Source organism: Rhizobium ruizarguesonis (assembly GCF_012349115.1).
Lineage (GTDB): Bacteria > Pseudomonadota > Alphaproteobacteria > Rhizobiales > Rhizobiaceae > Rhizobium > Rhizobium ruizarguesonis.
The window spans coordinates 1-112,497 of record NZ_PQIG01000064.1 but is presented as its reverse complement, the minus strand read 5'-3'; the positions used below and the strand labels follow the sequence as shown (position 1 = coordinate 112,497).

108 protein-coding genes, 3 tRNA genes and 1 pseudogene (1 of these 112 only partly in view) are annotated in these 112,497 nt (G+C 60.4%); 58 read left to right on the top strand and 54 right to left on the bottom strand.

The window, feature by feature from the left end:
• Together C3Y91_RS08050 and C3Y91_RS08045 are read right to left on the bottom strand one after the other, a co-directional pair.
• On the bottom strand, window positions 1-199 hold the 5' portion of the coding sequence (locus C3Y91_RS08050) for a sensor histidine kinase (RefSeq protein WP_075223965.1). 1,190 nt of this gene lie to the left of the window's left edge; the window shows 199 of its 1,389 coding nt (coding positions 1-199); it begins with the start codon at window positions 197-199; its stop codon lies off the left edge, out of view.
• Between the two features lie 63 nt (window positions 200-262).
• Window positions 263-439 carry a hypothetical protein gene (locus tag C3Y91_RS08045; protein ID WP_165406127.1) on the bottom strand — a complete coding sequence of 59 codons (177 nt, stop codon included), beginning with the start codon at window positions 437-439 and terminating at the stop codon, window positions 263-265.
• A gap of 175 nt (window positions 440-614) precedes the next feature.
• On the opposite strand from C3Y91_RS08045, the gene C3Y91_RS08040 reads away from it, so the two are divergent.
• Complete coding sequence (locus C3Y91_RS08040; protein WP_081377682.1) at window positions 615-1,451, top strand: class I SAM-dependent methyltransferase; 837 nt, start codon at window positions 615-617, stop codon at window positions 1,449-1,451.
• 93 nt (window positions 1,452-1,544) lie between these two features.
• Here the strand turns inward: C3Y91_RS08040 and C3Y91_RS08035 are convergent, their stop codons facing one another.
• Window positions 1,545-1,811, bottom strand: a complete 267-nt coding sequence (locus tag C3Y91_RS08035; RefSeq protein ID WP_026238835.1) for a hypothetical protein — start codon at window positions 1,809-1,811, stop codon at window positions 1,545-1,547.
• A 300-nt stretch (window positions 1,812-2,111) separates the two neighbouring features.
• Between C3Y91_RS08035 and C3Y91_RS08030 the strand changes: the two genes are divergently transcribed.
• The 6 genes from C3Y91_RS08030 to C3Y91_RS08005 all read left to right on the top strand — a co-directional run bounded on the left by C3Y91_RS08030 (window position 2,112) and on the right by C3Y91_RS08005 (window position 5,677).
• Window positions 2,112-2,510 (top strand): DUF1236 domain-containing protein, encoded by a 399-nt coding sequence (locus C3Y91_RS08030; protein ID WP_018496607.1) that lies wholly within the window; start codon window positions 2,112-2,114, stop codon window positions 2,508-2,510.
• Between the two features lie 114 nt (window positions 2,511-2,624).
• The gene (locus tag C3Y91_RS08025; protein ID WP_075223963.1) at window positions 2,625-3,491 is read left to right on the top strand and encodes a DUF1236 domain-containing protein; all 867 of its coding nucleotides are present in this window, start codon (window positions 2,625-2,627) and stop codon (window positions 3,489-3,491) included.
• 46 nt (window positions 3,492-3,537) lie between these two features.
• A complete protein-coding gene (locus C3Y91_RS08020) occupies window positions 3,538-3,705 on the top strand; it encodes a hypothetical protein (protein WP_018073191.1) in 168 nt (55 codons plus the stop codon).
• Window positions 3,702-4,283 (top strand): BA14K family protein, encoded by a 582-nt coding sequence (locus C3Y91_RS08015; protein ID WP_075223962.1) that lies wholly within the window; start codon window positions 3,702-3,704, stop codon window positions 4,281-4,283. The genes C3Y91_RS08020 and C3Y91_RS08015 overlap by 4 nt, the downstream gene beginning before the upstream one ends.
• Window positions 4,284-4,405: 122 nt before the next feature.
• Window positions 4,406-4,720 (top strand): hypothetical protein, encoded by a 315-nt coding sequence (locus C3Y91_RS08010; RefSeq protein ID WP_018073193.1) that lies wholly within the window; start codon window positions 4,406-4,408, stop codon window positions 4,718-4,720.
• A 72-nt stretch (window positions 4,721-4,792) separates the two neighbouring features.
• On the top strand, window positions 4,793-5,677 hold the full coding sequence (locus C3Y91_RS08005) for a hypothetical protein (RefSeq protein ID WP_075223961.1): 885 nt from the start codon (window positions 4,793-4,795) through the stop codon (window positions 5,675-5,677).
• Window positions 5,678-5,723: 46 nt separating this feature from the next.
• On the opposite strand, the gene C3Y91_RS08000 is transcribed toward C3Y91_RS08005, so the two are convergent.
• Window positions 5,724-6,617 carry a LysR family transcriptional regulator gene (locus tag C3Y91_RS08000; protein ID WP_075223960.1) on the bottom strand — a complete coding sequence of 298 codons (894 nt, stop codon included), beginning with the start codon at window positions 6,615-6,617 and terminating at the stop codon, window positions 5,724-5,726.
• A gap of 160 nt (window positions 6,618-6,777) precedes the next feature.
• Between C3Y91_RS08000 and C3Y91_RS07995 the strand changes: the two genes are divergently transcribed.
• A complete protein-coding gene (locus C3Y91_RS07995) occupies window positions 6,778-7,791 on the top strand; it encodes a L,D-transpeptidase family protein (protein WP_075223959.1) in 1,014 nt (337 codons plus the stop codon).
• A 66-nt stretch (window positions 7,792-7,857) separates the two neighbouring features.
• Here C3Y91_RS07995 and C3Y91_RS07990 read toward each other — a convergent pair whose 3' ends face one another.
• Window positions 7,858-8,649, bottom strand: a complete 792-nt coding sequence (locus tag C3Y91_RS07990; RefSeq protein WP_075223958.1) for a phenylalanine 4-monooxygenase — start codon at window positions 8,647-8,649, stop codon at window positions 7,858-7,860.
• Between the two features lie 123 nt (window positions 8,650-8,772).
• Here C3Y91_RS07990 and C3Y91_RS07985 point away from each other — a divergent pair, with 123 nt between their 5' ends.
• Window positions 8,773-9,234, top strand: a complete 462-nt coding sequence (locus C3Y91_RS07985; RefSeq protein ID WP_003547665.1) for an Lrp/AsnC family transcriptional regulator — start codon at window positions 8,773-8,775, stop codon at window positions 9,232-9,234.
• Between the two features lie 49 nt (window positions 9,235-9,283).
• Here C3Y91_RS07985 and C3Y91_RS07980 read toward each other — a convergent pair whose 3' ends face one another.
• Window positions 9,284-9,763 carry an Lrp/AsnC family transcriptional regulator gene (locus tag C3Y91_RS07980; protein ID WP_003558671.1) on the bottom strand — a complete coding sequence of 160 codons (480 nt, stop codon included), beginning with the start codon at window positions 9,761-9,763 and terminating at the stop codon, window positions 9,284-9,286.
• Window positions 9,764-9,893: 130 nt separating this feature from the next.
• Here C3Y91_RS07980 and hppD point away from each other — a divergent pair, with 130 nt between their 5' ends.
• The 6 genes from hppD (at window position 9,894) to C3Y91_RS07950 (ending at window position 17,167) form a co-directional block, all read left to right on the top strand.
• Complete coding sequence (hppD, locus tag C3Y91_RS07975) at window positions 9,894-11,003, top strand: 4-hydroxyphenylpyruvate dioxygenase (RefSeq protein WP_168575224.1); 1,110 nt, start codon at window positions 9,894-9,896, stop codon at window positions 11,001-11,003.
• Between the two features lie 61 nt (window positions 11,004-11,064).
• On the top strand, window positions 11,065-12,426 hold the full coding sequence (gene hmgA, locus C3Y91_RS07970; RefSeq protein ID WP_075223956.1) for a homogentisate 1,2-dioxygenase: 1,362 nt from the start codon (window positions 11,065-11,067) through the stop codon (window positions 12,424-12,426).
• A gap of 40 nt (window positions 12,427-12,466) precedes the next feature.
• Window positions 12,467-13,492, top strand: a complete 1,026-nt coding sequence (locus tag C3Y91_RS07965; RefSeq protein WP_075223955.1) for a fumarylacetoacetate hydrolase family protein — start codon at window positions 12,467-12,469, stop codon at window positions 13,490-13,492.
• Window positions 13,489-14,121 carry a maleylacetoacetate isomerase gene (gene maiA, locus C3Y91_RS07960; protein ID WP_075223954.1) on the top strand — a complete coding sequence of 211 codons (633 nt, stop codon included), beginning with the start codon at window positions 13,489-13,491 and terminating at the stop codon, window positions 14,119-14,121. The genes C3Y91_RS07965 and maiA overlap by 4 nt, the downstream gene beginning before the upstream one ends.
• A gap of 362 nt (window positions 14,122-14,483) precedes the next feature.
• A complete protein-coding gene (locus C3Y91_RS07955; RefSeq protein WP_075223953.1) occupies window positions 14,484-15,815 on the top strand; it encodes a COG3904 family protein in 1,332 nt (443 codons plus the stop codon).
• 83 nt (window positions 15,816-15,898) lie between these two features.
• The gene (locus C3Y91_RS07950; protein WP_024320594.1) at window positions 15,899-17,167 is read left to right on the top strand and encodes a patatin-like phospholipase family protein; all 1,269 of its coding nucleotides are present in this window, start codon (window positions 15,899-15,901) and stop codon (window positions 17,165-17,167) included.
• Window positions 17,168-17,424: 257 nt separating this feature from the next.
• On the opposite strand, the gene C3Y91_RS07945 is transcribed toward C3Y91_RS07950, so the two are convergent.
• Complete coding sequence (locus C3Y91_RS07945) at window positions 17,425-21,240, bottom strand: vitamin B12-dependent ribonucleotide reductase (RefSeq protein ID WP_024320595.1); 3,816 nt, start codon at window positions 21,238-21,240, stop codon at window positions 17,425-17,427.
• A gap of 122 nt (window positions 21,241-21,362) precedes the next feature.
• On the opposite strand from C3Y91_RS07945, the gene C3Y91_RS07940 reads away from it, so the two are divergent.
• On the top strand, window positions 21,363-21,644 hold the full coding sequence (locus tag C3Y91_RS07940; protein WP_155249519.1) for a hypothetical protein: 282 nt from the start codon (window positions 21,363-21,365) through the stop codon (window positions 21,642-21,644).
• A gap of 235 nt (window positions 21,645-21,879) precedes the next feature.
• Here the strand turns inward: C3Y91_RS07940 and C3Y91_RS07935 are convergent, their stop codons facing one another.
• The 4 genes from C3Y91_RS07935 to C3Y91_RS07920 all read right to left on the bottom strand — a co-directional run bounded on the left by C3Y91_RS07935 (window position 21,880) and on the right by C3Y91_RS07920 (window position 25,068).
• Window positions 21,880-22,470: a hypothetical protein gene (locus C3Y91_RS07935; protein ID WP_024320596.1), complete on the bottom strand. Its 591-nt coding sequence runs from the start codon at window positions 22,468-22,470 to the stop codon at window positions 21,880-21,882.
• A gap of 194 nt (window positions 22,471-22,664) precedes the next feature.
• Window positions 22,665-23,159 carry a xanthine phosphoribosyltransferase gene (gene gpt, locus C3Y91_RS07930; RefSeq protein WP_018073292.1) on the bottom strand — a complete coding sequence of 165 codons (495 nt, stop codon included), beginning with the start codon at window positions 23,157-23,159 and terminating at the stop codon, window positions 22,665-22,667.
• A gap of 180 nt (window positions 23,160-23,339) precedes the next feature.
• Window positions 23,340-24,182, bottom strand: coding sequence for a putative universal stress family protein (locus C3Y91_RS07925; protein ID WP_024320597.1), 843 nt, complete (start codon window positions 24,180-24,182; stop codon window positions 23,340-23,342).
• 109 nt (window positions 24,183-24,291) lie between these two features.
• Window positions 24,292-25,068 (bottom strand): competence/damage-inducible protein A, encoded by a 777-nt coding sequence (locus C3Y91_RS07920; protein ID WP_024320598.1) that lies wholly within the window; start codon window positions 25,066-25,068, stop codon window positions 24,292-24,294.
• 222 nt (window positions 25,069-25,290) lie between these two features.
• On the opposite strand from C3Y91_RS07920, the gene wrbA reads away from it, so the two are divergent.
• Both wrbA and C3Y91_RS07910 read left to right on the top strand, forming a co-directional pair.
• A complete protein-coding gene (gene wrbA, locus C3Y91_RS07915; RefSeq protein ID WP_018073296.1) occupies window positions 25,291-25,887 on the top strand; it encodes an NAD(P)H:quinone oxidoreductase type IV in 597 nt (198 codons plus the stop codon).
• Between the two features lie 219 nt (window positions 25,888-26,106).
• Window positions 26,107-26,191, top strand: a tRNA-Leu gene (locus C3Y91_RS07910).
• 288 nt (window positions 26,192-26,479) lie between these two features.
• Here C3Y91_RS07910 and C3Y91_RS07905 read toward each other — a convergent pair.
• Window positions 26,480-26,914: a VanZ family protein gene (locus tag C3Y91_RS07905; RefSeq protein WP_174826978.1), complete on the bottom strand. Its 435-nt coding sequence runs from the start codon at window positions 26,912-26,914 to the stop codon at window positions 26,480-26,482.
• A 137-nt stretch (window positions 26,915-27,051) separates the two neighbouring features.
• Here C3Y91_RS07905 and ilvA point away from each other — a divergent pair, with 137 nt between their 5' ends.
• The 4 genes from ilvA (at window position 27,052) to C3Y91_RS07885 (ending at window position 31,753) form a co-directional block, all read left to right on the top strand.
• Window positions 27,052-28,302: a threonine ammonia-lyase gene (ilvA, locus tag C3Y91_RS07900; RefSeq protein ID WP_130661456.1), complete on the top strand. Its 1,251-nt coding sequence runs from the start codon at window positions 27,052-27,054 to the stop codon at window positions 28,300-28,302.
• 37 nt (window positions 28,303-28,339) lie between these two features.
• Window positions 28,340-28,666 (top strand): HlyU family transcriptional regulator, encoded by a 327-nt coding sequence (locus C3Y91_RS07895; RefSeq protein WP_024320601.1) that lies wholly within the window; start codon window positions 28,340-28,342, stop codon window positions 28,664-28,666.
• 235 nt (window positions 28,667-28,901) lie between these two features.
• The gene (locus tag C3Y91_RS07890) at window positions 28,902-30,173 is read left to right on the top strand and encodes a GGDEF domain-containing protein (RefSeq protein WP_018496662.1); all 1,272 of its coding nucleotides are present in this window, start codon (window positions 28,902-28,904) and stop codon (window positions 30,171-30,173) included.
• 350 nt (window positions 30,174-30,523) lie between these two features.
• On the top strand, window positions 30,524-31,753 hold the full coding sequence (locus C3Y91_RS07885; RefSeq protein ID WP_168575222.1) for an MFS transporter: 1,230 nt from the start codon (window positions 30,524-30,526) through the stop codon (window positions 31,751-31,753).
• Between the two features lie 57 nt (window positions 31,754-31,810).
• Here C3Y91_RS07885 and C3Y91_RS07880 read toward each other — a convergent pair whose 3' ends face one another.
• Complete coding sequence (locus C3Y91_RS07880) at window positions 31,811-32,587, bottom strand: SDR family oxidoreductase (protein ID WP_018073303.1); 777 nt, start codon at window positions 32,585-32,587, stop codon at window positions 31,811-31,813.
• Window positions 32,588-32,749: 162 nt separating this feature from the next.
• On the opposite strand from C3Y91_RS07880, the gene C3Y91_RS07875 reads away from it, so the two are divergent.
• Window positions 32,750-33,325 carry a TetR/AcrR family transcriptional regulator gene (locus tag C3Y91_RS07875; protein ID WP_024320603.1) on the top strand — a complete coding sequence of 192 codons (576 nt, stop codon included), beginning with the start codon at window positions 32,750-32,752 and terminating at the stop codon, window positions 33,323-33,325.
• 48 nt (window positions 33,326-33,373) lie between these two features.
• Here C3Y91_RS07875 and C3Y91_RS07870 read toward each other — a convergent pair whose 3' ends face one another.
• Complete coding sequence (locus C3Y91_RS07870) at window positions 33,374-33,988, bottom strand: FMN-dependent NADH-azoreductase (RefSeq protein ID WP_018073305.1); 615 nt, start codon at window positions 33,986-33,988, stop codon at window positions 33,374-33,376.
• 139 nt (window positions 33,989-34,127) lie between these two features.
• Here C3Y91_RS07870 and C3Y91_RS07865 point away from each other — a divergent pair, with 139 nt between their 5' ends.
• Entirely contained in the window at window positions 34,128-35,096 is a 969-nt protein-coding gene (locus tag C3Y91_RS07865; RefSeq protein WP_024320604.1) for a LysR family transcriptional regulator, read from the top strand.
• 42 nt (window positions 35,097-35,138) lie between these two features.
• Here the strand turns inward: C3Y91_RS07865 and C3Y91_RS07860 are convergent, their stop codons facing one another.
• From C3Y91_RS07860 to C3Y91_RS07845, 4 genes are all read right to left on the bottom strand, one after another.
• A complete protein-coding gene (locus C3Y91_RS07860) occupies window positions 35,139-37,127 on the bottom strand; it encodes a bifunctional 2',3'-cyclic-nucleotide 2'-phosphodiesterase/3'-nucleotidase (protein ID WP_024320605.1) in 1,989 nt (662 codons plus the stop codon).
• Window positions 37,128-37,381: 254 nt separating this feature from the next.
• Window positions 37,382-37,786, bottom strand: a complete 405-nt coding sequence (locus C3Y91_RS07855) for a PilZ domain-containing protein (protein WP_018073308.1) — start codon at window positions 37,784-37,786, stop codon at window positions 37,382-37,384.
• A gap of 84 nt (window positions 37,787-37,870) precedes the next feature.
• Window positions 37,871-38,752, bottom strand: a complete 882-nt coding sequence (locus tag C3Y91_RS07850; protein WP_024320606.1) for a DMT family transporter — start codon at window positions 38,750-38,752, stop codon at window positions 37,871-37,873.
• Window positions 38,753-38,824: 72 nt separating this feature from the next.
• Window positions 38,825-39,286, bottom strand: coding sequence for an Lrp/AsnC family transcriptional regulator (locus C3Y91_RS07845; RefSeq protein ID WP_003538804.1), 462 nt, complete (start codon window positions 39,284-39,286; stop codon window positions 38,825-38,827).
• 155 nt (window positions 39,287-39,441) lie between these two features.
• Here C3Y91_RS07845 and ald point away from each other — a divergent pair, with 155 nt between their 5' ends.
• The 5 genes and pseudogenes from ald (at window position 39,442) to C3Y91_RS07820 (ending at window position 43,669) form a co-directional block, all read left to right on the top strand.
• Window positions 39,442-40,560 (top strand): alanine dehydrogenase, encoded by a 1,119-nt coding sequence (ald, locus tag C3Y91_RS07840; protein WP_018073309.1) that lies wholly within the window; start codon window positions 39,442-39,444, stop codon window positions 40,558-40,560.
• A 226-nt stretch (window positions 40,561-40,786) separates the two neighbouring features.
• Window positions 40,787-41,715 (top strand): annotated as a pseudogene (locus C3Y91_RS07835) (helix-turn-helix domain-containing protein).
• A gap of 240 nt (window positions 41,716-41,955) precedes the next feature.
• Window positions 41,956-42,705, top strand: coding sequence for an SDR family oxidoreductase (locus tag C3Y91_RS07830; RefSeq protein WP_024320607.1), 750 nt, complete (start codon window positions 41,956-41,958; stop codon window positions 42,703-42,705).
• 67 nt (window positions 42,706-42,772) lie between these two features.
• Window positions 42,773-43,321 (top strand): flavin reductase family protein, encoded by a 549-nt coding sequence (locus tag C3Y91_RS07825; RefSeq protein ID WP_075223949.1) that lies wholly within the window; start codon window positions 42,773-42,775, stop codon window positions 43,319-43,321.
• Between the two features lie 63 nt (window positions 43,322-43,384).
• Window positions 43,385-43,669, top strand: coding sequence for a DUF1330 domain-containing protein (locus tag C3Y91_RS07820; RefSeq protein ID WP_018073312.1), 285 nt, complete (start codon window positions 43,385-43,387; stop codon window positions 43,667-43,669).
• 125 nt (window positions 43,670-43,794) lie between these two features.
• On the opposite strand, the gene C3Y91_RS07815 is transcribed toward C3Y91_RS07820, so the two are convergent.
• A complete protein-coding gene (locus C3Y91_RS07815; protein ID WP_018073313.1) occupies window positions 43,795-44,298 on the bottom strand; it encodes a DUF1203 domain-containing protein in 504 nt (167 codons plus the stop codon).
• 292 nt (window positions 44,299-44,590) lie between these two features.
• On the opposite strand from C3Y91_RS07815, the gene C3Y91_RS07810 reads away from it, so the two are divergent.
• Together C3Y91_RS07810 and C3Y91_RS07805 are read left to right on the top strand one after the other, a co-directional pair.
• Window positions 44,591-45,400, top strand: coding sequence for a class I SAM-dependent methyltransferase (locus tag C3Y91_RS07810; RefSeq protein WP_024320609.1), 810 nt, complete (start codon window positions 44,591-44,593; stop codon window positions 45,398-45,400).
• Between the two features lie 97 nt (window positions 45,401-45,497).
• Entirely contained in the window at window positions 45,498-45,665 is a 168-nt protein-coding gene (locus C3Y91_RS07805; protein WP_226306600.1) for a hypothetical protein, read from the top strand.
• 29 nt (window positions 45,666-45,694) lie between these two features.
• Here the strand turns inward: C3Y91_RS07805 and C3Y91_RS07800 are convergent, their stop codons facing one another.
• From C3Y91_RS07800 to C3Y91_RS07785, 4 genes are read right to left on the bottom strand one after another with little or no spacing between them, the layout of a single operon-like run.
• Complete coding sequence (locus C3Y91_RS07800; protein ID WP_018073316.1) at window positions 45,695-46,255, bottom strand: GNAT family N-acetyltransferase; 561 nt, start codon at window positions 46,253-46,255, stop codon at window positions 45,695-45,697.
• A 5-nt stretch (window positions 46,256-46,260) separates the two neighbouring features.
• A complete protein-coding gene (gene sseA / locus C3Y91_RS07795) occupies window positions 46,261-47,130 on the bottom strand; it encodes a 3-mercaptopyruvate sulfurtransferase (protein WP_018073317.1) in 870 nt (289 codons plus the stop codon).
• Window positions 47,131-47,148: 18 nt separating this feature from the next.
• Window positions 47,149-47,886 carry an alanyl-tRNA editing protein gene (locus C3Y91_RS07790; protein ID WP_168575221.1) on the bottom strand — a complete coding sequence of 246 codons (738 nt, stop codon included), beginning with the start codon at window positions 47,884-47,886 and terminating at the stop codon, window positions 47,149-47,151.
• A 6-nt stretch (window positions 47,887-47,892) separates the two neighbouring features.
• Window positions 47,893-48,930, bottom strand: coding sequence for a cysteine synthase A (locus C3Y91_RS07785; RefSeq protein WP_168575220.1), 1,038 nt, complete (start codon window positions 48,928-48,930; stop codon window positions 47,893-47,895).
• Between the two features lie 225 nt (window positions 48,931-49,155).
• On the opposite strand from C3Y91_RS07785, the gene C3Y91_RS07780 reads away from it, so the two are divergent.
• On the top strand, window positions 49,156-49,815 hold the full coding sequence (locus C3Y91_RS07780) for a ChrR family anti-sigma-E factor (protein WP_024320611.1): 660 nt from the start codon (window positions 49,156-49,158) through the stop codon (window positions 49,813-49,815).
• Between the two features lie 98 nt (window positions 49,816-49,913).
• A complete protein-coding gene (locus C3Y91_RS07775) occupies window positions 49,914-50,747 on the top strand; it encodes an SDR family NAD(P)-dependent oxidoreductase (protein WP_024320612.1) in 834 nt (277 codons plus the stop codon).
• Here C3Y91_RS07775 and C3Y91_RS07770 read toward each other — a convergent pair whose 3' ends face one another.
• From C3Y91_RS07770 to C3Y91_RS07750, 5 genes are all read right to left on the bottom strand, one after another.
• Window positions 50,748-52,007, bottom strand: a complete 1,260-nt coding sequence (locus C3Y91_RS07770; RefSeq protein ID WP_024320613.1) for an SAM-dependent methyltransferase — start codon at window positions 52,005-52,007, stop codon at window positions 50,748-50,750.
• A 199-nt stretch (window positions 52,008-52,206) separates the two neighbouring features.
• Window positions 52,207-53,058, bottom strand: a complete 852-nt coding sequence (locus C3Y91_RS07765) for a DUF1365 domain-containing protein (protein ID WP_024320614.1) — start codon at window positions 53,056-53,058, stop codon at window positions 52,207-52,209.
• Complete coding sequence (locus C3Y91_RS07760; RefSeq protein ID WP_168575219.1) at window positions 53,055-54,389, bottom strand: NAD(P)/FAD-dependent oxidoreductase; 1,335 nt, start codon at window positions 54,387-54,389, stop codon at window positions 53,055-53,057. The genes C3Y91_RS07765 and C3Y91_RS07760 overlap by 4 nt, the downstream gene beginning before the upstream one ends.
• Window positions 54,386-55,837 carry a cryptochrome/photolyase family protein gene (locus tag C3Y91_RS07755; RefSeq protein WP_024320616.1) on the bottom strand — a complete coding sequence of 484 codons (1,452 nt, stop codon included), beginning with the start codon at window positions 55,835-55,837 and terminating at the stop codon, window positions 54,386-54,388. Before C3Y91_RS07755 ends, C3Y91_RS07760 begins: the two co-directional genes overlap by 4 nt.
• A 261-nt stretch (window positions 55,838-56,098) precedes the next feature.
• The gene (locus C3Y91_RS07750) at window positions 56,099-56,425 is read right to left on the bottom strand and encodes a hypothetical protein (RefSeq protein ID WP_018073326.1); all 327 of its coding nucleotides are present in this window, start codon (window positions 56,423-56,425) and stop codon (window positions 56,099-56,101) included.
• A 210-nt stretch (window positions 56,426-56,635) separates the two neighbouring features.
• Between C3Y91_RS07750 and C3Y91_RS07745 the strand changes: the two genes are divergently transcribed.
• Window positions 56,636-56,953, top strand: coding sequence for a hypothetical protein (locus C3Y91_RS07745; protein WP_024320617.1), 318 nt, complete (start codon window positions 56,636-56,638; stop codon window positions 56,951-56,953).
• Between the two features lie 120 nt (window positions 56,954-57,073).
• Entirely contained in the window at window positions 57,074-57,751 is a 678-nt protein-coding gene (locus tag C3Y91_RS07740; protein WP_024320618.1) for an HAD family hydrolase, read from the top strand.
• A 37-nt stretch (window positions 57,752-57,788) separates the two neighbouring features.
• Here C3Y91_RS07740 and C3Y91_RS07735 read toward each other — a convergent pair whose 3' ends face one another.
• The 8 genes from C3Y91_RS07735 to C3Y91_RS07700 form a co-directional block, all read right to left on the bottom strand.
• Window positions 57,789-60,446 (bottom strand): nitrate reductase, encoded by a 2,658-nt coding sequence (locus C3Y91_RS07735; RefSeq protein ID WP_024320619.1) that lies wholly within the window; start codon window positions 60,444-60,446, stop codon window positions 57,789-57,791.
• Complete coding sequence (gene nirD / locus C3Y91_RS07730) at window positions 60,447-60,782, bottom strand: nitrite reductase small subunit NirD (RefSeq protein ID WP_018073330.1); 336 nt, start codon at window positions 60,780-60,782, stop codon at window positions 60,447-60,449. It lies immediately after the preceding gene.
• Window positions 60,783-60,786: 4 nt separating this feature from the next.
• Window positions 60,787-63,237 (bottom strand): nitrite reductase large subunit NirB, encoded by a 2,451-nt coding sequence (nirB, locus tag C3Y91_RS07725; RefSeq protein WP_130760708.1) that lies wholly within the window; start codon window positions 63,235-63,237, stop codon window positions 60,787-60,789.
• Window positions 63,238-63,254: 17 nt separating this feature from the next.
• Window positions 63,255-64,523 (bottom strand): MFS transporter, encoded by a 1,269-nt coding sequence (locus C3Y91_RS07720; RefSeq protein ID WP_024320621.1) that lies wholly within the window; start codon window positions 64,521-64,523, stop codon window positions 63,255-63,257.
• A 482-nt stretch (window positions 64,524-65,005) separates the two neighbouring features.
• Entirely contained in the window at window positions 65,006-66,286 is a 1,281-nt protein-coding gene (locus C3Y91_RS07715) for a CmpA/NrtA family ABC transporter substrate-binding protein (protein WP_024320622.1), read from the bottom strand.
• Window positions 66,287-66,320: 34 nt separating this feature from the next.
• Window positions 66,321-66,908: an ANTAR domain-containing response regulator gene (locus tag C3Y91_RS07710; protein ID WP_032982374.1), complete on the bottom strand. Its 588-nt coding sequence runs from the start codon at window positions 66,906-66,908 to the stop codon at window positions 66,321-66,323.
• 134 nt (window positions 66,909-67,042) lie between these two features.
• Window positions 67,043-67,672, bottom strand: coding sequence for a glutathione S-transferase family protein (locus C3Y91_RS07705; protein WP_075223938.1), 630 nt, complete (start codon window positions 67,670-67,672; stop codon window positions 67,043-67,045).
• Between the two features lie 7 nt (window positions 67,673-67,679).
• The gene (locus C3Y91_RS07700; RefSeq protein WP_024320625.1) at window positions 67,680-68,045 is read right to left on the bottom strand and encodes an ArsR/SmtB family transcription factor; all 366 of its coding nucleotides are present in this window, start codon (window positions 68,043-68,045) and stop codon (window positions 67,680-67,682) included.
• A gap of 219 nt (window positions 68,046-68,264) precedes the next feature.
• Here C3Y91_RS07700 and C3Y91_RS07695 point away from each other — a divergent pair, with 219 nt between their 5' ends.
• The 5 genes from C3Y91_RS07695 (at window position 68,265) to C3Y91_RS07670 (ending at window position 74,091) form a co-directional block, all read left to right on the top strand.
• Window positions 68,265-69,125: an ABC transporter substrate-binding protein gene (locus tag C3Y91_RS07695; RefSeq protein WP_024320626.1), complete on the top strand. Its 861-nt coding sequence runs from the start codon at window positions 68,265-68,267 to the stop codon at window positions 69,123-69,125.
• 14 nt (window positions 69,126-69,139) lie between these two features.
• Window positions 69,140-70,270: an LLM class flavin-dependent oxidoreductase gene (locus tag C3Y91_RS07690; RefSeq protein WP_024320627.1), complete on the top strand. Its 1,131-nt coding sequence runs from the start codon at window positions 69,140-69,142 to the stop codon at window positions 70,268-70,270.
• 24 nt (window positions 70,271-70,294) lie between these two features.
• Window positions 70,295-72,124 (top strand): TRAP transporter large permease subunit, encoded by a 1,830-nt coding sequence (locus C3Y91_RS07685; RefSeq protein WP_168575218.1) that lies wholly within the window; start codon window positions 70,295-70,297, stop codon window positions 72,122-72,124.
• Window positions 72,125-72,140: 16 nt separating this feature from the next.
• Window positions 72,141-73,139, top strand: a complete 999-nt coding sequence (locus C3Y91_RS07680; RefSeq protein WP_168575217.1) for a TRAP transporter substrate-binding protein — start codon at window positions 72,141-72,143, stop codon at window positions 73,137-73,139.
• A 292-nt stretch (window positions 73,140-73,431) separates the two neighbouring features.
• Window positions 73,432-74,091 carry a peroxiredoxin gene (locus C3Y91_RS07670; RefSeq protein WP_003538881.1) on the top strand — a complete coding sequence of 220 codons (660 nt, stop codon included), beginning with the start codon at window positions 73,432-73,434 and terminating at the stop codon, window positions 74,089-74,091.
• A gap of 67 nt (window positions 74,092-74,158) precedes the next feature.
• On the opposite strand, the gene C3Y91_RS07665 is transcribed toward C3Y91_RS07670, so the two are convergent.
• Together C3Y91_RS07665 and C3Y91_RS07660 are read right to left on the bottom strand one after the other, a co-directional pair.
• On the bottom strand, window positions 74,159-74,929 hold the full coding sequence (locus C3Y91_RS07665; protein WP_130655259.1) for a gamma-glutamyl-gamma-aminobutyrate hydrolase family protein: 771 nt from the start codon (window positions 74,927-74,929) through the stop codon (window positions 74,159-74,161).
• A gap of 241 nt (window positions 74,930-75,170) precedes the next feature.
• The gene (locus tag C3Y91_RS07660; protein ID WP_024320629.1) at window positions 75,171-75,893 is read right to left on the bottom strand and encodes a glutathione binding-like protein; all 723 of its coding nucleotides are present in this window, start codon (window positions 75,891-75,893) and stop codon (window positions 75,171-75,173) included.
• A 195-nt stretch (window positions 75,894-76,088) separates the two neighbouring features.
• Here C3Y91_RS07660 and C3Y91_RS07655 point away from each other — a divergent pair, with 195 nt between their 5' ends.
• Window positions 76,089-77,072 carry a lytic transglycosylase domain-containing protein gene (locus tag C3Y91_RS07655; protein WP_174826977.1) on the top strand — a complete coding sequence of 328 codons (984 nt, stop codon included), beginning with the start codon at window positions 76,089-76,091 and terminating at the stop codon, window positions 77,070-77,072.
• Between the two features lie 90 nt (window positions 77,073-77,162).
• Window positions 77,163-78,119: an NAD-dependent epimerase/dehydratase family protein gene (locus C3Y91_RS07650; protein WP_024320631.1), complete on the top strand. Its 957-nt coding sequence runs from the start codon at window positions 77,163-77,165 to the stop codon at window positions 78,117-78,119.
• Between the two features lie 20 nt (window positions 78,120-78,139).
• Here C3Y91_RS07650 and C3Y91_RS07645 read toward each other — a convergent pair whose 3' ends face one another.
• The 6 genes from C3Y91_RS07645 to C3Y91_RS07620 all read right to left on the bottom strand — a co-directional run bounded on the left by C3Y91_RS07645 (window position 78,140) and on the right by C3Y91_RS07620 (window position 84,790).
• Window positions 78,140-79,405, bottom strand: a complete 1,266-nt coding sequence (locus C3Y91_RS07645; RefSeq protein WP_168251437.1) for a glycerate kinase type-2 family protein — start codon at window positions 79,403-79,405, stop codon at window positions 78,140-78,142.
• 138 nt (window positions 79,406-79,543) lie between these two features.
• Window positions 79,544-80,941, bottom strand: a complete 1,398-nt coding sequence (locus tag C3Y91_RS07640; protein WP_130688160.1) for a dipeptidase — start codon at window positions 80,939-80,941, stop codon at window positions 79,544-79,546.
• A 17-nt stretch (window positions 80,942-80,958) separates the two neighbouring features.
• Entirely contained in the window at window positions 80,959-82,017 is a 1,059-nt protein-coding gene (locus tag C3Y91_RS07635) for an ABC transporter ATP-binding protein (protein WP_018073345.1), read from the bottom strand.
• A gap of 7 nt (window positions 82,018-82,024) precedes the next feature.
• Window positions 82,025-82,816, bottom strand: a complete 792-nt coding sequence (locus tag C3Y91_RS07630) for an ABC transporter permease (RefSeq protein WP_018073346.1) — start codon at window positions 82,814-82,816, stop codon at window positions 82,025-82,027.
• Window positions 82,813-83,637, bottom strand: coding sequence for an ABC transporter permease (locus tag C3Y91_RS07625; RefSeq protein WP_018073347.1), 825 nt, complete (start codon window positions 83,635-83,637; stop codon window positions 82,813-82,815). The genes C3Y91_RS07630 and C3Y91_RS07625 overlap by 4 nt, the downstream gene beginning before the upstream one ends.
• Before the next feature lie 112 nt (window positions 83,638-83,749).
• Window positions 83,750-84,790 carry an ABC transporter substrate-binding protein gene (locus C3Y91_RS07620; protein WP_020397613.1) on the bottom strand — a complete coding sequence of 347 codons (1,041 nt, stop codon included), beginning with the start codon at window positions 84,788-84,790 and terminating at the stop codon, window positions 83,750-83,752.
• A gap of 71 nt (window positions 84,791-84,861) precedes the next feature.
• Between C3Y91_RS07620 and C3Y91_RS07615 the strand changes: the two genes are divergently transcribed.
• Window positions 84,862-86,883 carry an adenine deaminase gene (locus C3Y91_RS07615; protein ID WP_018073349.1) on the top strand — a complete coding sequence of 674 codons (2,022 nt, stop codon included), beginning with the start codon at window positions 84,862-84,864 and terminating at the stop codon, window positions 86,881-86,883.
• A gap of 109 nt (window positions 86,884-86,992) precedes the next feature.
• The gene (locus C3Y91_RS07610; protein WP_018073350.1) at window positions 86,993-87,292 is read left to right on the top strand and encodes a DUF6074 family protein; all 300 of its coding nucleotides are present in this window, start codon (window positions 86,993-86,995) and stop codon (window positions 87,290-87,292) included.
• 35 nt (window positions 87,293-87,327) lie between these two features.
• Here C3Y91_RS07610 and C3Y91_RS07605 read toward each other — a convergent pair whose 3' ends face one another.
• Window positions 87,328-88,419, bottom strand: a complete 1,092-nt coding sequence (locus C3Y91_RS07605; RefSeq protein WP_168575227.1) for an extracellular catalytic domain type 1 short-chain-length polyhydroxyalkanoate depolymerase — start codon at window positions 88,417-88,419, stop codon at window positions 87,328-87,330.
• A gap of 221 nt (window positions 88,420-88,640) precedes the next feature.
• Here C3Y91_RS07605 and C3Y91_RS07600 point away from each other — a divergent pair, with 221 nt between their 5' ends.
• Entirely contained in the window at window positions 88,641-89,048 is a 408-nt protein-coding gene (locus C3Y91_RS07600) for a low affinity iron permease family protein (RefSeq protein ID WP_018073353.1), read from the top strand.
• On the opposite strand, the gene C3Y91_RS07595 is transcribed toward C3Y91_RS07600, so the two are convergent.
• The 3 genes from C3Y91_RS07595 to C3Y91_RS07585 all read right to left on the bottom strand — a co-directional run bounded on the left by C3Y91_RS07595 (window position 89,045) and on the right by C3Y91_RS07585 (window position 92,772).
• Window positions 89,045-89,404 (bottom strand): low affinity iron permease family protein, encoded by a 360-nt coding sequence (locus C3Y91_RS07595; RefSeq protein WP_018073354.1) that lies wholly within the window; start codon window positions 89,402-89,404, stop codon window positions 89,045-89,047. The genes C3Y91_RS07600 and C3Y91_RS07595 overlap by 4 nt on opposite strands.
• Window positions 89,405-89,555: 151 nt before the next feature.
• Window positions 89,556-91,673, bottom strand: a complete 2,118-nt coding sequence (katE, locus tag C3Y91_RS07590) for a catalase (RefSeq protein ID WP_130688162.1) — start codon at window positions 91,671-91,673, stop codon at window positions 89,556-89,558.
• A gap of 202 nt (window positions 91,674-91,875) precedes the next feature.
• Window positions 91,876-92,772: a hypothetical protein gene (locus C3Y91_RS07585; protein WP_130688163.1), complete on the bottom strand. Its 897-nt coding sequence runs from the start codon at window positions 92,770-92,772 to the stop codon at window positions 91,876-91,878.
• A 329-nt stretch (window positions 92,773-93,101) separates the two neighbouring features.
• Here C3Y91_RS07585 and C3Y91_RS37815 point away from each other — a divergent pair, with 329 nt between their 5' ends.
• On the top strand, window positions 93,102-93,281 hold the full coding sequence (locus C3Y91_RS37815; RefSeq protein WP_075223932.1) for a hypothetical protein: 180 nt from the start codon (window positions 93,102-93,104) through the stop codon (window positions 93,279-93,281).
• An 86-nt stretch (window positions 93,282-93,367) separates the two neighbouring features.
• Here C3Y91_RS37815 and C3Y91_RS07575 read toward each other — a convergent pair whose 3' ends face one another.
• Both C3Y91_RS07575 and C3Y91_RS07570 read right to left on the bottom strand, forming a co-directional pair.
• Entirely contained in the window at window positions 93,368-93,622 is a 255-nt protein-coding gene (locus C3Y91_RS07575; RefSeq protein WP_018073358.1) for a hypothetical protein, read from the bottom strand.
• A gap of 184 nt (window positions 93,623-93,806) precedes the next feature.
• Window positions 93,807-93,881: transfer RNA gene (locus tag C3Y91_RS07570), tRNA-Asn, on the bottom strand.
• Between the two features lie 117 nt (window positions 93,882-93,998).
• Between C3Y91_RS07570 and C3Y91_RS07565 the strand changes: the two genes are divergently transcribed.
• Window positions 93,999-94,316, top strand: a complete 318-nt coding sequence (locus tag C3Y91_RS07565; RefSeq protein WP_018073359.1) for a membrane protein — start codon at window positions 93,999-94,001, stop codon at window positions 94,314-94,316.
• A gap of 95 nt (window positions 94,317-94,411) precedes the next feature.
• On the top strand, window positions 94,412-94,753 hold the full coding sequence (locus C3Y91_RS07560; protein WP_130686338.1) for a hypothetical protein: 342 nt from the start codon (window positions 94,412-94,414) through the stop codon (window positions 94,751-94,753).
• Here the strand turns inward: C3Y91_RS07560 and C3Y91_RS07555 are convergent.
• Window positions 94,750-95,088, bottom strand: a complete 339-nt coding sequence (locus C3Y91_RS07555; RefSeq protein ID WP_018073361.1) for a KTSC domain-containing protein — start codon at window positions 95,086-95,088, stop codon at window positions 94,750-94,752. The two genes, C3Y91_RS07560 and C3Y91_RS07555, sit on opposite strands and share 4 nt — an antisense overlap.
• A gap of 262 nt (window positions 95,089-95,350) precedes the next feature.
• Between C3Y91_RS07555 and C3Y91_RS07550 the strand changes: the two genes are divergently transcribed.
• Window positions 95,351-95,424 (top strand) — tRNA-Cys (locus tag C3Y91_RS07550).
• A 69-nt stretch (window positions 95,425-95,493) separates the two neighbouring features.
• Here C3Y91_RS07550 and C3Y91_RS07545 read toward each other — a convergent pair.
• Entirely contained in the window at window positions 95,494-95,796 is a 303-nt protein-coding gene (locus C3Y91_RS07545; protein WP_018073362.1) for a hypothetical protein, read from the bottom strand.
• Between the two features lie 501 nt (window positions 95,797-96,297).
• Between C3Y91_RS07545 and C3Y91_RS07540 the strand changes: the two genes are divergently transcribed.
• From C3Y91_RS07540 to exoR, 6 genes are all read left to right on the top strand, one after another.
• Window positions 96,298-96,963, top strand: coding sequence for a protein-L-isoaspartate O-methyltransferase family protein (locus tag C3Y91_RS07540; protein ID WP_174826976.1), 666 nt, complete (start codon window positions 96,298-96,300; stop codon window positions 96,961-96,963).
• A 333-nt stretch (window positions 96,964-97,296) separates the two neighbouring features.
• Window positions 97,297-98,166 carry a PopZ family protein gene (locus tag C3Y91_RS07535; RefSeq protein ID WP_018073365.1) on the top strand — a complete coding sequence of 290 codons (870 nt, stop codon included), beginning with the start codon at window positions 97,297-97,299 and terminating at the stop codon, window positions 98,164-98,166.
• 116 nt (window positions 98,167-98,282) lie between these two features.
• The gene (locus tag C3Y91_RS07530) at window positions 98,283-101,126 is read left to right on the top strand and encodes a valine--tRNA ligase (RefSeq protein ID WP_130686340.1); all 2,844 of its coding nucleotides are present in this window, start codon (window positions 98,283-98,285) and stop codon (window positions 101,124-101,126) included.
• Between the two features lie 400 nt (window positions 101,127-101,526).
• On the top strand, window positions 101,527-102,807 hold the full coding sequence (locus C3Y91_RS07525) for an OmpP1/FadL family transporter (protein ID WP_003538954.1): 1,281 nt from the start codon (window positions 101,527-101,529) through the stop codon (window positions 102,805-102,807).
• An 89-nt stretch (window positions 102,808-102,896) separates the two neighbouring features.
• Complete coding sequence (locus C3Y91_RS07520) at window positions 102,897-103,508, top strand: hypothetical protein (RefSeq protein ID WP_244665969.1); 612 nt, start codon at window positions 102,897-102,899, stop codon at window positions 103,506-103,508.
• 19 nt (window positions 103,509-103,527) lie between these two features.
• Window positions 103,528-104,331, top strand: coding sequence for an exopolysaccharide production regulator ExoR (gene exoR / locus C3Y91_RS07515; protein ID WP_024320648.1), 804 nt, complete (start codon window positions 103,528-103,530; stop codon window positions 104,329-104,331).
• A gap of 45 nt (window positions 104,332-104,376) precedes the next feature.
• Here the strand turns inward: exoR and xth are convergent, their stop codons facing one another.
• A complete protein-coding gene (gene xth / locus C3Y91_RS07510) occupies window positions 104,377-105,168 on the bottom strand; it encodes an exodeoxyribonuclease III (RefSeq protein ID WP_130661482.1) in 792 nt (263 codons plus the stop codon).
• Between the two features lie 228 nt (window positions 105,169-105,396).
• Complete coding sequence (gene erpA / locus C3Y91_RS07505) at window positions 105,397-105,729, bottom strand: iron-sulfur cluster insertion protein ErpA (RefSeq protein ID WP_018073369.1); 333 nt, start codon at window positions 105,727-105,729, stop codon at window positions 105,397-105,399.
• 222 nt (window positions 105,730-105,951) lie between these two features.
• Here erpA and C3Y91_RS07500 point away from each other — a divergent pair, with 222 nt between their 5' ends.
• The 3 genes from C3Y91_RS07500 to C3Y91_RS07490 all read left to right on the top strand — a co-directional run bounded on the left by C3Y91_RS07500 (window position 105,952) and on the right by C3Y91_RS07490 (window position 112,297).
• The gene (locus C3Y91_RS07500) at window positions 105,952-107,169 is read left to right on the top strand and encodes a deoxyguanosinetriphosphate triphosphohydrolase (RefSeq protein WP_018073370.1); all 1,218 of its coding nucleotides are present in this window, start codon (window positions 105,952-105,954) and stop codon (window positions 107,167-107,169) included.
• Window positions 107,170-107,235: 66 nt separating this feature from the next.
• Window positions 107,236-108,993 carry an arginine--tRNA ligase gene (argS, locus tag C3Y91_RS07495; protein ID WP_130655274.1) on the top strand — a complete coding sequence of 586 codons (1,758 nt, stop codon included), beginning with the start codon at window positions 107,236-107,238 and terminating at the stop codon, window positions 108,991-108,993.
• A gap of 61 nt (window positions 108,994-109,054) precedes the next feature.
• Window positions 109,055-112,297, top strand: coding sequence for an SPOR domain-containing protein (locus C3Y91_RS07490; protein ID WP_075223928.1), 3,243 nt, complete (start codon window positions 109,055-109,057; stop codon window positions 112,295-112,297).
• Window positions 112,298-112,497: the final 200 nt, after the last annotated feature.

Below are 112,497 nucleotides of genomic sequence, written 5' to 3'. Positions count from 1 at the left end.
GCATGTCGGGAAGCAGCGGCGCGACCACGCTGTCCACATATAGCGCCGTCGCAGCACCAGAATTGTGGATGACGGCCTCCTCTATGAGGTGGGTGACGAGAATGCCCACCAGGAACATGACGGCCATCGATATGAGCCCACCCGCGATGAAGAACTGGGAGGCGAGTGAGCGGGCATTCCAGCGGCGAAGCCAATTCATGTTGATTCCGGCAAGAGACTTGTCGATTAACCTACCGCGTCTTCAGAGTTTTTCCAAACAGCGTCAGGGTAGATTCCTGGTATCGAAGACCTCGGCGCCTCTTATGCTCTGGGTAAGCCCGAGGCTATCGCCTGATATGGCTACGCCGAAGACGTAGAGAAGGGCGGCCAGAACGATAACAAGGGCGAAGACGGACGCGTTGCAAGCGTCATTCACTCGGGATCTATGACTCTGGTGCATGTTCGGATCTCCTTCAACATCCCTCGAAACGGCGCGAGTCCGACGCGCGTTCCACCTCAGGGACTTCGGTCGGAGAAGGTTGGGACCAAGGTCTGACGCCTGTAGACATCAGCAGATTCAAGCATATTTCCTGGCCGACGAACCCGGGTTTGGAGGCTTGTGAGTGACGATTTCCATGGATATCGAAGGCGGCGCCCGCGCCGCATCGGCCTCTTCTCTCGCGCCCTTCGAGGAAGGCGTCGCCGAATTTTACGACAGCCTTCTCGTGCCGATTCTCTTCGAGCCCTATGCCTCGGAGATGGCGATCGTCGCCGAGCGATTGAAGCCGGGCAGCATTCTCGAGGTCGCTGCGGGGACAGGCGCCTTGACACGTGCTCTGCGGGTGACGCTTGATCCGGCCACGGAGATCGTTGCCACCGATCTCAGCCAGGCGATGATTGACGTTGGCGCACCGTCGCTGACGATGTCGCGGACCCACTGGATGCACGCCGATGCGCAAAATCTGCCGTTCGCGTCTTCGATGTTCGATCTCGTCGTCTGCCAGTTCGGCGTGATGTTCTTTCCGGATAAGTTGAAGGCCTATGACGAGGCCAAAAGAGTGTTGCGGAGCGGCGGTCGTTTCCTGTTCACGACGTGGGATTCACTCCCGGCCAACGACTTCGCAAGATGCGTGGATGAATGTCTGGCAAGCCTCTTTCCGTCCAATCCACCGGACTTTCTAAGAAACTTGTCATATTCCTACTTCGATATAGCGTCGATAAAGGCGCAAATGTCGTCGGCGGGATTTGACGCAATTTCCTGCGATCGGATCGAGTTGACCTCCGTTGCCGCCGCCCATGACATCGCAGCGGCCTTCTGCCAAGGCACTCCGCTCAGGGAAGAGATCGAAAGTCGGGCGCCGGCGCGCATCTCAGAGATAGTCGATGAGGTGGCCGAGCAAATGGAATCACGCCACGGGGTTCGTCCGTGCGGCGGCATGAGCGCCTTCGTCGTCGTCGGTCGCGCTTCGTAACGCCGCTTGGTGCAGGCCAGCGGATCAATCGCGCGATTCTCCAAATGAAATGTGCAAAAGTTCTGTCCGCCGAGTATGACGGCTCACCGGACTTCAGCTCGTGCGCTGCGCGTAGGAAGGTTCTTGCATCGCGCGGATGACGTGCCGCTCGATCTCGAAGCAGGTCTCGTCGTATTCCCGCACCAGGTTCGCATTGAACTGCCGTCCTCGAAGAGCGTCGCGCGCTTCGACTGCCATCTGGTAGGCCTCGAAGAGCTCGAGCTGCAATGGGTCGCACGCTGCCATGATCAGCGTCCGCATGTGCGGCAAACGCATCGCCAGGCGCCGGCGTCCCGCTTCCCGGCGGTTGGATCGCGCCATCTCCTTCAGTCTCCCTGCCTCCTGCATAATTCCTCAAATCGGCATCGATTTAAGGATAAATTATGCAGCAATTCAAAGTGTTACAGCGTCCTTTACGCGCCTGGAAAGACGCGTGGCGCTGTAAGCCCGTGTATGGGGTCTTTCGATCCTTAAGTAGCGCCGGCGACGTGCATTGACATGGGTTGGGGACCAAAGGCCGGGGTCTATCAGACTGAGGTCCGGGGCGTGGAACGACCATGCCTCCAGCTAGTTGGTTTCGCAGCGGTCACGAAGGCCGCCTCGAAACAGAAGGAGGAGAAAATGATCTCCAAGCTTATCGTCGCTGCGGCAACTGCCGCGACCCTCATGTCGGGCGTCGCATTCGCCCAGTCCTCGACCGTTAACGGTGCCGCCGGTGGCGCGGTCACCGGGGCGATCGTCGGCGGCCCCGTTGGCGCTGCTGTCGGCGGCGTTGCCGGCGCAGTCGTTGGTACGGCGATCGATCCGCCGCCGCAAAAGGTCGTCACCTATGTCCGCGAGGCTCCGGCACCATCGGCGCGCGTGGTCGTGAAGGAGAAGGTTATTGTCGGCCAGCCTCTGCCGGAGACTGTTGTCGTGACGCCTATTCCGGATGACCCGACCTATGCTTACGCGGTGGTCAATGATGAACGCGTCATCGTTGAACCGTCGTCCCGCAAGGTGATCCAGGTTATCAAGTGACCTGATCCCACGCGGTCTCTGCCGCGTCTTGCCCCTCAATATCATCGTTAGAACCTGAGAACCGCCGCACGACGGACGACAACGTCGTGCGGCCGAAAAAGCAGAGAGATTGTTATGAAGACCAAAACACTCGCCGTGCTGATGACGGCACTCTCGATCGGCGTTTCGCCGGTCGGCATCATCTCCGCCGCGGCGCAGGATGCGCCGATCCTTCCCAAGAAGGGTGCTGCCCAAAACGGCCAGTCCAGCGGTGGTGCGATCCAGCAACCGGATGCGAGCGGCGCCTCCTCCTCGGGTGGCGCAGGAGCATCGACCGGCCAGGATACCCAGCAGCCTTCCGGCTCTAGCGGAAGCTCGTCGGGAACCCCCACGGATGGTTCCTCCGGTCAGACGACAAGTCAGCCCGGTGCTAAGACGCAGTCCGGAAGCTCGACCGAAACCGGCTCCGGTGCCGCAGGCACGGACGCCTCTGGCAAAAGCCCGGACAGTTCGAAGTCTTCCAAGTCGGGACAGTCCTCGACGGAAAGCCAGAAGCCTGCCGGCAGCCAGGACACTGGCACGCCGACCGGCTCCGGTGAAACCCAGAAGTCCGGCGACGCGAGGTCTTCCAGCGGCTCGACTGAGACCCAGTCAAACAGCAAGACGAACGTTGAGAACAACAAAACATCGGTCGACAGCAACACTCAGAACACCACGAAGACCGAGACGAACAATACGACCAACGTGAACATCTCCGTCGAGCAGCAGACGGAAATCCGCAGCGTTGTGAAGGAGGTTCATGTCGAGCCCGTTCGGGGGGCGGATTTCACGGTCTCGGTCGGCACCACCATCCCGAAGAAGATCAGGCTCGAACCGCTGCCGCCGCGAATCGTGGAGATCGTACCGCAGTACAAGGCCTATCGTTTCTTCCTCCTCGCGGATGGCCGGATCGTCATCGTCGATCCTTCTGCATTCACGATCGTCTACATCATCGCGGCATAGCGGCCGGCCCCGGCGGCTCTCCGCCGCCGGGGCATAGGAGAGGAACATGATCTATTCTGAAGAAAAGTCCAATGGGCTGGCCTTGCCGTTGATCGCGATCCTGCTGGCAATCGCCGGCATTCTCGCCGTGCTTGTCGCCACCGGCGGCAGACATAACAGCGCCGCTGGCCGCATCTGGGTTCCACTGGCTCAACAGCAGAGGTCGGGACAATGAAAGCCATCGCATCCGTTGCCTTTGGCATCTTAAGCTCGGTCGGGGCCTGCATCGCTGCCGCATCTGTCGCATCTTATGTTGTGGCGGATTCCGAACCTCACACCTTCAAGGAGCTCGCAGCGCGCGATCTATGGACGACGACGCCGGTGAAAGTCGATCCTCGGGAGCAGCACTATGAACGAATTCCGCCTCTCTATTCCAGCTATGTGACCGAGGCGTCGGCCAGCATGGCATCAGCGGCGAGGCCGGATTCGGCTCGCCCGCCATCCGAACTTCAGACACCGCAGCCCAGACTTTCGGCCGCGCATCTTGCCTGGTGTGAGGAACGTTATCGCTCTTTCAATCCCGTGACCAACAACTACCGATCCTATAGCGGTGAGACTCGCGAATGTTCTTCGCCGTTCCAGCCGACTGTCGCCGAGGCCGATGGCGGCGTCGGCACGAAAGTGAATGCAGAGGCGGCAGCCCGGTGCGCCGCTCGCTACAAGTCGTATCGACCGGAAGACAATACGTATCAACCATGGGAAGGACCGCGGCGCAGCTGCGACATGTCAAATCTCGTTGCCACGAGCAATTGATTATCGGCGGTGGTCACGTGGTGCGGATGATGCTGCACCAAGCTGGTGAATCGGACTAAAGTCCGTGTTGCAATCGCTACGGTTGTGATACCCGGTTGTATTGGAGTGTTGGAGATCAGGGGATGGCAACGGCGCTGATAACAGAAATCCAGCAGGCGCAGACAAGGCTTCCGCTCTTGACCCGAGCGGACCGGGGAGCCCTTATCGTTCGCATCCTCCGCGAGCTGAAGACGCATCGGCGGGAGGTTCTCGCAAATGTGCCGGCCGAGCGCTGTGTTTGGATCGACAGGCTGATTGCGTCCGTGTCCTCGACGATATCCGAAATCACCAACATGCAGGACGCCGAGTTCAATCGTGTCTTGAACGAGTTCGAAAAGCTTATCGCGACGCTCGATGGCATTTCGCATGCGGAGAAGCCGTCGATGACAATTCACTGAGAGGGTCGCCAGTGGGCAGCCAAACGAGCGCCTCACCGGAAACCGATCGCTGCGCGTCAGCGTTCTTCTGCCATGACCGAAACGAAATCCGCCGCTGATCACAACAAGGCGCCGTCCGGCGAAGACGGTTCGAAGCCCGGCGCGGACATTTCTTTCCCCTACGACAGGATGACCGTCGAGCAATTCCGAAGACGCTTCCCCCGTGCCCGCTGGAGCGATGCCCGCAAGGCCTGGTTCGTTCCCGGCCGGACGGCGTCCCGTCGCATCGGACAATGGCTTGCCGAGATCGAGGCTGAGGCCGACGCCCATGCGGACGCGAAGGGACGCGACGCCTTCGCCTTCGATCCCATCGACAGTCCATATCTTGAACTCGGCAAGGCAGACTTCCGAATCCGCACGCCATATTCGAAGACCGTCGTCGACGAATTGCACGAGGTGCCGTCCTCACGGTGGGATGGCGATCTCAGAATATGGCACGTTCCCTTCCGGTCCTATGAGGAACTCCGACGCAGATGGCCTGATATCGAAGCGGCGGCTTGCAAAAACGAGCCGGAGGAAAGACGACGTCGAGCCGAGGAGCGGAAAGGGACCGAACAGGATATGCGCAGCAAACTCCGCTCTGCGGAACGAAAGCGTCACCGTTACCCGCTTCAGAGCGACGACCTGCCGCCGATAGGACGTCCTGTGGTCACCGCCTATGGAATCGTTGTCTTTGCCGAAATCTCAGGCGAACTGGTCGACCCAGATGTCGTTGCGGATTTCTATCCCGGTGTGACCGAGGATCACGTCTGGGGATATTGGCGGGTGCCCACACTTGAAGAACTCGTCCGCACCTGGCCCGCGAAAACGCTTCCGGTTGAGAATGCCGAGTGGTGGCTGCCGACGATCGAAGAACTGAGGCCGGCCCGTCGCACGGCAAGATCGCGTGAAGCCAGGAAATACGCTAAGACGCCGTGACCGCTGCTTGCCGTAGAAAGAGGATGACAATGCCGGACGCCGATCGTCAGGCTCGGTGGCGCAGGGCGTCCACCAACGCCACGAAAGCCGGAGAGGACTGCCTTCTGCTGGCATAGTAGAGATGGTAGCCATCCCAGTATGGCGAAAAGGCTTCCAGAACGCGTCTCAGACGGCCTTCCGCGATATAGGGAAGAGCGACGTCTTCCGGTATGTAAGCCAATCCAAGCCCTTCCAGAGCCCCTTCCACGGCTTGATAGGAGTTGTTGAAGGCAAGCTGTCCCTCGACCCGGATTTTAATCTCTTTCCCGTTGTCTTCGAACTCCCATGCCCAGAAGCCCCCATAGGTGGGCAGGCGCTCATTGATGCAGTTGTGGCGGACAAGGTCCTGCGGATGCTCGGGAATCTCTTTGCCATCGAAATATGAGGGTGCGCCGACGACGGCAAAACGGAAATCAGGTCCGATGCGAGTCGAGATCATGTCTTTCGCCACCTGCTCGCCCATCCGGACGCCCCCGTCGAAGCGCTCCGTCACGATATCTGACAGCCCGTTCTCGCGTATCAGCTCCACCTTGATATCGGGATTGTTGGGTAGGAAGCGCTGGAGCTTCGGCCAGATGATCCACTTTATCGCATGGTCGGATGCCGTGATGCGGATGTTGCCGGCTGGCTTTTCCCTGAACTCGATGAGGGTTTCAAGTTGCGCCTCGATCTCGTCGAAGTGAGGCCCCACGCCTTGGAACAATCGTTCTCCAGCGTCGGTGAGCGAAACGGCCCGCGTGGTACGGGTCAAAAGCCGGATTCCAAGCCGCGTTTCCAGCTGGCGGACAACGTGGCTGAGCGCCGATTGAGACACGCCCAACTTCGCCGCCGCTCGCGTAAAGCTCTTCTCCCGGGCGACCGCCAGAAAGGCCATCAGGTCATTGACGCTCTCGCGTGGCATTCACGAGCTCCTTCGGATCAAATGGCGGTTGTACTGAATTTGCAGAGGCTGGACATTGAAATCATCGTGAACAGAAGCCGGCGGTTCCGCTGAAGACGTAGCTGTCGCCGAAATCCTCCAGCCGCTCTCGCGCAGTGGAACAAGTTCCCGCTCTGGCCATTTGTCGTCCATGAAAACAGCCCTGCCGATGTCGCTGCTCGCTCTGGTCATCTTCGTTGGCGGTGCTGCCGCGCGGGAACTCCGACCCGAAGCAATCAATACCGCGTCGATTGCTTCCATTGTGGCAGGGAAGCCTAAGCCCGCAGATCCAGACCCGGCCATGGTCCGCCTTCAGGTCCTGCTCGACCGTGCAGGCTCGTCTCCAGGTGTGATCGATGGCCTCTCCGGGGAGAACGTCAACAAGGCCGTGGCCGGCTTCGAGGAGATGAACAATCTCCCTGTCGATGGGAGGCCGGATCCGGACGTCGTCTCCCGCCTGGAAGGCAATGCCACCATCGTTGCCCCGATCGTTGAAAGCTATGTCGTCTCGGCAGAGGATGCCAAGGATCTCGTTGACAGGATTCCCGAAGACTATGGCGAGAAGGCGAAGATGCAGAGCTTGGGATATACGAGCGTTGCAGAGAAGTTATCCGAGCGGTTCCATATGGGCATCGATCTCGTGCATGCGCTCAACCCGGCTTCGCAGTTTGCTCCTGGCGATACGGTGTGGGTCGTGGATCCCGGCCCTCCAAGGCAAGGAAAGGTCAAGAAGATCGAGGCTGACAGGAAGACGGGACAGGTGCTCGCCTATGCCGCGGATGGATCACTGCTTGCAGTCTATCCCGCGACGATCGGAAGCGAAGACAATCCGGCGCCGTCGGGCAAGCACAAGGTCAAGGGCGTCGCCAGGATGCCGGTCTACAGATATGACCCGAAGCGCAACTTCAAGCAGGGAAAGAACGACAAGGTCCTGACGATTCCGAAAGGGCCGAACGGTCCGGTCGGCACGGTCTGGATCGACCTGACCGAACCGACCTATGGAATACACGGGACACCGGAGCCGAAGCTCATCGACAAGGTTGGGTCGCACGGTTGCGTGCGGCTGACGAACTGGGACGCCGAAGAGCTGGCCGGTATGGTAAAGCCCGGTGTGCTGGTGGACTTCGTCAGTCGAAGTTCAGCCACGCCGAAGTGACGGGGAAGATGTCGCGATCCCACTTTCCTCTCCGGCCTACCGGCGTTGCGGCCTATCATCCGCAACTCACGAAGCTTTGGCTTCGAAAGCCGGGGCGAAATCACCCAGCGACTTGGCCTTGAGGATCGTGGCCTCGATATCCTGCTCCACGATCGCTTCAAGGTCGGCGAAGCTGTCGATGACATAATAGATCGGCTGGAGGATATCGATCCGGTAGGGTGTTCTCAGCACGCTCAGCAGATCGAACGGCCGGAATTCGCAGGCCTTGCTCTCCATTGCCGCCTTCGCTTCGCTGGGCGATGAGACGATGCCTGCGCCGAAGCAGCGGCGTCCCTGCGGCGTATTGATCAGGCCGAACTCGACGGTGAACCAGAAGATCCGGAACAGATGCCATGAATAGCCCTTGCCGAGGCGGACAGCGGTTTCGCCGAAATGCCGGACGAAATTGGCATAGCTCTGGTTGGTGAGCATGGGGCAATGGCCGAAGACCTCGTGGAACAGGTCCGGTTCCTCGATATAGTCGATATGTTCGCGACGGCGCAGGAAGGTTGCGAGCGGGAATTTGCCTTGCGACAGAAGCTCATAAAAGCGCGAGGGCGGAATGAGCGCCGGCACGCCTTCCACGCCGAAGCCGGTGGTCTCGTTCAGGCGTCTGTTGACGTCGAGAAGCTGAGGCACCTTATCGGGCTTCAGCCCCAGCATTTTGACGCCGTCCAGATATTCGCGGCAGGCCGTATCGGCCAGCAGCTTCATCTGACGCCGGTAGAGTTCACCCCAGATAACATCTTCATCCGGGGTGTAGTCGTACAAACCGTCCGGGCCGGGCAGTTTGGCGGTGTAGCTGCTTTCCTTGGTCATGTGCTGATCCTCCCGAGCAGGGCGCTTTTCCTGCCATTATGATCCGAGTTTGGAGGATTTTCTTTTCTTTCATGCTGGCTGTCGCCATAATGGTGGCAAATATTCCCGAAAGTGACGCCAAAAATGAAAGAACCTGGGAATTTTCGTCGCAAGCTTCTGCAGCTCGTCCAGGCCGACGGCAGCCTGTCGCTGGCCGACCTGGCGGAAAAGGCCGGCATGTCGCAGAGCTCGGCCTGGCGGAAGATCCAGGAGCTTGAAGCCGACGGCGTCATCCGCAAGCGTGTGACGCTGCTCGATCCCGGCAAACTCGATCTCAAACTCTGCGTCATCGCGCATGTGACGCTGGAGGATCACCACGAAGAGGCGGTCGCGTCTTTCGCTTCCGTGGTGCTGGAACGGCCGGAGATCATGGAGTGCTACGCCTTGTCCGGCGCCTTCGACTACATGCTGAAGATAAGGGCAAGCGATGTGGAAAGCTACGAAGCCTTCATGACCCGCTACCTCATGCGCAACCCGCATGTGCGCACAGTCGTCTCGAGCTTTGTTCTGCGCGAGCTGAAATTCTCGACCGAATTGCCGCTCTAGATATGACTGCGCAGGGCGATGCCATCGACATCATCGCGCAGTCGCCATGTCAGTGCCCCGGCATCAGCACCGGAAAGCCCTCGAATGTCTTCAGCGTATCGAGGACGATCGACGTCTTCACGTGCTGCACCGACTCGTGGGGCAACAGGACGTCGTTGACGAATTTGGAGAGGTCGGCGAGCCCGCGGGTCGCGACCGTCAGGTGATAATCCATTTCACCGGTCAGCGCATAGGCTTCGAGAACTTCCGGCAGTCCGTTGATCAGCTGGGAAAACCGGCGGGCATTGTCTCTGTTGTGGGTCGCAAGCGTCACGGAAATGACCACCAGCATATCGAGACCCAACTTCTGCCGATCGAGATAGGCGCGGTAGCTGCGGATATATCCTTCAGCCTCCAGTCTCGTCCGCCGGCGCGAACATTGCGATGGTGAAAGCGCGATCCGCTCCCCCAACTCGTTGTTCGTCAGCCTGCCGTCTTTTTGAAGTTCCTGGAGCAGGCGCAAATCCAATTTATCGAGCGGCTCATCCATTGCACGAAATCTCCAGAACACTCACGGATCGTGCATAATCTCTTCCTAGAGCATAAAGAATGCAAGAACTTTGCACGCGTTTTGGGCCACACTTTGCATATCAAATGCCATCTCCTTTGGAGGAAAGAAAATGGGTCCTTTCCCGCATGATGCGCCGCCCTCGGAAATCGCCGCCGACAATCCGGCCGGCACCGACGGCTTCGAATTCGTCGAATTCGCTCATCCTGAGCCCGAGACGCTGCGCGAACTCTTTACACGCATGGGCTACGTTGCGGTCGCCAAGCACAAGACAAAAGACATCACCGTCTGGCGACAGGGTGACATCAACTATGTCCTCAACGCCGAACCCGGCAGTCATGCCGCGCGTTTCGTCGCAAATCATGGTCCCTGCGCCCCGTCGATGGCCTGGCGCGTCGTCGACGCCCAACACGCCTTCGATCACGCGGTGTCGAAAGGCGCAGTTCCCTATGAAGGGGACGACAAGATGCTCGATGTCCCGGCGATTGTCGGCATCGGCGGCTCGCTGCTCTATTTCGTCGAGACCTATGGTGCCAAGGGATCGGCCTACGAGGCCGAGTTCGACTGGCTCGGCGAGCGCAACCCGAATCCCCAGGGGATCGGCTTCTATTATCTCGACCATCTGACGCACAACGTCTTCCGCGGCAACATGGACAAGTGGTGGGATTTTTACCGCAACCTGTTCAATTTCAAGCAGATCCACTTCTTCGATATCGATGGGCGCATCACCGGTCTGGTGAGCCGCGCCATCACCTCGCCCTGTGGCAAAATCCGCATTCCGTTGAATGAATCGAAGGACGACACCAGCCAGATCGAGGAATATCTGAAGAAGTACAAGGGCGAGGGCATTCAGCACATCGCCGTTGGAACGGAGGATATTTACGACGCCACCGACAGGCTTGCCGATAACGGCCTGCGCTTCATGCCGGGTCCGCCGGAGACCTATTACGACATGTCCTATGAACGCGTGAGCGGCCATAGCGAGCCGATCGAGCGGATGAAGAAGCACGGCATCCTCATCGATGGCGAAGGTGTGGTGAATGGCGGCATGACGAAGATCCTGCTGCAGATCTTCTCCAAGACCGTCATCGGCCCGATCTTCTTCGAATTCATCCAGCGCAAGGGCGACGAAGGTTTCGGCGAAGGCAACTTCCGGGCGCTTTTCGAGTCGATCGAGGCCGATCAGATCAAGCGTGGTGTCATCGGGACTGCAGCGGAGTAGACTCTAAAGCGCCGCGCATCTTTCAGACGCGCGGCGCTGGAGTGTTCGGGGAGGAGTGAGCATGGACCAGACATCGATCCAGACGTCGGATGGTGAAGCCACGACGGCAAACACGCTGAAATATATGCCGGGGTTCGGCAATGACTTCGAAACCGAGTCGCTTCCCGGCGCCTTGCCGCAAGGCCAGAACAGCCCGCAGAAATGCAATTACGGTCTTTATGCGGAGCAGCTTTCCGGCTCGCCGTTCACCGCGCCGCGCGGGACCAATGAAAGGTCCTGGCTTTATCGCATCCGCCCGAGCGTGCGTCACACCCGCCGCTTCTCCAACGCGTCCTATCCGCTCTGGAAAACCGCGCCGTGCCTCGACGAACATTCGCTTCCCCTCGGCCAGCTTCGCTGGGATCCCATCCCCGCGCCCACGGAGAGACTGACCTTTCTCGAAGGGGTGCGGACCGTCACCACGGCAGGCGATGCCACAACCCAGGTGGGCATGTCAGCCCATGCCTATGTTTTCAACGAGGACATGGTCGACGACTACTTCTTCAATGCCGATGGCGAATTGCTGATCGTGCCGCAACTCGGCGCCATCAGAGTGTTCACCGAAATGGGCATCATGGATGTCGAGCCGTTGGAAATATGCCTCATCCCCCGCGGCATGATGTTCAAGATTCTGAAGGGCGGCGAGCAGACGGTCTGGCGTGGCTATATATGCGAGAACTACGGCGCGAAATTCACGCTGCCGGACCGCGGGCCGATCGGCGCCAACTGCCTGGCAAACCCGCGCGATTTCAAGACGCCTGTCGCCGCATTCGAGGACAAGGAAACGCCTTGCCGCGTGCATGTGAAGTGGTGCGGAAAATTCTATGTCACGGACATCGGCCACTCGCCGCTGGATGTGGTGGCCTGGCACGGCAACTACGCCCCGTTCAAATACGATCTGCGGACATTTTCTCCGGTTGGCGCGATCCGCTTCGATCATCCCGATCCGTCGATTTTTTCGGTGCTGACCGCGCCGACCGAAGATGCGGGTACCGCGAATGTCGATTTCGTGATCTTTCCGCCGCGCTGGCTGGTCGCTGAGCATACGTTCCGGCCACCCTGGTACCACCGCAACATCATGAGCGAGTTCATGGGGCTGATCCACGGCCAGTATGACGCCAAGGAAGAGGGCTTCGTGCCGGGCGGCATGAGCCTGCACAACATGATGCTTCCTCACGGGCCGGACGCGCTCGCCTTCGAAAAGGCATCCAATACCGAGCTCAAACCCGTGAAGCTCGATCACACCATGGCCTTCATGTTCGAGACCAGGTACCCGCAGCAACTGACGAAATACGCAGCCGAGCTTGAAACGCTGCAGGATAATTACCTGGAATGCTGGGACGGCCTGGAACGCAAGTTCGACGGAACCCCCGGTCTCAAGTGATGCATCAACTGAAGTCATCCTCCGGCACGGGATTTCGGCCATGAAACTTGCAACGTTAAAAGACTCCACGCGGGACGGCCGGCTCGTCGTCGTTTCCCGCGACCTGACCCGCTGTTCCGAGGTCGGTCATATCGCCCGCACATTGCAGGCAGCACTCGACGACTGGGAGCATGTGGCTCCGAGGCTCGCGCTCATTGCCGAAGGCGTCGAGACGGGCGCCCAGCCGACGATCCGGTTTCACGAACATGACGCAACGTCACCTCTGCCGCGTGCCTACCAATGGGCCGACGGCTCCGCTTACGTCAACCATGTCGAACTGGTGCGTAAGGCACGCGGCGCCGAGGTGCCGGCGAGCTTCTGGACCGATCCGCTGATCTATCAGGGCGGCTCGGACGCTTTCCTTGCCCCGCGCGACCCGATCTTGGCGGCCGACGAGGCCTACGGGATCGACATGGAGGGCGAGGTCGCCGTCATTACCGGCGATGTCGCCATGGGTTCCAGCCCGGAAGCGGCGCGCGGCGCCATCCGCCTGCTGATGCTTGTCAACGACGTGTCGCTGCGCGGTCTGATCCCTGGCGAATTGGCGAAGGGATTTGGTTTCTTCCAGTCCAAGCCGGCATCGGCATTTTCTCCGGTCGCGGTGACGCCGGACGAACTCGGAGATGCCTGGGACGGTGGCAAGCTGCATCTCCCTCTGCTCGTCAGCCTGAACGGCAAGCCGTTCGGCAAGGCGAACGCCGGCATCGACATGACCTTCGATTTTGGCCAGTTGATCGCCCATGCCGCCAAAACCCGCAATCTCGCGGCCGGCACGATCATCGGCTCGGGAACAGTGTCCAACAAGCTGGACGGCGGCCCGGGCAAACCGATGGAAGAGAGCGGAAGCGGCTACTCCTGCATCGCCGAAATCAGGATGATCGAGGCCATCGAGATCGGATCGCCGAAGACACCGTTCATGAAGTTCGGGGATCAAGTCCGCATCGAGATGAAGGATAAGGCCGGCCATTCGATCTTCGGGGCGATCGAGCAGACGGTCGAGAAATATCGGGGAGCCGGCCCGCAATGAATGAGGTCGTTCTCTACGACTACTGGAGATCATCGGCGAGCTATCGTGTTCGTATCGCGCTCAATCTCCTGGGCATCGATTATAAGACGGTGCCCATCAACCTTTTGGACGGCGCACACAGGACGCCGGAATATCTGGCCCTCAACCCGCAGGGACTGGTGCCGACATTGGTGATCGACGGGAAAACGCTGACCCAGTCGCTGGCGATCATCGAATATCTGGCCGAGCTTCGGCCGGAATACGGATTGCTGCCATCGGACATTGCCGATCGCCAGAAAGTCCGCGCCCTCGCATATGCGATTGCCATGGACATCCATCCGATCTGCAACCTGCATGTCGTGTCACATCACATGACCGTGACTGAGAAGCCCGATGCCCGCGAGGAATGGATGAAACATTTCATCACCGACGGACTGCGCAAACTGGAAGCGATGATCGGCAAAGCCGATGGCGCGTTCAGCTTTGGAGATACGCCGACGATGGCGGACCTCTGTCTTGTTCCCCAGGTCTACAACGCCCGCCGCTGGGGCGTTGAGTTCACCGCTTTCAAGCGCATCGTCGACATCGACGGCAGATGCGCCGAACTGCTGGCATTTCAGGCGGCGCATCCCGACCGTGTGAAACCGTAACGGCGGAGCGGGGCCTGGGACGAAATTCGAAGAAGCGCCCCCTTCTTCCTGCGGCTCTCGATCGATTGTCGGCACGCACCGGATCGCGTGGACTGGGATCTCCCGATCGCGGCGAGGAACCCGCGTTTACCTTGTATCAAAACTTCTGATTGTGCCGCTTGTCAGAAGATTGTCCCTTGTGCATTGATTATATGCTGTTGGGGTAAGTCTGAAATGTTCTCGTCAAAGCTGTTGATCTTCAAACTCGTGATGGACACGGGTTTGGTCGCATTTGAAGGCTGACGGTCTCATCGCAAGGATTCGATGATCGCCCGGCAATAGGTGGGCAAGATATGCTGCGAGTGACGACAGGAGAGATATACGTGCTCGAAGGCTGGCGAAAAATGCGGAAATCCGTCTCGTTCATATCGATGCTGCTGGCGTTCGTCGCCATGGCAGGAGAGGGGCATGCAGCAATTTCCTACCAACGTGTGGACGGCGCCCCGGGACGTGGTCTGGTAATAAATGGCGTGTTTGAATTCTCCGACGATCCGATGCAGCTTGTCGACGAATACACGCAGTACCAAGCGGACTACATCAGCTTTGACTCGCCCGGCGGAAACGTGGTCACCGCGATCAGGTTCGGCCGCGCCATCCGCGCACTGAATGCGAGAACGCTCCAGATCAGAGCCTTGGAATGTGCATCGGCTTGCGCCTTCGCCTTCGTCGGTGGCGTCGAAAGGTTCGCCGAGCCGGGCTCCATCGGCGTGCATCGGATTTCCCTATCCGACGATGTCCCCATGGACAACAAATTGGCAGTCTCGACCGTTCAATTGATGACCGGCGAGATCATCGGCTATCTCACCGACATGGGAGTAAGCCCCAATCTGCTGCAGCTCAGCCTGTCGATCGACAGCACCGATATACGGTATCTCACCGCTGCGGAAATGCGAGACTGGAACATCAACACGCCCGAGGATATGCCCTCGGCACAGGAAAGCGCGCCGTCCCCGCCAGGCGCAGCGCCGCAGGAGAGCGCAACACCCGCCGACATGCCGTCAGACCCCAGCGCTTCCGAGGAGGTGGCGGCCTCCGAACCCGGCGACCTGACCACGGAGGCGGTTGATTTCGTCAACCGATACAATGACGAATGGTCGAAAGACAGTGCCTCGGCGTTGGCCTTTATGAAGGGCGTCTATGCCGACGAGGTCTCCTTCTTCGGAAACTCGGTCGACAAAGACGCCGTCCTGAAGGAAAAGGCAGCCTTCGCCCAACGCTGGCCGGAGCGCATCTACAGCGTCAAGCCGGGCTCCGTGACTGCCAGCTGTGCCGGAAAATGCGAAATGTCGGGAATTGTCGAGTGGTTTGCCGGAAACAGGGACACGGGTAAGACGTCCTGCGGGATGGCGGAATTCTCTTTCGTGTGGAACACGGCCTCTCTGCAGATCGAGTCCGAGACCGGAAAGGTGCTCGCCACGGACAAGGGGGCCAAGGCACCGGATCGGTTGATCCATCAGTGGACAGGATTGGACGATATCTGCCGCACAAGTGTCGATCGCGAGGGGGCCGAGACGCTACGGGCATGCAAACGGCGCGACGAACTCGGTCCGCTGCTCAATCGCGCGGACTGGTGTTATGGCCATAAGGACGAAGCCGGAATAAACTGGGAGTGGCACAAATGCGATGCCAATTCCCGCCGACATACGAGTAAGTAGCGCGCAGGCCCAAAGACGCGCGACCAGTGATTTCCCCGGAGGAAGAAATGTTGGGAAGCTCATATTCCTGAGTGAGGCCGAGCATGTCGGAAAACGAACATTCCCGATCGAACACCGCCCTGCCGGGTTCTAACGAACCCGACAAGCCGGCCGAGCGCTACCAACTCGGCCTCTGCCTTTCGGGCGGCGGCTACCGGGCCATGCTTTTCCATGCGGGATCGCTTGCGAGGCTCAACGAGGCCGGTCTTCTGGCAAAACTCGATATGATCTCGTCGGTGTCGGGCGGATCGATCGCGTCCGGCCTGTTGGCCTATATGTGGCCACGGCTCGTCTTTGAGAACGAGGTCGCCGTCAACCTCAAGACAGAATACCTCGATCGCATTCTGGCCTTCAGTCAGCTATTCGCGGATGGGGCGAGCTTCCTGAAGGGCGTGTTCAACCCCTTCTCGAGCGCGGCGGAGGAAGCCGCGAAACTCTACGAGCGGCATCTCTTCGACGGAAAATCACCAAGCCTGAGCGATCTTCCGAAATCGCCCTGGTTCGTATTTTGCTCCAGCAATCTCAGCACCGGTTCGCTCTTCCGGATGTCGAACCGCTATATCGCGGACTACAGGATCGGGGTGTCGTTTCATCCCGCGCTTTCGCTCGCGACCGCGGTTGCCGCTTCGGCTGCATTCCCGCCCGTGCTGTCACCGCTGCGATTGGACCTGTCGCAGTTTTCATGGAAGAGAGAAAAACTTGATGACACCGTTGGCGAACCTGTTGCGCCGGGCAGGGCGATATTGAGCGATGGTGGCGTTTATGACAATCACGGCATCGAGCCGGCTCTGAAACGCTGCGACTGCCTGCTTGTCAGCGATGCCGGAGCGCCTTGGCGGTCCTCCACCCGCGGATACTGGAACTATCTTACTCAGCTCAAGCGCGTTCTCGATACCACGGACAATCAGGTGAGGTCGTTAAGGCGGCGAGATCTGATCGGCGGCTTCAAGGCTGCCAAAAGGGCAGACATGCTCGGCCTTGACGACCTCTCGAAATCGGCTCTGCGCGCAAGAACCCGTGGCGTCTATTGGTCGATCGACAGCAAGGATGCTGAACTCAAGCCATATGCGTCTTACACGCTGCCGTCGTCGTCGGTCGTTCCCTCGGAGGTAGGCACCTACCTTCATTTCCTCGGCGCGAAAGAGACGGAGCATCTGACGAATTGGGGGCACTATGTGTGCGACGCGCTGCTCAACCGCTTTTACCAATCGCCACTGGCTCCTTCGTCCGGCCCGCCGTTGGCCGCCGGCACCGTCAAGCCGTCTTGGGCGGCGAGATTGAGCAGGCGCCTATTCGACTTTCTTCCCTTTTAAACGAAAGCCGGGGGCCGGCTAAAGCGAGGCCAGCGGGATCCGGCGAGATTGCCCCAGCAGTCGAAAATCCTACATTAAGCCCGAGGAAGAACGAACGTATCGACCGGTACGATGATCGGCTGTTTCTGGCTTCCTTCGGCCGCGAAGCTGAAGGGGCCTCAAAGTTCCAACTTCGATATTGCTTATGAAAGTATGAGAGGCCCGGTTGCCCGGACCTCCCACGATATTTCTAGAACTGAAGAGTAGGAAGAGCCCGCTCAGCTACACCCGCTCGTCGCACCGCACGTGTCGCACTTCTCGCAGGTGCCATTCCGCACCATCGTGAAGTTCTGGCACTCCGAGCACATGTTGCCGGTATAGCCCTGCATGATCGAGCGCTGGCGGCGTTCGGCTTCGCGCTTCTTGGCTTCGGATTTTGCCGTTGCCGCGTCGGCTGCAGCCTTATCGGAGAACAAGGCCGTTGCGTCGCTGGTGAGTTCCTCGGTCACCTCTTCGGCGATCTCTTCCGCCAGTTCCTTGGCGCGCTCTTCGTAATCGCGCTTGAAGGCGACGATTTCGGAGGTGGAGACGGCAATCGTCGGCTCCAGCTTGCGGGCAGCCGCACCGGCAAAAGCGGTCACGGTGCCGGTGGAAGCGGCGCGGGCAGGGGCGGCGGTGGCCGCACCCTTGGGTTCGCCTGCCTGGCGTTCGCCGCCGGTGCCGGACACCAGTGTCGGCTTGTAGCCGCGGGTCCAGCCGGTGGAGAGCAGGTTGGTCTTGCCTTCCTGGATGCCCTTGCCAAGCGCGGTGTTCGAGAAATCCGACGTATCGACATGCGCCAGGTCATGGCGGCCGAGATAGGAAACGGCAAGCTCACGGAAGACATAGTCGAGGATCGAGGTAGCGTTCTTGATCGCGTCATTGCCGATGACCATGCCGGCCGGCTCGAACTTGGTGAAGGTGAAGGCCTCGACATATTCCTCGAGCGGCACGCCATATTGCAGGCCGAGCGAGATGGCGATGGCGAAATTGTTCATCATCGCACGGAAGGCAGCGCCTTCCTTGTGCATGTCGATGAAGATCTCGCCGATGCGGCCGTCGCCGAATTCGCCGGTGCGGAGATAGACCTTATGTCCGCCGACGGCGGCCTTCTGGGTATAGCCCTGACGGCGGTTCGGCAGCTTCTCGCGTTCGCGCGAAACTCGTTCGATCACCCGCTCGATGATCTTCTCGGTGACTGTAACCGCCTGGGCAGCGAGGGGCGCCTGCAGCAGTTCCTCCAGCGCATCCTCGTCGTCCTCGTCCTCGATCAGCGAGGAATTGAGCGGCTGCGACAGCTTCGAGCCGTCGCGATAGAGCGCGTTGGCCTTGAGGCCAAGCTTCCAGGAGAGCATGTAGGCGTTCTTGCAATCCTCGACGGTCGCCTCGTTCGGCATGTTGATCGTCTTGGAAATTGCGCCGGAGATGAACGGCTGGGCCGCCGCCATCATGCGGATATGGCTTTCCACCGAGAGGTAGCGCTTGCCGATCTTGCCGCAGGGATTGGCGCAATCGAAGACCGGCAGGTGTTCCGCCTTCAGGAAGGGGGCGCCTTCCAGCGTCATCGCGCCGCAGACATGGATGTTGGCGGCTTCGATGTCCTTCTTCGAGAAGCCGATATGGTCGAGCAGGCTGAAGCTCATGTCGGCGAGCTGTTCGTCGGAAACCTTCAGCGTCTCCTTCAGGAAGTCGGCGCCGAGCGTCCACTGGTTGAAGACGAACTTGATGTCGAAGGCGCTCTTCAGCGCGGCGTTGACGGCTTCCACCTTCTCGTCGGTGAAGCCCTTGGTCTTCAGCGTCGACGGATTGATAGCCGGCGCCTGGTTCAGGTTGCCGTGGCCGACGGCATAGGCCTCGATCTCGGCGATCTGGCTTTCCGAATAGCCGAGCGTGCGCAGCGCGTCAGGCACGGCGCGGTTGATGATCTTGAAGTAGCCGCCGCCGGCGAGCTTCTTGAACTTGACGAGGGCGAAGTCGGGCTCGATGCCCGTGGTGTCGCAATCCATGACGAGACCGATCGTGCCGGTGGGCGCGATGACCGAGACCTGGGCATTGCGGTAGCCATGCTGTTCACCAAGCTCGAGCGCCTTGTCCCAGGCCGATTTGGCGTGGGCGACGAGATCCTGGTCCGGGTTTTCCGAATGGATCAGCGCGACCGGGTTGATCGACAGCGCCTCATAGCCGGAGCTCTCGCCATGCGCCGCACGGCGGTGGTTGCGAATGACCTTGAGCATGCTCTCGCGGTTCGGCGCGAAGTTCGGGAATGGGCCGAGCTCGGCGGCCATTTCGGCCGAGGTCGCATAGCAGATGCCGGTCATGATCGCGGTCAGCGATCCCGCGATGGCGCGGGCCTCAGTGGAATCGTAGGGAATGCCCGACGACATCAGCAGGCCGCCGATATTGGCGTAGCCGAGACCGAGCGTGCGGTATTCGTAGGAGAGTTCGGCAATGCGCTTCGACGGGAACTGCGCCATCATGACCGAGACTTCGAGCACGACGGTCCACAGGCGAACCGCATGTTCGTAGTCAGCGATGTTGATGCGCTTGGTGGCCTTGTCCTTGAACTGCAGCAGGTTCAGCGAGGCAAGGTTGCAGGCCGTGTCGTCGAGGAACATGTATTCCGAGCACGGGTTCGAGCCACGGATCGGGCCGCCGGCCGGCGAAGTGTGCCAGTCGTTCATCGTCGTGTTGAAGTGGATGCCCGGATCGGCCGAGGCCCAGGCAGCATAGGAAATGGTTTCCCAGAGATCGCGGGCCTTCAGCGTCTTCATCACTCGGCCGTCCTTGCGGGCGGTCAGGTTCCATTCGCCATCATTCTCGACGGCGCGCAGGAAGTCGTCCTTGATCGAGACGGAGTTGTTGGAGTTCTGGCCCGATACCGTCAGGTAGGCTTCGGAATCCCAATCCGTGTCGTAGGTCTTGAATTGGAGATCCTTGTAGCCCTGGCGGGCGAACTGGATGACGCGCTGGACGTAGTTCTCCGGAACTTGGTCCTTCTTGGCGGCGCGGATTTCGCGCTTCAGGGCAGGGTTCTTGTTGGGATCGTAGCAATCGCCGTTGTCGCCGCCTTCGCAGTTGAAGCAGGCCTTCATGATCGCCTTCAGATGCTTGGCGACGACCTTCGAGCCGGTCACGAGAGCCGCGACCTTCTGCTCTTCCTTGACCTTCCAGTTGATGTATTCCTCGATATCGGGATGGTCGATGTCGACGACCACCATCTTGGCGGCGCGGCGCGTCGTGCCGCCCGATTTGATGGCGCCGGCGGCGCGGTCGCCGATCTTCAGGAAGCTCATCAGGCCGGAGGAACGGCCGCCGCCGGAAAGCTTTTCGCCTTCGCCGCGCAGCATCGAGAAGTTGGAGCCGGTGCCGGAGCCGTATTTGAACAGGCGCGCTTCACGCACCCAGAGGTCCATGATGCCGCCTTCGTTGACGAGATCGTCCTCGACGGACTGGATGAAGCAGGCATGCGGCTGCGGGTGTTCGTAGGCCGACTTGGACTTGGTCAGCTTGCCGGTGAAGGGGTCGACGTAGAAATGGCCCTGGCCAGGACCGTCGATGCCGTAGGCCCAGTGCAGGCCGGTGTTGAACCACTGCGGCGAGTTCGGGGCGACGCGCTGGGTGGCGAGCATATAGGCAAGCTCGTCCTTGAAGGCCGAGGCATCTTCCTCGGAGGAGAAATAGCCACCCTTCCAGCCCCAATAGGTCCAGGTGCCGGCAAGACGGTCGAAGACCTGGCGCGCATCGATTTCGGAGCCGGTCTGCTCGTCCTTAGACAGGGTCTTCAGCGCAGCATCGTCGGGAACGGAGCGCCACAGGAAGGAAGGAACGTCGTTTTCCTCGACCTTCTTCAGCCGGGTGGGAACACCGGCCTTGCGGAAATACTTCTGCGCCAGAACGTCGGTCGCGACCTGGGAGAACTGCGCGGGAACGTCGATATTCTCGAGGCGGAACACGATCGAACCGTCAGGGTTCTTGATCTCGCTCGTCGCCTTGCGGAATTCGATATCCGCATAGGCGCCTTGGCCGGCCTTCGTGAAACGACGTTCGATGCGCATGGTCTTGACCTCGTGTTGGCGCCCGGTCCCCGCGACCGGGGCGCAAAATTTCTATCCGGCGGCACTTTTTTGGTCGTGCAGCCAGTCTCGTTTCCGTATCGTGACAGGGGTGTCATCCGGAGATGATCTTCCTGTATCTTGTGGTGATGGTGGCTGCAAACACTAAATATAGTATTAACAGCTTATTATCGCCAGCCCCGATGTCACTTTTTTTGGAGGCTGAAAACCGCGCAAAAACCCTGTCAGGCCTGAACCGTTCCCAGTCCATCGCCCTGATTCTGCGTCCTAATTTTCAAAAGGGAACCGGGCTCGTTACCTCCGGTCCTGTCGCCGCCGCAACATCAGTAACAGTAAAGTTTGAAACAGCTGATTCCGTCAAGGGCTGGCTTTTAATTGATTGCTAACCACAACATGTTGTGGATGCGCCTGTGGAGATTGGGGAAAGCCGGGGAGCGCTGAAATTACAATGGCTTGCAGGTGTTGCCGGCTAAGGAAAAGGTCGAAACGGCAAAAAAGCGTCCTGCGGCAAATCTTGTGATGGCATTTCCGGCGCAAATGCGCATGGCGATTCGCCGGTGAAATCAGCGCTCCTAAAGCGCGTCGTTATCGCAAAACCGTACACTTTTGCGCGACATGCTCTTAGAGCGCATCGATGGCGATGGTGACGATGGCGACGCCAATCGGCCTGTTCTCTTCGTCCATGACGACGAAGCTGGCCTGCGTTTCGAGATTCTGGGTGGATTCGTTGCGTTCGGCCCGGTCGATGAAGATCTCCCGGGAACTGTTGACGAAGGTTCTAAGATATTTCTCCTCATCGCCCTGCCAATAGTCGGCGGTGATGGTGCTCTGCCCGACATTCAGCCCATGCGAGTCGGTGACGAAAAATTCGACGATCACCCCTTGCGAGGTGTCCTGCCTGGCTTTCAGGTAGTGCGACACGGATTTGTCGAGCAGCAGCTTGACCATATGCAGCTGGTGCTGATCGACCTCCGACCGGTAGGTCTCGTCGAGCACCCGCATATCCATTTCGCTGACATTGTCGAATTGCGCGTTTTGGTCGGCAATGGCGTTCAGCACCAAGGGCGTTTCCACCATTGGCCGGATCTGCTTGTCGACATAGTCGCGCACGAGGGGAATGTAGGCAGGCTCGGCGCGGACAGGCGCCAGCGGAAACAGAAAGGTCGCCAGCCCGACGGTCACAACCGCTCTTATATGCCACCACCGCGCCATCTTGTTTCCTTATGTCGCATCGTTCGTTGCACGCTTTAAGCGCAACCTGACATGATTCGCACGTCGCCAAGTCTATTAGGACAAGGTAAAATAGATGTGCAGACCCTGATAGCGGATTCAGGAAACCTCGCTGACAAAATCTGGAACAATTTCAAGTGGTAAATACGATGGTTGCGCGCCGTGATCGGCGGCGATCAGCCCGCGCCTTTGGCGATCGGCTCCTGATAGGTGAAGCCCATGTCCCAGGGGAAATAGATCCAGGTGTCCTGGCTCACCTCGGTGATGAAAGTGTCGACGGTCGGCACGCCTTTCGGCTTGGCGTAGACGCAGGCGAAATGTGCCTTCGGCAGCATGGTGCGCACCTGTGCGGCGGTCTTGCCGGTATCCGTCAGATCGTCGACGACCAGCACGCTTTCGCCGCCATTTTCCATAAGTTCGGGCGCTATTCCCTTGAGCAGCACCATGTCGCCCTGGTTCACATAGTCATGATAGGACGCGACGCAGACGGTCTCGATCAGCCGGATATTCAGTTCGCGCGATATGATCGCGGCCGGAACGAGGCCGCCGCGGGTGATGCAGACGATCGCCTTGAACGTCTGATCAAGGCCGGCAAGCCGCCAGGCAAGGGCGCGCGCATCGCGGTGGAACTGATCCCAGGAAACGGGAAAGGCTTTATCGGGAAGGGACATCGGGCTGCTCCGCGGCATGAAAAAACGACACGCCGTTTGCCGGCGACCGGACGGGCTTGAAGCGGCGATTGGCAAAACGCAAATCGCGCAGCCGGAACTGCGCGAGAGGGGGCCGAGTTCGAAGCTGTCATCGGTCGCCGCAATTAGCGGGATTTGCCGGCAAAAGGCAAGAGCAGCCAATCAACGCGATAACAGCGTCAGCGCCGTCATCGATTGCAGCAGGGTCTTGGTCGTGCCGCCGAAGATCATCTGCCAGAGCCAGGAATGTGTATAGGCGCCCATGACGAGAAGGTCGATGCTGCTGTCCGAAAGCCGGTTCTCGATGACATGGGATGCGCTCTTGTCCACACTTTGGGCCGTCGAAAGCGTCGTCTTCACGCCATGACGAGCAAGCGTCGCGGCGATGTCGGCGCCTGCGGTCAGCGGCGATTGCAGCGCCGTGTCGGCCGGATCGACCGAAAAGATCTCCACCTCGTCGGCGGCTTTGAGGATCGGCAGCGCGTCGAAGGTCGCGCGCGCCGCCTCCTTCGATCCGTTCCAGGCAATCAGCACACGCTTGATCGGCTTCGGCTGGCGGATGATATAGGGGATCATCAGCACCGGCCGGCCGCTTTCGAAGAGAAAGCTGTCGACGTCGACGTGGCTGTCGGAAGGTCTGGCCGGGTCGGCCTGTGAGGCGATCAAGAGGTCGGCGCTGCGGGCACTTTCGATCAGCGGTGCGGAGCCGTATCCGGTGGATGTGGCAAAGCTGCGCCATTCGGAGGAGGCGCCTGATGCCTCAGCTTTCGCGCGAAAGATGCGCTCCACGGCAATCGTTTCGCTATGCGCCATGTCCTGCAGCGCCTGCACGGCAACGGGATCGGGGATTTCCATCGGCGCCACCAGCGGCACGGCGGAGATGATTTCGGCATGCAGGCCGATCACATGGGCGCCGCTTTGAGCAGCAATGGCAAAGGCGAAATCGGCAACCGCAGCACTATTGTCTGATGTATCGAGAATGGCGAGAATGGTTTTGTAAGACATATCAATTCTCCTTGCGCTAAAATGGCGTGCGCGAGGGAAGGAATGCACCGGACCGTTCTCCTGTTCCTTGATAGGGATCAAGGATGGCCTTTGAGTTCCGGCGTTTCCCTCAGGCCTCCGCGGAATGGTTTTCGGCGATGTCCTTCTTTTGGCGGATGGCGTCGATCATAGCCTGCACCTCGGCGCCGGCTGCATCGATTGCCGCCTGCGAGCGGCCGCGTACGACGATCTCTGTTGAGAATTTCTGGCCGATATAGCGCGGGTAGGAACCGATGCTGGTTTCCGGATGTGCTTTCTGGATAGCGGTCAAGGGCGTGCCGATCTCGCCTTCGCCGTAAGGGCAGGCGATGGCGAGCGAAAGCACCGGCGTGCCGCTTCGAAGCGTCGGCAGCACATTGTCGACCATCGCCTGGAAGACCTGCGGCACGCCGGCCATGACATGGACGTTGCCGATGATGAAGCCGGGCGCCGTTGAGACCGGATTGGCGATATGCGCAGCCCCTCGCGGCATGCGCGCCATGCGCTGGCGCGCCTCGGTGAATTCCATCTCTCGGCGCCGGTACATCTCGGCAAGCAGCGTCATTGCCGTCTCGTCATATTCGCAGGGCACGCCGAAAGCCTTGGAGATGGCATCGGCGGTGATGTCGTCATGCGTTGGCCCGATACCGCCCGAGGTGAAGACGTAATCATATTTGCCGCGAAGCGCGTTCAACGCCTCGACGATCGCCTCCTCGTCGTCGGCGACGATGCGCACCTCCTTGAGGTCGATGCCGGAAAGCGTCAGCAAATCGGCGAGGTGGCCGATATTTTTATCCTTGGTGCGGCCGGAAAGAAGTTCGTCGCCGATGGCGAGCATGGCGGCGGTGACGACGATGTCTTGGCTCATGGGATGTTCCGTGATCTGAGGCTGGTGAATAGGTAGTGCCGTTCGGCCGCTTTGCAAACAGCCGCCGGATACGTTCATTTTTGCTGAAATGAAAACGCAAGTGAATTTTCGTCTACGGATGTTGAACACTGAGTTCTTCACGGCATGGCTGTGTTCCGAAACAGGCGCTGATAGAACTCCCTCGGTCAAGAAATTCAACCAGTGCTCCAAGGGAGATTGAAGATGGCGAAGGTTCTCGTCCTTTATTATTCGGCTTATGGCCATATCGAAACCATGGCCTATGCCGTTGCCGAAGGCGCGAAGTCGGCCGGCGCCGACGTCACCGTCAAGCGCGTTCCGGAACTGGTTCCGGAAGATGTTGCCAAGGCTTCCTATTACAAGGTCGACCAGGCGGCCCCGATCGCCACCGTTGACGAACTGGCGGACTATGACGCGATCATCGTCGGCGCCGGCACCCGCTTCGGCACGGTCGCCTCGCAGATGCGCAATTTCTGGGATCAGACGGGCGGCCTCTGGTTCGCCGGCAAACTCGTCGGCAAGCTCGGTTCGGTCTTCACCTCTTCGGCAACCCAGCACGGCGGCCAGGAAACGACCATCCTCGGCTTCATCCCCACCTTCCTGCACCAGGGCATGGTCGTTGCCGGCCTGCCTTATGCCTTCCAGGGCCAGATGGGCACCGAGGAAGTCAAGGGCGGCTCGCCCTACGGCGCCTCCACCATCACCAACGGCGACGGCTCGCGCCAGCCTTCCGAGATCGAGCTGGAAGGCGCAAAATACCAGGGCGCCCATGTCGCCAAGCTTGCTGCCAAGCTCGCCTGATCTTTGATACTGAAATGACAAAGGCGCGGCGGGCGTGAGGCTCGCCGCGTCTTTTCCGTTTTCTCTCGCGACAGACCGAGTGCCCCTTGTTCGGCCGCGGCTTTCGGGCGGAAAATGTGTGACGGATCATTCTGCGGTGCAACTGGCCAAAACAGGCATGATTTTTACGGCTGCGGCTCTTCCCATCGCCCATGACGCAAGATATTGAAAACGCCGCAAGCGGGCGTGGCGAAACTGGTAGACGCAAGGGACTTAAAATCCCTCGGCCTTGGCTGTACGGGTTCGACCCCCGTCGCCCGCACCACCTTCATAATCCCGTTCGAATATGCTTGTATTATGCGTGTATATTGTGGATAAAAGCGCGCTATTGCTTGCATATGGCATTTTCGGTGCAAGGATTGCGCCGCGGCGGTTGAGTAAGTGTTGTCTTGTGGGAGTAAGACGATGGTTTACGATTGGAGTGGGGCAAGGACTAGGCGCATCCGCGTCTTCAAGACCAGTGTCGCGCTTGTTTTCGCAACTGCGATGGCCGCGATACCACTGTTCTTCTGGGCGATGCAATTGTGCGCTTTCTAGCCGATCCCGCTGATAATCAGCGTTCAGCGAACGGAAGGGCGTTTGGCGCCTTCGTATCGCGCCACCTGTTAATCACCCAGCCGGCCAGAAGCCCGAGGGCTGCGCCCATCGCCTTGATGCTCGCGTCATGCAGGCGCGGATGGCGGCTCGGCGCGAAATATTGCAGCCATTCGATGGCGAATGCGCCGACGATCAGCAGCACGGCCACCGTTTTCCATTGTTTCGGATAGGCAAGCGCGAAGGCGAGGCCGAGAAGTAGATAGGCAACCGCGCGGTCGATATCGACCATCGTGACCGTATCCGGCCTCTCTCCGATCGGCGAAACCGTGACGAAGATGATGAAGGCGAGCAGCAACCAGGCGAGCGGTTTTGCGAATTTGAAGATCATCATAGCTTCATATAAGTGGCCGCCCTTTTCATTGACAGTTAAAATCAGTTCATGTGCCGCCAATTTCGCGATTGGCTTAAGAAACCTTCCTCGGAGCGAACCGGTCCGGGAGCGAACCGGAAACGGCTGAAACGGGCTTTCTTTTGCCGGCCGGCCTGTGCAATAGCGGCGATGGCTAATTGAGAGAATGGACCACGCCCGTGACGAGACTTGATGTCGAAAGCGCCGAAGAGGCGATGCGCAGCCTTTTTCCGGCAACGCCGCTGCAGCTCAATGATCACCTTTCGGCCCGCTATGGGGCCGATATCTGGCTGAAGCGCGAGGACCTGTCGCCGGTGCGCTCCTACAAGATCCGCGGCGCCTTCAATTTCTTCCGCAAGGCGATCGGGCAGGGTGCCTCCGGAAAGACCTTCGTCTGCGCCTCGGCCGGCAATCACGCCCAAGGCTTTGCCTTCGTCTGCCGCCATTTCGGCGTGCCGGGCGTCGTCTTCATGCCGGTGACGACACCGCAGCAGAAGATCTACAAGACCCGTATGTTCGGCGCTGAATTCATCACCATACGGCTGTTCGGCGACTTCTTCGACCAGTGCTACCAAGCCGCCCGCGAACATGTGGAGGCGGTCGGTGGAGTCATGGTGCCGCCCTTCGACCATGCCGACATCATCGAAGGCCAGGCGACCGTCGCCGCCGAAATCATGCAGCAGCTGCCGGAGGGAACAGTGCCGGACATGGTCGTCCTGCCGGTTGGCGGCGGCGGACTTGCCGCCGGCATCACCGGCTATCTCGACGGCACGGTGCCGAAATCGGCTTTCGTCTTCACTGAGCCGGCCGGCGCGCCGAGCCTTAAGCGCAGCATCGAAGCGGGCAAGGTGACGACGCTTCCCAAGGTCGACAATTTCGTCGATGGCGCTGCAGTGGCGCGCATCGGCGACCTGAATTTCGCGGCTCTTCGCGATTTTCCGGCCGAGCAGGTGCAACTCATGCCGGAGAACGCCATCTGCGTCACCATTCAGGAGATGCTGAATGTCGAGGGCGTCGTGCTGGAGCCGGCCGGCGCCCTGTCGCTGACAGCGATCGCCGCGATGGACGGCCAAGCGATCCGCGGTAAGACCATCGTTGCCGTCGTCTCCGGCGGCAATTTCGACTTCGAGCGTCTGCCTGACGTGAAGGAAAGAGCCATGCGTTACGCGGGGCTGAAGAAATACTTCATCCTGCGGCTCGCCCAGCGCCCTGGTGCACTCCGGGATTTCCTCAATCTGCTCGGCCCCGACGACGATATCGCCCGCTTCGAATATCTAAAGAAATCGGCGCGCAACTTCGGCTCCATCCTGATCGGCATCGAAACCAAAGCGCCTGAGAATTTCGCCCGGCTGATCGGAAATTTCGAAGCAGCCGGCATGGGTTACGAGGATATTACCGAAAACGAGATCCTCGCCAACTTGATCATTTGACTTGGCGACAGCGATATCGCCGTGCTAAAGGCGGAGCATGGCTTCGTTCATTTCAAATATCTTTTCGATGTTCTCCGGCGGCAGCAAACCGGCTACGGAAGCGGCAGGCCCTTCCGGCGAGCCGCAGCTTTACGGCGATTGCACGATCTATGCCGAACCGCGTAGGGAAGGCAGCCAGTATCGCCTTGCCGGCCGCATTGAAAAGAAGGTCGGCGAGGAGGTGCTAGTGCGCAATTTCATCCGCGCCGATCTGTTTACGTCCTCCGACGATGCGATCGAATGCACAGTGCGCAAGGCGCAGCAGATCATCGATCAGCATGGTTCGTCGCTCTTTGGTGACGGCGAGAAGCTTCGTCAGGTCTGAATCGGGATCCGGGCATAGCTCCTGGATACCGGCTGCAACTATTCCTGTGTGTGACCCGGGTGCGCTCCAGCGAGCGCCTTCTCACTCACGCAATCTTAAAGGATTGCGGTGAAAGGTATCGCCTGCAGGATTTGCAGGACACCCCCGTGTTTGACTGTTTCGGACGATTGACCAAAGGATTCGCCGTCGCGATCGCCGCGCCAGCAGGAGGCCGAACGTCCGGAGCCGAGGTCTCATGATGGAGACACTCAACCTCCTTCTCTTCGTCGTCGAAGCCATCGCCTATTTCGTGCTGATGGTAACGCTTCTGCATTTCCGTCATCGGCTCGGTCTCGGGGTTTTCCTGACGGCGCTCGGCGTCATGCATTTCATGGAGACCTATCTGGCGGCGGTCTTCTATGTCTCGCTGCCGTTCGGGGATGTGTCGCCGGGTTCATCCGTCTTCTTCTCCGGCAAGTTGATGATGATCCTGATGCTTTACCTGCAGGAGGATGCCGCGACGGTGCGCCAGCCGATCTACGGCCTGTTCCTCGGCAACCTGCTCACCGTCGGTATTGCCTGGGTGCTGCAGTTGCACCAGCCGCTGCAGATGTCGACCAACCACACACCCGACGTCGATTTCCTCAAGGAGATGGGCTGGCTGATGGTTTGGGGCACGGCGCTGCTCTATGTCGATTCGCTCGGCATCATTCTGCTTTACGAAAAACTCGGCGATTTCTTCCGCCGCCGCGTCGTCCTACGTTTCCTGATTTCGGGCTTCGTGCTGCTGACCTTCGACCAGATCGGCTTCTTCGCCGCGCTGCATTATTTCTTAGACGTGCCGATCGCCGCATTCTGGGGCGGTTGGAAGGCAAAAATGCTTGCCGTCTGCCTCTACGCGGCGATGTTTGCATTCTATGAATATCGTATTCGCCGCGGCGGAGCAGCCGGGTCCGCACGCTCCATCAGCGACGTGTTCGGCGACCTGACGTTCCGCGAGCGCTACAACGCTCTTCTGGAGCGCACCGGCCGCGACATGCTCACTGGCGTCTACGATCGGACGCGCATGGAAATGGAAGCGCCGCTGATGCTGCTCGAGGCACTGAAGCAGGGGTTATTCGCCACCGTCCTTATTATCGACGCCGATCACTTCAAGGATGTCAATGACGGCTACGGCCATCTCCAGGGCGACGAGGTTCTGAAAGCGATCGCCGCTCGGCTCGGTACGACACTGCGTTCCAGCGACCGCGTCTTCCGCTTCGGCGGCGAGGAATTCGTCGCCGTCTGTCCGGGCACCGACCATGAAGAAGGTCTGCTGCTTGCCGAGCGCCTGCGCTGGACGATCGCGACCAGCGTCAAGACGCCGGATGACAGGCCGGTCACGGTCAGTATCGGCGTTGCGACCGCCGACGAAGACGGCGTCGATTTCACCGCCGTGCTGACGGCTGCCGACGGCAGGCTCTACGCGGCAAAGAAGAGCGGCCGCAACTGCGTCGTCGGCCGCTCCGGCGTGGTGAAACTCAGTTAGCCCGGCTAACTCAGTTAGCCCGACCAACCCAGTTGGTCCGGCCGGCCTCGATTGAGGCACTTCCACCATTTGGCTGAACGTGGCCAACCCTTAGGTATCCTCGAGATTCGCCTGAATACGCTTGCGCGCATCGATGCTGATGGCGCGGGAGCCGGCTTCCTAATTATCGATCGATGCAGTGCTTCGGCCGGGGATGTTGAGGATGTTGCTTAAACCGAAACACTTGCCTGTCTATATATGTATTTTCAATAGGATATTAGAAACATAAAAACGGCTTGTTCGTAAAATGCAAACGTGATCTCCATTGCGGAAATATCCCGGATGAGTTTTCCTGCGAGGGGCGTGGAGACATGAGTGATTCAATTGCACGGAAGAAAGTCGATGGCGGCGAGTTTACCGTTTTGTGTATCGGCGGGTTTCTTCTTTCGATCGCTTATGGCGTGACCTTTCTGATCCCGGTGCTGGTTGGCCAGCGTGGCGGCGACGAGGCGCTGGCCGGCCTGATCATTTCGGCTGCGACTGTTAGCACCGTCATTCTCGTGATCCTGTCCGGCCACATCGCGGATGCCATCGGCTCGGCGCGGGCGGTGGCTGTTTCGGGGCTGTTTCTTGCCGCGTCAGCGCTGGGATTCGCCATGGTTCCCTCAGTTGGGCTGAGCCTGATGGCGGTCGGTTTCATCCTCGGCATAGGCTGGGGTACCTTCTATGCGCTCGGACCCATTCTGGTCGCTGCGATCGTCGAACCCGAACACCGGATCAGGTTTTTTGCCCTGCTTTCGGGATCAATGATGTCGGGCATCGGCGCCGGACTGATCATTGGCCGCATTGCTACCAGCTGGTCGATGCCGATCGAGGCGGCCTTCGCATTTGCGTTCCTTGCCAGTCTTGCCGGCGGTGCGCTTTACTTTTTGCTCCATATCCGACTGACCAAGGCCGGCAAGATTTTGCCTCATGTCAACAAGATCTCGTTTGGTTCAGCACGTGAGGTGATCGGCTCGCAGGCCATCTATTCCATCATTATGGTCGGCATCGGCGGCGCGATTTTCGGCGGGTTGTCCAGCTTTCAGACCAGCTACGCCAAGGCGCATGGGTTCGACTACTCCCTGTTCTTCATCGGCTTCATGTCCGCCGCGATTCTGAGTCGGCTGTTCGTGGCGGGATATGTGGTCAAGAAAGACCCACTCTATTCGCTTTTGGTCCTGACAAGCCTGACGCTGGCGTCGATCCTGCTGTTCCTGATGCTGACATCAAATCAGCTTGCCTATCTGGGAGGCGCAACGATGCTGGGGGTGGGCTATGGGTTGACCTATTCCGTTATTAACGGCCTGGCGGCCAATGAGGCTCCAACTGGCCTTATGCCGCAGTCGCTTTTGTTATTCTCGCTCGCCTATTCCATCGGCGTCTTCGGCTTTCCACTGATCGCCGGAAATCTGATCGTTTCCTCCGGCATCCAGACCATGCTCTGTGTCTTGCTCCTGCTTGCCGTCCTGAATTTGGCAATCGTCCTCTTTCGTGTTGCCCACCGTGCAACGCAAGAACGAAACAAAGCATCCGTAAGAGACAATACAAGCACTCTATGACGGGTGACCGAGGTCGGCGAGGGGCCGGGCAAGTTTGACCTGCCCAGCCCGGCTCACTCAGGCAGCGCGGAAGATCTTGGCGCCGGAGGGCGCACTCGTCATGCCGCCGTCGACTGTGATCTCGATGCCGGTGACATTGGCCGCATCATCCGAGGCCAGATAGAGCGCCGCCTTGGCGATCTCGTCGGCTTCGCTCATGCGGCCGAGCGGGCTCATGCCGCCGATGCGCGCCTCGAGTGCCGACATGGCGTCTTCCGTCTGGGCCATCGGCGACCAGATCGGCGTCTTCGTGCCGCCGGGCGTCACTTGATTGACGCGGATGCCACGCGGCGCAAGCTCGGATGCCATATTGCGCGTCATTGCACGGACCGCCGCCTTGGTCGCCGCATAGGCCGACCAGCCGGGAGCGCCGAGCACGGCATGCACCGAACCGTTGAGGATCACCGAAGCGCCGTCATTGAGATGCGGCAGGGCCGATTGCACGGTGAAGAAAACCGCCGTGAGATTGGTGCTGATGATCTGGTTGAACTGCTCCGGCGATGTCTCGCCGAGCGGCGTCGCGCCGCCGATACCGGCATTGGCGAAGACGATGTCGAACTTGCCGACCTTTCCGGCGGCTTCCGCAAAGGCCTTCTCGGTGGCGGCGGCATCGGTGACATCGACCTTCAGCGCCAGCACACCGGCCCCGAGCGCCTTTTCGGCGGCAGCGAGCGTTTCCGGGTTGCGGCCGGTGATCACAACACTGGCACCCTCGTCGATGAAGACCCTGGCGGTCGCAAGACCGATGCCGCTGTTTCCGCCGGTAATCAGGGCGACCTTATTTCTTAGACGCATGATTCATGCTCCTCTTGGAATTGGCAACGATCTGGATTATGATCGTTATCTACAAGGATTATGATGATAATCCACATGAGTCAAGAGAAGCATGATGCCGAAAAGTGTAAGCGGTTTTCGGCCGACATCATGCTCATTCGATTGGTGCCGGGGAGATGTCCGATGGGTCGTTCGCAGCTGGAAAAACAGAAGACGCACGGGAAGATTGTCGAGACCGCGTCGAAGCGGCTGCGCGAGGAGGGGCTCGAAGGTATTGGCGTCGCCGACCTGATGAAGGAGGCCGGACTGACCGTCGGCGGCTTCTACAAGCATTTCGCCTCCCGCGACGATCTGGTCGCCGAGGCGATCCAGTCCGCTTTCGATTCATGGGGACGCAAGCTGGAGGCCGAGGGGGTGAACCCGGCGGAGATGACGGCTGCCGATGTCGCCGATCGTTATGTGAGCGCCTATCATCGCGACAATCCCGGTGAAGGCTGCCCTTTTGCCGCGCTGACCTCCGATATATCACGCAGCGGCGAGAAGGCGCGGGGGATTGCGACGGACGGGCTCCGGCGCAATTTCGCGTCATTGGCGAGCAAGGCTGCGGGAGCGGACGATAGCGAACGGCGGCGCAGGGCGATCATGGCCTTCGCGATGATGACCGGCGGGGTCGGCCTTGCCAGGATTTCGTCCGATGAGGAACTCTCGGCCGAAATCCTGGCAACGGTCCGGGATTTTGTCGCCGATATCGACAAATGAAAAACGGCCGGCAAAGGCCGGCCGTTCCATGGAGCGTCGAAGAGCCGATCAGGCCGCCAGTGCGATTTCCTGGACGCGCGACTTGGCGGCGTCGATGGCCTTTTCTGCAGCTTCCGGACCGAAGGCCAGGCCTTCGACATAAATGGTCTCGATATCGCTGATGCCGAGGAAGCCGAGAACCGACTTCAGGTACGGTACGGCATGGTTCAAGGCGGCGGCCGGGCCCTGCGAGTAGACGCCACCCGAGGCGAGCACCACATAAACCTTCTTGCCGGTTGCGAGGCCGACCGGACCACTTTCCGTGTATTTGAAGGTCAGCCCGGCACGGGCGACGTTGTCGATCCAGGTCTTCAGCGACGAATAGATGTTGAAGTTGATGAGGCCGGTGCTGATGACGATCGTGTCGGCGGCGAGCAGTTCGTTGACAAGCTCGTCGGAAGTCTTGACGGCAACGGTTTCCTCAGCGGTGCGGGCCTCGGGCGGCTTGCGGATCGCGCCGGTGAAGAGGTCATCGATATGCGGCAGCGGGTTGGCGGCAAGGTCGCGGCGAACGACGACGCTGCCCGGATTCTGGCTCTTCAGCTTTTCGGCGAGATCGACGGCGATCGGCGTCGAGAGCGATTCGGCGCGCGGGCTGGACGTCAGAAGAAGGATGGACGACATGGTGCATTTCCTTTCGAATGGGATTTGACGGCCCGTTGCTGGGAGGTGAGCCGCAGTCTCGATGAGGAAAATAGGTCTGGCCTGCTATCGAAAAAACGGTGATAATGTCGATCGAAACTATCGATGGAATGGATAGAAGATGCTACCGAACCCGACTCTGGACCAATTGCAGGTGTTTTTGACCGTTGCCGAGACCGGCAGCTTTTCGGCCGCTTCGCGGGCGCTGAACCGGGCACAGTCAGTCGTGAGCTATACGATCGCCAATCTGGAAGCACAGCTCGAAGTGCCGCTTTTCGAGCGCTTCGGCGCACGCCAGCCGAGGCTGACGGAGGCTGGCAAGGCGATGCTGGAGGATGCGCGGCGCATTCTGGGCGACCTGCAGGTCATGCGGGCGCGCGTCAAGAGCCTGAGGGAAGGGCTCGAAGCGGAGGTTTCGGTCGCCATCAGCGTCATGGTGCCTTCGCGAGCCCTGGTGGACGTCCTCCACGAATTCCGCGAGATGTTTCCATCCGTTTCGTTGAGCCTCAATGTCGGCGAGCTCGGAATGGTCATGGATCTCGTCCTCAGCGGCAAGGCGACGATCGGGATTGGTGGCGCGGTCGTCAAGCAGGACGATTCGATCGTCACGGAACGGATCGGTCATTCCTTCATGTTGCCGGTTGCCGCGCGCAACCACCCGCTTGCCGGGATCGGCCGGCCACTGACGCTCGGCGACGTCCGCGAGGAAGTGCAACTCGTCGTCACCGATGCGTCGGGCCGGACGAAGGGGCGCGATTTCAACGTTCTGTCCTACAAGACATGGCGCGTCAGTGATATTGCAACGAAGCACCAGCTCATCAAGGCCGGCCTTGGCTGGGGCGGCCTTCCGGCTTCCGTGATCCATGACGATCTCGTTGGCGGCACGCTCGTCCATCTCGATCTGGATGCCTACGAACAGGGGGAGTATCCGATATATTCGGTGCGCCAACTCGCCAACCCGCCCGGACCTGCCGCCACCTGGATGATCGACGCGTTCCGCACGCGGCTTTCCCATTGCCCGAACCAGGCCGATTTTCATGCGCAGATGGCGGAACTCCAGGAACCCGCGATACCGCTCGCGGCCGAATGACGAAGGCGCGGCGGACGCGCCTTCGCCGGCATCCTCTTCGGCTTAAAGAACCAGCCTGAACTTCGAGAAACCATCGGCCCCTTCGCCGGCATCCTCGATCTTCACGCTCTTGACCTCGGCGAGGAACTGCTTCGCCTTCGGGCCGCTTTCGAAGGTCGCGGTCGTGCCCGCGAGTGGCTTGAAGGTCCAGTTTGCGTCAGCCGACGGATTGATCGTGCCCTGATCATGGATATAGCGGACGATAACGTCGCGGTTGGTATCCGGCGCCTGGAAGATCACCTTATCCGCGGTGATCTCAGGGAAATTGCCACCGCCGCCGGCGCGGTAGTTGTTCGAGACGACGACGAACTTTTGAGCCGGGTCGATCGGCTTGCCGTTGAAGGCGAGGTTCTGGATGCGGTTGGCGTCCGGATGGATCGGCTTGCCTGATGAATCATATTTCGGCGGCTGCGACAGGTCGATCTGGTAGGTGACGCCGTCGATCACGTCGAAATTGTAGGAGGGGAAATCGGTATTGAGCAGCGCCGCATCCTTCGAGCCGGCCTCGATGTGATTGAACATGCCGGCTGACATTTCGAGCCAGTTCTTCACCTGGGCGCCGGTGATGGCAACAGCCTGCACCGTGTTCGGGTAGAGATAGAGGTCGGCGACGTTCTTGATGGCGATATCGCCGGCCGGAACATCGGTATAGTAATCGGCGCCGCCGCGACCGCCGGCCTTGAAGGGAGCCGCCGCCGAAAGCACCGGCAGGTCCTTGAACTCGGTGTCGGCGAGCATCTGCTTGATGTACCAGGTCTGGGCTTGGCTGACGACCTGCACCGAGGGATCGTCGGCGACGAGTGCGAAGTAGGAATAGAGCGGTGCTGACGTCTTGCCGACCGGGGTGCGGACATAGGCAAGTGTCGCTTCGTGCTCGGCCTTGGCGGCTTCGACCACGTCCTTCTTGTCGGCGTAGTCGGCAATCACCTTCTTCTTGTCGTCGCGATGATAGATCGGCCGTGCTTCCGAGGTGAAATCGACGATCTTCCAGCTGTTGCCGTCCTTTTCGAGCAGCAGGTCGATAAGGCCGAGATGCGAGCCCCAGAAGCCGGCCATCACGGCGGGCTTGCCGTGCAGCGTACCCTTGACGGGGTCGGCATTGGCGACGCCGTCCCAGCTCTTCGGGCCGGGGAAGACGAGATGCTGGTGGCCGGTGAAGATCGCGTCGATCCCATCGACGGCGGCGAGATGCAGCGAGGCGTTCTCCATCTTTTCGGATGGTGCGCTGCCGTCGATGCCGGAATGCGAGAGCGCAATGATGATATCGGCGCCGGCTTCCTTCATGGCGGGAACCCAGGCCTTGGCGGCCTCGACGATGTCGCGCGTCTGCGCCTTGCCTTCGAGGTTCTTGATGTCCCAGAGCATGATCTGCGGCGGTACGAAGCCGATGAAGCCGATCTTGACGGGGCTCTCATTGCCGGCGCCGTCTTTGATCTGCTTTTCCAGAATGATGTAGGGCTTGAAGAAGAGATCGTCCTGCTTCGGGTCCGAGGCGAGCTGGCCCTTGGTCAGGTTGGCGCAGACGAAGGGGAAGTTCGCGCCTGATAGGACCTTGAACATGAAGTCGAGGCCGTAGTTGAACTCGTGATTGCCGAGCGTGCCAACCGTATAGCCGAGCGTGTTCATCGCCTTGATCACCGGATGGACGTCGCCGTCCTTCATGCCGTGCTGATAGGCCATGTAGTCGCCCATCGGATTGCCCTGCAGCACGTCGCCATTGTCGATCAGCAGTGAGTTGATAGCCTCGGCGCGGATGCCGTCGATGATCGTCCCGGTGCGCGCAAGACCCATCGTGTCGTTCGGCTTGTCGGCATAATAGTCATAGGGGAAGACATTAACGTGAATGTCGGTCGTTTCCATGAGCCTGAGATGCGCCTGGTTGGCGCTGGCGCGGGCGCTGAAAGGATGCAGCAGCACCAGGGCGGAAGTGGCGGCGAGGCCGCCGAGCAGGGAACGGCGGCTCATTACGCCAACATCGAAATTGGAAGACATGGAAACTCTCCTTCAGGGTCATGCATCGTCCGGCCCGTCAGAATTAGGACGATTTGGCGAGGAGTACACTGCGAAAATGACAGGACGTCAAAACAATCCGCCGGAAAAGCGTCATGGCTCTGAAATGCAATTTATGGTTCAGTCACTCGGCGCCAGGCTGCCGCAAACGCAAGGCGCGGTCATCCTCGGCGTCAGCGTCAACCGCAGCCGCTGGAGCATCTCAGCCGCTCCTTCGGCGCAAAGGCCGGGCAACCTTACGAGTTTGGCGTCGATGTTGTTAAGTGGGGCGTCCGCTCGACGTTGACGGCGGTTCTAACCAGCGGGCGTACTGCCAGTACCGGCCGCATCTCCTTATGGAAAAAGCGGAAATAGGAGGAGATCTGCGCCCGCGCATTCGAATTCACGTCGAACTGGATGCCGACGCGGCCATTATGCTTCCAGCGGATGACACCTTCGAGCAGCCCGAGGTTTTCGGCCTCGATGCGCACCTTGCTGCCGGAGGCAGCATGGAGCGGCCCCTTCATCTCCAGGGCGGCACCGGTTGGCGATAGGTTGAGGATGCGGGCATCCACCTGGCTGTTCAGGTATTTGACATGGCCGAACACGCGGCAGTTTTTCCGATCGGCCTTTCGGGCCGTGATTTTCAAGTTGCGGGTCATACTGTCTCCCTTGATATAGCCAGGGAGCATAGCGCCGGAAAATTGAAATGGTTTTAGGGGCTTGGCTAAAATTGCAGTGAAACGTCAATTGGCAGCAGCGGCCCTGCGTCCCACCACATGTTCGCGCCAGACGGTGAAGATGCCGGCGGCGACCACGATCGCCGAGCCGACTATCATGTTGAAGCTGAGCGTTTCGCCATAGATCACCATGCCGAAGATAGAAGCGTAGACAAGTGACAGATAGGTCAGCGGCTGGACGGCGGCGGCATCGAGAACATCGTAGGCGCGGATCAGGAAATAATGGCTGGAGATGCTGGTCATGCAGACGAGCGCCATCCAGCCCCAGTCGCCCGGCGCCATCCAGCTCCAATAGAACGGCCCAACCAGCGTCATCGTGACGCCGCCGACGACGCCGGTATAGAAGAAGCTGGTCATCGACGAGTCGTCGCGGCTGACCAGGCGGGTGGCGATGACGTAGAAGGCAAAGTTGAAGCAGGAAAGGACGGCGAGAAGCAGCTTCACGTCGAAAAATTCGCCTTCCGGCTTCAGGATCAGCAGCACCCCGAAAAGTCCGGCGCCGATCGCTGCCCACCGCCGCCACCCGACCCGTTCGCCGAGGATCGGCATCGCCAGCAGCGCGATCAGGATCGGCGTCGCGGAAAAGATCGCCTGTGAACGGGCAAGGCCGATCACGGCAAAGCAGGTGATGGCCAGAACCACCTGAACCGCAAGCAGAACGCCGCGCGTCACCTGCAGGAAGGGGCGTTTGGTGCGGGCCGTCGCCTTGATCCCACCGCGCATCTTCGAAGCGAGGATGATCGTGAAAAGCGCAAAGGCCCAATAGCGGATCATCGTCACGAAGATCGGCGGATAGGCCGTCGCCAGATGTTTCGAGATGGCGTCCTGCAGTGAAAAGATGGTGAGCGCCAGCAGAACGAAAATATAGCCTTGGGTCTTCGATGTCATGACTTGCCAATGAGCGGGAAACGCCCGCGAGCGTGAAAAGTCTGGGCAGGCTTTCGGCGAAGATGCAAGGCCTCAAAGCCCGACATTCGGCTTGTCGATGATTTCTCTGAGCGCGAAGCTGGAATTGATCTTGACGACATGGGGCAGGGCCGACAGCCAGTCGCGGTGGATGCGCTCATAGTCCTCGAGGTCGCGGGCGGCGACCCTGAGGATATAGTCGTATTCGCCCGACATGAGGTAGCAGACGAGCACGTTCGGGCAGAGCTTCACTGCTGCCTCGAATTCCGCCAGCGTCTTGGCGAACTGGCCGGAGAGCGAGATATGCACGATGGCGATCATCTTGTAGTCGAGCGCCTTGTGTGAAAGCCGCGCATGGTAGCCGCCGATGACGCCGCTTCTTTCCAAGATGTCGAGCCGGCGGGAACAGGCCGAAGGCGACAATCCGATCCTTTCGGCAAGTTCGGCATTGGTGATGCGAGCATTGGCCTGCAATGCCCGGAGAATCGCAAGATCGATGGTATCGAGATCAGCCATTCGAAGAACCTTCGAAAAAAGATAGGATAAATGCAATAATCGCCGAAAAATCGCATCTTCGCAAATCGTCTTTGCAAGGACATTTCACTGTCTTGATGGTTGGATTCCTCATCTGAAAAAATCCGCGACGCGGAGATAAAATGAGAGGAACGCGCATGCGTGTCGGTTGCCCGAAGGAAATCAAGAATCATGAATATCGCGTCGGCCTGACGCCGGCTTCGGTGCGAGAATATGTTGCCCACGGCCACGAGGTCTGGGTGGAGACCAAGGCAGGCGTCGGTATCGGCGCTGATGATGCTGCCTATGCCGCGGCTGGCGCCAAGATCGCCGCCTCCGCCAAGGATATCTTCGAAAAGTGCGACATGATCGTCAAGGTGAAGGAGCCGCAGCCTGCCGAATGGGCGCTGCTCCGTGACGGCCAGCTTCTCTACACCTATCTGCATCTGGCGCCGGATCCCGAACAGACCAAGGGTCTCATCGCCTCCGGCGTCACCGCGATCGCCTATGAGACGGTGACTGACGAGCGCGGCGGCCTGCCGTTGCTGGCGCCGATGTCGGAGGTCGCCGGACGCCTGTCGATCCAGGCAGGAGCCACCGCACTGCAGAAGGCCAATGGTGGCCTTGGCGTCCTGCTCGGCGGCGTACCCGGCGTGTTGCCGGCCAAGGTCGCGGTCATCGGTGGCGGCGTCGTTGGCCTGCATGCGGCCAGGATGGCCGCCGGCCTCGGCGCCGATGTCAGCATCCTCGACAAGTCGCTCCCGCGTCTGCGCCAGCTCGACGATATCTTCGCAGGCCGCATCCACACCCGTTATTCCAGCATCCAGGCGCTGGAGGAGGAAGTCTTCTCGGCCGATCTCATTATCGGCGCCGTGCTGATCCCGGGTGCTGCCGCTCCGAAGCTCGTTACCCGCGAGATGCTGTCCGGCATGAAGAAGGGCTCCGTCATCGTCGATGTCGCCATCGACCAGGGCGGCTGCTTCGAGACCTCGCATGCGACGACCCATTCCGATCCGACTTACGAAGTCGACGGCGTCGTGCATTATTGCGTCGCCAACATGCCAGGCGCCGTGCCGGTCACCTCGGCGCACGCGCTGAACAATGCCACATTGGTTCATGGCCTGGCGCTAGCCGACCGCGGCCTGCGCGCCATCGCCGAAGACAGGCATCTGAGGAACGGCCTCAACGTGCACAAGGGCCGCATTACCAGCAAGCCGGTCGCCGACGCGCTGGGCTACGAGGCCTTCGCGCCGGAAAGCGTGCTGAACGTAGCGTAAGCTAGCTGACTCTAGGTGACGACTTACAGCGCTATTTTTCGGTCGGGAGGGCGGTATCCGAGGGGATGCCGCCTTCCTTCTATGACGGCGCAGCTGTAATCGAACCGCGACCGTCGGCGGCGTTGGAGTTATGCTTTTCCTTGTCACGCAGCGCGACGAGTTGTGTCCCGCCGATCAGTGTCTATCGTATCATGCCGATGGGCAGTCGCATCTAAACGGAGCAGCAATGACGGTTGATCGCCGAGAGCAAACATCGCCGGTTCCGCTTCGAACGTCACCTGCCGGCCTCGAAACATATATTGCCGGTAGAACACTCGTCAGCGGGGATGGACCGGCCTGGACCGATCTATTCGTGCAGGTGTTTTCCCGCTTGAAGGTGCAACAACCCTTTCTTGTTCCGGCGGTCGCCGAGCCTCTCATTGTTTGGGTAATCTCAGGCCAGGCATGTGTGGAGGAACGTGATCTGGGTGGGGAGTGGGAGGCCAACACAGTCAGAGTCGGGGATTTTTTTCTGACGCGGTCGCCCACGCCATACGAAATGCGCTGGCGTGCCGAGGGAGACGAACCTTCCAGGTGATGCATCTCTATCTCTCCGTTCCGTTGTTTGACCGGGTGACGGAAGAGGTTCTCGGCAAGGCTGCCAGCGCCATGCGCCTGCGTGACATATCGGGCGGCCGCGACCAACATCTTTCCAGCATGCTGGAACTGATCCATGCTGAACTGACGGCAGAAGGGCAGGGAAGTCGGCTCTTCGTGCAGGGATTGGCGCAGACGCTCGCCGTTCATCTTATCCGGCAATATGCAACATTTGACGCAGAGGCACGGCCGTCAAATGCCCTCCCGGGTGCCAAGCTACGGCGGGCCATCGCATTCATGGACGCCAACCTTCACGAGCCGTTTGATCTCGCACGTCTGGCGCAAACGGCCGGCATGAGCGCTTTTCACTTCAGCCGCCTCTTCAAGAAGGCCACCGGCCTTTCTCCATCCCATTATTTCATTCGCCAACGCATCGCCAAAGCCCGGCAACTTCTGCAGGAAACCAATATCAGCATCATCGAGATCGGCATGTCCGTGGGGTATTCGAGCCCCAGCCATTTTGCTCAGATTTTTCGCCGTGAGGCTGGTGTCTCCCCCAGCGATTACCGTCGCAGCTAAAGCGCGTCGCAATCTTTCAGATTCGCTCCTCGCGCTTTAGGTCTTTGTTTTTACGCATGTCGTTATCGCAAAACCGCTGCACAGTTTTGCGCGACATGCGTTAGAGTTGCTGATTTGAGCAAGACCCCGACAGGTCTCGCAAGGTCCCGAGAGAGGGATCAAGCCCTCCTCCTTATGTTCCTCCGCGTCGAACACGACCGCCGTTTCAGTTGGAAGGGCGCCAAGACAAGGAGATAAACCATGACGAATATCGATGGAAAAATCGCGCTGGTCACCGGCGCCTCGAGCGGCATCGGCGCCGCAACCGCATTGAAGCTCGCCGAGGCCGGCGCAAAGGTTGGTATCGCCGCCCGTCGCATCGACAAGCTTGCAGACCTCAAAAAGGAGATAGTCTCGAAGGGCGGTGAAGTCCTCGTGATCGAAATGGACGTGGTCGATCCAGCCGCTGTCGAAGCCGGCGTCAAAAAGCTGGTGGGTGCCTATGGTTCGATCGACATTCTCGTCAATAATGCTGGCCTGATGCCGCTTTCGGATGTCGATCAGTTCAAAGTCGACGAATGGCACCGGATGGTCGAGGTCAATGTCAAAGGCCTGCTGAACACCACGGCCGCCGTTCTGCCGCAGATGATCAATCAGCATTCCGGCCACATTTTCAACATGTCGTCGATTGCTGGCCGCAAGGTCTTCAAAGGCCTGTCGGTCTATTGCGCCACCAAGCATGCGGTCGCCGCGTTCTCCGACGGCCTGCGCATGGAAGTGGGCCAGAAGCACAATATCCGGGTGACCTGCATCCAGCCGGGCGCCGTGGCAACAGAGCTGTACGATCACATCACCGAGCCTGGCTATATCAAGCAGATGGACGACCTTGCCAAGCAGATGACGTTCCTGCAGGGCGCGGACATCGGCGACACCATCGTCTTCGCGGCGCAGGCGCCAGCGCATGTGAATGTCGCGGAACTCTTCGTTCTGCCGGTCGAACAGGGCTGGTAATCACGCCAGAGCGTCTTTCAGCTTCCCCGCACAGGTGCGGGGAAGAGACTCGCGAAGGAGCCGCACGATGAAAGAGATTTCCGCTTCCCAGGCCTATCGCCTGCTCGAACCCGGCCCGATCGTTCTCGTGACGACGAGCCTTGAGGGCACGCAGAATGTGATGACGATGGGTTTTCACATGATGATCCAGCATGCACCGCCGTTGATCGGTTGCGTCATCGGCCCCTGGGACTTCAGCCACCGGACCCTGAAAAAGACCGGCGAATGCGTGATTGCGATTCCAGGTGTCGATCTTGCCGAAACCGTGGTGGACATCGGTAATTGCTCCGGTGACACGGTGGACAAGTTCGAGCGGTTCAGCTTGAGGACTCGTCCAGCAAAGGATGTCGCGGCGCCGCTGCTGGTGGACTGCCTTGCCAATATCGAATGCCGTGTTGCCGATCCGGGTCTCGTCGATCGATACAATCTCTTTATCCTCGAAGCGAAGAGGATCTGGATCGACGAGACCCGCAAGGAACGACGGGCCATGCATCATAGCGGTGACGGCAGCTTCACCGTCGATGGCGGCACGCTCGATCTCCGGAAGCGCATGGTGAAGTGGCGGCATTTGCCATAAGCCGCCCCGCCGCACGCGAAAAACACACTCCCTAAACTTCACACTGATTGAAAGGATATCATCATGTCCGCCTACCTCGTTGTCGATCTCGATATCCACGACCCCGAAGCTATCGCCGATTACCGCTCGAAGGCCTTGCCCCTGGTGGTAAAGGCCGGCGGCCGCCTCATCGCCCTCGATGACGCGCCACTCGAACTCGAAGGCTGGCAGGCGACGAATATGCTGATCATCGAGTTTCTCGATATGGATGCCATCCGTGGTCTCTTTGCATCGCCCGAATATGCGCCGCTCGCACACCAACGGCAGGCTTCCGCAGGTTCGCGGATCATTGCCTTGCGCGGCGTTTGATAACATTCGAAGGCGCGCGATCCCGAAAGCATTCGTTAGGGGAAACCGAAACCGCCGAGCCGATCACAGCAGAAGGAGCGTGCCGGCGAATTGACGACTTCTCGTTGCGCCTCGCCCGCCGCCTATCAGGCGCCGTTCTCCGCTGGGGCAGGCGCCTTTACCTTGTCGATCCGGCATTGGAAGCAGTTGTTGCGCGCTGAGCGCACATGCACATAGCCGATCTCCGACCGCGCGAGCAATGTCTCGGCATAGGCCTGAATCTCAGCAATATCAGTCACCGCACCGGTGCCATAGACGATGCGATCGTTGGCGCTATAGCCGCGGACGATGAAGTCGGGGCTCATCGCCAGCATCGGCGGCTGGATCTCTTCGGCGGCGTAACGTCGGCAGGGCTGTTTGTGTAGGAAAATCGGGCCGGTTTCGGCATAGGGCTGCAGCGCGGGGAAGGGCCGGTAGGCGAAAACCAGCAGTTCCTCGCCTTCTTCGATATTCCCCAAGCAGTGGCGGCAGGGATTGCCGTCACCGTCGGAAACTATCGTCTCGGGCAGCCCGTCATAGGCGTCGCGCCCGCCGTTCCAGAGGTGTTCGGCGTCGGTCGTTGGCATGGCAACAAAACGAATGGCGGTCATGGCAGATCTCCTTTGTGATAGCCATGAAATGCACCCGGACGAGTGTGCAAGCCACCCGATTCTTGCGCACCGCAGGCATTGGCGATCGAGTGAAACGCGGAGTTTGCTTCTTTCGCAAAGCGCACACTCCCACCTCCTCGTAACCTCAGACACTGCGGGAGTGCGCCGGGCATATTGGGCGTCTTCATACCGTGGTACACGATCGGATGGCCCATGGTCGGGCCGCTGCTCGGTTTTGAGAGGGCGCTGGCTGGGTGGCTAACCCATCACGAATTTCGGTTTGGAGGGACAGATGATGGCCGAAGAAGCAGCATTGAACTTCGCGGACTTCTATGATGCCGAGCTTGCTCTCCATAACGCGCATTTTCGGGTCGCCGCCGCGGTCGGGCGGTCTGATCGTGTTCTCGATATCGGTTGCGGCGCCGGACAAACCACACGTGACGCCGCTCGCGCTGCCGAAGCAGGACGGGCGCACGGGATAGACCTGTCCGCCACGATGCTGGAGATTGCCCGCCGGCGCAGCGCCGAGGAGGGACTACCCAATGCGACGTTCGAACTGGCGGATGCACAGAACCATGTCTTCGCAAAAGGGGAATTCGACCTTTGCATCAGTCGATTTGGTGTCATGTTCTTCGCCGATCCGGCGGTGGCTTTCGCCAACATCGCCAACGCCGTACGCCCGGGTGGGCGTTTCATTTTCATGGTCTGGCAGGGCAGAGACCACAATGAGTGGGCGACCGCCATACAGGAGGCGCTTGATCCGGATTCAACCGGTCCGGTTGCGGCTAGCAAAGCCTTTTCGCTGAGCGAAACCTCGGTAACGTCTGGACTGCTAGAAACGGCGGGGTTCACTGCCATCGAGTTTCATGAAGTCAACGAGCCTGTGTTCTACGGTCCGGATCCCGAGACTGCATTGGTGACGATTCAGACATTTGAAAATGTGAAGAACGCCCTCGATCGTCCCGCCAAGACAGCCGAAATACGGGCGCGGCTGCTCGACATGCTGGAGGAGCACCGGACACCCCACGGAATTCAATTCGATTCGCGCGCATGGCTGATCACCGGCCGCCGGTACGGCGACAGTCCCCTGCGCGCTAAGTGATTTCCGCTCAGCGTGAATGTCGGCTTTTGGCCAAGCCGACATGGCTGGCATTTGCTATCGAATTCCGCAAAACTGCATGACGAAAAGGAAAAAGCCTATGCCCGACATCGATCTCGCGCTGCTGGCGCAACAGAATGCGGAAATACTGGAAGAGCTCAAGGCTCTGCGCCGGGAAGTGGCGGAACTGAAGGAACAGTCGGGCCGCACGCTCGATTTCGAGCGCCGCAACGACCCGCGCCGCCCGAAAAGCCTGACGCAGCGTTAGTCGCCTCCACTTACGTCGGGAAGAAGCCGTCAGCTTTTCCGTGCAATCTCCAGAAGCTCCTTGTCGCTGAGCGGCCGGACGATGCCGGTGCCTGTGGACACGGGGGAGAAGCCGTACATCTGGTAGAGCTGCAGCGCACGCGGATGGTCGAGATTATTGGTGGTGGTGGTAACCCGCTTAGGATTGAGCGACCAGATGGCATAGAGCGCCTGCAGCAGGAACCATTTGCCGATGCCGAGACCGAGCGCATGTTCGATCAGGCCGAAATGGCTGAGCTCGATCATATCCTCGTCTTCGCAGAAATATTCATAGAAGCCGGCGGGCGCGCCGTTCACGTAGAGAACGCTGATATTGTTGCGTTTGTCGTTCAGCGTCTCGGCAAGCTGCTCGTCGCTCATGCGCAACCGATCCACCCATTGCCAGCGCGCACCCACCTGCCGGTAGAGATACCGGTAGAAGGGCAGCGGGATCTCCGGAGTGCGCATGATCGCCGTCTGGATGTTGACGGGCACCGGCATGCTCGCCTTCGGCGGCGCCGTCATTTCGAGCCGGGTGATGTGAGCTTTCAGCGAAGCGGGTGTCTTCCCCATGGCGATCAGGCTTTGACCGGCGTCGGCGGACCGGTGACGATGGGCGTATCGTCACGACTGCCCCATTCGCTCCACGAGCCGTCATAAAGCTTGTTATCGCGATGGCCGAGCGATTCCAGCGCCAGCGTGATGATCGCCGCGGTGATTCCCGAGCCGCAGGAGGTGACGACAGGTTTGGAAAGATCGATGCCGGCATCCTCAATCGTCTGCCTGAGGTCGGGCAGCGACTTGAATCGGCCCTGGCTGGCGAAGACGCCGGAGGGCAGGCTGCGGGCGCCAGGCATATGGCCGGAGCGCATGCCGGCACGCGGTTCGGGTTCGGCGGCTGCGAAGCGGCCGGCGCTGCGGGCATCGGCGATCTGCATCGCGCCGCTGGAGACGATGTCACGCATCCTATCAAGCGTCACCACGCGGCTTTCATCGAATTTGGGCGTGAAGGTCGCCGACGCAGGATTGGGTGCTGCGGTTTCCAGCGGACGGCCCTCGGCCTTCCAGCCGTCGAGACCGCCATCGAGAACGAAGACATTTTTCGCGCCCATCACCCGGAAAAGCCACCAAACGCGCGGCGAGGCGAACAGGCCGATACCGTCATAGACGACGATCCGATCGTTCTCGCTGATGCCGAGCCGGCCGACTTCGGCGGCGAAATAATCGGGCGAGGGGATCGTGTGCGGCAGCGACGTCGAATGGTCGGCGATCTTGTCCTGGTCGAAACGGATGGCGCCGGGAATATGGCCGGCCGCATATTCGGCATCGGCATCGCGCTTCTGCGCCGGCAGATAGAAGGAGGCGTCCAGCACGCGCAGGTCAGCTTTGCCGAGCTCGGACTGCAGCCAGTCGGCCGAAACGACGAAACGGCTCTTGGTCTCACTCATGATGGTCTCCCTTGATGGTCAGGCTTCGTCGCCGGGCGTGCCGAAGCGGATGCGGAAGCGCCGGTTCTCTTTGCCCTTCTTTTCGATTTTGGCGATATGGATCCGGCCGACTTCCTGAGTCTCGGAGACATGTGTGCCGCCGCAGGGTTGGCTGTCAATCGAGGAGTTTTCGCCGATGCAGACGAGGCTGACGCGCCCAAGCCCCATCGGCGGGCGCACGTTCTTCGATTTGACGATGTCGGGATTGGCCACAAGCTCCTCGTCGGTGATCCATTGCAGGGTGACCGGATGGTTCTGCTCGACCAGTTCCATCAGTTTGGCCGTCACCGCGTACTTGTCGATCGTCTCGATCATGTCGAAGTCGACGCGGCTTTCCTCCTCGCCGACGGCAGCCCCGGTGATCGGATAGGAGCAGACGACGGAAAGCAGGTGGCAGGCCGTGTGCATGCGCATCAGCCTGTAGCGGCGCGGCCAGTCGACATGCAGCACCAGCGTCTCGCCGACCACAGGCCGCGGCTCGTTTTCGAGCGGTACATGGATGATGACATCTTTGCTTGGACCATGCTTCGTCTGGCCGAGCGCGATCTTGCTGCCGTCGGCGCGTTCGAACTCTCCGGTGTCACCAGGCTGGCCACCTGATGTCGCATAGAAGCAGGTCTGGTCCAGTTCGATGCCCCCGTCTTCGTGAACGGCGGTGACGACCGCCTCGCACGTCGAGAGATAGAAGTCGTCACGATAGAGGGCATTGACGGGCATAGGGTCTCACACGGGCTCGTTGGGAACGTGGATATCGGGCGACTTGGCCATCCAGCCCGGAACGGGCAGTCCTTTCGACGTCAGGAAATCCGGGTTGAAGAGTTTTGACTGATAGCGGTTGCCGTAATCGCAGAGGATCGTCACCACCGTGTGACCAGGTCCGAGATCCCGGGCGAGATTGACCGCGCCGGCAATGTTGATCGCTGTCGAGCCGCCGAGGCAGAGGCCCTCGTTCTCGACGAGGTCGAAGAGATAAGGAAGCGCTTCGGCATCCGGGATCCGATAGGCATAGTCAGGCGTGAAACCCTCGAGATTGGCGGTGATGCGGCCCTGGCCGATGCCCTCGGTGATCGAGGATCCCTCGGATTTCAGCGCGCCGTTCTGGTAGAATTCATAGAGTGCGGCGCCGTCGGGATCGGCGATGCCGATCTTGACGTCTGCCTTGAAAGCCTTGAGGCCGGCAGCCACGCCTGCCAGCGTGCCGCCGGAGCCGACGGAGCAGATGAAGCCGTCGACCTTGCCGTCGGTGTCTTTCCAGATTTCTTTTGCCGTCGTTTCGACATGCGCCTGACGGTTGGCGACGTTGTCGAACTGGTTTGCCCAGATCGCCCCGTTCGGCTCGGTCTTCGCCAACTGCTCTGCCAGCCGCCCGGATACCTTCACGTAGTTGTTCGGGTTCTTGTAGGGAACGGCGGGCACTTCGACGAGTTCGGCGCCGAGCAGCTTCAGCGCGTCTTTCTTTTCCTGGCTCTGCGTTTCCGGGATGACGATGACGGTGCGATAACCCAGCGCCTTGGCGACCAGCGTCAGCCCGATGCCGGTATTGCCGGCCGTACCCTCGACGATGACGCCGCCCGGACGAAGCAATCCCTTCCGCTCTGCGTCGCGGATGATGTAGAGCGCGGCGCGATCCTTTACCGACTGGCCGGGGTTCAGGAACTCCGCCTTGCCGAGAATGGTGCAGCCGGTCATCTCTGAGGCGCCCTTGAGTTTGATCAGGGGCGTGTTGCCGATGGCTTCGAGGACGGAGGGGTGGAAGGTCATGGAATCTGCCTCTATTCGAACTCTTACTTTAGGAATGGTCTTTTCCCTTCACAAGGCTGAGTTGGCAAGAAATGCTATTCCACGCCTCTGGCGGACACGATAAAATTTGCTTTCCTCCCCCGAAATGACGCATGGCCCGCAATCCCGCCGTGTGAAGGGTGATCCGAAGATTGACTTTCCCCGTACGGATGACGACAAAGCGAAAACGCAGCGCGGCAACAGGGCGTGACCGAAACCGACATGGTTCACGAACAGATCGACACGATCGATGCATTGATGGCGCATTATGTTGCCGGCTCCTTGCCCGAGCCGGCGCGTGTGCTGGTGCAGTCTCATCTGGAAATGAAACCGGACAATCGCAGCCTGGTGAACAGCCTCGAGCTGCTGGCCGGCGAAGCTCTGGAAAGCGCGCCCGAAGTTGCCATTGCCGATCGCGACGGGCGGCTTGCGGCGATCTTTTCCTCGGCGTCTCCCGTCCCGGCGCCACGGACGGCCGCGCGGCCGGAAAATGCGCTGTTTCCCCAAGCGTTGCGCGATCTCTTGGGCTTCGATGCCGAGAACGTGCCCTGGCGCAAGCGGTTGCCGGGCTTCAGGGAATATTCGCTCGACATGGACGGCTGCGAGGTCAGCCTGATGTGGATCCGGCCGGGTCGCGCCTTGCCGGCGCACACCCACAAAGGCATGGAACTGATCCTCATTCTCGACGGCGCCTTCAACGATGAACGCGGCCATTTCGGTCCCGGCGACATCTCCATCGCCGACGAGACGGTCGACCACCGGCCGGTTGCCGAAAAGGACAGGCCGTGCATCGCCTTTGCCGTCTCGGACGGACCGGTCAAGCTCACCGGATCCTTTCGTCAGATGATCGGCGACCTGATCGGCTGAAAGCAGCCACAATGGTGTGATAGAGCCGTAAATCCGGAGGGGTTGAGGAACTTCCGGACCTGTTTTCGCATTGATCAGGCAGCCCGGAGGAACATGTCATGCGTGATTTCATTGCCCATCCCGAACATGGAATCGTCTGGATTTCGGGCGCAAGTTCAGGCATCGGCCGGGCGCTTGCGTTAAAGCTCGCTGGCGAAGGATACAAGGTCGCCGTCACCGCCAGAAGCCACGAAAAGCTGGTCGAACTGCAAGCCGAGGCCAATGGCCTTTCGGGCAGTATCATTGTGCTTGACGGCGACGTTACCGATGCCGAGGACATGGAGCATGTCATGGCCTCGATCGAATATGAGCACGGCACGCTCGCCATGGCGATCCTCAATGCCGGCGTCTACCTGCCGGTCCATGCCGAGGATCTGAACCGCACCGATTTCGAGAAGAGCTTTGCCGTCAACCTCTCCGGCGTCGTCAACTGCCTGCTGCCGGCGATCCGCCATATGAAGGCGAAAGGGCAGGGACAGATCGCCATCGTTTCCTCCGTCACCGGCTATGGCGGCCTGCCGACGGGGGCTGCCTATGGCGCCACCAAGGCGGCGCTGATCAATATGGCGGAAAGCCTGAAATTCGATCTCGACAAGATGGGCATCCGCATCCAGCTCGTCTGTCCGGGCTTCGTCGATACGCCGGCGACGAGGAAGAATGCCTTTCCGATGCCGGCTCTGGTATCGGTCGAGGAGGCCGCCCGGGAGATTGCTGCCGGGTTGAAATCGCAGGCCTTCGAGATCACGTTCCCGAAGCGCTTCACCACCATGCTGAAGCTCGCCCGCCTGCTCCCCTATGGCGCTTATTTCACGCTGGTGAACCGCGTGACCGGCTGGCGGGAGCGGCCGTCATTGACGGGTCACCATCCGGTGACGCCGCATGCGGCGGAATGATCAACGGCGCGAGAACACGACCTGGCGTACATCGATATTGCGGGCGCGAAAGCCGGCCTCGCAATAGAACAGATAGAATTCCCAGAGCCGCTTGAAACGGTCGTCGAAGCCCATCGGGCGGATGCGTTCCCAGACCGACCAGAAGCGCTCGCGCCATTCGGCAAGCGTGCGGGCGTAATCGAGCCCGAAGCCGAAGTCCTTGACCAGCGACAGATCGACCTTGCCGGCGAGTTCGGCCAGATGGTTGCGCGTCGGCAGCATCCCGCCGGGAAAGACGTATTTCTGGATGAAGTCGGGATTGCTGCGATATTGGTCGAAGGACTCGTCCTTGATCGTGATGATCTGCAGGCCAGCCTTGCCGCCCGGCTTCAGACATTGCCTGAGTTTGGAGAAATAGGACGGCCAGTATTTCTCGCCGACCGCTTCGAACATCTCGATCGAGACGATCCGGTCATAGAGCCCTGCTTCATCTCGGTAATCCTGGAAGCGGAATTCCACGCGGTCGTCGAGGCCGGCCTTGTGGATACGTTCTTGGGCAAAGGCGAGCTGCTCGCGGCTGATCGTCAGCCCGGTCACCTTGCAGTTCAGCTCACTTGCGGCAAATTCGGCAAAACCGCCCCAACCGCAACCGATCTCCAGCACGTGATCGCCGGGCCCGATGCCGGTTGCCTCGGCGAGCGCCCGGTATTTGGCGTTCTGGGCCGATTGAAGATCGTTGGCGCCCGTGGAATAGAGCGCTGAGGAATAGGTCATGCTCGGATCGAGCCATTCCCTGTAGAAATCGTTGCCGAGATCGTAATGGGCGGAGATGTTGCGCTTCGAGCCCGTCTTGGTATTGGTGTTCATCCAATGGCGGACGCGCTCGAAGAGGCGGCCAAGGCCGCCCTTGCCATTGGCATAACTGTGCGCGGCCTCGCCGTTGACGAGGAAGAGTTCGAGGAAGGCGGTGATGTCGGGGCTGTCCCAGTCGCCGTCCATATAGGTTTCGGCGACCCCGATCGTGCCGCTCGTCAGCGCCCGATAGGCAAGATTCCAGTTGTTGAGGCTGAGCGCCGCCTTCGGCCCGGGCTGCTTGCCCTCCACCAGCAGCCTGCGACCGTCGGGGAGAGTAACGGCAAGCGAGCCGTGCTGCATGCGCAGAAGCCCGCGCAACGCCAACTTCGCCTTGAAGGGCAGACCCTTCACCAGGCGAGATATGTTTTCCCCCGTCAGCGTCACCGCGTCGCGGGCCAGCAGATTCCAGTCCTGCGCCTTGCTCATCTCTCCTCCTCCAGTATTCTCTTGCCGGTTAGAGATGCTTATACATCCGCGACGATGCGCTCGACCGACCCCCGGCTATTGCACCGAAGGCTACTGCATAATTCCGTAAATCGGAACCGATTTGCGGATAAAATTATGCAGCAGTTCCAAGCGTTACAGCGTCCTTTGCGCGTCTGAAAAGACGCGCGGCGCTGTAATGTCATTCCGCCGCGTCCGCAAGCGGGAGGGGTTGCCGGATGCTGACTTCTGGCGGAGGCGCCGGACGCCTGACGTAGCGCGCGCCTTTCAGCCACAATTTCAGCGCTTCCCAATGAATGCAGGCGATGATCTTGAAGGTGAGGAAGGGGATGCGCGCCGTCAACCCCAGGAGCGAGGGGTTCGTCAAAAGCATCTGCCGTCCGGAAAACGTCGCCGAGAGAAGCGGGCCTTCGCTGTCGTTTTCCAGGATGCGCCAGCGGATTTCGGCACCTGGCGGCAGCATGCGGAAATGATAATGCGCCGCCATACCGATGAAGGGCGAGACATGGAAGAGCTTGTCGCAGCTCTGGCGAAGCCCGCTTTCCGACATTTCGCCATGACCGACCGGACAGACATAGCTGTGCCGCTCGCCGAAAGTATTGCGCACCTCGTAGATCATCGCGACGAGCGTGCCACCGGCATCATAGGCGTGATAAACGGAAAGCGGGTTGAAGACATAGCCGAGAATTCGGGGATAGCAGACGAGCAGGATCCTGTCCGCGCGGTCGAGCCCTGCCTCGGCGAGCAGCCGGTCGGCATAGGCGCGCAGCGACGTGTCCCCGATGTCGGCATGGTCCTTCTCGTGAAACGAGACGAGATTGCGCCTGTTGACGGAAAACAGCACCGACAGCCCGCCGGCCTCGTCCAGCCTGTCGAGATCGATAAGCAGCGAGAAGACACGGTAGCGGAAGCGATGGCCGAACGGCTTCATGCGTTGATGCATGATCTCGCCGACATAGAGCGCCGCCGCAGCATTCGGTGGCGCACCGTTGGCCACCGCGTTCATGCCACGTTTTTCGCCGTGCCCTGTCATGCCGCCGCATCCGGTTGAGGTTGTCGGGAGGTTCGGGCCGTTCGCCAGGGTATGATCCCGCCCAAGGCCTCTGCCGCCGCCAGACCGGAAACGAGACCATCTTCGTGGAATCCGTAACCTGTCCAGGCGCCCGCGAAATGGCAATTATTCTGTCCTTGGATGGTCGTGAGCGCTTGTTGCGCTCTCATGGCTTCCGCCGAGAACTGCGGATGTTCATAGGTGAATTCGGCAAACACCTTATGGGGGTCCGGCTCGCGGTCGGGATTGAGGGTCACGAACAGCGGGAATTTTTCGTCGATGCCCTGCAGCCGGTTCATCCAGTAAGTCACGGCGACGTCCGCGTTTCCGTCTTCACGGCTGGAACGCAGATAATTCCATGAGGCCCAAATCTTGCGCCGCTGCGGCATCAGCGTTTGGTCGCGATGCAGGACGACGCGGTTTGGCTGGTAGGGAATGGCCGCAAACAACCTGCTTTCCCGATCGGTGGCATTGACGAGCAGGCGGGCTGTCTGATCGCTGTGGCAGGCGAAGATCACCTTGTCGAACGGGTGTTCGCCGCCCGTTTCGTCGATGATCGTGACGCCGCGCTCGGAACGGATCACGCCGCGCACGCCGCAGGAAAGTTTCACGCGTTCGCCGAGCGGCCGAAGCAGCCGGTCAAGATAGGTGCGGCTGCCGCCGGTCACTGTGCGCCACTGGTGTTGCCGGCGATAGATCAGCCGGTGATTGTCGAAGAAATTGACGAACTGCTCGGCGGGAAACTGCAGCATGCGGGCTGATGGTGTCGACCAGATCGCCGCCGCCATCGGCACGAGATAGTTGTTGGTGAAACCGGGCGAGAAGCCGCGCCAGTCGAGATAATCGCCGATCGAGCGCGAGGAGAGATGACCGGCTGCCCGATCTTCGAGGCAGGTGCGGTTGAAGCGTAGGATCTCGCGGATCATCCACAGGAAAGACGGCCTCAGCAGGTTGCGCTTCTGCGCGAAGACCGAGGACAGCCCACCGCCGCTCCATTCCAGTCTGCCGCGGTCGAGCGAAAGCGAAAAGCTCATGTCGCTTGCATGCGTCGCGATGCCGAGCTCGGCAAATAGCGCCGTCAGATTGGGATAATTCTGTTCGTTATAGACGATGAAGCCGGTATCGACCGCAATTTGAACCCCGTCGTAATCCACGTCGACCGTCGCCGTATGGCCTCCGGCCCGCGCTTGGCTTTCATAAAGCGTGACGTCGTGCACCTGACACAGCGCCCAGGCTGCAGAGGCGCCCGAGATGCCGGAGCCGATGACGGCGATCTTCAGCCGGCGGGGAGCGGGACGAAAGTGCGCGTTCATGCGGCATCCCTCGTGGCGTTGTAGGCGACGAGCGCCCGGTTGCGGGCGCTCGCGTGATCGACGATCGGTTTTGGATAGGTTTGGCCAAGCGTGATGCCGGCCTCGTCGAGTATGCTCTTCGGCGCCTCGAACGGCCGGTGGATGTATTTCGCCCCAAGCCCTCGAAGCTCCGGCACGTAGGTTCTGACATAGTCGCCGTCGGGATCGAATTTATCGCCCTGCAGCACCGGATTGAAGATGCGGAAAAATGGCGAGGCATCGGCTCCCGAGCCCGCCACCCATTGCCAGCTTGCGGCATTGTTGGCGGGGTCGGCATCAACAAGCGTATCCCGGAACCAGGCTTCGCCCCGGCGCCAGTCCACCATCAGATCCTTGATAAGGAAGGAGGCGACGATCATGCGCACCCGATTGTGCATCCAGCCATGGCGCCAGAGCTGGCGCATGCCGGCATCGACGATCGGATAGCCGGTCATGCCGCGGCGCCACGCCTCGAAATCTCCGCTGTTGTTGCGCCATTCGAAGCCGTCGAAACGATCGTTCCAGTTGGCTGAGGCAAGACGCGGAAAATGGAAAAGCAGGTGATAGGAAAATTCGCGCCAGGCGATCTCCTTGCGGAAATGCACGATGTCGGCGGCCGGCACCCGTTGCGACAGGCCGCGTGTCGCATCCCAGATACGGGCAGGGGATATCTCGCCCAGCGCCAGATGCGGCGACAGCATCGACGTCGCCGGTCTCGCTGGATAGTCTCGGTTTTCCTTGTAGCTCTCGAGCGCGTCTTCAACGAAGGCGCGGAGCTTCTCATGCGCGCCATCTTCACCGGGCGTCCAGAGATCAACGAAATCGCCTGCCCAGTCCGGCTTCGTCGGCAGCAGCTTCCAGCTCTCCAGCCTTTCCGATGCCGGAAATTGCGATGCCAGCGGTAGCTTCGCCGGCGCGTCCAGCGGCGGCTGCGGTTCACCGGAGCCCTCCAGCGCGCGCCAGAATGGCGTGTAGACGCGATAGGGCGTGCCGTTGCCGGTCATCAGCCGGGAAGGTTCGTGCAGCAACTGGCCGCCGAAGCTTCTCGCGTCGATCGCCTGCTTTTCCAGTTCGTGCTTGATACGGATGTCGATCGACGTCCCTGATGGATCGTAGCGGCGGTTCCAGAAGACGGCTTCGGCACCGCTCTCCCTGATAAAGGCGCAGAGCACTTCGAGCGCCTCGCCGCTTGCAAGCACCAACCGTCCCTGCCGGTTGCGCAGCGACCTGTCCAGCGCTTCGAGTGAATGATGCAGCCACCATGCCTGCGCAGCACCCAGCGGACCGGTGCCTGCTGCCTCCGGTTCTCTAATATAGAGCGGGATAATCGGCCGTCCGGAGCGGTGGGCGGCGTCAAGCGCGTGGTTGTCGTCAAGTCGCAGGTCCTTGCGAAACCAGAGGATGACCGGTGGTGCCGCGTCCTTTGCCAATGAAGCCGTTCCCCGCTTGTGTTCTTTTCAACCCGCTACGGATGTACGGACCATCCGAATCAAAAGTTTCATCCGGTGGAAAAAGTTTTCACGGCTGTCGGCGACATGAAAAAGGCCGGCGTGAACCGGCCTTTTTCTGAGAGCGGGAGTCTGTCGCTTAAAGCATGTCGCGCAAAAGTGTGCAGCGGTTTTGCGACAACGACATGCGTAAAAACAAAGACCTAAAGCGCGACAAGCGAATCTGAAAGATCGCGACGCGCTTTAGTTATCGTACTCGCGGCAGGCTTCGCTGATGGATGCGCCGCTCTGGCCACCGCGGGTGTCGACGCCGGACATTTGTTGCGGCATGCCAGGGCATTCAATCGTCCTCGGCTGGCCGATGCTTTGGGTGGTCGTCGGATCGACCGGTGAGACCGTTACCGGATGAATGCCGTTGTCACTATTGGTGTAATCGGACGAATAGGTGCCGGAACTCGGGTCGGTCGAACCGCCGTTCGTTGGCCCGATCGGATCCGGGTTCGATTGGGCAAAGGCCGACGACGCCATGCCGATGGCAAGTAGCGAAGCAGCGATGAGGGATTTAGTCATGGGATATCCTCCTTTGATTTTCATCTTGGATGACCTTGGGGTAACTGCCTGATGGAATCATTGTTCCGAAATTTGCAGAAAACCTGCATTCACGCGCGGCCTGTACGGCATGGTTATGCGTAAACCTTAACGGGCGATGTCGCTGGATCGGCGCCGACGCATGCCCTACCTGCATGCGGAGATACTAAAAAACCGTGGCATGAGGCCGCTATGTTCGTTTCTTTTCGCGAAGCCGCCGATCTCAGTCTCCAGATAGCGCTTGTGCTCGCCTTGACGGCAAGCGGCATGGCGATCGCGTCGTCTGCCGTGGGCGGCGAGAAGGCTGGTATTTCGGCGCTCGACGTCAGCCGCCCCTCGTTATGGACCGCCGCTCCGATGCGCGTCGATCCGACTACGCAGGCCTACCTGCGCGCCGATGCTCCGGCCGCATTGGAACTCGCCGATGGCGCCGATGACCTCTGCCATGACCTGATCGGCCTCCGGCTTTCCTGCGATTTGATCGTCACCTCCGGCACTGCGGCTTTCTAGGCGAAGGCAGTTTGAAGGCGGTCACCGCCATCTTCCGGAAGCTTGCAAAACGCAACGATTTGCCGTTTCATCGCGCGATAGCGTCCACCGTCCGACTCTTTCCCTGAAGGATCCAGCCTTTTGTCTATGCCGATGCCCTACGGCTTCGAGAAGCCCTATGCCGCCTTCCTGTTCGATATGGACGGCACCATCCTCAATTCGATCCGCGCGGCCGAGCGTGTGTGGAGCGACTGGGCAAGGCGTCATGGGCTCGATGTCGCCGCCTTTTTGCCGAAGATGCATGGATCGCGCGGCATTGACACGATCACCCGGCTGAACCTGCCGGGAGTCGATCCCGAACATGAATCGAAGCTGGTGACCGAGGCCGAAATCGCCGATGTCAGTGACGTCGTTGCCATTCCCGGCGCCGCGACCTTTCTGAGTTCATTGCCGCCGGATCGCTGGGCGATCGTCACCTCCTCGCCGTTGCGCCTGGCTCACCGGCGACTGGAGGCAGCAGGCTTGCCGGTGCCGAAATTCATGGTGACGGCTGAGGACGTGAAGGTCGGAAAACCCGACCCGCAATGTTATATTCTCGGCGCCGAGCGCCTCGGCGTCAGCACCCAGGATTGCCTTGTGTTCGAGGATGTCGCAGCCGGCATCACCGCCGGCGAGGCGGCGGGTGCCGATATCATGGTCATCACGACAACACATCACGACAAGATGGAGACGCCGCACCCGACCCTGTCATCCTATGACGAGATCTCGATCCGCATCTCCCCCGATCACAGGATGCTTATCGTCCCGAACGCGGCCTGAAAGTGCTCCGATCGCGCCCTGCTTGCTTTTGCGCGGTTCACTCCGCGGCTGCGGCAAGACAGCGATCGATGATCCTGCCGATTTCGCTGCGGCAGGAGCCGCAGTTGGTTCCAGCGCTGGTTTCCTTGCCGACCGCCTCGACGCTGTGACATCCGCCCCGCACGGCAGCAGCGATCTGGTTGACCCCGACACTGAAGCAGGAGCAGACGGTGGCGCCCGGATCCGGCCTGCCGGCACCGGGACGACCCGCGACGAGCGCAAAGCGTTTCCTGAGGTCGCCATGCGAGGCGGAGAGCTGCGAGATCGCCCAGTTGCGCGCGACGGCGACGGGCTCGCGAGCCAGAAATAGCGCGGCAAGCAAGACCTCGCCATCGAAGAAGGCGAGCCTGAGGTCGCCGGATTGCCGGTCGGCATAACCAAGCGGTTCGATCTCGGCCGGAATGGCGAAAACCGCGCGGCACCAGGCCGTCCAGTCTTCGACGTTTTCGCCGAAGGCAAGCTCCAGCCGCCAGCCGCCGGCGGCTTTTGCCAGCGCCCAATAGGCGGCGTCAGGTGTGGCAGGTTTTGTGGCGGAGACGGCGAAACCGTAATGGGTGGCGCGAAACGGCCGGACGGCGACGGCAACGTTCTTCGATGCGGGCTGACCGGAAACAGGATCGGTGATCGGTGCGACCACGGCGTCGATCCGCGCTCTTGCGGCGAACTGGTCGTTCCAGTGCATCGGCGCAAAGATGCCGCCGCGTGCCTGGCGATCGGTGACCAGCGCCCTGACGATTGCCTTGCCGTGCGGGCTGTCGATTTCGACGAGGCCCGCACTTGATATGCCGGTCTCGATCGCGTCGCGCGGATGGATCTCGGCAAAGGGTTCGGCGATATGGGCGGAAAGCCGCGCGCTCTTTCCGGTTCGCGTCATCGTGTGCCAGTGGTCGCGGATGCGCCCGGTATTCAGCGTAAAGGGGTGCTCGGCATTGGTGCGATCCGTTGCGGGCGGTTTGACCGCGACGAAGCGCGCCTTGCGATCGGGGTGGAAGAAGCCACCTTCGGCAAAGAAGCGGGTGATGCTTGGTTCTGTCCCTGACGCCTGCGGCCACTGGAAGGGCGACAGTTCGTCATAGGCGCCGCCGCTCATGCCGGCGCGCGCGCCGATATCGAAGTCGCGGCTGCCGTTATTTTCGAAGGCGGAAAGCGCCGCGTGCTCGTCGAAGATTGCGGCCGGCGCATCAAAATCGAAGGCGGCGGCAAATCCCATGCGGCGTCCGACCTCGGCAAGCTGCCACCAGTCGGCCCTTGCATCGCCCGGTACGTCGAGAAACGGCCGCTGTCTTGAAATGCGCCGTTCGGAATTGGTGACGGTGCCATCCTTCTCACCCCACCCGAGCGAGGGCAAAAGCACATTTGCGTGCCGGGTCGTATCCGTCTCTTTCAGGATGTCCGATACGACGACGAAAGGACAGGCGGCGATCGCGCTTTCGACGCTGTCGGCATCCGGCATCGAGACGACGGGATTGGTGGCCATGATCCACAGCGCCTTGATGCGCCCGTCAGCCACGGCCTGGAACATGTCGACCGCCTTCAGGCCGGGCTTTGCGGCGATGACGGGCGAGTTCCAGAAGCGCTGTACGCGATCCCGGTCTTCGGCATTTTCGATCGCCATATGGGCGGCAAGCATATTGGCAAGACCGCCGACCTCGCGCCCGCCCATGGCGTTCGGCTGGCCGGTCAGCGAAAACGGTCCCATGCCAGGGCGGCCGATACGGCCGGTCGCCAGATGGCAGTTGATGATGGCATTGACCTTGTCGGTGCCGGAGGAGGATTGGTTGACGCCCTGGCTGTAGCAGGTCACGACCTTCGGCGTTGTCTCGAACAGGCGGAAGAATTCCCTGATCTGCATGGCCGGCAGGCCGGTCCGTTCCAGGAGATCGTTGATATCGAGCGCGGCGGCGGCGGCAAAAGCGTCGCCGAAACCTTCGGTATGGGCGGCGATATAGTTCTGGTCTATTGCCGGACTTGTCGCGAGATGGGCAAGCAGTCCCATGAACAGCGCAACGTCGCCGTCCGGGCGGATGGCGAGATGCAGGTCGGCGATGTCGCAGGTCATCGTCCGGCGCGGATCGATGACGACGATCCGCATGTTTGGCCGTGCCGTCTTTGCGGCGGCAAGCCGCTGGTAGATGACGGGATGACACCAGGCAAGGTTGGAGCCGGTCAGGATCACCAGATCCGCAAGTTCGATATCCTCATAGGTACCGGGCACCGTATCGGCGCCGAAGGCGCGGCGATGCCCCGCCACGGAAGAGGACATGCAGAGCCTTGAATTGGTGTCGATATTGCCGGAGCCGATGAAGCCTTTCATCAGCTTGTTGGCGACATAGTAATCCTCGGTCAGCAACTGGCCCGAGACATAGAAGGCAACGGCGTCAGGCCCGTGTTCGGCGATCGTTTCAGAAAAACGCCGGGCGACCAGATCAAGCGCCTCGTCCCAGTCGCTCCGTTCGCCTCCGATCTCGGGATGGAGAAGCCGGCCATCGAGGTCGATGGTTTCGGCAAGGGCTGAACCCTTTGAGCAGAGCCGGCCGAAATTCGACGGATGCTCGGGATCTCCTTTGACGCTGACTGCGCCGGCCTCGTCGATCGTGGCGAGAACGCCGCAGCCGACACCGCAATAGGGACAGGTGGTCTTGACCTCAGCCGCCATCTATTCCGCCGCCATCATCAGGCTTTCCAAGGCGATGAACAGCCTGCCGTCTTCGTTCAGCACCGGTATCGTCCGGACCTCGCCTTCGTCGGCGCCGAGCGCCTTGCCTGTTTCCAGCGAGATCACCCAGTTGTGCAGCGGGCAGGTGACTGACTTGGCGTGGACGATGCCCTGGGAGAGCGGGCCGCCCTTGTGCGGGCAGTGATCCTCGATGGCGAAGACCTCGTTTTCGGCCGTGCGGAAGACGGCGATCTTGCCCTGCGGCGTCTTCACGCAGCGCGCCCCGCGCAGCGGGATGTCGGAGATGTCACCGATTGCGATCCAGTTCATGTCCATCTCCTTACTCTGCAGCCTGCGGATAGCCGATCGTCGCCATCGGCTTGAACTCATGCTTGTCCTTGCCGGAAACACGCTCCGACCAGGGATCGACCTGGGCAAATTTCTGGGAGAAGACGAAGCGGTCGTAATAGGCTTTGCGCTTTTCGGCATCGCCCATGATCTGGCGGCGGATTTCCTCCAGGCCGATGCGCTTGGCCCATTTGTAGATGCGCTCGAGATAGCGGGCCTGCTCGCGGTACATCTGCGTCAGCGCCACGATATGCTCCAGCGCCTCGTCCTCGGTCCGGACAAGCCCAAGGACCTCCGTGCCCTTGATGTCGAGACCGGCCGCACCGGCGAAATGGATCTCGAAACCGGAATCGACGCAGATCACGCCGATGTCCTTACAGGTTGCTTCCGCGCAGTTGCGCGGGCAGCCGGAGACGGCCATCTTCAGCTTGGCCGGCGTCCAGGAGCCCCACATGAACCTTTCGATGCGGATACCGAGGCCGGTGGAATCCTGCGTGCCGAAACGACACCAGTCCGAACCGACACAGGTCTTCACGGTGCGCAGGCCCTTGGCATAAGCCTGGCCGGAGACGAAGCCGGCCTTGCCGAGATCGGCCCAGACGGCGGGCAGGTCTTCCTTCTCGATGCCGAGCAGGTCGATGCGCTGGCCGCCGGTCACCTTCACCATCGGGATCTCGAACTTGTCGACGACATCGGCGATGGCGCGCAACTCGTTCGAATTGGTGACACCGCCCCACATCCGCGGAACGACGGAATAGGTGCCGTCCTTCTGGATGTTGGCATGCACACGTTCATTGATGAACCGCGACTGGTAGTCGTCGGCATATTCGTCCGGCCAATCGCAGACCAGGTAATAATTGAGCGCCGGCCGACATTTGGCGCAGCCGCACGAGGTCTTCCACTCGAGCTCCTGCATGACGGCAGGGATGCTCTTCAGACCCTTGGCCTTGATCAGCCGACGAACGTCGTCATGGCCGAGTTCGGTGCAGGTGCACATCGGCTGGACCGCAGTCGGATTGTAGCTGTCGCCGAGAGTCAGCGCCATGAGTTGTTCGACGAGGCCGGTGCAGGAACCGCACGAGGCGGATGCCTTCGTGTGGGCGCGTACGTCGTCGAGCGACGTCAGCCCCTTGCCTGAAATCGTCGAAGTGATCTTGCCCTTGCATACGCCGTTGCAGCCACAAATCTCCGCGTCATCCGGCAAGGCTGCAACGGCCGCCATAGGGTCCAGCGGCGACCCTCCCTGATAGGCCTGTCCGAAGATCAGCGTCTCACGCATCTCCGAAATATCGGTCGCCTTTTTCTTCAGGTCGTTGAACCAGGCACCATCGGCGGTCTCACCGTAAAGCACGGTACCGATGATCTTATTCTCCTTCAGAACGAGACGTTTGTAGACGCCGGCTGAAGCATCGCGCAGCACGATCTCCTCGCGGTCGTCGCCGTCGGCGAAATCGCCGAGCGAATAAAGCTCGATGCCGGTGACCTTGAGCTTGGTCGGCGTATCCGCGTGAACGAAGGCGGGCGAGCGATCGCCGGAGAGATGCGAGGCGGCGATACGGGCCATTTCATAGAGCGGCGCAACGAGGCCATAGACCATGCCGCCCACCTCGGCGCATTCGCCGAGCGCGAGAATATCGCCGTCCGAGGTCTGCATGCCTGCATCGACGACGATGCCGCGATTGACAGCAATACCGGCGTCCTTCGCCAGGCCGACACTCGGACGAATGCCGACGGCCATCACGACCAGCGTTGCCGGGATGATGCGGCCGTCGTCAAGCTCGATGCCCTCGACCTTGCCATTGCCGACGATCGCCTTGGTATTGGCCTTGCAGATGACCTTGATGCCGCGTTCCTCGACTGCCTTCTGCAGCAGATAGCCGGCGGCGGGGTCGAGCTGGCGCTCCATCAGCGTCGGCATGACGTGCAATACGGTAACGTCCATGCCGCGCTGGGCAAGGCCGGCCGCTGCTTCCAGGCCAAGCAGGCCGCCGCCGATGACGACAGCCTTTTCGCGCGACTGGGCGGCAAGCAGCATCGCCTGCACGTCGTCGAGATCGCGATAGGTGATGACGCCGGGCAGATCCTTGCCGGGAACGGGAATGATGAAGGGCACGGAACCGGTTGCGATCACCAGCTTGTCGTAGCTTTCGGTGACGCCGTGGTCGGAGGTCACGGTCTTGGCGGCGCGATCGATGTTGACGATCTTGTGGCCCTTGTAGAGCATGATGCCATGCTTGATGTACCAGCCGTCGCCGTGAATGATGATCTGCTCGTAGTCCTTTTCTCCGGAGAGAACCGGCGACAGCATGATGCGGTCGTAATTGACGCGCGGCTCGGCATTGAAGATCGTAACTTCATAGCGACCCGGCGCCTGCTCGAAGAGGTGCTCCAGCATGCGCCCGGGCGCCATGCCATTGCCGATGATGACAAGTTTTTCGGTCATATTTCCAGGTCCTTAGATCAGGTTGCAGCCACGGGCGCCGAGTGCCCTTGGCGCGACAGTTGCTTGACGGACAGGTGCATCCAGATGAGAGAGATCACGACGATCGCAAAGAGCAGCAGGAAACAGCTGGACCAAAGGCCGGTCATGTCCTTGAGGAGGCCAAAGGCAATCGGAAGGATGAAGCCGCCAAGGCCGCCCATCATCCCAACGACGCCGCCGACTGCGCCGACGTTTTCGGGGTAATAGGCCGGGATGTGCTTGTAGACGGCAGCCTTGCCGAGGCTCATGAAGAAGCCGAGCACGAAGATGACGACGATGAAGATGACAGGGGTGATGCCGAACGCCGGACCCGTCCCGCCACCAGAAGCAGCCGGCAGCGAAAGGATGAGGGTGGCCACGGCCGATACGGCAAGCATCGTATACATTACGCTGCGCGCGCCCTTTTTATCCGACAGCACGCCGCCGAAGGCGCGGAAGATGCTGCCCGGGATGGAGTAGGCGGCGGCGACCATGCCGGCGGTTTCCAGGTTGAAGCCGTAGACGCCGACCAGGTAGCGCGGCAGCCACAGCGACAGGGCGACAAAGCCGCCGAAGGCGAAGAAATAGTAGAGCGAGAAGCGCCAGACCTGAACGTTCTGCAGCGGCGCGAATTCCTGTGCGAAACTCTTGGAGACAGCGCGGCGTTCGCGGCGCAGACGAAAGGCCGGATCATCGGTCGTGGTGAACCAGAAGACGATTGCCATCAGCGCCAGACAGACTGCCCAGATTTCTGCAACTGCCTGCCAGCCCCATGCGAGCAGCACGAAGGGAGCGGCGAATTTGGTCACGGCCGCGCCGACATTGCCTGCCCCGAAGATGCCGAGCGCGGTCCCCTGCTTCTCCGCCGGGAAGAAAGGCGAGACATAGGCGACACCGACTGCGAAGGAGCCGCCGGCGAGGCCGACGCCGAGGCCGGCAATCAGCATCTGCGTATAAGTCTGGGCGTAGGAGAGCAGGAAGGTCGCCAATGCGGCGGCCAGCATGGTGAGCGTGTAAACGAGACGGCCGCCGTAACGGCCCGTCCAGATGCCAAGAACGATACGCACCAGCGAACCGGTGAGCACGGGGGTGCCGACCAGCAATCCGAACTCGGCCTCGTTCAGGCCGAGATCCTGCTTGATGCGAATGCCGATGATCGCGAAGATCGTCCAGACGGCAAAACAGAGGGTGAAGGCTACAGTGGAGATCCACAATGCTTTGGCTGGTTCGCCGGCCGACATGGGCTGTGCTTTCTCGATGACAGACATAACTTCTCCGGGGCCCGACAAGGTCGTGCCGATCCATCGCTGAGGGTTAAAACAAAAAGCCGCTGGTCAGGACGCGCATACACGAGGTGCGCGAAATATCCTGATCAGCGGCTTTGCTGGTGGCGCCCGCCGTTGGACGCCGAATTCTTGGGCCTTCTGGCCCATTTGCCTGGAGGCAATCCGTTGGCCGGATTGCTCAAGCTAAAACCTACCTCTTCAATCTGAAGAGCCAATTTCTGTGTCTTCCGTGAGCGTCTATCGCGCGCTCATTCTGCGCTGATCGTCATTGACCGGCGCTATAAAGGTCTTGCAAGCTGCGTGCCAGTTTGGTGATTTTCGTTCAAGCTGCTGAATAAAAATGATATTTTACGAAACGCGCCGCCTGCTTGTTTTTCGGGCCGCCACCCGCTCATGCAAATATTTTGTGCGCTTGTCGTGAGGCGGGCAGATGCTTGCTGGCGTTTTGTGCAGGCCGGCATCGGTTATACCTCGTCGTCGGAAACGAAGGCGAGGGCGCTTTTGACGGCAAAACCTGCGACATAGTCCGGCAGCCTCGCCGGGTCGAAGACGTGGCCGTCCATGAAACGGTTGCCCTCGTCACTGCCTTCGATGCGGATATCGGCATCTTCAGGTGCGTTGTCGTCACCCAGAGCCGTGCGATAGAGATCCGGGCGGTAGGCGGATGCTGCGGCCCTTGCCATGTTAAGGCTGATCTCGGCCTGTCCCCAGCGGATCATCTGGCTGTAGATCCACAGCGCCTGGCTCGGTCGGGGATAATTGGCGAAGCCGGAATGGAACATGAAATAATCGGTGATGATGCGGCGGTTACCCTTTGCGTCGAGGCTGAATTCGCCGGCGAGTACACGGCGAATGATCTCGACGGGGGCAGCGATATAGCGCGGGTCGGCAAGAGCTGCCGCCAGCGCATCGTGATTTTCCGGCCGATCGCACCACTGGGCTGCCGCGTCGAGCGCCACGATCAGCCGGGAAACGGTTTCCGGATGGCTTTCCGCCCAGTCCGGCCGCATGCCGATCACCTTTTCCGGTGCCGACGGCCAGATATCCTGTTTGGCGGCGACGATGCGGCCGACGCCGCGCTCTGAAGCGACCATGTTCCACGGCGCACCGACGCAGAAACCGTCGATCGCACCGGCTGCCAGTGCATCAGAAGTCATGGGCGGCGGCACCACGACAAGCTTGACGTCCTTGTCGGGATCGATGCCGCCGGCTGCCAGCCAGTAGCGGAATTCGTAATTGTGCGAGGAGAAGGGGTAGGTGACCCCAAAAGTCGGCAGCGGTTCGCCACGGGCCTTCATTGCCGCCAAAGTTTTTGCCAGGGCGCGGGCATTGTCGAGCGCGCTTGCCGTTTCCTGCAATCCCGCGTCATCCCGCATCCTGTCGAAGAGCCGCGTCGACAGCGTGATCGCATTGCCGCCGCGCCCCAGCGAAAACGGCGTGATCGTCGGTGAGGGATTGGAGCCGAGACCGAGCATGGAGGCGACGGGCATCGGCGACAGCATGTGGGCAATGTCGAACTGGCGGAATGCCAGGCGGTCACGCACATTCGCCCAGGAGACGTCCTTGACGAGATCGAGCGTCAGGCCTTCCTTCCGCGCGAAGCCGAATTCCGCCGCCGCAATCAGCACCGATGCATCGACGAGCGGAATGAAACCGGCCCGCAGCACTTTCGGTCCTTCGTTGTTCACCCGCACGGGCGAGGGCAGCTCGCCGCCGGGGTTGGAGGTCGTTGTCATCATATCCACTCCGGTTTCCTCCGGAAATTCATCAGGTCGGCCATTACATCAGCAGCCCCGCGGCAGTGACGACGCTCTGGGCGATTTCCGACATCTTCTTCTTTTCGTTCATCGCTGTCTGGCGCAGCAGGGCGAAAGCCTCTTCCTCCGACAGGCCGCGCATCTTCATCAATATGCCCTTGGCGCGCTCGATGAGTTTGCGTTCCTCGAGCGCGGAGCGGGCATCGGCAAGCTCCCGCCGTAGCCGGTTGAAGGCATTGAAGCGGCTGACGGCCATGTCGAGGATCGGTTTGACGCGTTCCTTCTTCAATCCGTCGACGATATAGGCCGAGACACCGGCATCGACGGCAGCCTCGATCGAGGCCGTATCGGAGCGATCGACAAACATGGCGATCGGGCGGCTGACGGTGCGCGTCAGCTGGAACAGATGCTCCATCATGTCGCGGTTGGGATTTTCGATATCGATGATGATCACGTCAGGCATCAGCGTTTCGATGATTCGCGCGATGCCGTTGACCTCATGCACGACGGTGACGCGCACATGCCCTGCCTCGCGCAGTCCTTCTTCGATGATGGAGGCGCGAATGGCATTTTCGTCGATCACCAGAATTGTCAGATCGAGATGCGTCATTGCTATATTCATGACGCAGTGCAGCAAATTTAGCAAGGCGTCCGCCTGAAAAATGTGCAAAAATAGGTGTGCGCAAAAAATAATCAAATTGCCGAAATTTCGGGCGGGATCAATATGCCGCGTCGGCAAGGTCTTCAGGGCTGCGGTATTTCGGATGTGAAATGGGGAACGTCATAGCCGCGCTTGACCTGTGGTCGCGCCGCAAGCCTGAGATACCATCGTTTGACGTTCGGGAATGCATTCAGGTCGATCTCGTGGCGCTGAAAACGGGAAACCCAGGGCCAGACCGCCATGTCGGCGATGGAATAATTGTCGACGAGATAGTCGCGGTCTGCGAGCCGCGCGTTCAACGTCTCATAGAGGCGGCGGGTATCCCGGCGAAAGAGATCCTCTGCGAACGGCGCTTCACCTGCATTGTAAGTCAGGAAATAATGGGCGTTGCCGAGCGTCGGCCCGAAGGCGCCCATCTGCCACATCAGCCATTCGATCGTGTGATGCCGAGCGGCACCCTGCCGGGGCAGGAAGCGGCCGGTCTTTTCGGCGAGGTAGAGCAGGATGGCGCCGGATTCGGCAAGCGTGATGCCGGTCTCGTGATCGACGATAACAGGAATCTTGCCGCCCGGATTGATGGCGAGATAGTCCTGCTGGAATTGATCACCCTTGGTGATATCGATCGTGTGGGGGCGGTAGGAGAGGCCGAACTCCTCGAGTGCGATGGATACTTTGAGCCCGTTCGGCGTGATCCAAGTATAGAGGTCGATCATCCGGGGTTCAATCGAACATCATTTCGTCGACCGGCAGCTTCGTCATTCCGAAGCGCCCGGTGACATCGTGGAGGCCGGAGAACATGTCCCGCAGAGTTTGTACGATCGTTTCGATACGAGGATCGATGACGCGATAGACAATCGCCTTGCCGTCGCGGCGTCCTTCGATCACGCCGGCCTCGCGAAGCTCGCTCAATTGCTGGGAAAGCGTTGGCTGGCGAATACCGAGCTCGTCCTCCATCGCCGAGACTGAGGCTTCCGTCTCTATCAGATAGCAGACGATCGCCAGGCGGTTGGCGTTGGCGATCAGCTTCAGCAATTCGCTTGCTGCGCCGACATCGCGGCAGACTCTTGAGGAAACGGGCTTCGTCAACGGTGTCGTCCTTGAAGGTTCTATAAAAAAGTAAAGTGATGGCGCTGAATTTTCAACTCCGGCTCGCTCACTTCGCTCGATCTGGTAAAAGATTTCATTGCCTATCGATTTTATGGGATTTCAAAGGCGATTTTCTCCCGTTGACGACAATCGCTTCCTCGCAATCAATTTATAAAAAAGTAAATTGATTGAGGCAACCATGACGACGGTCGAAGCAACATGAGAATTGGCGTTCATCCCAACAACCTGCATCTTCGCCTCGCGCGGCTCTGGCCTGGCGCCTTCGCAGATCTGCAGCCGATTTTCGTATCCTATGCCGAAGGTCGCGATACCGCGGCCCTGCTGGAAAGCGGCGAGATCGATCTCGGCGGCACCGGCTCGACGCCGCCGATCGAGGCTGATATGCGCGGCCTCGGCGTGGAATATATCGCTGCCTCCGCGCCGCGCCCGGCCAATGGCGCCATCTTTGTCAGGCGCGATAGTTCGATCGGCTCCGTCGCTGAGTTGAAGGGCCGCCGGATCTCGCTGATCGACGGTTCGTTTCACACCTATCTTCTGGCCCGCAGCCTGGAAGGTGAGGGGATGAGCCTGCCCGATGTCGAGCGGGTCGAAAGCGGCGCGCGCGATTCGCTCGCCGATCTGCTCGAAGGGCGCGTCGATGCCTGGGTCGCCATGTCGCCACGTCTCGAAAAGGCGCTGGAGCGCGACGACGTCAGGCCGATCGTCCGTTGCGGCGCGGCCATTCCCAACCGTTCTTTGTTCTGGACATTGCAGCGGAACGGCCTTTCGGCGGTCGAGACCCGGGCGATCGTCTCCGAACTCAGCCGGATCGGCACCGAGATCGCCGCCGATCCGCGCGCCGCCGCCGGACTTCTTGCATCCGGCGACCGCGGCGGATCTGGCGACCGCGGGGAAACGGATATCGACGCCTGGGAAAAGGTAGTGCGCTCGCGCGACTTCACGGTGTTTCCGATCGACGAAGAGATCATTGCCGAACAGCAGGAGGAGGCCGACACGCTGCTGCGCCATGGTCATTTCGACAAGCCCATCGTGCTGAAACGCCCGGAAATGACGAAATAACAAGGAAACCGGAGATGAACGTTTTCTGGTACATGTGCGCGCCCGACGGCGCCTACCCCTGGCAGCCGGAAGGCTCGCGTCAGGTCGACTACGGCTACTACAAGCAGCTTGCCCAGGCTTATGATCATCTGGGCTATACCGGGGCACTGTTTGCGACCGGCGCCCATGATGTCTGGGTGCTGGCGAGTGCGCTGCTTGCTCACACCGAGCGGCTGCGTTTTCTCGTGGCCATCCATCCCGGCCTCGTTGCGCCGACTTTGCTTGCCAAGATGGCTGCGACCTTCCAGGAATTCGCCCGCGGCCGGCTGCTGATCAATGTCGTTTCCGGCGACGCCAAGATGCTCGGCGCCTATGGCATGATGCTACCGCATGACGAGCGCTATGACATGGCGGACGAATATCTTCAGCTCTGGCACCGGCTCTTTTCCGGTGAGAGTGTCACCTATCAGGGCAAGTATTTCTCGACGGATGGCGCCAAGCTCGCCTTGCCGGTCAGCGAGAGCATCGCACCACCGCCGCTCTGGTTCGGCGGCTCCTCGGATAAGGCGCTTGAAGTCGCCGCAAAACATGTGGACACCTATCTCTCCTGGGGCGAGACGCCCGCCCAGATCGGCGAGAAGGTCGAAGCCGTAAAGGCGCGAGCCGCCCACTACGGCCGTGAACTGGAATATGGCATCCGCCTCTATGTCATCGTTCGCGACACCGACGAAAAGGCCTGGGAGGCGGCGGCCGATCTCTATGACCGTATGGATGATGCGGCGATCACCGCCAATCAGCGCTTCGTCTCAAGAAGCGATTCCGTTGGCCAACAGCGCATGACCGCACTGCATGGCGGCCTCAAGCCGGAAAACCTGCGCGATCTCGAAGTCGCGCCGAACCTCTGGGCCGGCATTGGCCTGGTCAGGCCCGGCCCGGGTACGGCGATCGTCGGTTCGCCGGATACGGTTCTGCGCACGCTCGAAGCCTATCAGAAAGCGGGCGTCGATACTTTTATTCTTTCTGGCATGCCGCTGCTTGAGGAAGCCTATCGTTTCGGCGAAAAGGTGCTGCCGCGGCTCGATGTCAGCAGGGAGGTCTCGAAGGCGCGGAACTACACCTGGTCGACGCTCTTCGATCGCGATCTTTCGACCGCCAAGAGCGCATGATCCTCTCGCCAGAAGGTAAGTTTTGTGGCCACCAGTGAATTTCATCCGATCGAACAGGCCGCTCCGGACAGCGGGGTAGCAGCGCGCCTGCTGCGGGCGATCGAAGCGGTTCTCGGCATTGCCGCGGCAGTCGTTCTCGCCGTGCTGCTCTTGATGGTGCTCGTCACCGTCTGCCTGCGTTATTTCTTCAGCGCCGGCTTCATCGGCGCCGAGGATCTCGGCATCTGGCTGCATGTGGGCCTGATCGCACTCGGCGCGCCGCTCAGCCTCAACAGCGCGCTTGCCATGCGCCTCGACGTCTTCGTCAAGATGCTGCCGGAAAGCCTGCAGAAGGTCACGCCGATCGGCGCCGACGTCTTCACCGTGCTTTCGGCGCTGATCCTGAGCTTCGGCGGCAGCGAGATCATGACGATGCTTGGCGGCGTCTCGCCGACGCTCGGCGTGCCGGAATGGATCCGCTTCGGCTTCCTCGGCGCCAGTGGCGCGCTGATCCTCGTCGTGCTGCTGCTGCAGCGCGTCGCCGAAGGCAGGATCCTGCCGGTTTTGCTCTCGCTTGCCGTCGGTGTCGCGCTCTATGCCGGCATCCCGCATGTCTCGCTCGATCTCGACTGGCCGCCGAGCATCTTTCTCGGACTGATTGCCGCGGTCGGCCTCGTGCTTGCTGCGCCGCTGCCGCACGCCTTTCTTGCCGCAGCCTATGTCGTCATCGCCTTCGGCAGCAGCCTGCCGGAGCCGGCGATCGTTTCCGCGACCGTCACTGGCATCTCGAAATTCCTGCTGCTCGCCATTCCCTTCTTCCTGCTCGCCGGCGGCCTGTTGACGGCCTCCGGCGTCGCCAACCAGCTTGTGCGCTTCGCCGCCGCCATGGTCGGCCATCGCAGGGCCGGACTGGCGCAGACGACACTGCTCACCAGCGTTCTCTTTTCCGGCGCCTCCGGCTCTTCGGTCGCAAATGCCGCTTTCGGCGCATCGACCTTCCAGCCCGAGCTGGTCAAACACGGCTATCGGCCGGCGCAGGCGGCGGCGATCATCGCCTCGACATCGGTTCTCGACAATGTCATCCCGCCGTCGATCGCCTTCCTGATCCTTGCGACCGCGACCAATCTCTCCGTCGGTTCGCTGCTCGTCGGCGGCTTCTTTGCCGGCGGCCTGATGGCCATATGCCTGGCGGTCGCCATCCATCTGACCGTGCGTGAGCAGGTGCCCCTGCCGCGCGCAAATGCGAGACAGCGCTGGCAATCGGCGGTCCAGGCGATCCCAGCCTTCGGGCTCGGCGTCATCGTCGTCGTCGGCATCCGCATCGGCATCGTCACCACCACGGAAGCGGCCGCTCTTGCCGCTTTCTACACGCTGCTGCTCGGCATCGGCGCGCGCCTCGGCATTCTCTCGCTCTATGCCGCCTTTCGCCAGGCGGCTGTCGAAGCGGCGGCGATCGGCCTTCTCATCGGCACGGCCGGCCCCTTTGCCTTTTTGCTGGCGGTCGACGACGTGTCCGGACTGATCTCGCATCTGACGACGGTGCTCGGCGGCAGCGCGCTTGCGGTCATCCTGCTGTCGAACGTCATCCTGCTGGTGATCGGCCTCGTTCTCGATATCGGCGCCGCGATCCTGCTCTTCGGCCCGATCCTGCTGCCGGCAGCGGTCGCCGCCGGCATCGATCCCATTCAGTTCGGCGTGATCATCGTCGTCAACCTGATGATCCACGGGCTGACGCCGCCGCTCGGCATGCTGATCTTCGTCGTCAGCGGCGTCACGCGCATTCCCGCCTCAGAGCTCTTTCGGGCGGTGGTTCCCTATCTGCTCGCTCTCCTGGTCTCGCTCGCAATCCTCTGCGCTTGGGCCATCATCTTCTAGTAAACAGGACAACCCCATGGACAATCTCAACCGACGCAATTTCCTGAAGACCGCAGCTCTCGCCGGAACGGCGCTTGCCGCGCCCGCCTTCGTCCGCACGGCCGCTGCCCGTACGACGACGATCACGATCGCCTCGCTGCTCGGCGACGACAAGCCGGAAACGAAGATCTGGGTGAAGATCGGCGAATTGGTCGAAGCGAAGCTTCCCGGTCAGTTCAAGTTCAATATCGTCAGGAACGGTGCGCTCGGCGGCGAGAAGGAAGTGGCCGAAGGCGTGCGCCTCGGCTCCATCCAGGCCAGCCTTTCGACTGTCTCGTCGCTCTCCGGTTGGGCGCCGGAACTGCAGATCCTCGATCTGCCTTTCCTCTTTCGCGATGCCGACCATGTCCGCAGGACCGTTGGCGGCGATGTTGGCGCCGATCTCAAGCAGAAACTGCAGGCGCAGAATTTCGTCGTCGGCGATTTCATCAATTACGGCGCCCGCCATCTCCTGACCAAGGAACCGGTGACGCGGCCGGAGCAGCTCAAGGGCAAGCGCATTCGCGTCATCCAGAGCCCGCTGCACACCAAGCTCTGGAGCGCATTCGGCACGACGCCGATCGGCATTCCGATCACCGAGACCTATAATGCGCTCGCAACCGGTGTCGCCGACGCGATGGACCTGACCAAGTCGGCCTATGCCGGCTTCAAGCTCTATGAGGTCGTGCCTGATATGACCGAGACCGGCCACATCTGGGCATCCGGCGTCATCTATTATGCCTCGACCTTCTGGGCCGGCCTCAACGACGAGCAGAAGGCGGTGTTCCAGCAGGCTTCCAGCGAAGGGGCTGCCTATTTCAACCAGCTGATCGTCGACGACGAATCCAAATCCGTCGAGACAGCACTTGCCAACGGCGGAAAGCTCTTGAAGCCGGAAGCCTTCGAGGAATGGCAGAAGGGCGCCCAGGGCGTCTGGGCGGATTTCGCGCCTGTTGTCGGCGGCATCGACAAGATCAAATCGGTCCAGGCCGCCTAGGCGAGGGGCGGGCGGTTCTCCCGCAGCTTTTGACGGGACCGATGGAAAACCCATCGGTCTCTTCATCGCGCGCACTTGCCGGAAAAATAATGCCGGAGCAGGCCGGAAATCGAAAGAGCATGCCTTCGGTGATCGTGGTATATAACTTACTTAAAATCCTGGAATGGGAAGTTTTTACCTTCGGCCGGTGCGATCCTGTTGACCGCAATCTCGCGACCGCTTCCGGCAGACGGATCCCATGGCCTCGATTTGAGATAAACAACATTGAACACAAGGCTTTGGAGGGCCGACCATGAGCTTACGCATCAACGATATTGCCCCCGATTTTACCGCCGACACCACCCAGGGACCGATCAGCTTCCATGAGTGGATCGGCAGCGGCTGGGCCGTCCTGTTCTCGCATCCGAAGAATTTTACGCCTGTTTGCACGACCGAGCTCGGCGCCATGGCTGGCCTTGCCGGAGAATTTTCCAAGCGTGGCGCCAAGGTCATCGGCATCTCCGTCGATCCGGTGGAAAGCCATGCCAAGTGGAAGAACGACATCAAGACCGCCACCGGCTTCGACGTTGAATATCCCCTGATCGGTGACAAGGACCTCAAGGTCGCCAAGCTTTACGACATGCTGCCGGCCGGCGCCGGCGAGAGCTCGGAAGGCCGCACGCCTGCCGACAACGCGACCGTGCGTTCGGTCTTCATCATCGGTCCCGATAAGAAGATCAAGCTGATCCTGACCTATCCCATGACGACGGGCCGCAATTTCAATGAGATCCTGCGCGCCATCGATTCCATCCAGCTGACGGCCAAGCACCAAGTGGCGACACCAGCGAACTGGAACCAGGGCGAGGACGTCATCATCACCGCCGCGGTTTCCAACGAAGACGCAATCACCCGTTTCGGCTCCTTCGATACGGTTCTGCCCTATCTCAGGAAGACCAAGCAGCCGACGGCCTGACTACTGCTTTCAAGCCATTCCCTAAGCCGCCGCGAAAGCACTTCGCGGCGGCTTTTTACTGATCAGACTAAGCGATGGCTTTATGGGCTCTCACCGCATCGCCGAATGCCTGAAACAGCGCACGATTAACAGGGTTGGTTTGCGGATCGTATTCGGCATGCCATTGCACACCGAGCGCAAATCCCGGCGCGTCCTTGAACCGTATCGCCTCGATCGTCCCGTCCTCGGCAATGCCTTCGGCAACGACTCTTTCGCCTAGGTCGAGGATGCCCTGCCCATGCAGGGAGTTCACCCGGATCGTCTCCCGGCCGAGGATGCGTGCAAACATCCCGTCCTCTATAAGTCGAACGTCGTGACGATCGCCGAAAACGATGGCGGGGTCGGGATGGATCTCGCCGGTCTCAAGGCGCGGCATTCGGTGATTCATGCGTCCGGGCAATTCCCGGATTTCGGGATGTAGCGAGCCCCCGGCGGCGACATTCATTTCCTGAAAACCGCGACATATGCCGAAAATAGGAACGCCTTGCGCAACACAGGCTTCGATCAATGGCAGCGCCAGCCCGTCACGATCCTCATCATAAGGCTCATGCTTGGGATCCGGCACCATGTTGAATCGGCTGGGATGGACATTGGCTCTGGCACCCGTCAGCAGAATGCCGTCGACGACAGCCAGCAGATCCGCGATATCGGCCAGTTTAGGATTGCCGGCAAACATCAGCGGCAACGCTTCGGCGACATCGGCCACGGCCCGCAAATTGTTTTCTCCGACAAGCTGGGTCGAGAAGCGGCTTTCGATGATGCGGGCGTTCCCGATGATGCCGATTACAGGTCTTGCCATTGCTTGTCACACCCCAAGTCGCAACGCCAGCTACCCAAGCCGCCTGGCCCCTCGGGCAGGTGATTTGCAACGCCGCGAAACCGGAACCGGCCTCGGGCTGACTGCCGGCTCGGTTGTCACTATATGGTTATCCTTGGTCGCAATGCAGGTGCAAGAGCTTTTGCGACCGCCAAGGCAGGTCCGTTAAAAGCCTGAACAAGGCGAAGCTCGGAGAAGCGAATTTCCTTGGCCGAGCCGGTGCTCAATCCGGAACGGGAAGGGCGCGCTGGTTGTAGAGGATCTTGCGGATACGCGCCTGTTCCTCTTCGGAGAGCTTGCTGTTGTCGGTGCCGAGATCGGCGCCGACCGCAAGGCCGCGCTGGACGCCGGGCCTTGCGCCAACCTCCTCGAACCATCGCTTGAAATGCTTGAACTCGTTGATGTCTTGACCCTGTGCCTGCCAGTTGACGGTCCAGGGATAGCTGACGATGTCGGCGATGGTGAATTCGTCACCGGCCAGATAGCGTCGGTCACGAAGCCGCATGTTGAGAACGCCGTAGAGGCGGTTGGCTTCGTCTGTGAAGCGCCGCACCGCATAGGACTGATCGCCTTCGCGATCGGCGAGGCGGCGGAAATGACCGGCCTCGCCGAGCTTCGGCCCCTGGTTCGCCATCTGCCAGATCACCCATTGCGTGACCTCGTATTTGCCGCGCAGATCCTGCGGCCAGAATTTGCCGGTCTTTTCGGCGAGGTAGAATAGGATCGCGCCGGATTCGAAGACGCTCAACGGACCGCCACCATCGGCGGGCGCGTGATCGACGATGGCAGGCATGCGGTGATTGGGGTTGAGTCTGAGATAATCGGGTTTGAACTGGTCGCCCCGGCCGATATTGACCGGCACCAGCCGGTAGGGCGTGTCCGTTTCCTCCAGGAAGATCGAAACCTTCTTGCCGTTCGGCGTCGGCCAGTAGTGGAGATCAATCATCTGCTTATCCTCGTTTGCTCGGGATTTCCTGGCAAACAGGATGACGCTACGACCATGGCAGGTCGAATATGTTTGTTCCAAAATCGATGGCGAAATTAGAAACCTGTGACCGTTCCTGGCGCCAATTCGGGTGCAGATATGGAAATGGGGGAGGCGTCGCGCCTTCATCGATGGTATCTAGAATCCAGCGTCGCGATGGAAGTTCGAACCTGCCGAGATCCGATGATACGTCGAAAGCGTCAGTCCGACATTGCGAGGAGATCGACGAAGGCCATGCTTTCGCTCTGTCTTCTGTTTCCCGCCATGGACACAGTAAAGGCCCAGCCTGAGGGGAGCGCCGGGTCGCCGGCCTGCTTGTATTCGGGACCTTCGGCGGCGGGATCGGGTGAGACGCTCTGCATCCGGAAAGACAGTTTCAACTACGACCTTTGCGTCGCGATCGAGCATTTCGCCAGCGCCAATCAATTGCCAGCGAATTATTTCGCCCGTCTCATCTGGCGAGAAAGCACCTTTCGCCCCGATGCAGTCAGCTTCAAGGGAGCCCAGGGGATTGCGCAGTTCATGCCCGGAACGGCGAAACTGCGCGGTCTCGAAGACAGCTACCAGGTGTTGGAAGCGCTGCGGAAATCTGCGCAGTATCTCGACGAATTGCGCAATCGTTTCGGCAATCTCGGACTTGCCGCCGCCGCCTATAATGCCGGTGAAAACGGCCTTGCCACTTACCTTGCGTCAGGCAGATTACCTTACGAGACGCGTGGCTACGTCATGGCGATCACCGCGCATACGGTCGAGGAATGGAAGGATACCCCACCGGAAGATGCGGCCGCCCCGCTCGACAAGGACAAGTCCTTCCTCGATGGCTGTGTGGCGCTTGCGGAGAGACGGACGTTGAAGGACACGCCCTGGCGTCAGGAGGGTGAATGGGCGCCCTGGGGCGTCCAGCTTGCGGCGAATGCGAATGTCGCGGTGGCCCGGCGCATGTTTCTCGATGCCGTGCAGGATCTGCCTGCGCCCCTGAATGCGGAGCAGCCGCTGATCCTGCGCCAGCGCGATCGCAGCTTCGGTTTTCGGCCGCGTTATGCTGTCCGCATCGGCCGGCAGACGCGCATGGAAGCCAACGACCTCTGTAACCAGATCCGCAAACACGGCGGCACCTGTCTGGTTTTCAAGAATCGATAGCGGGCCTGTCCAGCCCCTTGATCACGAAAAGTCTGCTTGCAGGATCACCTAAGCGCGCATATTCAACACGGAAATGCCAAGGGAGGAACGATGATGCGGGTTTTGGTTATCGGAGCAACGGGCCATGTGGGAACCTATCTCGTTCCCCGTCTGGTGGAAGCCGGTCACGACGTCGTCACGATCAGCCGCGGCACGGCAAAGCCCTATACGGCAAACCACGCCTGGGCTGCCGTCGATCAGCGTCAGATGGATCGCGCAGCCATGGAGCGGACGGGTGATTTCGGCCCAGCCGTACGTGGTGTGAAAGCCGACATCGTCATCGACATGATCTGCTTCACGCTGGAAAGTGCCGAGCATCTGGTGACGGCGCTGTCGGGGCATGTCGGTCACTTTCTGCATACCGGCACGATCTGGACGCATGGCCATTCGACGGTCGTACCCACGCTGGAGGAGACGCCGAAATTTCCGTTCGGCGACTATGGGACGCAGAAGGCGGCAATCGAAACCTATCTGCTGCAGCAGGCAAGGCTTCGCGGATTTCCGGCAACCATCATCCATCCCGGACACATTGTCGGTCCGGGCTGGACGCCGCTCAATCCGGCCGGCAATTTCAACCTGCAGGTCTTTTCGACCCTTGCCCGCGGAGAGACCCTGGCGCTGCCCCATTTCGGCTTGGAGACCGTTCATCACGTCCATGCCGATGACGTGGCTGCGATGTTCATGGATGCGATCGCCAATTGGAATGCGTCGACCGGCGAAAGTTTCCACGCGGTTTCGGAGCAGGCATTGACCCTTCGCGGGTATGCCGAATCCATGTCTCGCTGGTTCGGGCACGAGCCGAAGCTCAGCTTCGCCCCATTCGACGCCTGGGCCGAAAGTCAGACGGCTGAGGATGCGAAGGCGACCTGGGAACATATTGCCCGCAGCCCGAATTGTTCGATCGCAAAAGCCGGACGCCTGCTCGGTTACACTCCGAGATACACCTCCCTGCAGGCGGTGCAGGAATCAGTCGGCTGGCTGGTCGAGCAGGGGCGGATCGAGACCTGATCCGCCAGCGCCGCCGCTTCCTAACGGATCAGGATGGCCCTGAAATCATTGACATTGGTTCCGGTCGGGCCGGTTTCGAAGAGATCGCCGGTGGCCGCAAAGCCCGAATAGCTGTCATTGCCGTCGAGTAGCCGGCGCGGATCGAGCCCGGCGGCACGCAGGCGCCTCACCGTGCCGCCATCGGCAAAGGCACCGGCATTATCCTCCGAGCCGTCGATCCCGTCCGTGTCGGCGGCGAGGACATGAATGCCCTCCTGTCCGTCGATCGCAAGCGCCATGGCGAGCGCGAATTCGCCGTTGCGTCCGCCCTTGCCACCCTTGGTTCTCAGCGTCACCGTCGTCTCGCCGCCGGAAAGGATGACGACCGGCTTCGGAAACGGCCGGTTCCGGCCCGACACTTCGCGGGCAATCGCCGCATGCACCAGCGCCACGTCGCGCGATTCCCCCTCGATCGCATCCGAAAGAATGGCCGGCTCGATCCCCTGCGACTTCGCCAGGGCGGCAGCCGCCTCCAGCGAAATGCCGGCGGAGGCGATGATGTGATGCGCGTGCCGCAAGAATATCGGATCGTCCGGCCGCGGTGCATCGGCTTTCGGCGAGTTCAGATGGTCGAGTGCTGCCTGCGGCAGCTGCAATCCGTATTGTCTGATGATCTCGAGCGCATCGTGCCGTGTCGAACCATCAGGGACCGTCGGCCCGGAGGCGACATGAGCCGGGTTGTCGCCGGGAATGTCGGAGACGATCAGACTGACGACCCTCGCTTTGGTCGCTGCCGCAAGTCTTCCGCCTTTGATGGTGGAGAGATGCTTGCGCACGACATTCATCGCCGAAATCGGCGCGCCCGAGGCAAGCAGCATTTCGTTGAGCGCGATCTCGTCTTCAAGGGTCAGCCCGTCCGGTGGGGCGGGCAGCAGCGCCGAGCCGCCGCCGCAGATCAGCGCGATCACCAGATCGTCTTCCGTCAGCCCGTTCACCGTCTCGGTCAGCCGCTTTGCGGCGGCAAGGCCAGCCGCATCCGGCACCGGATGGGCGGCCTCGATAATCTCGATGCCGCGTGTCTCGCAGCCATAGCCGTAACGGGTGACCACCACACCTTCGAGCGGCCCGTCCCAGACGCTTTCGAGCGCCCGCGCCATCTGCGCCGCGCCCTTGCCGGCACCGATCACCACGGTCCTTCCCTTCGGCCTTTCAGGCAGATGCGCCTTGATGCCGGTCAGCGGATCGGCGGCGCGAACCGCCGCGTCAAACAGGCCTTTCAGGAAATCGCGGGGAGCGGTTATCGTCATCGGTGGTCTCTGCTGCGTCGGTGTCGATGGTGATGTGGGGCGCTTGCTGCACCATAGCCTACTGCATAATGCAGCAATTCAAAGTGTTACAGCGTCCTTTGCCGCTCTCGAAAAGCCGCGCGGCGCGATACACCCGCGTCAGTCGGCGAGGGCCGCCAGGATGCGAACCCAGGATCGTATGCCTTTGTGGAAGCTGGAGAGATCGTATTTTTCGTTCGGGCTGTGGACGCGGTTGTCGAAGCGGGCGAAGCCGACCAGCAGGGCATCGCATCCGAGCCGCCGTTTGAATTCGCCGATGATCGGGATCGAGCCTCCGGTGCCGGCAAGGGCTGCTTCGCATTGCCATTCCGTCGAAAGCGCCTGAAGCGTCCTGGTGAGAAACGGACTGTCTATCGGCATGACGGTTGCCGGCGAAAGCCCGTAATCCCTGAAGCTGACCGAACAATCTCTTGGGATTCGCTCGCGCACGTGCCGCTGGAAAGCATCGCGGATCGCCTGGGGATCCTGTCCCTCCACCAGGCGAAACGAAATCTTGGCGCTCGCCTTTGCCGGAATGACCGTCTTAAAGCCTTCGCCGGTATAACCACCATTCATGCCGTTGATCTCGCAGCTCGGCCGCGCCCAGATCTGTTCGAGGACGGAACGGCCTGCCTCGCCGGCCGGATCTCTGAGGCCAATATCGCCGAGAAAGGCCTCCTCGTCGAAGGGCAGTCTCTTCCACAGCGCCTTGATGGAGTCGGGGAGTTCTTTCACGTCATCATAGAAACCCTCGACCGCGACGCTACCGTCGGCGCGCCGCAGGCTCGAAACGATATCTGACAGTACCTGCAGCGGATTGCGCGCGGCATTGCCGAACATGCCGGAATGAAGGTCTTGATCGGCGCAGGTGATCTCGATTTCCGTGCTGAAGATCCCGCGCAGCATCGTCGTGACGGCAGGCGTTTCGCGATCCCACATATCCGTGTCGCAGACGAAAACCGCATCGGCCTTCAATTCTTCTGCCGTGGTATCCAGAAAGGGTGCGAGGCTCGGACTGCCGGCCTCTTCCTCACCTTCGAACAGCACGCTCACCTGCACTGGCAGTTTCCCGGTGACACTTTTCCAGGCGCGGCAGGCTTCGACGAAGGTCATCAACTGCCCCTTGTCGTCGGACGCGCCGCGCGCGACGATCGCGGTATCGCCGTTCGGCAAGGCTTCCATGCGTGGCTCGAATGGATCGCTCGTCCACAGCGCCAGCGGGTCGACCGGCTGGACATCGTAGTGGCCGTAAAACAGCAGATGCGGTCCGGACGCCGCCTTTTCATGGGCGACGACCATTGGATGGCCGGTCGTTTTGCGCACCGATGCTTCGAAGCCGATGGCCGCCAGATCCCGGCTCAGCCATTCGGCAGCAGTGCGGCAGTGATCACGATAGGCCGGGTCGGTCGAGACGCTCGGAATGCGGATCAGCTCGAAAAGCCGCGCCAGGCTGCCATCGAGGCTTTGGTCCACATGGGCAAGAACGGCATCGATATCTTGGTCCATGGCACTAGTCATCGTCTCTCCTCAGCGTTTCAATCTTCCGGGTCGAGAATGCAGCATTGCTCGGCCACAGGCGTGAGCACCGCGGACGCCCCTGTTTCCAGCGGATCGGACAGTGCCCCATTGGCGGTGATCTCGCCTGCCGCGGTCGTGCATTTGTACTGATAGGCCCGGCCGAGATAGGTGCGCGTGCCGAGCACGGCCGCGATGCCATCACCGTCACGGCTGACGGCAAGACCGTCTGCGCGGCAAGCCAGCACGAAGTCGTCCTTGATCGGCCCGAATGTGTCTTGCGACAGCTGCAGCCGTGCTCCGCCCGTTGTTTCAGTGGTCACAAGCGCGCCGTTGCGCGCGGTCACCTTCATGCGGATCAGGTTCTCGAATCCGACGAAGCGGGCGACGAAAGCGTTGGCCGGTTGGCGATACAGCACCTCGGGCGCGTCAAGCTGCATGATGCGCCCGGCATTCATGATCGCCACCCTGTCGGAGATCGAGAATGCCTCCTCCTGGTCGTGGGTGACGTAAAGCGAGGTCGTGCCGTTGGCGCGCTGGAGCTGCCTGATCTCGACGCGCATGTCGATCCTGAGCTTTGCATCCAGGTTGGAAAGCGGCTCGTCGAACATCAGAAGCGGCGGCTCGATGACCAGGGCCCGGGCGAGAGCCACACGCTGTTTCTGGCCGCCCGACAGGGCCGACGGCAGGCGGTCGGCGAGGGCGGCAAGACCGACACGCTCCAACATCGCCATCGTTCTTTTCGTCCGTTCCGGCAGGGGAATACGACGCTGCCTCAGGCCGAAGGCAACATTGTCCTGGACGCTCAGATGCGGAAAAAGCGCGTAGTTCTGAAAGACCAGGCCGATGTCGCGCGCATGTGCGGGGAGGCCGGTCAGGTCGCGCTCGCCGAGCTTGATGCTGCCGCTGCTCGGTTGCAGAAAACCGGCCACGAGGCGCAATGTCGTCGTCTTGCCGCAGCCGCTGGAGCCGAGCAGGGACACCAACTCCCCGGCCATGACTGAAATCGATAGGTCCTTGAGCACCTGGGTGCTGCCGTAATGGGCGGAGATGGAATCGATGGTGAGGGATTCGGTCAAGAGCGTTCTACTTTGTCAGGAAGGTGAGGCCGAGCGTGGCCTCAACGACGGCCATGACGCCGACTGTTACGAACATCAGCAGTACCGATACCGACGCGATCGTCGGATCGAAGAACTGCTCCATATGCGCAAGGATCTGTATCGGCAGCGTCGAGATACCCGGCCCGGTCAGGAAGACCGAAACCGACACGTCGTTGATCGAGGTGATGAAGGCGAGGATGAAGGCGGCAATGACCCCGGCGCGGATATTCGGCAGGACCACGGTCAGAAAGGTTTTCAGCGGCGGGCAACCCAGGCTGATCGCCGCCTCCTCAACGGAAAAATCGAAGGCCGCCAGACTGGCGCCGACGACACGCACCGAATAGGGCAGGATCAGCAGCGCATGGCCGACCAGCAGGCTGATGAAGATGGGCAGCCCGAGGCCAATTGTGACCGACTTCATCAGCGAAAATCCGAAGACGATCTCCGGCACCAGGATCGGCAGCACGAAGATGGTGGAAAGCCAGCGCGGCAATTCCACCCGGTAGCGGTTGATCGCATAGGCCGCCGGCACGCCGATCAGCAGCGACAGCGCCGTGCCGAAAAAAGCGACCTGCAGGCTGGTCAGCGCGGTCGTGCGGAAGGCCTCGATTTCGAATATATTGACGAACCACCGCAATGTCAGGCCCTGCGGCGGGAAGGTCAGATAGGTCGTGTCGCTGACGGCCGCACCGATAATGATGACGAGCGGTGCGAGCAGGAAGAAGAAAACGCAGGCCGCAAAGGCGGCGAGGATCGGGTGAATGCGCCTGTCCATCACACCGCCATCGGGTTGAGCCGGCGTGCAATGCGGCTCATGATGAGGACAACGCCGAGCGTCAGCGCCACCATGATGGCGGCGATGGTCGATGCGCCGACCCAATCGAAAGTCACCATGGCGCGCTGGTAGAGGAAGGTCCCCATCATCATCTGCTTTTCTCCGCCGAGCAGTTGCGGTGTCGCATAGGAGGTGAAGCTGCCGGTGAAGACCAGGACCGCGCCGACGATGAGGCCGGGTGTCGCGAGCGGCAGGATCACCTGAAAGAATGTCATCAGCGGTCTCGCGCCGAGCGAGGCGGAGGCGTCGATCAGATCGCGCGGGATGCCTTCAAGCACCCCGACGAGCGTCAGGATCATCAGGGGAACGAAGAGATAGACCATGGCGACGATCACCGAGCCTTCGGTATAGAGCATCGAAAGCGGCTCCCCGATAATGCCGGTCGAGATTAGCATGGCGTTCAGAATGCCATTCTTTCCGAGAATGATCAGCCATGCGAAGGATCGGACGACGACACCTGTCAGCAGCGGAAAAACCGCCGCGATGATCATGATGCTCTTTGCGCGACCGGGCATCTGCGCGATCACATAGGCGGTGATGAAGCCCACAGTGAGCGAAATCGCCGTCGTGACCAGGGCGACCTCCAACGTCCGATAAAGAACCGCCCGGCGAAAACCGCTGCTGAAGAAGGTCACATAGGGCGCAAACACGCCCTTCGGTTCCGCAAACGTCGCGGCGATGGTGATGGCGACGGGAATGATGAGAAGCACAACGACGGCAATCGTCGCCGGCATCGTCAATCCCCATCTGGCAAAATGCTTCATCTCAAAACTCGTGCATGTCCTGATATCAGGAGCGCCGCATCTCGGATTCGGATGTGCGGCGCTTCCAGGTCAGCTTGGCAATAAACCGGCCTCAGGCCGGATATCGCGCAGCTTACTGGCCGAAGACTTCGTTCCAGCGGTCGATCCAGTCGGCCTTGGCAGCGTTCATCTTGGCATAGTCGATGCGAGTGAGGCTGGCGACCATATCCGGGCCATAGGTCCAGATCTTCGCCTGGTCCGGCGTCAGGCTAACCTTCGTCGAGATCGGCGCATCGACGCCTTGTTCGGCTTCAGCCTGCTGGACTTCTTTGGACAGGATGAAGTTGATGAATTGATGCGCGAGTTCGACATTTTCCGAACCCTTCGGGATGTTCACGGTATTCAGCGTGGCGATATCGCCGTCCGTAAGCTTGGCCCATGTCATCGTCGGAACGGCCGCCTGCATCGATGCCAGGGTAAAGTCCTGGGCCAGCGCAACGCGCACTTCGCCGGTTGATATCAGGTTCACCAGCTCCGAGCCGGTGTTGTAGTTCTTGACGACATTGGGCTTCAGCGCCTCGATTTCCGAAAAGGCCTTGTCGGTGTCTTCATAGGCATCCGCGCCGCCATGCTTGCCGGCTTCCAAAACGACCAGCGGACCGGCCGTGGTGGTGATGCCGGGCAGGGAGACGGAGCTCTTCAGATCGTCGCGCCAGAGGTCGCCCCAGGCGGTGATCGGCGGGTTGACCTTGGCGGAGTCATAGACGATGCCGACGCGGCCGATCGTATAGGCGGGACCATATTTGCCCTGAGGCGCCTTGCCCAGCTCGTAAATATCCGCGAGGTTGGGGATCTTCGACGCATCGATCTCCTGGAACAGTCCCTGTTCGATGCCGAGCTGCGAGAAGCTGTCGGTGAGATAGATGACATCGACGCCCTTGCCATCGCGCAATTTCAGCTTGTTGAGCCGGTCGGCATTGTTGCCGGTCTCGAACACGATCTCGCAGCCGCAGATCTTCTTGAAGGGCGTGATGATGTTCGCATTCATCTTCTCGCCGTTATAGCCCCACCAGGAGATGGTCAGCGTCTTCGATTGCGCCTGTGCCGCGGCGGTGCTGCCCACGGCGGCAAGCAGCGCGAGAGACAGGATTCGGGCAAAACGTCTGGCCTTCATGAGCAATGTCCTTCTGTGAAAAACGGCGTTGATAATCGGGATCATACCCCCTGGATTTGAGGGATACTATTTTGATCGACCGGGTCGCAAGCTCAATACTTGGGCAAATACGCTCTTGTGCCGGGAATTTTCCAGGACCGGAGCATCGCTTTACACATCGGATTGTGGTCTTTACGGTCCGGCGGTTCCAGCTTCTCACGGGCATTCCATTCATGGCCACTTCGCGCACTGCTCCTCTTCCAGATGATCTGCTGATCAACGCGTCCGACGAGGTTCTGACGCGCCAGGATCTGGTGCTGACGGCGCTCGGACGCCGGCCCGCCGACAGGTTGTTGCGAGTGGGCAGGTTGCTCGATGTCCATTCGAGGACATGGCTCGACGATCAGGAGATCGTCATCAAGGGCCGCCGCATCGCCTATGTCGGCCCCGCCGGCAGTTACGCAGGCGAGGTGAGCGAGCGGTTCTCCGAGCCGGATCTTGCGGCCGTGCCGGGCTTCGGCGAGGCGCATAAACATATTGAAAGCTCCCATCTGACGCCTGAGTGGGAGGCGGCTTTGGTGATGCCGCATGGCGTGACCTGGACATGCGAGGCGAGCCACGAATTTTCCAACGTCAACGGCGCCCGCAATCTGGAATTCTGGCTGGAAGCGCGCCGGCGCGGATCGCCGATGAAAATCTTTCCCCTGCCTGGCTCCGCCGTCCCGCCGACCGCCTATGAATGGGGTGGTGGCTGGTTCGGGTACGATGAGCAGAAGGCCTTCCTTGCCGAAAGCCTGATGGTCGCCGGGCTCGACGAGGTCATGGACTGGCCGTCCATATCCGATCCCGGCAATCCTTCCTACGATCGGCTGTGGGGCATGATCGGCGCGACCTTCGAGCAGCGAGGCGTGGTCGAAGGCCACGGTGCCGGACTGCGTGACATGGCCTCGATCAATGCCTTCGCCGCGGCGGGTCTCGCCTCCGATCACGAAGGCTGGTTTCTCGATGAGATCTGGCAGAAGCTTCTCCACGGTCTTTTCATCGAGCTCAGGCCGCATTCCCTGCCGGAGGTCATCCGCGGGCTGATCGACAAGGGACTGACGGACTGGTCGCAGATCGCCCTGGTGACCGACGACCGCAGCGCCTCGGACACGCTGAAAATCGGCGCGACCGACCACAATGTCCGCCTCGCCATTGAAAACGGCCTTGCGCCGGAGATCGCCATCCAGTGCGTCACCCTCAATCCGGCGCGCCATATGCGGCTGACGCCTTGGGTCGGATCGATCGCGCCGGGCCGTTTCGCCGATTTCGTTCTTTTGAACGACGTTGCCAGCCTGTCGATCGAAAAAGTGTGGGCCGACGGGAGTCCTGTGTCGGAAGGCGCGACATTCATTGGCGCGCGTCCTGAAATCGACTGGCCGCAATGGGCGACGCGGACCGTGAAAATAGACCGGACGGTCACGGCTGACGATTTCCGCATCGAAGCGCCGACGAACCGGACCACGGTCAACGCAGCACTTTTGCGCCCGTTTCACTGGCACGACGATTTCATCACCATGGAATTGCCGGTGGAAGAGGGCGCCGTGCAGCGGGATCCCGTGCGCAATGTCACCAAATTCTCGATTGTCGACCGGTTCTCCGGGGAGGCCAAGGTCTCCAGGATGTTCTGGCTGGGCACCGGACCGCGCACGCCGGAGACGGCGCTCGCCTCCACGCTCGGGCACGACAAGCACAATATCTGGACGGTCGGCTCATCCGACGAGGCGATGGCGATATCAGTCAATGCCTTGAACGAGCAGCAGGGCGGCTGGGTGCTGGTATCCGGCGGCAAGATTCTCGCCCGCGTGCGCTATGAGGTCGGCGGCCTGATGACGGCGCGTTCGGCCGAAGTGCTCGATGCGGAGATGCAGGCTCTTTATGCCGCCGGCGCCGGCATCGACTGGATGTACGAGCCGACCTTTTCGCCTCGATGGTGGCCGGGATTTCCCGAACGCCTGTCATTTGCGACGCTGACCTGCTCACCCTGGCGCTGGGTCCTGGTTGCGCCGTCGGAGCTGGCGCCGGAGGGGTTCGTCAACGTGCTCACCGGCAAAACCCATCCGATTGTCTGGTGACATTGCGGCCCGCTAAATTTCCACCTGATTGATCTTCTTACTGTAGCAAATAGAAAGCATTAACCATAGTCCCGTAGACAACGAACAGGATCAAAGGAACCTGTGTTCGATGGCTACTGAAATGACCCGCCGGCCTGCCGGCGCCAATGAAGGCAAGATTATTGCCTTTCCCGCTGGAACCGGAACTGCCAATGTCGAGCGCTGCGCTCGCGAACTCGGCCGGCGGCATGGCGCAGATGCGATAGAATTCTGGAAGGCCGAATGCCGCAGGCTTGCCGATCAGCTTCTGGCGGCAGGGATGCCGGAGAGCGATATCGGTCAACGGGTGCTGCAGTTTCAGCAAGATGTCCAGAGCGAACTCGTCTTCAGCCACCAAAACGGACCACTGCCCAAGTCTCAAAACCGATAGTGGCGATCTCGCCGATAGCCGTCCTATGCATGCGATTAGCGCATCAGCCCAGCGGACCGGAGGGCATCTTCAATGACCTTCTGAATGCCGCCACGGTCGCTGCCCGCAGCGAATGGGCCTGCAACGTTTTCCGGTTGCGCAGTCGAAGGTTTCGCGTCGCGCCGTTTTTCAAATGAGGGAACCAGACCCCAGGACCTGGCAATTTCGACGGTCGAGGAAATTCCGACGTCAAGCATGAAGGGGCCGCTTGCCCCGTAGCCGGTGCCGACATCGAGCGGCGTGCCGTGATCCATCCCGGCAATCGCATAGAGCTCGATTACATCGACACAGTGAGCATCGGTCCAGACCTTTCGCTGGTGTCGTCCGATATCTTCGACGCGCCCCGGCGATGCGTCGACGCCGTGGATATTTCTCCATTGCTCCACGATCGCATTCGCATTGGATGGCACGACGGTTCTGTCTGCGGTTCCCTGCCAAAGTGATAATGTCGGCCACGGGCCTTTGTGGCCTGAAGCGTTTCTCAACCGCAGTTCAAGCTCTTTGGCAGTTGGGCTGCCGTGACCGCGCATTCGGTCGAATGCCTCGGGAATGGTTGCGGCACTTGCATATGGCAGGCCCGCGATGATCGCGCCGCCCGCAAAAACCTCGGGATAGGTGGCGAGCATGGCTGCGGCCATGGCGCCGCCCGCCGAAAGCCCGGTCACGAACACGCGCCTGCCGTCGATACCGTGTTCCGCAACGACCTTTGCGATCATCTGGCGAATGGAAAAGACCTCGCCGTGATCCCGGCGGATGTCCTCCGGGTTAAACCAATTGAAGCAGAGATTTGGATTGTTTGCCCGTCGTTGCTCGGGAAACAGCAGCGCGAAACCATAGTCCTCGGCCAATCGCGACCACCCGGATCCGATATCATACCCGGCGGCAGTCTGGGTGCAGCCGTGCAGGACAACGACCAGGGCCATGTTTTTCCCGCGCTTCGACGGCAGATAGGTATAGCCTCCCAAAGCCCCCGGGTTAGAGCCAAACGTCTCCAAGGCGACAAGATCAGGGTTGTCCTGCGTAGGTTGGGCGCGAAGGGTTCCTCGCAACGCAGCAAGGCGTGCGAGAGTGTCCGACATAGATCTCATGAAAGTCTCCGCCAATCAGCAGCCGGGATGGCGGTGATGCTGAACTAAACGCGTCACTCTACGAAAAGGTTGCTGCGGTGCACAATGTTTTTCGATGGTGCAAACGGATGGGCGTCCGACTGCTGGGATTGAGCTCGGCGGCGCGAGGAACTTCGGGCCAGATGTGGAGTTGATGTTGTCGATTGACAGCGTTGACGCTGCGACCCAATGAGGCCTTTCAGATGTCGAACAAATCCAACTTCTTCTCTTCCTTTGCGACCGCCGTCGCCGATCTCTCGGGAAAGCCGTTCACCTTCGTAGCGGCTTTGGCGCTGGTGCTTGTCTGGGCGGTTTCCGGCCCTTTTTTCGGCTATTCAGAAACCTGGCAGCTCGTGATCAACACCACTACGACCATCATTACCTTCCTGATGGTGTTTGTGTTGCAGAACAGCCAGAACCGTGACGGAAAGGCTCTGCAGGCCAAACTTGACGAACTCATCCTGACGAGCCAGGCGGCCAATAAATTTGTCGGCATCGAAAAGCTGGACGAGGGCGAACTCAGGGAAATGAGCAAGACCCTTGCCGAGAAAGCCGAATGCGTCGAGGACAAAGCGGACGAGAAATCTGCCGCAGAGGCAGCGTCGGCCTAATTCGCACTTTCTGAGGTTTGGCCTTGGTGTTGCTGGCGCATTCCCTCGATCGCGTCGGCATCTTTCTTCTCAGCCGCTATCCAGTGGTTCCCCGCCTCGCTTGATCGGATGAGTTCGTCGAGCTTGGCATGGAGTGCCGCCATGTCCCGGTTTTGGGAGTGCTGCACCAGCAGCAAAATAAAAAATACAATGAGGGTGCCGACCATATTGGTCAGCAGAAACCACTGCCGTGGGAAGGAAAAGCTAAGACCCACTGCCGCCCAAATGGCTACGAACGCGATCAGCGTGACAGGGACCACACGATGGCCTGCCCATAAGACGGCCAAGTCAGAGATCTGTCGAAAGCGCCAGCGCATACGGCTCTCCACAGCGCGTAAAAACGAAGATGGAGCGGCTTCCATCACCTGGGCTTAATAAATAGGGCGCCGCAAACGACATAAAACCCGCGTTTCCGCGGGTTTTATTCTGACGACTAGCCATTCTCGTGCGGAGATGACGACGAGACGGTCAATTCAATTTGACGGATGGCTCCCGGCCCCAGACACGCAGTTTGCCAAGCGCCTTGATAAAAGCCGGAACGTCTTTCACCGCTCCGAGCGCAATCACGCCCTCATCCAGTGAATCGGTAATTCCAGCCTTTTGCATCAGCGGCAGCGCTGTTTCCACATAGCCGATGAACTTGCAGTGTACGAAGGCGTCCGCCACGAAATCGCGGGCCGTTGCCTCCTTCAGCAGGTCGCCGGTTCCCTCGGCCGAGGGGAGGAGGGCGACGGCGTCGTAAAGCACCGAAGGTCCGCCGTCGATCATCTGATGCGCCTCGATCCAGTTGCCGTCCGAGAGTGTCACGCCGCCAATCTTTGGTGCGATCACTTCGAACGCTGCCTTCTGCTCGGTGATCTCGGCAAGCAGCGCCTTGAAGACAGCGGCATCGGTGCCATCGCTGACAAGAATGCCGAGTTTGCGTCCTTCGAACCGCTTCGGACCGCGCTCGACGATGCTGAGCGCCGGCGACGGCTCGAGATCCTGCCGCGTCGGCATGGCCGCATCGGCAGGCTTCGGCATCGATTTGAAGCCGAGTGCGTGGCCGACCTTGCTGGCCAGCGTCTCATCGATGTTCAAGAGATGCGAGACCATACGCTCACGAATGACCGGCGTTTCGACCTTGCTCAGTTCGAAGATCAGCGCCGCGGCGATATGGCGTTGCTCCGGCGGCGTCTGGCTGATGTAGAATTGCCGGGCCTGGCTGTAATGATCGGCAAAGCTTTCCGGCCTCAGCCGAACCTTGGGACCCTGCTCCTCGGCCGGGAAGTGCCGATAGCCCTGAACCGGCGATTCCCGCGGCCCCTGATTCCGGGAATTCGGCTGGTAATTGACGCGTCCGACAGGATTGCGCATCGCCATATGGCCATCTTGCTGAAAATTGTGGAAGGGACACTTCGGCGCATTGATCGGCAGATGGGTGAAATTCGGACCGCCCAGACGTTTCAACTGCGTATCGAGATAGGAGAAGTTTCGTCCCTGCAGCAGCGGATCGTTGCTGAAGTCGATCCCGGGGGGAACGTTCTGCGTCATGAAGGCGACCTGCTCAGTCTCCGCAAAAAAGTTCTCGGGCATTCGATCGAGCACGAGACGGCCGATCGGTTTGACCGGAAGGATCTCCTCGGGAATGATCTTCGTCGGATCGAGGATGTCGAAGTCGAACGTGCCGGCGAAGTCCTGATCGAAAAGCTGCACACAGAGCTCCCATTCCGGGAAGGCTCCCGACTGGATTGACTGCCAGAGGTCGCGGCGATGGAAATCCGGATCGGCCCCATTGATCTTGACTGCCTCGTTCCAGGCGACGGACTGCAGCCCGAGCTTCGGTTTCCAGTGGAATTTGACGAAGGTCGATTCATCCGCTGCATTGACGAAGCGGAAGGTATGAACGCCGAAACCCTCCATGAAGCGGAACGATCGCGGAATGGCGCGGTCCGACATCACCCACATGATCATGTGCATGCTTTCGGGCGTCAGCGTGATGAAATCCCAGAAATTGTCATGCGCCGACTGCGCCTGCGGAAATTGCCTGTCGGGTTCCGGTTTTACCGAATGGATGACGTCGGGAAACTTGATCGCGTCCTGAATGAAGAAGACCGGGATGTTGTTGCCGACCAGGTCCCAATTCCCCTGCTGGGTGTAGATCTTCACGGCGAAACCGCGCACGTCGCGCGCCAGATCGAAGGAACCCTTGCTGCCGGCAACGGTCGAAAACCGGACGAAGGCCGGCGTCTTTTCGCCGGGCCGCTGGAAAAGATCGGCCCGGGTATAGGCCGCCAGGGATTCATATGTTTCGAAGTAGCCATGGGCACCGTAACCGCGCGCATGCACGACCCGCTCGGGGATGCGCTCGTGGTCGAAATGAAAGATCTTCTCACGGAAGTGGAAGTCGTCGATGAGGGCAGGGCCACGGGCGCCGATACGAAGCGTATTCTGATCGTCGGAAACGGGGCCGCCCTGAGCGGTGGTCAGCACCGGCATGCCGTCTTCGGCAAACTGATGAAGCTCACCGCCTGCACCCCGGTGCAGTTTCTGATCATGGATCGTTGCCGTGTCCGAGGGCGAGGTTTGGGAGGTTTTCTTGGCCATATATGTTCTCCGGAAAGGGTTTTACCTAACCGAAGCTCGCCAACGACCACATGTTCCGCCCGATGCGAAATAAACCCCATCGGGAAAAAGGCTTTGCAGCGGGCGATCATCCAACCGCGGCAGGCCGGGGATGGCTCCACGTAATGGGGCGCGGAGCCTTTCGACCCCGCGCCCCGATTTCCGTTGATCCTGAGCCCGGGCCTTAAATGCGGGGCGTGACGAGGAGGTCTTCCTCTTCGTCGCGTTGCGACCCGCCATAGGCTGCGGCGGCAGCAGCGATGAAAGCCCCGATCAGAAGTGACAACGCGCCGAGCAATGCCGTGGTGGAGGCAGCCTTGCGTGCCTCATCGGCAGCTTTCTGTGCGGCGACCTTGGCGTCGTCGATGCGTTTCAGCACAGTGTCGACGCGGGTGCGTGCATCGGTTTCGGAAAGACCGGTGCGAGCAGAGACGATGGTGGCAAGATAGGCCTTGTCGTCATCCGGGATCTGGCCGGCGGCAGCACCGTTGAGGAGGATGCGGGAGACTTCAGCCGTTGCCGCAGTATCATCGGATGTTGCTCCTGCACGGGCCTGTTCTGGACGCAGCAAAGCGTCGGTAAAATAGGCGGTAGGCAGATCCGAGGTCGATGCCGTCGATGACGCCGCCGTACCTGCGGCCGTGGCCGCCGAACCCACGGCTTGTGCGCCCGCACCGGCAAGCGAGGTCAGCGACGAGGCTAGAAAGCCGGCGACGAAGATCGTCGCCAGCGCCCAGCTGATGAAGCCATGCGCGGTGTCACGGAAGAACACCTCGTCGGTATGGACAGCCGCCCACTTCGTGCGCAGCCGGCCGGTGATATAACCTCCGAGCCCGGAGGAGAGCCATTGGACGACAACGAGCCAGATCGCCGCCGTCACCCCGACCGTGCTGAGCGAGCTGCTTTGCCCCGACCAGGGCGACACCATTGTCAACCCAACCCCGGATCCAAGCAGCAAAAGAATGAGGGTCACTCCGATGGCAGCAGCGGCGCCTCCGAAGATAGGCCCCCATGTCATGGCGGATTTGGAAGATTCGACCGGAGTAGCAATCTCTCCGGAATCTGTCATTGAAACCGACATGATCTGTTCCTATCGCACAAACAGAGCAAGAAGGATGATGATCGGCAGTGGAACACCAAGCAGCCAAAGAAGAATACCGCGACCCATAAAGACCTCCTGTCAGAAACTGACGTTACGTGGTTGATGCCACTCAACTTTGAACCACGGTCTTTGTTCCCGGCCGGCTTGTCATCGACGATCTTCATGCGGAGCTGGTCGAGATCGAGAAGAATCTTGCGCGTTCGGACCTGACGTCCGGCGAAGAGAGCGCCATATCTTGAGGGACAAGGTGAACTTGGGAGGAGAGAAGCTCTCGTCACTCGGTCACGGCCTAAACTGGAGAGGAATCGATGAACAAATTTCGGGCATTTGTAGCAGCCGGAGCAATCAGTCTTGCTGCCATGACCTCGGCATGCTCGACAGCGCCGAATTCATATGGCTCGGCCTCAGGATATCAGCCGGGAGATTCAATGAACCCGGCCTGTGCGGATGGCTTCCGACCCGGCGACGGCCGTTCGTGTAGTTACTAAAAGGTCGGCTCTTGTCTGGAAAAGCGGGCAGCTTGGGGGGCGTCAGGCAGGCGCCAGCCGGTTCTATTGACCGCCAATCCACCTCATTACCGTTTTTTCCGCAGGTCACCTGGCAGAGCGTCAATGAGTTGATGCACTTTTCCGGTGGCGAAGGCGATGTCCTCGCGCGGCAGATGGACTGTTATCTCAATCTCTTCCCACCTGCCGCCATGGTCTTTTGCGAACCTGACGGCGGCTTCCAAAGAGGTGAATTGCACGGCAGGTGCGTCGGCGGTCCAGAACTGCACACTGCAGTCCGCCGCACCGTAATCTAAAAATGCTTTTTCGGGATCTAGGGCCATGGCGTTTGCTGTACACCGTCGGCGGTTGGTTGGCCAGCGGTCGCCTACTGGTCGTAAAAGCGCGTTGTCCGCGATGCCCAACGCGAAAAGCCCTTATGGGAGCATTCAAAAGTGGGGAGGGAAAGTGGGGAAGTAAGCGCCTGCATTCGGAACTATCAACGAAACAGGCGCTTAACTTGAAAAATGGCTCCCCGGGCCGGATTCGAACCGGCGACCTGTCGATTAACAGTCGAATGCTCTACCGCTGAGCTACCAGGGATCACTGCTTGGCGCGGTGTGAGTGGGCTAATACAAACGCTTTCCCGATTTGCCAAGCGGTTTTTTCAAAAAAATGAAATGAACTTGTATTTGGGATGCCTGCGCCCATCTCTGGGGAATGACAAACGTGAATGATCGTCAGGAGACGAGAGGCGGCGAGAAGCGCAAGGCACGGGCAGTGCGCTTCGGCATCGATCATGCAAGCGGCAGGCTTGTGCTCGGCTCTTTCAGCATCGGCATGCCACGCTCGCGCATCGCGCGGATGGCACTCGGCATGGCCCTCATTTTCTGCGGCGTGTTGGGTTTCCTGCCCATCCTTGGCTTCTGGATGCTGCCGCTCGGTTTCCTCGTGCTCTCGCACGATCTACCGTTCGCGCGCCGGCTTCGGCGGCGGCTGGCGGTCTGGTGGCACAGGCGGCGGAGACCGGCTGACTGACGGTCGGGGTTTTGTGGAACAGTGGATCGCCTTTCGCATTCGTGGTTTATGGAATGTAAAATGCAAAATTGCGTCACGATGATCCAGGTGAGGAAATGAAGGCATTTTTTGTTGTCGTCCTGTCGGCAGCGGCTCTTCTCTCAGGCATTTCCGCCGAGGCCCAAGCCATCGACAGCCGCGGTTTTGACGCTCGCGGCATCTGTCGCCGTCCCGAAGGCTGCGTGGTCGACCACGGTCAAGGCGGCAGCTACAACGGACCTCGCAATTATCGCAATTTCAACGGCCGGAATGAGCGTGATGGCAGTAACGACCGCGAGCGGAACAATCGCCGCTACCGTTCTCACAACAGAAGCGACAATTTCGACGCGGGAATCACCCGCCTTGCCGCAGGCGCTGAGATTGAGCTGGGCGTGTCGCCCATGCATATTAGCGTCTAATTGGATCTGAGCTCGCTTTCCTCGAAAATCCCACCACGCTCCGGATCGAGGCCGGTCGCCATCAGCAGGCTGCAGGCGGCAAGGAGGAGGACGAGCTTCACCGCGTAGGACGCCACGGAGACCGGTTGTCGTCGGCCCTGTGATACGCGAGACGGCGCTATATAGTACTGGTAATAGAAGTATGGATCATTCGTTTCCAGCAGGTTCTGGTAGACGTGCAGTGGGATATCCGCATGTTTCACCGGCGGAGAACCGGGGAATTTTACATGCAGATCCCGGGTTTCGGCGTCGTATGCTGCACGCACGTGCTTCGATTTGAGGGCAGCCCAATCCATCGCAAGCTCCTATACCCTCCCGAGGATAATTGAGGCCCGGACGATGATCGAAGTCAAGTCAAGAATTTGTTTCAAATACAATCATTGGCAGGAAATGGGGCATCGTCACAGCGATGGAAATTCCAGCCTGCGCCCGCGCCGTTTCGGGATGGGAAAAGGGCCGTTTCGGCAGCGGCGGAATGGCGTTTTTCCGAAATGCCCTCTTGCGATTTCCTTACGATCATTCTAAACGCTCGCCACGGCTCAGATAACGAGCGCGTGAGGCCTCGTGGCGGAGTGGTGACGCAGAGGACTGCAAATCCTTGTACCCCGGTTCAATTCCGGGCGAGGCCTCCAACATCTTCCACATGACATATCTATGTGAAAAGCTGCTGGCTCAGTGGTGCGGCATTGGCGTTTTCGATGCTACCAGACCCGCTGGCCGGGCGAAAAATCGAACTGTAACGGATTGATTCCCGTGAGGCGGTAGAGCGCCCTCAGGCCGCCCTTGCGGATTTCCGCCTGATATTCCAGATCGCTCAATTCAGGCCCATCATCGATCTCGGGGCCGGCGCCAAGCAGCCGCCGCATGCCCTGCGGCGAAATGCAGGTGAAGCTGCGAATGTCGCCGCTGCTGTATTTGATCAGCAGCAGGCGGGCATCGGCGTTGTAGTGAAGGGCTTCTATACCGCGCGATTGGATCAGAAAGGTTTGCATGCGCACACCCATAGCGGAAGGTGAGGGCGCTGCAACAAAATGGTTGACGTAACGTTAATGCGCACGCGGCTAGCGAGGGCTGGACGTGCCCGCCGCTGTTTCAAAACGAACGGAGCACATGTAAAAACCGTGTCCGCCGGCATGAGACTGCTGCAGACGTTATGCGGGGGATATCTCGAGGGCGCTTCGGCGCCCTATCGCCTCCAGGTCGTTTCGCCGTCCAGCAGCCCGCAGCAGAATATGCCAATCAGCGCTGCGACGATGAAAAAATCGAACAGCGTGAAATATTCGAAAATCGCAGACATGGCCTGCTCCTCCTATTTCCTCCGATGCAAATCATAACATGAAGGGGCGGAAGGTTCCACGCTGGAGTTGCAGCATCCATGCGGTCTTCTGTGGCACGGAAGAGGCGCCGGCCGGATTCTTTTCGCCGGCGGCAGCCAAGCCTTGAAAGCATCCGTGGCGGAGATTAAGAGACGAGGGACAGGAACCGCTTTTTAAGAGCGAGAGGACATGATGGATTTCGAAGCAGCGCGCGCAAAGATGGTCGATACCCAGGTTCGCACGACGGACGTTACCTCGCATTCCGTGCTGACGGCGTTTCTCACGGTGCCGCGTGAGGCCTTTGTGCCGGAGAAGGCGAAGCTGCTGGCTTATATCGACAACGATGTCGAGATCTCCGTAGCCGCACCGGGAAAGCCGGCCCGCTTCCTGATGGAGGCGTCGCCGCTCGCCAAGCTGCTGCAACTGGCCGCGATCACCAAGGATGATTTCGTGCTCGAAGTCGGTTGCGGCACGGGTTACACATCGGCGCTGCTGTCGATCATTGCCGGCTCCGTCATCGCGCTTGAATGTGACGAGACACTAGCCACTGAAGCGAAGGCGCAGATGGCCGGCTACGCCAAAGTCGAAGTCGTGACCGGCCCGCTCGAAAAGGGCTACGCTGCCGGCGCTCCCTATGATCTGATCTTCATCAACGGCGCGGTCGAAGAGGTTCCGGCCGCCCTTCTCGGTCAATTGCGCGATGGTGGCCGTCTGATCACGGTCGAAGGTTACGGCAATGCCGCCCGCGCCAAGGTCTTCGTCGCGGAGCGCGGCGCCATTTCGGAAAACGTCTTCTTCAATGCCTCGGTCAAGCCACTGCCTGGCTTCGCCAAGGCGCGCGAATTCGTTTTCTGACATCGTTCTTGTCGATGAAATTCAGCGACGGGCGCCATCGGCGCCCGTTTTTTATCCGCGCCGCTGGAAAGCCTTCACAAACATCATTTATCCTGACGTCGCCACGCCGGACGGGTGGATGTGATGCGATTCAACTTCTGTTTCACGGGATGTTTCCGCCGCAAAATTGCAACAGGCTTAGCGGGTGGCAAACATCAGGTAACAAAACTGTGCATGGCCGCATTCATTTGATTCGCGATGATTTTTTTCACGCCTGGGGTATTCTAAGGTTGTGGTGATTCGGATGAATGCTCCACACCATCCGGTCGTTGTTTTGGAATAACGGGGATAGATATGGCTCAGCCAAGTGTAGCGCGTGAACCGTCCATGGAAGAAATTCTGGCCTCCATCCGCCAGATCATCGAAAGCAATGAGCCCGGCGCCGGCAAGGCGATTTCCGCATCCCTGCCGCCGGTCTACGGCGCCGACGAGGATGACAACAGCTCCGAAATTCATCTGACGGTCGACGACACCTATGCCGGCGTGGAGTTCCCCGAACCGGTCATGCGCTCCTCCGATCCGCGTTTCGTCGCCGCCAATTCGGCCGGCACAGCTCCCGAAGCAGAAGTGCCGGCCCGCGCGCTGTCGCTTGCCGATGTCGCCGCCCGCGTGCGCGCTGCCTCCGAGCGCAGCGCCGTGCAAGCCGGTCAGGCGCTGCGCGAAATTCCGAGCGGTTTCCGCCAGCCCGAACCGCAGCCGGCCGTGATGCCGGAAGCGCCGCGTGCCGCGGCACCACAGCCGCAGCAGGCGCAGCCTGTTTTCGCGGCTGCCGCAGCGCCCGTTCAGCATGTTGCGATCCAGCAGCCGGCCGAGCCGGTCGTTATGGAAACGCCTGAGGTGGCGGTCGCCGAGCCAGCGCCTGCTATCGAAACAGTGCTGCCGGCTTTGGAACCCGCTCAGTCGTCGACCGACCGTTTCCTGCCGAGCGTTATGGACGAGGTCCAGCCGACGCTGCTTTCGGAGGATGCCGGCCTGCAGATCAGCCGCTCCTTCGAGGAACTCGCCGCGGCGATCGACGGTGCCGAGCGCCGCTCGCTGGACGAGATCGCAGAGGACATGCTGCGCCCGATGCTGCGCGAATGGCTGGATGATAATCTGCCGACACTGGTCGAGCGGTTGGTGCGCGAGGAAATCGAGCGCGTGGCCCGCGGCCCGCGCCGCTGATCGGATTGCTTTTTCCTGAAAAGCCGCTCCGGTCTCCGGGGCGGCTTTTTTATTGACTTGGCCGTGACCATCCTATTTACAAACGGCCATCCTCGAACCTCGAAATTGGTCAGAAAATGCTCGACAAGACCTATGATTCCGCCGCCGTCGAACCGAAAATCGCCGCGATATGGGATGAGGCGGACGCTTTCCGCGCCGGCGCGAACGCCAAAGCCGGGGCCGAGACCTTCACCATCGTGATCCCGCCGCCGAATGTCACCGGTTCGCTGCACATGGGCCATGCGCTGAACAACACGCTGCAGGACATCCTGGTGCGCTTCGAGCGCATGCGCGGCAAGGACGTGCTCTGGCAGCCGGGTATGGACCACGCCGGCATCGCCACGCAGATGGTCGTCGAGCGCAAGCTGATGGAACAGCAACTGCCGGGCCGCCGCGACATGGGCCGCGAAGCCTTCATCGACAAGGTCTGGGAATGGAAGGCTGAATCGGGCGGCCTGATCTTCAACCAGCTGAAGCGCCTGGGTGCGTCATGCGACTGGTCGCGTGAACGTTTCACCATGGACGAAGGCCTGTCGAAGGCCGTTCTCGAAGTTTTCGTCACGCTCTACAAGGAAGGGCTGATCTACAAGGACAAGCGTCTCGTCAACTGGGACCCCAAACTCCTGACTGCTATTTCCGACATGGAGGTCGAGCAGCACGAGGTGAAGGGCCATCTCTGGCATCTGCGCTATCCGCTCGAGCCGGGCGTCACCTATCAATATCCGATTGCCTTCGATGAGGAAGGCAAGCCGACTCAATTCGAGACACGCGACTATATCGTCGTCGCGACGACGCGACCCGAGACGATGCTGGGCGATACCGGCATTGCCGTGAACCCCGAAGACGAGCGTTATGAGCCGGTCGTCGGCAAGCATGTCATCCTGCCGATCGTCGGCCGCAAGGTTCCGATCGTCGCCGACTCCTATGCCGACCCGACGGCTGGCACGGGGGCGGTGAAAATCACGCCTGCGCATGATTTCAACGACTTCGAGGTCGGCAAGCGCGCAGGCCTGCAATCTATCAACATCATGAATATCGATGGCACGATTGCCATCAAGGAGAACGAGGAGTTCCTCGAAGGTCTCGACAATCCGGCGGCGCTGCATGGCGCCTGGGACCGTCTGGAAGGGCAGGACCGTTTCTATGCGCGCAAGGTCATCGTCGAGATTTTCGAAGAGGCGGGTCTTCTCGACAAGATCGAACCGCACAAGCACATGGTCCCGCACGGCGATCGCGGCGGCGTGCCGATCGAGCCGCGGCTGACCGAACAATGGTTTGTCGACAACAAGACATTGGGGCAACCCGCGCTGGAATCCGTTCGCGAGGGAAGAACCAGGTTTATTCCCAGGAATTGGGAAAATACCTATTTCAACTGGCTGGAAAACATCGAGCCGTGGTGTATTTCCCGCCAGCTCTGGTGGGGGCATCAGATCCCCGCCTGGTATGGCCCAGATGGTCAAGTCTTCGTCGAACAGACCGAGGAAGAGGCGCTGCAGGCGGCGATCCAGCACTACCTCTCGCATGAGGGGCCGATGAAGGCCTATGTTGAGGACCTGCTTGAAAACTTCAAGCCGGGCGAGATCCTGACGCGTGACGAGGACGTGCTCGACACCTGGTTCTCCTCAGCACTCTGGCCCTTCTCGACGCTCGGCTGGCCGGAGCAGACACCGGAACTGGCGCGTTATTACCCGACCAACGTTCTCGTCACCGGTTTCGATATCATCCCGTTCTGGGTTGTTCGTATGATGCAGATGGGCCTGCATTTCATGAAAGATGAAAATGGCGATCCCGTCGAGCCATTCCACACGATCTACATTCACGCGCTGGTGCGCGACAAGAATGGGCAGAAGATGTCGAAGTCGAAGGGCAACGTCATCGATCCCTTGGAACTGATCGACGAATACGGCGCCGACGCGCTGCGGTTCACCTTGGCGATCATGGCGGCGCAGGGCCGCGACGTGAAGCTCGATCCGGCCCGCATCGCCGGCTACCGGAATTTCGGCACCAAGCTCTGGAACGCCACGCGCTTCGCCGAGATGAACGGCGCGAAGAGCGACCCGCATTTCGTGCCCGAGGCCGCCGAACTCACCATCAACCGCTGGATCCTGACGGAACTTGCCCGTACGGAACGTGACGTTACGGAAGCACTCGAAGCCTTCCGCTTCAACGATGCTGCCGGCGCGCTCTATCGCTTCGTCTGGAACGAGGTCTGCGACTGGTATCTCGAGCTCTTGAAGCCGGTCTTCAATGGCGAAGACGAGGGCGCCAAGGCTGAAGCCCAGGCCTGTAGCGCTTATATTCTCGAAGAGATCTACAAGCTGTTGCATCCCTTCATGCCCTTCATGACCGAAGAGCTTTGGGCGCATACGGCAGGCGAAGGCAAAGAGCGCGACACATTGGTCTGCCATGCCGAATGGCCGGCGCCGTCCTATGCCGACGACGGGGCGGCCGACGAGATCAACTGGTTGATCGACCTCGTTTCCGGCATCCGCTCGGTGCGCGCCGAAATGAATGTGCCGCCGTCGGCGACAGCCCCGCTCGTCGTCGTCAAGGCCAACAACCTGACGCGTGAACGGCTGTTCCGCCACGACGCCGCCATCAAGCGCCTTGCGCGCGTCGAGGCGATATCGCTGGCTGACGATGCGCCCAAGGGTGCCGCTCAGATCGTCGTCGCCGAGGCCACCATCTGCCTGCCGCTCGGCAAGCTGATCGACCTTTCCGCCGAAAAGGCTCGTCTGGAAAAAGCGATTGCCAAGATGGAGGGCGAGATCTCCCGCATCGACGGCAAGCTCTCCAACGAGAAGTTCGTCGCCAACGCCAATCCCGAAGTGGTCGAGGCCGAGCGTGATCGCCTCGAGGAACTGAAGGGTCAGATCGCAAGCTTGAGGATCGCTCTTTCCAGGGTGAGCGAAGCCGGGTAAGTTTCACCGACCCATTTTGGTAAGTTATTTCAAAGACGCGCCCTCTGCCGGCGCGTCTTTTTGTCGTTCTGGGCGCGCGCGATTCGGTCGTGAAAACGGCCAGTTTCAGGCGCGGAGCCTGTGGATTGTGGCTGAACGGGCATCCAGCTGGCGAAAACTGCCACTGTTGTCGGATTGATACAGCTTCTGCAATATTTGGAATGAAAACCCAAAAAAGCGCATCTGAGAGCACTAAGCTCGGAATAAAATTTTATTAACCAGATTTTTTGACGTGTCCGTCAATTTCTTTACGTAAATTGACAGTCACAATGGTTAGAGGCGCTGCCGTGGGGCGCGTTGCCATTTCCGGCGAACACTTACACTGTGTCGTCACATCAACTGCTGTAGTGGGGGAGACACAATGGCATCGCGTAGGTTTTCCAAGGGCGTAACGTCGCTCGTTCTTTTTTCGTCGCTTGCATCGCCGTCCTTCGCCGGCGGTCTGGAGCGTGGCGGCTATAACATCGATCAGCTGTTCGATACGTCGCCTTTCTCGTTTCAGTCGGGCGTCACCTACGTCACGCCGCAGCGCAAGCTGAAGGACGTCCGAGATACGGATACGTCGACATCTCCAGGCGGTGGCAATCTGAACAGCCGTCCAAACACCGCGGACGATACCTCAAATTACACCATCCCTTATATTGGCTTTAAGGCTGGTTTTGGCGATGCAATCGACTGCCTGGTCGACTATTCAGAGCCCTTCGGCGGGCATACCGACCCCGGTCTGAACTGGGCCGGTGCCAACAATAACATTGAGACAGAGATCAAAACCCGCAACTATGGCGGCACCTGCTCCTATCGTTTTGATGTCGGCCCTGGGCAGCTTCGCTTCATCGGCGGCGCTTTCTATCAGGAAGTCGAAGGCTTCAAGGAACGTCTGGTTTCAACCGTTCCGCTTCTGGTCGGTACCGGCAACGGCGTCGGCCGCCTCGATCTCGAAGATAGTGGCTGGGGCTGGCGCGCCGGTCTCGCCTACGAGATTCCGGAATATGCAATGCGAGCAAGCCTCGTCTATAACAGCCGCGTAAAGTACGACAATCTGACCGGTACGGTGGATCTGACGCAGGTGACTGCACCATTTGCACCGCTGAATGGCGCTCCTTATGGAAGGGTCACGGATGTCTTCGGCTCTGCCGAAGCGCCGGATTCGCTTGAGCTTAAGTTGCAAAGCGGTATCGCTCCGGATTGGCTCGCCTTCGGATCGGTTAAGTGGACGAACTGGAGTGTCCTGCAGTCCGTGCCTTTCTGCCCAAAATCGACCAAGGGCTTAGTCGCCTGCACCTCCGGCGGTGCGACGGAGCTGACGTCGCTCGACCTTCTTTACCAGGACGGTTGGACCATCACCGGTGGTGTTGGCCACAAATTCAACGAACAGTGGGCAGGTGCAGTCAGCCTCACTTGGGATCGCGGCACCAGCCAGGGCTATGGCGCGCAGACCGATAGCTGGACGCTGGGGCTCGGTGCAGCCTTCACGCCGACCGAACATATCGAATGGCGCGTTGCCGGTGCCGTGGGCGTGTTGACGAGCGGTTCGTCCGGCGTTGTGACCCAGAACGGCGTCACGTTTGGAGATGATGTCTCCTATTCCTTTGACAACGACCTGGTCGCTGCGCTGTCGACGAGCCTAAAGATCAAGTTCTAATTCCCCGATTTGAAGAATTGAGGAGCCCGGCACTGCCGGGCTCTTCTTTATTCGCGCCCGTTAATCATGCCATTTCCCGATCCCGTTTTGTGACGATTCAGCAACACATTTTTACGACGTTTGGCGTATGGTGGTGGTGGGACGAATTTGTCCATTTCCCGCCACAAAGAGGGCGCAGCGTTATTTGCGGGCGAGGTGATGGCAGGCATACGGTGCGTGTAAATAGTAGTATGGGTCGATTTTTTTCCGGGTACATCAGGTCGTACGGCGCGATTGGCGACAATCGTTTGATTGCGGTCGTTTCGCTTTCCGAACAAGGCTGTTCCAGCCGCCAATCCGGCCTCGCGACGAAGTCGTCGATCCATTCATTGTCATTGTTTTCGACCCGCTCGGATGAGCAACCCGGCTTTGCCGGAAATGTCGATACCGGTTTCGTCACATTTACCGTTTACGAATGCGATAAAGGCGGGAAGGCGAATACCGCACCTGCCGAAAGAGTGCCACGGAGATTGCAGTCGAGCCATGCCGGGAGCCGGGTGGTTCTGAAGGATGGGCTGAGAATATCCCCTTTGAGAAAAGGCCAGTGGGCTGGATGCGACGCGGGTAAAGGAGCCATGGAGCTCGCCGCGGGATCGCTCGCCTCGAAGAAATACATCCGCGGGATGCACGGTGCGAGCGCCGTTGCCGCCTGCCTGAGATGAGCGAAAGAAATCGGTTGAAATGGTGACGTCCGAGTTCAAACTGTTCAAATTCATGCTGGTGGGCATGTCGATAGCCGTAGCGCTGGCGCTGTCCGGTCCGTGCAGCGCATTCGACATCAAAGGTGGCGTCAGCAAGGAATCCGGACCCTTCGATCTCTTCAAGTTCGGCTTCAAAGCCTATAAAAACGGCCAGAAGGAAGAGGCGATCGAAGCTTATAAATACGCCGCCGAAAAGGGGCACACCGGCTCACGCTGGGCACTCGCCAACATGTATGCCGACGGCGACGGTGTCACGCAGGATGATTTTGAAGCCTTCAAGATCTATAGCGAGATCGCCCAGCAGGGCGTCGAACCCGGCTCGGAAGATACGGGTTTCTTCGTCAACGCGCTGCTCTCGCTCGCCAGTTATTACAAGCATGGCATTGCCGGCAGCCCGGTCAGGATCGACCTCAGCCAGGCGCGCCAGCTATATTTTCAGGTCGCTTCAACCTTTGGCGTGCCCGAGGCGCAGTTCCAGCTGGCACAGATGATGCTGGCCGGCGAGGGCGGCAATGCCAGCCCGCAGCAAGCCAAGAAATGGCTGAACCAGGCCCGCAAGAGCGGCCATCCCGGCGCCATGGCGGTCTTCGGCAATATTCTGTTCGACGAAGGCCAGACGGCCCGCGGCCTGGCGCTGATGACGGCAGCGCTCGACCGCTGCAAACCCAAGGACTGCGGCTGGATGGAAGCGCTGCAGGAGCAGGCCTTCTCGGTTGCCAACGAGTCCGACCGCCGCACGGCGGTATCCCTCTCGCACACCATCGCGAGCGGTTCCGACGATTAGAGCGCCATACCTCTAATCGGACGCGCGGCGCTGTAGCTGGAAGCGTCAGGCCGCGAAATCGAAATAACCGATGACAGGCACGTGGTCGGACGGCTTTTCCCAGGCCCGCACATGTTTTTCGATCGCAGCCGATGTCATTCGGTCTGCAGCTTCCGGCGACAGCAGCAGATGGTCGATGCGGATGCCGTTGTTCTTCGGCCAGGCGCCGGCCTGATAATCCCAGAAGGAATAGAACTGCGTCGCATCCGTCGTCGCACGCACAGCATCCGTCAGCCCGAGATTTTCGAGCCTGCGGAACGCCTCCCGCGTCTGCGGCAGAAACAGCGCGTCGTTTTCCCAGACCTTGGGATCGAAGCAGTCGTGCGGTTCCGGGATGACATTGTAATCGCCGGCAAGGATCAGCATCTCCTCATAGGCCAGCCGTTCGGCGGCGAACGTCTGCAGGCGCTCCATCCAGGCGAGCTTGTAGGGATACTTCTCCGTTTCGACAGGATTGCCGTTCGGCAGGTAGATGCAGCAGACACGCAGGATGCGCGTATCGGACAACGTGAACGCCGCTTCGAGGAAACGCGCCTGTTCGTCCAGCGGATCGCCGGGCAGGCCGCGGTTCACTTCGAAAGGTGAACTCTTGGAGAGGATCGCCACGCCATTGAAGCCTTTCTGGCCGTGCGTCTCGACGTGATAGCCGAGCGCCTCGATCTCCAGCCGTGGAAAGCCCTCGTCGACCGTCTTGATCTCCTGCAGGCAGACGATATCCGGATCGGAATCCTTCAGCCATTGCGTGAGATTGTCGATGCGCGCCTTGACGCCGTTGATGTTCCAGGTCGCGATCTTCATGGCTCTGTCCCGTTCCGCATAATGCATGTCGCCCAGAAGTGTGCAGCGGTTCTGGGATAACGACAGGCATAAAAAACAAAGAGCTAAAGCGCACCGCGTGGATCAGCGTCAATGCAGCGCACTTTAGTGCGCTTCTTTTATCGCGGTCTTTCACCGGCGGACAAGACGATAAATCGGCCGGAAGGAATTCTTCGGCCGGTTTGATGGGGAGTCCGTGCGTTTAGACGTTCAGATCGAGAAACTGGTGCCACAGCCGCAGCTTGCCACCGCATTCGGGTTCTTGATCTGGAAGGACTGGCCAAGCAGATTGTCGACGAAGTCGATCTCCGAGCCCGCCATGTAGACGAGCGACAGGCTGTCGATCAGCACCTTGGCGTTGTTCTTCTCGACGATGATATCGTCGTCCGCTGCGCTGTCGGCAAGATCGAACTTGTAGGAAAAGCCCGAACAGCCGCCGCCTTCGACGGAGACGCGCAGCGCGCTCTTGCCGGCTTCGGCGCCGACGATCGCAGCGATACGCTTTGCCGCGGCATCCGAAAGGGTTACACTTGTATCCGTCATATTTCCTCCTGCCGGGGTCAAGATCCGGAGAGAATGGGTTTTGGCACTTGAATGTTCAAATGCCTGATATCAAAGAAACTTACCATGATCTTCGCGAAAAGGCGATGATGCGCCGAAGCGATTAGGGAAGAGCCTCTTTGCCGTTTCATCGACCTATAGGTATGAAGAGCGCAAAGCGGCGTCAATGGGCAGATGCGGCAACATGCAAAACGACGGTGAAGAATGACGATCGATACGCGTGCTTTGGGTTTCGGCAGTAGTGAAAGGGCGGTCTATGCGGCCGACCCCTGGACGACGCGCGGACGGCTCTATCAGGAGGACGGAAGCCCGACGCGCTCCGATTTCCAGCGCGACCGCGACCGCATCGTCCACACCACCGCCTTCCGCCGGCTGAAGCACAAGACCCAGGTCTTCATCGCCCAGGACGGCGATCATTACCGCACCCGGCTGACGCATACGATCGAAGTGGCGCAGATCGCCCGCGCTCTTGCCCGCGCGCTGAAGCTCGACGAGGATTTGGCCGAAGGCGTGGCGCTCGTGCACGATTTCGGCCACACGCCGTTCGGTCATACCGGCGAGGATGCGCTGCACGAGGTGCTGCTGCCCTATGGCGGCTTCGACCACAATGCACAATCGCTGCGCATCGTGACCAAGCTGGAGAGGCGTTATGCCGAATTTGACGGCATCAACCTGACATGGGAAAGCCTGGAAGGTCTCGTCAAGCACAATGGTCCGCTTCTGACGCCGGATGGAGTCGGCACGCGCGGTCCCGTTCCGCAGCCGATCCTCGATTATTGCGAATTGCACGATCTCGAGCTTGCAAGCTATGCCAGCCTCGAAGCCCAGGTCGCGGCGATCGCCGACGACATCGCCTATAATACCCACGATATCGACGATGGCCTGCGTTCCGGCTACCTGACTTTCGACATGCTGGAGGAAATCCCGTTTCTTGCCGGGCTAATGGCCGAGGTGAGAGAGCGATATCCGCACCTGGAGCCGAGCCGCTTCACCCATGAGATCATGCGCCGCCAGATCACCCGCATGGTCGAAGACGTGATCGGCGTCGCGCAGCAGCGCCTGTCGCTCTTGCACCCTGAGAGTGCGGGCGACATTCGCGGCGCCGGCCAGGTTATTGCGACCTTTTCCGAGGGGATGGCCGAGACCGACAGGCAGATCAAGGCGATGCTCTTCAAACGCATCTACCGCAATCCCGATATCATGCGCATCCGTGCCGGTGCCGCCCAGATCGTCACCGATCTCTTTGCCGCCTACATGGCCAATCCGAAGGAGATGCAAAGCCATTACTGGGTCGATCATATCGCCGGCCTGTCCGATGCGCCGAAGGCCCGTCATGTCGGCGATTATCTCGCCGGCATGACCGACACCTATGCGATCAGCGCCCACAGGCGGTTGTTTGACCACACTCCTGATTTGCGATAGGCAGCGGTCGCCCACGCCGAGGGCCGATTTTGAGCCTTTGGCACAGCCTATGCATGGAAGAGTGCGATGAACCTTTTTACCGACTTCGAAGCCAGGATCAAAACCGCCCTTGAACAGATAGAACTGGTCAGGGAAAAGCGATCCGAGCTCGATTTCGGCCGCATCACCGTCGAGCCGCCGCGTGACGCGAGCCATGGCGATGTCGCGACCAATGCCGCAATGGTGCTGGCAAAACCGCTCGGAACCAACCCGCGCGCGCTGGCCGATGTCATCATCGCCAAGCTGAAAGAGGATTCCGACGTCGCCGATGTCTCGGTCGCGGGTCCCGGCTTCATCAACATCCGTCTCGCCGTCGGCTACTGGCAACGGCTGCTCGCCTCGATGATCGGCGCCGGTACCGATTACGGGCGCTCGACGCTTGGAAAGGGCAGGAAGGTCAACGTCGAATATGTCTCGGCCAACCCGACCGGTCCGATGCATGTCGGCCATTGCCGTGGTGCCGTCGTCGGCGACGCGCTTGCCAACCTGCTCGCTTTTGCCGGTTACGGCGTCGAGAAGGAATATTACATCAACGACGCCGGCTCGCAGATCGACGTGCTCGCCCGTTCCGTCTTCCTGCGCTATCGCGAAGCGCTCGGCGAAAAGATCGGCGAAATCCCCTCGGGTCTCTATCCCGGCGACTATCTCGTACCCGTCGGCCAGTCGCTTGCCGCCGATTACGGGGTGCGGTTGCACAACATGCCGGAAGATCAATGGATGCCGATCGTCAAGGACCGGACCATCGACGCGATGATGGTGATGATCCGCGAGGATCTGGCGGCGCTGAACGTCCATCACGACGTCTTCTTCTCCGAACGCACCCTGCATGCCAACGGTGCGGCCGCGATCCGCACGGCGATCAATGACCTGACCTTCAAGGGCTATGTCTACAAGGGCACGCTGCCGCCACCGAAGGGGCAACTGCCCGAGGATTGGGAGGATCGCGAACAGACCCTGTTCCGTTCGACCGAAGTGGGCGACGATATCGACCGGCCGCTGATCAAGTCGGATGGCTCCTACACCTATTTCGCCGCCGACGTCGCCTACTTCAAGAACAAGTTCGACCGTGGGTTCGACGAGATGATTTATGTGCTTGGCGCTGACCATGGCGGTTACGTCAAGCGCCTGGAAGCGGTTGCACGCGGCGTTTCGGACGGTAAGGCGAAGCTGACAGTGCTGCTCTGCCAGCTCGTCAAGCTCTATCGCAACGGCGAGCCGGTGAAGATGTCGAAGCGCTCGGGCGATTTCGTCACGCTTCGGGACGTCGTCGAAGAAGTCGGCCGTGATTCGGTCCGGTTCATGATGCTTTACCGCAAGAATTCCGAACCGCTCGACTTCGATTTCGCCAAAGTGACGGAACAATCGAAAGATAATCCAGTCTTCTACGTGCAATATGCGCATGCTCGCTGCATGTCGGTCTTCCGGCAGGCGAGGGAGGCCTTTCCCGACCTCGATGTCTCGCCCGAGAAACTCGCGAAAACCGTTGCAGGCATTGGCGATCCGGCCGAATTGCAGCTCGTCGCCAAGCTTGCTGAATTCCCGCGTGTCGTCGAGGCAGCGGCCCAGTCGCAGGAGCCGCATCGCATCGCTTTTTACCTCTACGACGTCGCCAGTTCCTTCCACGCGCACTGGAACAAAGGTAAAGATCAGACGGAATTACGATTTGTTAATGATAAAAACCGAGAATCAAGTATTGCCAGACTTGGGCTGGTGTACGCCGTCGCGTCGGTTTTGAAGTCGGGACTTGCCATTACAGGCACTGCCGCACCGGACGAAATGCGATAACGTCACCATTTCCCCACAATGCGCTGGCATTTGAGCGTTGGCGTTTGCGAGTGGGATAGGCATGGCTGATAAACAACTTGCGTATGATACGCGCGGAAAAAACGATCTGTTTGCCGACGATGATCCGTTGGCTGAACTTGCCCGTATCGTCGGCTTCGAGCCGCGTGTTGCAGCGAATACGGTGACCGAGGCCGGACGCCGGGAGCCCGCCCTCGATCTCGAGGACGAGCTGGGGCGTGAGTTCGACCGTTACGATTCGCCCCGTCCGCTCGCAGAGCTCGACCGGCCCGCCGAGCCGATCTCTGATGACATGCCTGAAGATTACGTCGAGCCGGTCCTCGATGCTTCTCCGGCTACCGAAAATGCGGAGGTTCCTGAGCCGGTTTCCGTCGCCGCGGTTGAGGCTGAAGAAGCAGCTGTGCCTGCCACAGGGAATGGGGAAGCGCCGGCCGCCGACTGGGCGGAGCAGCTTTCCCCCGAGCCCGAGGCATCGCTGCAATCAGCATTCGGCGGTGCACGCGACCTGATCGAGGAGCTTGAGCTGTCGATCGGCGCCGCACCCGTCTCTTCGCTGGCGCAGCCCGCCAAGGCGCCGCAATGGTCGGCTGCCAGCATCAGGCTGCCACTTGCCAATTTCCATGCTCCGAAACGCGAGGAACCGGTTGTTTTGCCGGAGCCTGTGGCCGAAACGGTCGTGGCACCGGCAGCTGAAGTGCCGTCCGTCGATCTTCTTGTAGTCGAGCCTGAACCTGTCATCGAACCGCCGGCGCCTGTCGCCGCTATCGAGCCTTCCGAGGAATTCGAATCCGCTTCACCGTCGCTTGGCTTCCCCGCCGAACTCGACCGCCATGATGAGGTGATCGCGCCGGAAGAGACTGCCGAGGCCGAAGAATTCGTCGAAGTCGAGGAAGAACTGGAGGATTTCGGGTCCGATGCCGGTTTCGATCTCATCGCCGCCGCCGTCGAGGGCGAGATCCAGGCCGATGCCGCGCTGACCGAGGTCGTGCCTGATGTTCCGCACACCGCCGGCACTTTCGATCTTGACGATCTGCTCGCCGACGTCTCGCGTTATCCGGTGCCGCAACGTGCCAATCCGGCCCCCGTCACACTGCAGGCCGCATCGACTGAGGCCGCGCCCGTTCCTGCCGCCCCCGTGGCAGACGCACCTGTCCAGGCCGAGGTGATCGCCCCCCCACCGGTCGCCGTCGCCACAGCACCCGTCCGGCCTGCTCCGGTCTATGCTGTCGAAGCCGCAAGGCCAGTCGCGCCGCAGCTTGCAGAGGTCGTTGCGCCAGAGCCTGCCGCAACGGCATATTCTCGGGCGCCGCAGCCGGTACCGGAAGCCGAAGACCCCTTCGCCGGCCATGATTTCGAGTTGGATCTTGCCGGCATCGAGTTGGAACTCGCCGATCTCGATTTCTCTGAGCCGTCCGAGCCCGCGCCGCAGCCTGAGACGCCAGCGCCTGCTCCCCAGCACGTCGCGGCCGTCTCGCCTCTGTCCGCTCCCGTTTTTGCTCCTGAGCCGCAAACTCCGGCTTACCAGCAGGTTGCTGCCCCCTCGCGGCCGGCTCAGGCCTTCGTTCCCGAGCCGCCGGCTCCAGCTCCGGCTCCGGCTTTCAACTGGGCGTCCGCCGGCGACTCAACCGAAGACCTGCCATTCGATCCGGCGATGATCTCTGACCCGGAGGATCGTCCCGAGACCGTCGACGACATGCACGTGCCGGCGCTGCCGCCAGTGGAGCAGCCCGCCCCGGTCGCGAAAACCGCAGATTACGAGTTCGATCTCGACGCAGAGATCGCCAGCTTCTTTGAACCGGCCAAGCCGCGGGAAACACCGGCGCCTGTCCGGGATACGGCTGCCGCCGCGGCAAAGCATGTCAAGCCTACCATCGCCGACGGCCTCGATGATTTCGAACGGGCGCTGGAGGAGGATTTCCGCCGCAGTGTGCGTGAACCGGTCGAGCGCCGCGAGACCTCCGAAGTCCGGATCGAATCGGCAAGCCAGGCCGCTGATTTCAGCCGCGCCCGGTCGATGCGTCGGCTGCTTGCCGGGGCCGTCGTGCTCGTGGTCTTTGCCGGCGTCGGTTATGGCGTCTATTCCTCCGTCTGGAACGGCGAGGGGCTCGGTATTGTCGCGTCCGGTGAGCCGCGCGTGATCGCCGCCGACAAGGAGCCGGTCAAGGTCGTTCCGGATAATCCCGGCGGCAAGACCGTGCCGAACCAGGATAAGGCCGTCTACGACCGCGTTGCGGGTTCTGCCGAAGAGCCGAAGCAGAAGGCGCTCGTATCTTCCGACGAGGCGCCCGTCGATGTCGTCCAGCGCACGCTGACACCGGAAGCGCTGCCTGAGGACGACGAGAACGCCAACGCCGACGATCAGGTCACGCCGACTGCGGTCGGTGAGACGGAGGATCCGCGTCTGTTGCCAACCCAGGACAACGCCGACAACGCTCCGACAACCGACGCCGACAAGACGCCGTCTGTTTCGCCGCGCAAGGTCCGCACGATGATCGTCAAGCCTGACGGTACGTTGGTCGCCCGCGACGAACCGGCTCCCGTCGACCAGCCGGCGCCGTCTGCCCCGGCGACGCAGCCTGCCCCGGCGACGCAGTCTGCCCAGGCGACACAGTCTGCCCAGCCGACGCCGCCGGCTCAGCCGCCGTTGACGGCTCAGTCGACCCCATCCGCGCAATCGACCCCGCCCGTGCCGCCAGTCGGTGGAACGGCTGCGAGCTTCCCGGCAAGCGCCGAGGTTGCTTCCGCCGATGCTCGTTCTGCAACTCCGGTCGAAACCGCGCCGGTACAGCCGCCGCTCGCCGGCAGTGCCGACGCGCAGGCCGCAAATCGCGCTCCGGTCGCTTCGCCGGTGCGCCCGGTCAAGACCTCGGCGATTGCCGATAGCGCTCCGATCCCCACCGCCCGTCCGGTCGATCAGCCCGTCAACGTCGTCGGCACCGTGACCGAGAAGGGCAATGTCCGCCCGCCCGTACAGCAGCCGAAAACGACTGAGGTCGCGGCCGCAGCGCCAGTCGCCGCAAAGCCGCAGCAGGCTGCATCCGCCGGCGGCTACGGCATCCAGATCGCCTCGCTGCCTTCGGAAGACGAGGCGACCAAATCCTATGCCAACCTGTCGAAGAAATTCGCCAGCGTGCTTGGTGGCCGCAGTCATGAGATCCGCAGGGCCGATATCGCCGGCAAGGGCACTTTCTATCGTGTCCGCATTCCGGCCGGTTCCAAGGACGAGGCCGCAGCACTCTGCGAACAGTATCGCGCGGCGGGCGGAAGCTGCCTGATCTCCAAGTAGATCTGTTTTTTTGAATAGAATATAAGAGCGGCGGGCCGGATCGGTCCGCCGCTCTTTTTTGTGCATCGCGCCGGACCTTGCTCGCATTTGGCCGGGCGCCGTCTGGAGCCTTTCCTGGTCAGATTGCAGCATTCTGTTGGCTCAAACGGAGTCGGATGCTCGACCGGCCGGCGCGGGTCGTAGTCCGGCTCTACGGCCAA

Excerpts from the sequence above, each read along its gene's own strand:
- C3Y91_RS07850 (WP_024320606.1), bottom strand. The coding sequence starts at position 38,752 with ATGACATCGAAGACCCAAGGCTATATTTTCGTTCTGCTGGCGCTCACC.
- C3Y91_RS07540 (WP_174826976.1), top strand. The coding sequence starts at position 96,298 with ATGATGGATTTCGAAGCAGCGCGCGCAAAGATGGTCGATACCCAGGTT.
- C3Y91_RS07555 (WP_018073361.1), bottom strand. The coding sequence starts at position 95,088 with ATGGATTGGGCTGCCCTCAAATCGAAGCACGTGCGTGCAGCATACGAC.
- C3Y91_RS07745 (WP_024320617.1), top strand. The coding sequence starts at position 56,636 with ATGTTCGTTTCTTTTCGCGAAGCCGCCGATCTCAGTCTCCAGATAGCG.
- C3Y91_RS07625 (WP_018073347.1), bottom strand. The coding sequence starts at position 83,637 with ATGAAGCATTTTGCCAGATGGGGATTGACGATGCCGGCGACGATTGCC.
- C3Y91_RS07705 (WP_075223938.1), bottom strand. The coding sequence starts at position 67,672 with ATGATCGACCTCTATACTTGGATCACGCCGAACGGGCTCAAAGTATCC.
- C3Y91_RS07810 (WP_024320609.1), top strand. The coding sequence starts at position 44,591 with ATGATGGCCGAAGAAGCAGCATTGAACTTCGCGGACTTCTATGATGCC.
- C3Y91_RS07525 (WP_003538954.1), top strand. The coding sequence starts at position 101,527 with ATGGCATCGCGTAGGTTTTCCAAGGGCGTAACGTCGCTCGTTCTTTTT.
- hmgA (WP_075223956.1), top strand. The coding sequence starts at position 11,065 with ATGGACCAGACATCGATCCAGACGTCGGATGGTGAAGCCACGACGGCA.
- argS (WP_130655274.1), top strand. The coding sequence starts at position 107,236 with ATGAACCTTTTTACCGACTTCGAAGCCAGGATCAAAACCGCCCTTGAA.
- C3Y91_RS07770 (WP_024320613.1), bottom strand. The coding sequence starts at position 52,007 with ATGAGCAAGGCGCAGGACTGGAATCTGCTGGCCCGCGACGCGGTGACG.
- C3Y91_RS07645 (WP_168251437.1), bottom strand. The coding sequence starts at position 79,405 with ATGACGATAACCGCTCCCCGCGATTTCCTGAAAGGCCTGTTTGACGCG.
- C3Y91_RS08005 (WP_075223961.1), top strand. The coding sequence starts at position 4,793 with ATGACCGAAACGAAATCCGCCGCTGATCACAACAAGGCGCCGTCCGGC.
- C3Y91_RS07815 (WP_018073313.1), bottom strand. The coding sequence starts at position 44,298 with ATGACCGCCATTCGTTTTGTTGCCATGCCAACGACCGACGCCGAACAC.
- C3Y91_RS07565 (WP_018073359.1), top strand. The coding sequence starts at position 93,999 with ATGACAAACGTGAATGATCGTCAGGAGACGAGAGGCGGCGAGAAGCGC.
- C3Y91_RS07660 (WP_024320629.1), bottom strand. The coding sequence starts at position 75,893 with ATGATTGATCTCCACTACTGGCCGACGCCGAACGGCAAGAAGGTTTCG.
- C3Y91_RS07640 (WP_130688160.1), bottom strand. The coding sequence starts at position 80,941 with ATGACTAGTGCCATGGACCAAGATATCGATGCCGTTCTTGCCCATGTG.
- C3Y91_RS07500 (WP_018073370.1), top strand. The coding sequence starts at position 105,952 with ATGACGATCGATACGCGTGCTTTGGGTTTCGGCAGTAGTGAAAGGGCG.
- C3Y91_RS07760 (WP_168575219.1), bottom strand. The coding sequence starts at position 54,389 with ATGAACGCGCACTTTCGTCCCGCTCCCCGCCGGCTGAAGATCGCCGTC.
- erpA (WP_018073369.1), bottom strand. The coding sequence starts at position 105,729 with ATGACGGATACAAGTGTAACCCTTTCGGATGCCGCGGCAAAGCGTATC.
- C3Y91_RS07945 (WP_024320595.1), bottom strand. The coding sequence starts at position 21,240 with ATGCGCATCGAACGTCGTTTCACGAAGGCCGGCCAAGGCGCCTATGCG.
- gpt (WP_018073292.1), bottom strand. The coding sequence starts at position 23,159 with ATGTCCCTTCCCGATAAAGCCTTTCCCGTTTCCTGGGATCAGTTCCAC.
- C3Y91_RS07750 (WP_018073326.1), bottom strand. The coding sequence starts at position 56,425 with ATGACTAAATCCCTCATCGCTGCTTCGCTACTTGCCATCGGCATGGCG.
- C3Y91_RS07490 (WP_075223928.1), top strand. The coding sequence starts at position 109,055 with ATGGCTGATAAACAACTTGCGTATGATACGCGCGGAAAAAACGATCTG.
- C3Y91_RS08010 (WP_018073193.1), top strand. The coding sequence starts at position 4,406 with ATGGCAACGGCGCTGATAACAGAAATCCAGCAGGCGCAGACAAGGCTT.
- C3Y91_RS07530 (WP_130686340.1), top strand. The coding sequence starts at position 98,283 with ATGCTCGACAAGACCTATGATTCCGCCGCCGTCGAACCGAAAATCGCC.
- C3Y91_RS08020 (WP_018073191.1), top strand. The coding sequence starts at position 3,538 with ATGATCTATTCTGAAGAAAAGTCCAATGGGCTGGCCTTGCCGTTGATC.
- C3Y91_RS07535 (WP_018073365.1), top strand. The coding sequence starts at position 97,297 with ATGGCTCAGCCAAGTGTAGCGCGTGAACCGTCCATGGAAGAAATTCTG.
- C3Y91_RS07605 (WP_168575227.1), bottom strand. The coding sequence starts at position 88,419 with ATGAGATCTATGTCGGACACTCTCGCACGCCTTGCTGCGTTGCGAGGA.
- C3Y91_RS07710 (WP_032982374.1), bottom strand. The coding sequence starts at position 66,908 with ATGACGCATCTCGATCTGACAATTCTGGTGATCGACGAAAATGCCATT.
- sseA (WP_018073317.1), bottom strand. The coding sequence starts at position 47,130 with ATGAGTGAGACCAAGAGCCGTTTCGTCGTTTCGGCCGACTGGCTGCAG.
- C3Y91_RS08045 (WP_165406127.1), bottom strand. The coding sequence starts at position 439 with ATGCACCAGAGTCATAGATCCCGAGTGAATGACGCTTGCAACGCGTCC.
- C3Y91_RS07845 (WP_003538804.1), bottom strand. The coding sequence starts at position 39,286 with ATGGCTGATCTCGATACCATCGATCTTGCGATTCTCCGGGCATTGCAG.
- C3Y91_RS07855 (WP_018073308.1), bottom strand. The coding sequence starts at position 37,786 with ATGACCCGCAACTTGAAAATCACGGCCCGAAAGGCCGATCGGAAAAAC.
- C3Y91_RS07965 (WP_075223955.1), top strand. The coding sequence starts at position 12,467 with ATGAAACTTGCAACGTTAAAAGACTCCACGCGGGACGGCCGGCTCGTC.
- C3Y91_RS07825 (WP_075223949.1), top strand. The coding sequence starts at position 42,773 with ATGAAAGAGATTTCCGCTTCCCAGGCCTATCGCCTGCTCGAACCCGGC.
- C3Y91_RS07990 (WP_075223958.1), bottom strand. The coding sequence starts at position 8,649 with ATGACCAAGGAAAGCAGCTACACCGCCAAACTGCCCGGCCCGGACGGT.
- C3Y91_RS07585 (WP_130688163.1), bottom strand. The coding sequence starts at position 92,772 with ATGTCGGTTTCAATGACAGATTCCGGAGAGATTGCTACTCCGGTCGAA.
- C3Y91_RS07655 (WP_174826977.1), top strand. The coding sequence starts at position 76,089 with ATGGAAGTTCGAACCTGCCGAGATCCGATGATACGTCGAAAGCGTCAG.
- C3Y91_RS07935 (WP_024320596.1), bottom strand. The coding sequence starts at position 22,470 with ATGGCGCGGTGGTGGCATATAAGAGCGGTTGTGACCGTCGGGCTGGCG.
- C3Y91_RS07650 (WP_024320631.1), top strand. The coding sequence starts at position 77,163 with ATGATGCGGGTTTTGGTTATCGGAGCAACGGGCCATGTGGGAACCTAT.
- C3Y91_RS07830 (WP_024320607.1), top strand. The coding sequence starts at position 41,956 with ATGACGAATATCGATGGAAAAATCGCGCTGGTCACCGGCGCCTCGAGC.
- C3Y91_RS07720 (WP_024320621.1), bottom strand. The coding sequence starts at position 64,523 with ATGTCTGTCATCGAGAAAGCACAGCCCATGTCGGCCGGCGAACCAGCC.
- wrbA (WP_018073296.1), top strand. The coding sequence starts at position 25,291 with ATGGCGAAGGTTCTCGTCCTTTATTATTCGGCTTATGGCCATATCGAA.
- C3Y91_RS07950 (WP_024320594.1), top strand. The coding sequence starts at position 15,899 with ATGTCGGAAAACGAACATTCCCGATCGAACACCGCCCTGCCGGGTTCT.
- C3Y91_RS07820 (WP_018073312.1), top strand. The coding sequence starts at position 43,385 with ATGTCCGCCTACCTCGTTGTCGATCTCGATATCCACGACCCCGAAGCT.
- C3Y91_RS07765 (WP_024320614.1), bottom strand. The coding sequence starts at position 53,058 with ATGACAGGGCACGGCGAAAAACGTGGCATGAACGCGGTGGCCAACGGT.
- C3Y91_RS07665 (WP_130655259.1), bottom strand. The coding sequence starts at position 74,929 with ATGGCAAGACCTGTAATCGGCATCATCGGGAACGCCCGCATCATCGAA.
- maiA (WP_075223954.1), top strand. The coding sequence starts at position 13,489 with ATGAATGAGGTCGTTCTCTACGACTACTGGAGATCATCGGCGAGCTAT.
- C3Y91_RS07875 (WP_024320603.1), top strand. The coding sequence starts at position 32,750 with ATGGGTCGTTCGCAGCTGGAAAAACAGAAGACGCACGGGAAGATTGTC.
- xth (WP_130661482.1), bottom strand. The coding sequence starts at position 105,168 with ATGAAGATCGCGACCTGGAACATCAACGGCGTCAAGGCGCGCATCGAC.
- C3Y91_RS07790 (WP_168575221.1), bottom strand. The coding sequence starts at position 47,886 with ATGCCCGTCAATGCCCTCTATCGTGACGACTTCTATCTCTCGACGTGC.
- C3Y91_RS07610 (WP_018073350.1), top strand. The coding sequence starts at position 86,993 with ATGGCTACTGAAATGACCCGCCGGCCTGCCGGCGCCAATGAAGGCAAG.
- C3Y91_RS07560 (WP_130686338.1), top strand. The coding sequence starts at position 94,412 with ATGAAGGCATTTTTTGTTGTCGTCCTGTCGGCAGCGGCTCTTCTCTCA.
- C3Y91_RS07985 (WP_003547665.1), top strand. The coding sequence starts at position 8,773 with ATGAAAGAACCTGGGAATTTTCGTCGCAAGCTTCTGCAGCTCGTCCAG.
- C3Y91_RS07890 (WP_018496662.1), top strand. The coding sequence starts at position 28,902 with ATGATGGAGACACTCAACCTCCTTCTCTTCGTCGTCGAAGCCATCGCC.
- C3Y91_RS07865 (WP_024320604.1), top strand. The coding sequence starts at position 34,128 with ATGCTACCGAACCCGACTCTGGACCAATTGCAGGTGTTTTTGACCGTT.
- C3Y91_RS07880 (WP_018073303.1), bottom strand. The coding sequence starts at position 32,587 with ATGCGTCTAAGAAATAAGGTCGCCCTGATTACCGGCGGAAACAGCGGC.
- C3Y91_RS08025 (WP_075223963.1), top strand. The coding sequence starts at position 2,625 with ATGAAGACCAAAACACTCGCCGTGCTGATGACGGCACTCTCGATCGGC.
- C3Y91_RS07860 (WP_024320605.1), bottom strand. The coding sequence starts at position 37,127 with ATGTCTTCCAATTTCGATGTTGGCGTAATGAGCCGCCGTTCCCTGCTC.
- C3Y91_RS07980 (WP_003558671.1), bottom strand. The coding sequence starts at position 9,763 with ATGGATGAGCCGCTCGATAAATTGGATTTGCGCCTGCTCCAGGAACTT.
- C3Y91_RS07805 (WP_226306600.1), top strand. The coding sequence starts at position 45,498 with ATGCCCGACATCGATCTCGCGCTGCTGGCGCAACAGAATGCGGAAATA.
- C3Y91_RS07695 (WP_024320626.1), top strand. The coding sequence starts at position 68,265 with ATGAGAATTGGCGTTCATCCCAACAACCTGCATCTTCGCCTCGCGCGG.
- ald (WP_018073309.1), top strand. The coding sequence starts at position 39,442 with ATGCGTGTCGGTTGCCCGAAGGAAATCAAGAATCATGAATATCGCGTC.
- C3Y91_RS07870 (WP_018073305.1), bottom strand. The coding sequence starts at position 33,988 with ATGTCGTCCATCCTTCTTCTGACGTCCAGCCCGCGCGCCGAATCGCTC.
- C3Y91_RS08015 (WP_075223962.1), top strand. The coding sequence starts at position 3,702 with ATGAAAGCCATCGCATCCGTTGCCTTTGGCATCTTAAGCTCGGTCGGG.
- C3Y91_RS07545 (WP_018073362.1), bottom strand. The coding sequence starts at position 95,796 with ATGGGTGTGCGCATGCAAACCTTTCTGATCCAATCGCGCGGTATAGAA.
- hppD (WP_168575224.1), top strand. The coding sequence starts at position 9,894 with ATGGGTCCTTTCCCGCATGATGCGCCGCCCTCGGAAATCGCCGCCGAC.
- C3Y91_RS07785 (WP_168575220.1), bottom strand. The coding sequence starts at position 48,930 with ATGACCTTCCACCCCTCCGTCCTCGAAGCCATCGGCAACACGCCCCTG.
- C3Y91_RS07600 (WP_018073353.1), top strand. The coding sequence starts at position 88,641 with ATGTCGAACAAATCCAACTTCTTCTCTTCCTTTGCGACCGCCGTCGCC.
- C3Y91_RS07775 (WP_024320612.1), top strand. The coding sequence starts at position 49,914 with ATGCGTGATTTCATTGCCCATCCCGAACATGGAATCGTCTGGATTTCG.
- exoR (WP_024320648.1), top strand. The coding sequence starts at position 103,528 with ATGGTGACGTCCGAGTTCAAACTGTTCAAATTCATGCTGGTGGGCATG.
- C3Y91_RS37815 (WP_075223932.1), top strand. The coding sequence starts at position 93,102 with ATGAACAAATTTCGGGCATTTGTAGCAGCCGGAGCAATCAGTCTTGCT.
- C3Y91_RS07690 (WP_024320627.1), top strand. The coding sequence starts at position 69,140 with ATGAACGTTTTCTGGTACATGTGCGCGCCCGACGGCGCCTACCCCTGG.
- C3Y91_RS07670 (WP_003538881.1), top strand. The coding sequence starts at position 73,432 with ATGAGCTTACGCATCAACGATATTGCCCCCGATTTTACCGCCGACACC.
- C3Y91_RS07895 (WP_024320601.1), top strand. The coding sequence starts at position 28,340 with ATGGCTTCGTTCATTTCAAATATCTTTTCGATGTTCTCCGGCGGCAGC.
- C3Y91_RS07800 (WP_018073316.1), bottom strand. The coding sequence starts at position 46,255 with ATGGGGAAGACACCCGCTTCGCTGAAAGCTCACATCACCCGGCTCGAA.
- C3Y91_RS07680 (WP_168575217.1), top strand. The coding sequence starts at position 72,141 with ATGGACAATCTCAACCGACGCAATTTCCTGAAGACCGCAGCTCTCGCC.
- C3Y91_RS07885 (WP_168575222.1), top strand. The coding sequence starts at position 30,524 with ATGAGTGATTCAATTGCACGGAAGAAAGTCGATGGCGGCGAGTTTACC.
- C3Y91_RS07940 (WP_155249519.1), top strand. The coding sequence starts at position 21,363 with ATGATCTTCCTGTATCTTGTGGTGATGGTGGCTGCAAACACTAAATAT.
- nirB (WP_130760708.1), bottom strand. The coding sequence starts at position 63,237 with ATGACCGAAAAACTTGTCATCATCGGCAATGGCATGGCGCCCGGGCGC.
- C3Y91_RS07735 (WP_024320619.1), bottom strand. The coding sequence starts at position 60,446 with ATGGCGGCTGAGGTCAAGACCACCTGTCCCTATTGCGGTGTCGGCTGC.
- C3Y91_RS07925 (WP_024320597.1), bottom strand. The coding sequence starts at position 24,182 with ATGTCTTACAAAACCATTCTCGCCATTCTCGATACATCAGACAATAGT.
- C3Y91_RS07595 (WP_018073354.1), bottom strand. The coding sequence starts at position 89,404 with ATGCGCTGGCGCTTTCGACAGATCTCTGACTTGGCCGTCTTATGGGCA.
- katE (WP_130688162.1), bottom strand. The coding sequence starts at position 91,673 with ATGGCCAAGAAAACCTCCCAAACCTCGCCCTCGGACACGGCAACGATC.
- C3Y91_RS08030 (WP_018496607.1), top strand. The coding sequence starts at position 2,112 with ATGATCTCCAAGCTTATCGTCGCTGCGGCAACTGCCGCGACCCTCATG.
- C3Y91_RS07575 (WP_018073358.1), bottom strand. The coding sequence starts at position 93,622 with ATGGCCCTAGATCCCGAAAAAGCATTTTTAGATTACGGTGCGGCGGAC.
- C3Y91_RS08040 (WP_081377682.1), top strand. The coding sequence starts at position 615 with ATGGATATCGAAGGCGGCGCCCGCGCCGCATCGGCCTCTTCTCTCGCG.
- C3Y91_RS08035 (WP_026238835.1), bottom strand. The coding sequence starts at position 1,811 with ATGGCGCGATCCAACCGCCGGGAAGCGGGACGCCGGCGCCTGGCGATG.
- C3Y91_RS07920 (WP_024320598.1), bottom strand. The coding sequence starts at position 25,068 with ATGAGCCAAGACATCGTCGTCACCGCCGCCATGCTCGCCATCGGCGAC.
- C3Y91_RS07620 (WP_020397613.1), bottom strand. The coding sequence starts at position 84,790 with ATGAAGGCCAGACGTTTTGCCCGAATCCTGTCTCTCGCGCTGCTTGCC.
- nirD (WP_018073330.1), bottom strand. The coding sequence starts at position 60,782 with ATGGACATGAACTGGATCGCAATCGGTGACATCTCCGACATCCCGCTG.
- C3Y91_RS08000 (WP_075223960.1), bottom strand. The coding sequence starts at position 6,617 with ATGCCACGCGAGAGCGTCAATGACCTGATGGCCTTTCTGGCGGTCGCC.